Here is a 112,832-nt window from a genome sequence, read left to right on the forward strand (position 1 = left end):
CGCTGGTCGAACTGGACTTGCGGACATTCTATCTGCGTGACCTGACCTTTACCGGATCGACCGTGAACCGGCCCGAGAACTTCACCGACGTGGTGAGATATATCGAGCAGGGCAGGATCAGGCCCGTGCTGGCCGCCACCTATGCGTTGCGCGATCTGCGCGCGGCGCAACAGGCCTTTATCGACAAGACCCATACCGGCAACATCGTGGTGATCCCATGACATCGCTTGACGACGTGCTCGAAGCCGCCCGCCTGCTGCATCAGAACCATCCCTCCCTTGCCGCCTATGCGCCCTGGCCTGATGACCTGATCCCCAGCGGATTGCAGCCGCGCCATATTCCGGCGGTGCCTCTGGTGTCGGAATTTCCCCGGTCCGGCGCGCCACAGACGCAGGCGCTGGTCGATGCGGTGAAAGGTGCCGCGCATCTGGCGCATTGGAAGCGGGTCTATACCGAGGCGGAGGTCGGTGCCGACTTTCGCAACCGGTACGGTTTTTACGAACTTTTCGGTCCGACCGGGCATTTCCACAGCCAGAGCCTGTGCGGCTACATCGCGTTCTGGGGCGAGGGGCTGCACTATGACTGGCACAGCCACGAGGCAGAGGAACTGTACCTGGTTCTGGGCGGCGAGGCGCTGTTCAAGGTCGAAGGTGACGAGGCGGTGACCGGGCCGGGGCAGACACGGTTTCACCAAAGCTGGCAAAGCCATGCGATGATCACGACCGACCATCCGATCCTGACCTTTGTGCTATGGCGCGGCGAGGGCATGGCCGGGCCGCTGAGGATGGACGTGGCATGAAGATCACCCGCATCCGCGTCTATCAGACCGGCCTGCCCTATGTGGGCGGGGCCTATGTCTGGGGTGCGGGCAATGCGATCGAAACCGCCGTGGCCTCGGTCGTGGTGATCGACACCGATGCCGGCCTGCAGGGCTGCGGCGAATTCACCCCCTGCGGCGAGAATTACATGGTCGCCCATTCTCAGGGCGTTCCCGCGCTGGCCCGTCTGGTGGCGGCGAACCTGCTGGGGCAAAACCCGTGCAACGTGGCGGGGATCGAGCGGCGGATGGATCATCTGGTGCAGGGGCATGGCTATGCCAAGGCGCCCTTTGACGCGGCGTGCTGGGACATCCTGGCGCAATCGCTGAATGCGCCGCTGCATGCGGTCTGGGGGGGCAGGCTGACCGACGGTGCGCCGATGTACCGCGTCGCGCCGCAAAAGGGCACCCGGGACACCATTGCCGAGATGGAACGCTACCGCGCGCAGGGATACCGCCAGTTCCAGATCAAGGTGGGCGGCGACTGGGCCGCCGACATCGACCGCATCCGCGCGACCGTGCCGCTGCTGGAACCGGGTGAAAAGGCCATGGCCGATGCCAATCAGGGCTGGCGGGTGGATGACGCGCTGCGTGTGGCGCGGGCGACGCGCGATCTGGACTACATCTTCGAGCAGCCCTGCCGAACCTATGAGGAATGCCTGCAGGTCCGGGCCCGGATCGACCTGCCGATGAAGCTGGATGAATGCGTGACCGGCATGGCTGTCGCACAGCGCATCGTGGCCAACCGCGCCGCCGAGCTGGTCTGCCTGAAGATCTCGAACCTGGGTGGTCTCAGCAAGGCGCGCCGCGTGCGCGACTATCTGGTTGAAAACCGAATTCCCGTTGTGGCCGAGGATACCTGGGGTGGCGAGATCGCCAGCGCCGCGCTTGCGCATTTCGCCGCCACCACACCGCCCGAGTATCTGCACAACACCACCGACCTGATGAACTACAACACCCGCTCGACCGGCATCGGCGGCCCAGAGGCGCGCGACGGCAAACTCTACGCGACAGACGAGCCGGGGCTGGGAGTCGTACCCGATTTCGACGCACTTGGTGCGCCCATCGCCGATTTCCATGCGCCATGATGCTTCATCTTTTCAGAAATACTCCGGGGGTGAATGGCCCGGAACGGGCCCGAAGGGGCAGCGCCCCGATGTCCCACCAACCAGAGAGACCGGCATGAAGATTACCCGCATCACCGTCTATCACGTCAATCTGCCGCTCGAGCATCCCTATTGGCTCTCCGGCGGGCGGCTGAAATTCGAGGTGCTGGACGCCACCCTGGTCAAACTCGAAACCGACGAGGGCCTCACCGGCTGGGGCGAAGGAACGCCTTGGGGGCACACCTATGTGCCGGCGCACGGGCCTGGCATCCGGGCAGGGATCGAGACGATGGCGCCATTCCTTCTCGGGCTTGATCCGCGCCGTGTGCTCGAGGTCGAGCGGGCGATGGATCTGGCCCTGCCCGGGCATCTTTATGCAAAATCGCCGATCGACATGGCCTGCTGGGACATTGCCGGGCAGGCGGCGGGGCTGCCGATTGCCGATCTGATGGGCGGCGGGTCGCGGACGCCCGCACCGATTGCCTCGTCGGTGGGCGCCAAGACCGTCGAGGAAACCCGCGAGGTCATGGACCGTTACCGGCAGCGCGGCTACCACGTGCATTCGGTCAAGGTGGGCGGCGACGCCGAACGCGATATCGAACGCATCCGCGACGTCGAGGCGCACCGCCCGCGCGGCGAGCGCATCCTCTATGACGTCAACCGCGCCTGGACCCGGCAACAGGCGCTGCGCGTGATGAAGGCAACCGAGGATCTGGGCGTGATGTTCGAACAGCCCGGCGAGACGCTGGACGATATCGCCGCCATCCGCAGCAAACATGCCGCCCCGGTCAGCGTGGATGAATGCCTTGTCACCCTGCAGGACGCCGCCCGTGTCGCGCGTGATGGTCTGGCCGAGGTGTTCGGCATCAAGCTCAACCGTGTCGGCGGGTTGACCAAAGCCGCCCGCATCCGGGATATCGCGCTGGCCCATGGCATCGACATGTTCGTGATGGCGACGGGGGGCTCGGTTCTGGCCGATACCGAGGCGCTGCACCTGGCCGCCACCATCCCCGACCACAACCTGCTGGGCATCTGGGCCTGCCAGGACATGCTGACGCTGGACATTGCAGGCGGGCGCGGCCCGCGCAATATCGACGGACACCTGCACCTGCCCGAGATCCCGGGTCTGGGCGTTCACCCCGACGAAAAGACGCTTGGCCGTCCCCTCGCCGTTTTTGAGGAAAAACCATGATCCGCGGCTTCATCTGGCCCCAAATATCCTGGGGGGTGAATTGGCCGCAGGCCAAGAGGGGGGCAAAGCCCCCCTTTCCCCCGGCGGCGCGCATCGCGCGGCGCAAAACCTGCAAGGTTCTGTCATGAAGCTTACACGCATATCCCTGTGGCATGTGCCGCTCACCAGTCATCAGGCTTATTACATGGCCGATGGCAAGACCTGCGACACCGTCGAAACCGTGGTGCTGGCGCTGGATACCGATACCGGCCTGACCGGCTGGGGCGAGGTCTGCCCGATCCCGCATTATTTGCCGGCTTACGCGCGCGGCGTGGCGCCCGTGGTTCAGGAAATGGCGGAAGTGTTGCTGGGGGCCGACCCGGTGGGGCCCGAGGCGCTGATGGCGCGGCTCGACAAACACCTGCAGGGCCACGCCTATGCCAAATCGGCGCTGGACATTGCGCTGTGGGATCTGACCGGGCAGGCGGCGCGGCTGCCGCTTTTTGCTCTGCTGGGCGGGCGGCGGACGGATACCATGCCGCTTTATCACTCGATCACCTGCGTCGCGCCCGAGGAGATGGCGAGGATCGCGCAAGAGGCGCAATCGCAGGGGATGGCCCAGTTTCAGGTCAAGCTGGGCGCCGACAAGGACTGGCAGACCGATGTGGCGCGGCTGCGGCTTGTGCGCGAGGCGGTGGGCGGCGGCCCGCTGGTCTATGGTGACTGGAACTGCGGCGCGACCTCGCTGGACGCGTCGCGCGTGGGCCGGGCGGTGGCGGATCTGGACGTGATGCTGGAACAGCCCTGCGCCACGATCGAGGATTGCGCGCGGGTGCGCGCGGCGACCGGGCTGCCGATGAAGCTGGATGAAAGCGCCCATGACACCGCCAGCCTGCTGGCGGGACATGCGCAGGGCTGCATGGATGCGGTGGCAATCAAGCTGAGCAAATTCGGCGGACTGTCGGCATCGCGTCGCGCGCGCGATCTATGCCTGCATCTGGGCGCAAAGATGTGTATTGAGGACACTTGGGGCTCGGACATCGCCACGGCCGCCTTGTTGCATCTTGGGGCGGCAACCGATCCGGGCCGGTTGATGAATGTCTGCGACCTGTCGGGCTATGTCGCGCCGAGGCTTGCCCCCGAAGGGCCGGTGCGAATGGCCGGGCGCATTGCCCCGCCCGCGGGCATCGGCCTGGGGGTGACGCCGGACCGGGTGGCGCTAGGTGAACCGGATATGATTTTGGACTAAGGAGGCCACCATGCTTACGAAACTCAGCCAGGCCGACTGGATCGAACGCGCAAAGGCCGTATTGCCGGGCGGGGGGTTTGGCAATTTCGACCCTTCGAAATTCATTCGCGAGGGCAAGGGCAGTCGCGTCTGGGACGAGGATGGCACCGAATATGTCGATTTCCTGATCGGGTCCGGCCCGATGTTGTTGGGGCATGGGCACGAGGAGGTCATGGAGGCCGTTCTGGAACAATTGCCCAAGGGCATGACGTTTTTTGCCAACAACGCCAAGGGGTTGGAGCTGGCCGAGGAAATCTGTTCCGCCGTTGCCTGCGCCGATCAGGTGCGGTACGTGTCCTCGGGTGGTGAGGCGGACATGTATGCGATCCGGCTGGCGCGCGCCTTTACGGGTCGCGACCGGATCGTGAAGTTCGAAGGCGGCTATCACGGCATGAGCGCCGAGGCGCAGATGAGCCTGGCGCCGACGCGGCTGGTGAATTTTCCGCAGGCGGTGCCGGACAGCGCCGGTATCCCCGAAAGCGTGCGCGCCGAGATGCTGATCGCGCCGTTCAATGACCCGGACTATATCCGCTCGCTTTTGGCCGAGCATGGGGAACAAGTGGCGGCGATCATCGTCGAGCCGTTGCAGCGCATCATCCCGCCCGCGCCGGGGTTCCTGCAATTGCTGCGCACGGAGGCCGACAAATATGGCATCGTGCTGATCTTCGACGAGGTGGTGACCGGGTTCCGGTTCTCGTATGGCGGCGCGCAGGAGCTATACGGTGTGACCCCGGATATCGCCACGCTGGGCAAGATCATCGGCGGCGGCTTCCCGTTGGCCGCGATTGCAGGGCGGGCCGATATCATGGCGCATTTCGACAAGGCCACAGTAGGGGCCGAAAAATGGCTGATGCAGCTGGGCACGCTGTCGGGCAACCCGGTTGCGGCGGCGGCGGGTCTCAAGACGATGGAGGTGCTGCGCCGCGAGGGGCAGTATGACAGGTTGCGCGCGAACGGGCGGCGGCTGATGGAGATGGCGGCGGTCGCGCTGGAGGCCCACGGCATCGCGCACCGGATCGTGGGTGACCCGACCCTGTTCGAGATCGTGTTCACGGGCGGAGAGGTTCGCGACTATCGCGACGTTATGGTGGCGAATGCAGGCAGAGCGACGGTATTCAACGCGGTTCTGATGCAGAACGGCATGTTCAAGTCGGCCGGAAAGACCTATCCGTCGCTGGCCCTGACCGAAGCGGATTTCGAGCTGTGCGAAGTGGCCTATGCCAAGGCTGCCGAGGCGATTGCCAAAGCGTGAAGGCGATCAGATCACGTCGGCCAGAACGAGGCGGATGATATCCTCGCGCCGGATGCCGCGCGCTTCCAGCTCGGCATCGGACATGGCGTAATAGGCGTCGATCTGGCGGACCTTGGAATTCGCCTCGCCGATGCGCATCAGGGCATTCCAGATGCCGACAAAGATGTCGCCCAGAACCGAGGCCAGTGCGGGCAGGCTGGTGGCGTTGGCCGAGAAATGCGCCATGGCGGGTCGTCCTTTCGAAAGAATTCCGGTTTGGTGACCTAAGCCAGTTTGCCCGGATTCGATAGGGACGGAATGGAATGGCAGATGTGCGTTTGGTGCAAATCTGTGTTTTCGATGCCTGTTTTCGCTCCGCCCCGGCCGGCAGGGACTCGTTGACAAAAACGTGATCTGAAGATACATATTAAAATTGCAATGTATTGAAGTTGCGGGTTTTTGTCGCGTGAAACCGGCGTGGCGAAAGCAGGGGGGAAATAAAATGATCAAGCTGTCGCATGTTGTTGCGACGCTGGGGATGTGCGCGGGTATGGCCGTGGCAGAACCAAGCGTGGAACGTGGCGAATATCTGGTTCAGGGGCCGATGGGCTGTGGCAACTGTCACACGCCATTCGGAGAGCAGGGGCTGGATTTCAGCCGCGATCTGGCCGGGCGTGTTGTCGAAGAGACCGAGCATTTCACGGCGATCTCGGCCAATATCACACCGGCCGGGCGGGTTGCGGACTGGAGCGACGAGGAGTTGGGTCGCGCCATTCGCGAGTGTCTGCGCCCTGACGGGTCGCTGATCGGGCCGCCGATGCCCTGTGCCGTCTATCGCGGGATCGGCGATGACGATCTGGCGTCCATCGTGATGTACCTGCGCACGGTAAACCCGGTCGATCACGACGCGGGCAAGTCCACCTACAATATCCCGCTGCCACCTGCTTATGGACCGCCGGTCGAAAGCGTGACCGCGCCAAACCGTGCGGCGACGGCAGAGTATGGGGAATACCTGGCATGGGCGGTTGCCCATTGCGTCGAGTGCCACTCGCCGATCGGCCCGGAAGGCCCGGTCATGGATGCCGGAAATCTTGGGATCGGGACCTATGAGTTCATCGGACCATGGGGCAGCGTCACGGCACCCAACATCACCAGCCATGCCGACGGGCTGGCGGGCTATTCGGATGACGAGATCAAGACGATGGTCACACAGGGCGTCCGACCGGACGGCAGCGCCATGGTGCCGCCCATGCCCTATCCTTATTTTGCCCGGATGAACGATACGGATCTGGATGCGCTGGTGGCCTATTTGCGGGTCATACCGCCCTTGCCGGACCCATGAGAACCCGCGGATTCAGGCCTTGAAGGCGTCGTCGACCGGAACCTGCAGCCCGGTCACGATGCCGTTGGTCTGCATCGCCATGCCGATGACGGCAAGCAACTCGCCATACTGTGCGGGGGTCATGCCCTTGGCCTTTGCCGCCGCCGTGTGGGAATGGACGCAATATTCGCAGCCATTGGCGGTCGAGACCGCGACATAGATCATTTCCTTGACCAGCGGGTCCAGCGACCCCGGCCCCATGACCTGTTTCAACCGGTCCCAGGTGGCTTGCAGCAGTGCCGGGTCATGCGCCAGCGCGCGCCAGAAGTTGTTGACGTAATCGGTGTTGCGGGTCTTGCGGATATCATCGAAAACGGCCAGCGCCTCGGCGCTGGCCTCTTCGTCCGACAACAGGCGAACGGTTGCCATGGGTTACACGAGCGCCAGAATACGCGCCGGGCCGCCAGAGCCGCCGCGATGGGTGGGCGCGCCCACGATCAGGGTGGCGCCACTGGCGGGCACTTTCGCGAGGTTGGCCATGTTCTCGATGCCATAGCGGTTGGTCGGCAGCCATGCGTAATGGGTGGCGAAATCGGCCGATGGCCCATGATCGAGCGACAGCGTGTCGACGCCCATCGCCACTGCGCCGGTTTCCTCGATCAGCATTTGCGCGGCTTCGACGTGGAAACCGGGGAAGTGCATCTTGCCTTCGTCATCGGCGTTGCGGAATTCCGGGCCGCCGGTTTTGCCTTCCCAACCGGAATGCATCGCCACGCAGGCGCCATCCGGGATCGGACCGTTGGTGCTGATCCAGGCTTTGATGTCGTCCGGTGTCACCTGCGCATCGGCGTCCTGCGCGGCCTTTTCGTGGATGTGCACCACGCAAAGCGGGCAGACCAGGTTCGACACGGGGATTTCGTCGATCGACTGGCCGTCCGCCGAGAAATGCAGCGGCGCGTCGATATGGGTGCCGGTGTGTTCGTTGACCGCAAGATTGAACAGGTTGAACCCGTGTTCCTTGAAGTTGAAGGCCTGCGTCGCTTCGATGCCGGGCGTGCCGAAATAGGTCGGGAAGTCGGCGTCGTATACATGCGTCATGTCGACGACGTCACTGTGGCTCATCGCGCGGACCGGGCTTGCGGTGGCGGTTCCCAGCGCCGCGCCGGCTGTTGCCACGGCACCGGCCTTGAAGAAGGATCGCCGCGACAGCATCCGGTCCTTGACGGCGTTCATCACACAAATATCGCACATTTCATTGCTCCCTGTTGAGTTTGCTGCTGCGACAAGCCGGTGTCACCTGCCCCGGCGTGAGCTTAGCACATTTTCCACAAAGTCAATGTTTTACAGAGGGGGGGTCAGGTGTCGGCGGCGCGAGCCTGCTGAAAAAACCGCGCGATGCTTTCCGCATAGCCTTGTTGATGCACAGGTTGGCTGAGCGAGGTCAGGGCCTTGTCGCATAAGGTCTGACCGATCAGGGGACGCATTTCCTCGGCCAGGGCGATGACAAAACCCTTGTCCATTTCCGGGTGCTGCTGGGTGGTATAGATGTGCGTGCCGATGAAGAAGCCCGAGCTTTCGCAGGCATCCGATGCGGTCATGTTGCAGGCGCCGGGCGGCAGCTGCGTGACCTGTTCCTGATGACAGCCATATAGGTTGATGTCCTCGGGCAGCTCCTTTGCCCAGTCCGGGCGGGTGAGCAGGCGGTTCCGGGTCACGCCATAGACCCAGCCGGCGGGATTGAACCCTACCTTGCCGCCCAGAGCCACCGCGATGGCCTGATGCCCGAAACAGGCGCCAAAGAGGGGCTGGCGTCGGTCATGCATGTCACGGATCAGTGTGAGCAGCCTGCCGACCCAATCCTCGCTATCGCGCACCGAGGCGGGACTGCCGGTGATCAATGCCCCGTCGAACCGGGTGATGTCGTCGGGAAAGATGCCGTCCTTGACCGAAAAGACCTCGACCGTCCAGTCCGGGCGGGCGAGATGGACCAGACGTGCGAACGTCTCGCCGTCTTTCGGATGCGCCTGCGCGAAATCGCTTTCATCCGTGTTGGTCATCAAGATTGCCAGATGCATGCCTGTTGGTCCCGAACCTGTCTGTTGCCCCTTCTATGCAGGCTGCATCGCAAGGGGGCCAGCGAAAAATCCGGGTCTTGGCACCAGGTGCAGCCGGTTGCACCGTGGCCGGTTCGACGCTGCGTCGGTTTCCGGAATGCGGCTTGATCCGGGATCGCCAAAGACGCACTCTTTTTCGAAATGGAGATCCCCTGCCTATCCCGCACAACGGTTTTGCCGTCCTTGCGCCGGATCGTTGGCAGGCAACAGGAGGAGTGGCCGGATGTCCGAGGCCGTCGAATACGAACGTGTTGGGGAAATCGCGGTTCTGGGGGCCGACAACCCGCCGGTGAACGCGCTGGGCGTGGATGTGCGCCGGGGTCTTCTGGCCGGGATTGAACGTGCCGAGTCAGACGGGGCCAGGGCGGTTCTGATTTATGGCAAGGGGCGCACCTATTTTGCGGGGGCGGATATTCGCGAGTTCGGCAAGCCGCCGCAGGACCCGTGGTTGCCCGAGCTGTGCGCGCGGATCGAGTCATCGCCCTTGTTGGTGGTGTCCGCGATCCACGGTACGGCGCTGGGCGGCGGGCTGGAGGTGGCGCTGTCGACCCATTACCGGATTGCCGTTCCCTCGGCCAAGGTGGGCTTGCCCGAAGTGCATCTGGGCATATTGCCCGGCGCGGGCGGCACCCAGCGCCTGCCGCGTGTGGCGGGGGTCGAAGCGGCCCTGGACATGATCACGACGGGCCGGCATGTCCCCGCGACCGAGGCGCTGCAACTGGGGGTGATCGACAAGGTCGAGGACGGAGACCCGCGTGAGGTCGGGCTGGCCTATGCACAGGCATTGCTGGATGCCGGCGCGCCGCGCCGCGCGGTGTGTGACATGCCGGCACCATCGCCGGTCGATTTCGATGCGGTTTACCAGCAGGTCCTGAAGAAGGGGCGCGGGCAGCTGTCCCCGGCCACTGCGGTGCGGGCGGTTCAGGCGGCCTGTGAGGCGGACAGTTTCGAGGCGGGCATGAAGCGGGAACGTGAGTTGTTCAGCGAGCTGATGAACTCGGACCAGCGCGAGGGGCTGATCCACGCCTTTTTTGCCGAGCGCGCGGTGGGCAAGCTGCCGGAGCTCAAGGGGGTCGAGCCGCGCATGTTGCACGAGATCGGCGTGATCGGCGGCGGCACCATGGGGGCGGGGATCGCCACCGCGGCGCTGCTGTCGGGCCTGCCGGTGGTGATGCTGGAGATGTCGGCAGAGGCCGCCCATGCCGCCAAGGGCCGTATCGAGGCCAATCTTTCGGGCGCGCTGAAGCGGGGCAAGCTGAGCCAGGAGAAGTTCGATCACCTGTTGCAGGACGCTTTGACGCTGGCGACGGATTACGACGCTTTGAGCAATGTCGATCTGGTGATCGAGGCGGTTTTCGAGGAGATGGAGGTCAAGAAACAGGTCTTCACCCGGCTTGATGCGGTGTGCAGGCAGGGGGCGGTTCTGGCCTCGAACACCTCGTATCTGGATATCAACGAGATCGCAGCGATGACGAAGCGGCCCGGCGATGTGATCGGGTTGCATTTCTTTTCTCCCGCCCATGTCATGAAGCTGTTGGAGGTGGTGGTCGCCGACAAGACCGCTCGGGACGTGGCGGCAACAGGATTTGCGCTGGGCAAGCGGCTGGGCAAGGTGTCGGTGCGCGCGGGTGTTTGCGACGGGTTCATAGGCAACCGTATCCTGAGCACCTATCGCGCCTGCGCCGATCATATGATCCTGGACGGGGCCAGCCCCTATCAGATCGACAAGGCGCTGACCGATTTCGGCTTTGCCATGGGACCCTTCGCGGTGGCCGATCTGGCCGGGCTGGACATCGGCTGGGCCGTGCGCAAGCGCAAGCGGGCCGAGGGGATGGACCCGCGTGCGCGTGACAGTTCCTACGCCGACAAGCTGTGCGAGGCGGGGCATTTCGGGCAGAAGACCGGCAAGGGATATTATGTTTACGAGGCCGGCATACGGGGCGGCGTGCCCAACCCGGATGTGCCGCCGCTGATCGAGGCGGAACGTGCCGCGCAGGGGATCACCCCGCGTGAGTTCAGCGACGCTGAGATTGTCCGCCGTTACATGGCGGCGATGGTCAACGAGGCGGCCAAGGTCGTGGGCGAGGGCATTGCGCGCCGCCCGCTCGATGTGGATGTGACGCTGCTCTATGGTTATGGCTTCCCGCGTTATCGCGGCGGTCCGTTGAAATGGGCCGACCTGCAGGGGCTGCCCGGGCTTTTGGCCGATATCCGGCGCTATGCCCAAGAGGATGCCTTTTTCTGGCAACCCGCGCCGCTTTTGGAACAACTGGTGGCCGAGGGCCGCACATTCGATGATCTGAACAAGGAAGCTCAGTGATGAAACAAGCCGTAATCGTATCGACCGCCCGGACCGGGCTGGCCAAGTCCTTTCGAGGGTCGTTCAACATCACCCACGGCGCCACGATGGGTGGTCATGCAGTTGAGGCGGCTGTCGGGCGCGCCGGGCTGGAGGGTTCGGAAATCGAGGATTGCATCATCGGCTGCGGCTTTCCCGAAGGCGAGACCGGCAACAACATCGCGCGGCAGATCGCGATCCGGGCAGGACTGCCGGTGACGGCCTCGGGGATGACAGTGAACCGGTTCTGTTCGTCGGGGCTGCAGACCGTGGCGCTGGCGGCGCAGGCGATCACCGAAGGCGGCTCGGGGCCGATGGTGGCGGGCGGCGTCGAAAGCATCTCGATGGTGCAGCCCAAGATTCGCCCGGTGCCCGAGGCCTGGATTGCCGAGCACAAACCCGCGATCTATATGGCGATGATCGAGACCGCGGATATCGTGGCGGATCGCTATGGCGTCAGCCGCGAGTATCAGGACGAATACTCCCTGCAAAGCCAGCAGCGTATTGCCGCCGCGCAAGCCGCGGGCAAGTTCGCCGACGAGATCGTGCCGATGACCACGACGATGGCGGTCAAGGACAAGGACAGCGGCGAGGTGTCCATGCGCGAGGTCACGGTCGATCGTGACGAGTGCAACCGCCCCAACACGACGCTGGAGGGGTTGGCCAGCCTGGAACCGGTGCGGGGGCCGGGCAACTTTATCACCGCCGGCAACGCCTCGCAGCTCAGCGACGGGGCGGCGGCGGTTGTTCTGATGGAAGCCAGGGAAGCCGAGAGGCGCGGGCTGGAGCCCCTGGGCGCCTTCAAGGGGTTTGCCGTGGCGGGGTGTGAGCCCGACGAGATGGGCATTGGCCCGGTTTTTGCGGTGCCGCGCCTGCTGGAACGGCACGGGTTGAAGATCGACGATATCGACCTGTGGGAGCTGAACGAGGCCTTTGCCAGCCAGTGTCTTTACAGCCGCGACCGGCTGGGCATCGATCCCGAGAAATACAACGTCAATGGGGGCTCGATCGCCATTGGTCACCCCTTTGGCATGACCGGGGCGCGGATGACCGGGCATATCCTGCTGGAAGGCAAGCGGCGCGGCGCCAAGTTGGGTGTCGTGACCATGTGTATCGGCGGCGGCATGGGAGCGGCCGGGTTGTTCGAGATATTCTGAAGCGGAGCGGCAACGGCGCGGCCCGCCGAGGGCCGGGCGGCATCGCCGGAACGGGCGTCGCAGGAGGAGAGCGGGGATGGATCTGAACTATACCGATGAGGAACAGGCCTTTCGCGCCGAGGTGCGCGCCTTTCTGGCCGAAAAGTTGCCGCCAGAAATTTCGGCCAAGGTGCGTGCGGGAAAGAGCCTGGGCAAGGAAGGTCATGACTGGTGGCATGCGACGCTGAACGAGAAGGGGTGGCTGAACTTCAACTGGCCCGTGGAATTTGGCGGAGCGGAATGGAACGCGGTGCAACGCCATGTTTTCGAGGAAGAATGCGCAGCAGCCTATGCGCCGCGCATCGTGCCCTTTGGTCTGTCGATGCTGGGGCCGGTGCTGCAGAAATTCGGATCGAAGGCGCAGCAGGACTATTTCCTGCCGCGTATCCTGAATGGTGAGCATTGGTGGTGTCAGGGGTATTCCGAGCCGGGGGCGGGGTCGGATCTGGCCTCGCTCAAGACCCGCGCGGTGCGCGACGGCGATCATTACGTGGTCAACGGGCAGAAAACCTGGACGACGCTTGGGCAATATGCCAACTGGATCTTCTGCCTTGTGCGCACCGATCCCGAGGCCAAGCAACAGGAGGGGATCTCGTTCCTGCTGATCGACATGGCGACGCCGGGGATCGAGGTGCGGCCCATCGTGCTGCTGGATGGGTCTCCGGAAGTGAACGAAGTGTTTTTCGATGATGTCCGGGTGCCGGTGGGAAACCTTGTGGGGGAAGAGAACAAGGGCTGGACCTATGCCAAGTACCTGCTGACGCATGAGCGCACCAATATCGCGGGCGTGGGTTTCAGTCAGGCGGGGCTGGATGCGGTCAAGCGCATCGCGCGTCAGGAATGTGCGGGCGGGCGTCCGCTGATCGAAAATCCGCATTTTGCCGCCCGGCTGGCGCGGGTCGAGATCGACCTGATGGCGATGGCGACGACCAATATGCGGATCATCAGCCGGGCGGCTGCAGGGCAGGCACCGGGGGTCGAAAGCTCGATGCTTAAGGTGAAAGGGACGGTCATCCGTCAGGAGATCAATGACCTGACCCGCCGCGCGGTGGGGCCATATGCGATGCCCTTCCCGTCGGAGGCGGTGGCGGGTGCCAACGATCCCGTGGGGCCGGATTATGCCGGGCCGGTGGCGGCGCAGTATTTCAACAACCGCAAGCTGTCGATCTTTGGCGGCTCGAACGAGATACAGCGCGGGATCATCGCCAAGGTCAAGATGGGGGGCTGAGCGTCATGGATTTCGACCTGACACAAGAACGGCGGATGCTGCAGGAGACGATGCGGCGGTATCTGTCGGACAAGTACACCACTGCCACCCGCAACCGGATCATTGACAGCGACGCAGGTATGAGCGCGGAGGTCTGGGCCGGACTGGCGGAACTGGGCGTGATCGGCGCGCTGTTTTCCGAGGCAGAGGGCGGCTTTGGCGGTGCTGGATTTGATATCGCTACCGTGTTCGAAGAGCTGGGCCGCGCCGGGGTGGTCGAGCCGGTGCTGGATACCGCCCTGCTGGGTGGCGGGCTGATCGCGGCGCTGGGCAGCGACGAACAGAAGGCGCTGTTGAGGGATGTCATCGCGGGCGGGCTGCATCTGGCTTTGGCACATGGCGAACCGTCCAGCCGCTATGATCTGAGCCGGGTCGAGACCTTGGCCCGGGAGGATGGTGACGATGTGGTTCTCAGTGGCCGCAAGGCCGTCGCGATCAATGCCGAGGCTGCCGGGTATATGATCGTTTCCGCACGCGAAAGCGGTGGGTTCTTCGATCTGGACGGGATATCGTTGTTCCTGGTGCCCGCCGGGACCAAGGGTTTGAGCCTGACCGGCTACCCGATGTTCGCGGGTGGTCGCGCCGCCGATGTGACGCTGGACGATGTGCGTCTGCCGCGGACAGCGCGTCTGGGCGCCGCGGGGCAGGGGTGGGCGCCGCTGGTGCGGGCCGTGGCCTCGGCCAATGTGGCACTGGCTGCTGAAACGCTGGGCGCGATGGAAACGGCTGTAGATCTGACGCGGCAATATCTGTTGACGCGGCACCAGTTCGGCCGACCCATCGGGACGTTTCAGGCGTTGCAGCATCGCTTTGCCGACATGCTGATCGAGCTGGAGCAGGCGCGCTCGGCCGTCATCAATGCGGCGGGGCATCTGGAGGCCGAAGATCGCGACCGCCAGGTTGCCGCCGCGCGCAATCTGATTTCCCGTGTCGGGCGGCTGGTGGCCGAAGAGACCATCCAGATGCACGGGGGCATCGCGATGACGCAGGAATACGAGCTGGCCCATATCGCCAAGCGTATTGTCATGGCCGATCACCGGTTTGGCGACGAGGATTATCATCTGGAGCGATTCATTGCACTCAGCGCGGCATGACGGAGGGCGCCCGAACGTCAGGCGTTCGGGATGCCAGAACGCAATCGGGTTCGAGATTGATCTGAGCGATGCGGAAGGTCATGCGCGGTGCCATCTGGATATCCGGCCTGACCACCTGAACAGTCAGAACGTCCTGCATGGCGGGATCATCGCCATGCTGCTGGACGTGGCCTGCGGCAACACGGCCTCGGCCTGGTTCGACCGGGCGGAGCATCCGATGGTGCTGACCATTTCGTTGAACACCAGCTATGTCGCAGCCGTGAACCATGGGCGGGTGACGGCGGTTGGGCGGCCTGCGGGGGGTGGGCGCAAGCTGGCCTATGTCAATGGCGAGTTGCGTTGCGAGGATGGGCAACTGATCGCAACCGCGCAGGGGGTGTTCAAGCGTCACGCGCTGGCCAAGTGACGGTGAGCGCATTGCCGAAGGGGGCAGACAGCGATGGAAAAATGGCACGATTTTCCCGACGCGCAGGCGAAGCAGCGCCCGGACGCCCCCGCGTTCGAAGATAGTGGCGGCGCGTTCTGGACCTATCGGCAGCTGGATGACGCCATCGCCGATGCGGCGGAGTTGCTGAAGGATCGCAAGGTCAGGCCCAACGACCGGGTGATGATCCTGGCCGAAAACTGTTGCGCGGCGGTGGCGGCGTTGTTTGCCTGTTCACGGGTCGGGGCCTGTGCGGTCCCGATCAATGCGCGGCAGACCGATTCGGAAGTGCTGCGGGTGGTGGAGCATGCGCGCCCGGCCGTCACGCTCATGACTTCGGCGGCGTCCCCGGACGCGATGAGCCACGCCAACCGATTGGGGGCGCAGGCGGTGACAGGGGCGTTCGGGACCCTGCACGTGACAAACCAGTTCCCAGGCCAGCCCGATGCGGAGCTTGAGGGCGTGGCGACCATGCTGTTCACGACCGGTACCACCGGCGTGCCAAAAGGCGTGATGCTGACCCATGACAACCTGATGTTTGCCGGTCGGACGGCGGCCCGGTTTCGGGGCATGACCGAAAGGGACATTGTTTATGGTGTGCTGCCTTTGACGCATGTATTTGGTCTGGCCTCGGTGGTCACTGCGGCGACTCTGGCCGGGGCGTTGGTGCGGCTGGAGGCGCGGTTCACGGCGGCCCGGACCTATGAGGTGCTCAATTCGGGGATCACACAGTTTTCCGCCGTACCGCAGATGCATGCGTTGCTGATGCAATATGCAAAGGAACAGGGTTTCGACCATCTGCCCCGCAACACGCTGCAATATGTCTCGTCCGGTGCGGCTCCTCTGGACCCGGCGTGGAAGCGCAAGGCCGAGGCGTTTTACGGGGTTGCGATCCAGAACGGCTATGGGTTGACCGAAAGCACGGCGGCGGTGTGTGCCTCGCGTAACGAAATCGGCGACCCGGATATCTCGGTCGGCCCGCCGCTGGCCGGGATCGAGGTGCGGCTGGACGAAGCCGTTGCAGGCGCCAGAGACGGTGTGGGCGAAGTTCTGACGCGCGGACCAAATGTGATGAAGGGATATTTTCGCAATCCCGAGGCAACAGAGGCTGTGCTGGAGGATGGGTGGCTGCGGACGGGCGATCTGGGGGTTCTCGACGACCGGGGGCACCTGCACATAGTGGGACGGTGCAAGGAGCTGATCATTCATGGCGGGTTCAACGTCTATCCACCCGAGGTCGAGGCGGCGCTGAACGATCACCCCAGGGTTATCCAGTCCGCCGTGGTGGGCCGCGTCGTGGAGGGCGACGAAATGGTGGTGGCCTTTGTACAGGTCGCGCCAGGGGATGCCCCGACATCGGAAGAATTGCTGACTTTCGCGGCAGGCCGACTGGCGGGATACAAGTGTCCGTCTCAGATCGTCATCACGGAGGCCCTGCCGGCGGCCCCGACCGGAAAGATCCTCAAATACAAACTGCTGGACGTCTTCGCGGATCGACTGAGCTGAGGCCAAAGTGACGGATGCTGCCAAGCCGACTTGAGCTTGACCCTACGCCGCTCTGCAACTCATCTGAACGGATGCTACAATGGCAACAAGATCAGTTGGCAAACCATCCACAACGTGAACTTCGGCCGTGGGATGGAAACGCAACATGAAGCGAAAATTCATTGGATATATTGTCGGGATGATCGTTTCGACCACGCCTGTTTTTGCTCAAGAAACTGAAGTCGACGAGCTTTGCGTGGATCACTTTGGCGTCGGCGCCCTCGTTGAGGAAACGTGCCGTCCCTTGTCGGGGCCAAAACGAAAAATCGGACCATCTGAATTGAATTCGGCGCTGTCGGATGGTGTCGCCAACCTCAGGATTGTCTCAGACGACAACCCTGAAAAACCCTACGATCTTGCGCCGCTTTCGAGCGCAGGAAGCGTACATAGTCTTGAGCTTTTTCGCGTTGGTCCGGTCGATCTAACGCCGCTTCAGGACATGAAAGGTTTACTTCGCCTTGACCTGGCAGCCGATGCGGCGGTTGCTTTGGACCAATTGACAACCGAGCTGCCGGAACTGGCAGAACTCAGAATCTATGCCCCACGCCGCACAATCGACCTAGGCGCGTTGTCCAACATGCCCGCATTGCGGGTATTGTATGTCAAGGCAGATGCGATCACCGGACAACAAAATCTGAGCGATCTCACCCGGCTTGAGCGCGCGACTTTCGAACTCGCGGAAAACACGGAATTCTCTTCACTTGCTGAGCTTGACCAACTGAAGTGGCTCGAAATCTCCGGCACGCTCGGTCGCACAGTGCTGCATGATATCGAATTCGTTGCGCCACTTCGTTCACTGACGCATCTCGATCTGTCTACCAACGATATCGAAGATTTGCGCCCGCTTTCAGGGCTGGAAGACCTCAAACTTTTGATTTTAAGCTACAATAAAGAGCTGTCCGATATCAGCCCACTTTCAAGTCTGACGGGTTTGACCGTACTTCAACTTCGAGATACGCAAGTGTCTGATCTCGGTGCTTTGCGAAACATGAGCAAACTCGGTGTTCTTTGGCTGGACCGCACACCAGTGTCAGATATCAGCGCTCTTGCAGGTTTGAAGAGCTTGTCTGGCTTGGAGCTTAGCCGTACGCAAGTGACCGATATTGCCCCGCTGAGCCAATTGCCTCTTCGTCATCTTAGTTTGCGGGGCACAGATGTAACCGATTTCTCAGCAGTTCCGGCAGGAGTTAAGCTCAAAAAGTGAGAAACGAGACATCGCTGTCGAGATTGGTCGCGTGCAGGAACCAGTTCTTTTATGGCATTCATTGGGTTGAGTTCGTCGACGCAACCATTGGCGCGAATCCAGCGAACGACAGGCTTGTCCGCATCTTTCCAGTCCAGTTCCGGCGCAGTGAATGACGGTAACGGAAACGGCGGCGGCTCGTGTCCGCCAATGACCGGTTCGGGGACTCCTGTGGGCTGGCGAACTGTCGGCACTGAAGACGTGAAGACAGGTAGCGACTTTCTGCGTTCGAACACGCGGTACCTGCACGCCTCTCCTTCGTCCGCTTGGGCGAATTCCGGTCAGGACTGCTTGACGCTTGGGGTAGAATTGCCAGACGTCCCCGCCTCGGCTCGGCGCCCGGCCTCACGGGATGACATTTCTCGCAAGAGGGACTGCGACGTGCGGGAGCGCTCCGGGTTCCCGTGATCCTTCGAATTAGGCCCCGACGCCCTCGGCGGCCGCGCGGATGGCGCGGATGTTGGTGCCGTAGACCTCAGGGGCCGAAACCGAGCCGCCCTTGAACACCGCCGATCCGGCGACCAGAACGTCGGCCCCGGCCTGTGCCACCAGCGGTGCGGTCTTCGGGTCGACGCCGCCGTCTATCTCGATATGAACCGGGCGGTCGCCGATCATTTCTCGCAGGCGGCGGATCTTGGTCGTCATGTCGATGAATTTCTGCCCGCCGAAGCCGGGATTTACGGTCATTACGCAGATCAGATCGGTGAGATCCAGCAGGTGTTCGACCGCGTCTGCCGGGGTGCCCGGGTTCAGCGCCACGCCCGCTTTCATGCCTGCGCCACGGATGGCCTGGAGGGTGCGGTGGGTGTGCGGCCCGGCCTCGACATGGGCGGTCAGCACGTCTGCCCCGGCATCGGCATAGGCCTGGATGTAAGGATCGACCGGTGAGATCATCAGGTGCACATCCATCACCGTTTTCACATGCGGGCGGAACGCCTTGACCGCGGGTGGGCCGAAAGTCAGGTTCGGAACGAAATGGCCGTCCATCACGTCGACGTGGACCCAATCGGCCCCCTGCGCCTCGATAGCCTGAATTTCCTGTCCGAAATTGGCGAAATCGGCGGAGAGGATCGACGGGGCGATCTTGATCTTGCGGTCAAAGCTCATCGGAGACCTCGTGAGTGGTAAGAGTCGCAGCGCATATACAAGCGATCAGGCGCGAGGGATAGACCTTGTCCGAAATCACCGACCGCGACGCGATTGCGTGGGGCCTGCGGCAAGAGTAAGGATGGATCATCGCCGTGGTTTCGCGAGGCCGGCAGGAGGTGTGAGTCAGATGGATTACATTGAATGAGCAGCGGGCTGTCGCATGTGACATTCATCGTGTCCGACCTCGACCGGATGCAGGAAATTCTGGAAACGGTGTTCGAGGCGCGCTGCGTCTATGACAGCGGCGTGGCGCAGTTTTCACTGGCAGAAGAGCGGTTTTTTCTGATCGGGGACGTCTGGGTCGCGATCATGAAGGGCGATCCGTTGCCCGAGCGCAGCTATAACCACGTGGCCTTTGCCATTGCCGAGGACCAGTTCGAGGAACGCCGCAGGCGGATCGAGGCGCTGGGGCTGGACCTGCGCCCGCCGCGCCCCCGTGTCGAGGGCGAGGGGCGGTCGCTGTATTTCCACGGGCCGGACAATCATCTGTTCGAATTGCACACCGGCACGTTGCAGGAGCGGCTGCAACGGTATGCCAAGGGGAGGGAGGCCGGAGCATGACCGGATTTGTTTTTGCGGTGGTCCTGCTGGCGGCGCTGCTGCATGCGACATGGAACGCGCTGGTCAAGGGGGGAGCGGACAAGACCGCCAGCATGGCGGCGGTGGTCATGGGGCAGGGGGCGTTCGGCCTGTTGCTGCTGCCCTTTGCCGCGCCCATCGACTGGAGCTGCTGGCCTTATCTGCTGGCCGGGGTGGCATTGCATCTGGGGTATCAGTTGTTTCTGATCCAGGCCTACAAGATCGGTGATCTGACACAGGTCTATCCGATTGCCCGCGGGGCGTCGCCGCTGCTGGTGGCGCTGGGAACGGCGTTGTTTTTCGGAGCGGTTTTCAGCCAGGCCGAGCTTGCCGCGATGGCGATGATTTCGATCGGTATCGCCTCGATCGCGCTGGTGCGGCGGCAGGACGGAAATTTCAACATGCGGGCTGCAGGGCTGGCGCTGGTCACCGGGTTGTTCATCGCCTCGTATTCCATTGTCGACGGGCAGGGCGCGCGGATTGCGGGTACTGCGCTGGGCTTTTTCGGTACCCTGACAGTGGCGAATGCGGTCGGGTTTGCGGTGGTCGCCCGCGTGGCGCGGCCCGGTCTTCTGAGGCGTGCGCGCAAAATCTGGCGCCTGGCCGCCTTTGGCGGGGCGGCTTCGTTCACGGCCTACGTTCTGGTGGTCTGGGCCTTCACGCAGGCGCCGATTGCATTGGTAACGGCGCTGCGTGAGACATCGATCATCTTTGCGCTGGTTCTGGGGGTGACGTTCCTGAACGAAAAGCTGGACCTGAAGAAAGTGCTGTCGACGGCGCTGACATTGTCGGGCGCGATCCTGTTGCGCATCAGCCGGATATGATGGCGTCAGGCGGGAAACGTCTGCACTCAGCCTGAGAGGGGAAAGCGTTTGATCAGGCGAAACAACCCGTCCTCGGTCTCGCCGACCAGAGCGATGTCCCGGAGGCGGAATGGGCTGGGCAGCACAGACCCGATCCGGCTTTGCAATTCGGCCTGAACCGGAGAGAGCAGCGCCTTGGGCAGTTTCCCCGTGAGTGTGATATGAAACCGGAATGCGCCCATTACATACGGATAGCCCCAGGTTTCGAGGTTTGCTTGCAGCGCGGGTTTTAGGCCTTCGCCGCGCCTTTGGCGTTCGGCTCCGTCAAGGGGCGCGCGAAAGCGGTCGAGGTCGCGCACGCAGGCAGCGGCGAGAGCGTTCAGATCAGCGGTGTCCCCAACCGGGCACAGGGCCAGAAAGCGGCCCATCCGCACAAGTTCCAACCCTTGTGCACTGACCGTGGGTCGGGTTGCCGCGAAATGGGCGCAAGCCTCCTTCAACTCGGATGTGCTGTGGGGTGACGCCAGTCGAAACGGGGGTTTCAGCGTCGCGTGAAGCCCGTATTTACGCGGAGTTTCTGTGATGTCGGCGATATCGATGCCGTCCAGGTACGGATGTGCGACATGCGCTCCGCTCGTGATGTCCCGGCCGAGCCAGGCGGTGGCGGCGCTGGACCATTCCTCGCCCGAGGGTGGCAGGTAGTAGATTGCGTAGCGACTGAATGTCATGCCGCGTCCTTGTCAGGTGCGATAGAACATATACCTGCCCGGTGCGATGGTCGCGGGGCCTGTGATCTGGTCGAACCCGACCAGAGGTTGCCCCGAGATCAGCAGGCCGCCGGGGACCATCACTTGCGCGATCAGTGGGCTGAGGCGGGCGGCCTCGGCCACGTCGTCCTGTTTGATGCCCATGCCGAAATCGTAATGGGCCAACGCGATCCGCCGACCTTCGGTGACGAGGCGCTGCAGCATCGGTTCGGCCTCGCCCTGCAGGAAATCCTGTTCCGGCGGCACGCAGGAGGGGTGGCACTGCAGCACCCGGTCCATCACCCAGATCCGGCGGTCGGGCAGAATTTCGCGCAGGTGATCATAGGTGCGCCCGTTCCCCAGCCCCATGTCCAGAACGTCGCCCTCAAGATCGCGGATCTGCCCTGCGGCCCAGTTCAGCCCGTCGCGCTGGGCGGTCAGGCGGCGCAGCATGGAATCCAGTCGGCTCATCAAGGTCTCCTTGGCGTTTCAGTCGCGTGGCGCGGTCCAGATCCGGACCGGTCCCTGCATCAGGCGTTCGATCAGGCCCTGGGTAAAGGCCCAGATGTCTTGATCATGCACGAGGTGGTGGGTCAACAGGCCGAAGGGTTCGGTATTGTCCACAGCCCCCCTTCGCCGGGCCTGAAGCAGACTCACAAGATGGGCGATCAGCGTGTCGGGATCGGCCAGGCTGCGTGTCCCGTGCCAGTCGATCGGGTCGAGATGGGTGTTGACCTGCTCCAGTCCCGGCGCGGGATGTGTGGCCGTGCGCGGGGTGGACGTGGACAGAAAGCAGTATCCCAGTGCGGGAAGCTGTTTGACGACCTGGGGCGCGATGCGGTTCCAGGGCGGCACGAACATCGGCATCAGGGCCGGGCCGAAGAGCGTGCGCAATCGGGTCAGCCCGCGTTCTGCATCCGCAACGATGTCCGAGGTTGGGCGGTGCAGGCGGAACTCGGCCTTCTTTTCGGTCTGCGGGGCGTGGTTTTTGTGCGCCCAGCCGTGCACGACCGGGATCAGCGCCGGTTGCTCGGCAAGGGCGGATGCCAAAGTGTCTTGCGCCGTATGGGGGATGACGGCCAGATGTACCGGCAGGCCATATTGAGCCGACAGATCTGCAAGCCGGTCCAGTTGCGGGTTGGGCGCGGTGGCGTCGTCATCGCGCCACCACAGCGGCAGGGTCAGGCCGTCGCCGTGCCAGCGGGCAAATTCGCTATCCAGAGGTGTCCAATCCGGGGTCATCGTGTCACCTTTGCCAGATCTTCGGCGATGGCGACAGTGCGCGCAGCGCCATCGAAGGACAAGCCGAGATCGGGGCGGGGGCCGGAGGCGATCACCTTTTCGACCGAGCTGGCCAGCAGGTCGCCGGACAGGGCGGTGCTTTTGATCACCTCGACTGCGGGCAGATGTGACAGGCTTTGCGCGCGCAGCCCCTGTTCGACTTCCTTGCCGTCGTCGAAGGGGATGAAAACCGCGGGCACGCCGCATTGCAGGACATCGAGTGTGGTGTTGTAGCCGCACATGCTGACCGATGCCGCGGCGTGGCACAGCATCTGGCGGAAATCGGGTCGGGCAGGTTCGATCAGGATTGGTATTTCGCCTGCCAATGCTTCAAGATCGGCAATCCTCTGGCCTGTATCGCGCCCACCAACCAACAGGCGCCAGCGCCTGTTGGTCATCTTTCGGGCGGCCTCGATGGCGGCCTGAAAGATCGGCTGCCCGACCGGGCCGCCGCCCGCGCTGACAATGATTTCGCCTGCGCCCGCCGTTTGCGGGTGCTGCTTCGCCGGGGCCGGAGCGACGTAGCCTGTGTAGTGCAGGCGTTGGGACAAAGCTTTGGACACGGGCCAACTGGCCTCCAGCCGGGTGGATCGGAGATCGGAGTGGACCAGTACACCGTCGTAGTAACGTTGAATCACCGCATCGGCGCGTTCTGCCTTTGAGGGTTTGGACGGTGGCGCCAGGATGTCCCGGATCGAGGCGAGGATGGCGGGACGCGGCGAGAGTTCATTCGCGGTTTGCAATAACGCCTCGAACTCCGGCGCCAGCGACCTGCGGCCAAAGGGATAAAGTTCGGTGATCAGGATGTCGGGGGCAAAGCGGCTGACGGCGGCCATCAGCGCCTGAATGCGGGCCTTCAAATAGCTTTCGTCGGCGCGCGTTCCGACTTCGGTCAGAAGGCGGGTGAAGTCCGTCCCGTCCGACCGCAGTGGCGGCAGATTGAACAGGTCCAGCCCGGCACTGTCGAGTTGCGGCGCGGGCATCCCGCCGGAGACGACAAAGACCTTATGGTTTGCCTTGCGAAAAGCATGACCGAGGGTAAGCGCACGGCTCAGGTGCCCGGTACCCAGAAGATGGGTAACGGCGATCATCACTTTCATGCTGCGCCTCCGGCTTGCAGCAGGCGGACCGGTTCCGGCTCGGGCCGCATATCGCCCAGATGAACGATAAAAAGACGGTTGCGCTTGATCTTGAAGGGGGCGGGACCGCGAAAGTTCCAGCCCCACGCACGCGCCAGAATCACACGCATGATGCCAATATGACAGACCGCAACGGTGTCGCCGGTGAGGCGCGCCAGCCAGGGTTGCAGACGATCGCCGACCTCGGCGGGGCTTTCGCCGGAGGGCGGGCGGAAATCCCAGCTCCACTCCTCGATATGGCGATAGCCGCTTTGTGGGTCGGCTATCAGGTCGGCGCCGCGTTTGCCTTCGAACGCGCCCCAGTTCATTTCGATCAGTTCGGGGGCGAGGCGCGGTTCCTTTCCTGAAACGATGCTTGCGGTTTCGCGGGCGCGCGACAGAGGGCTGGACCACAGATCCGCCTCTGCCCACTCTTCGGGCAGGCGGTACCCGGCCAGTTCCTGCCGCGCCTGAGCGTCGAGCGGGATGTCGCTGCGGCCTTGAATGCGACCCGCGCGGTTCCATTCGGTATGGCCGTGGCGGAGGAGGGCTAGGCGCGTCATCCCTGCGCCCCCAACAAGGGCCGGACGGCGGACCAGAAGGTTTCCGTGGCGGCGGGCATCAGGTGGTGGGCTTGGACATGGGCGCGGGACTTGGCGCCTGTCTCGCGCCGCAGGTCGGCATTGCGAAGAAGGGTTTCAAGCGCGCGCACCAGTGCTTTCGGGCCGCCTTCGATCGTCGGGTATTCACCGGGCAGCAGCACGTCCCGTACACCGGGGCGATCCTGCGCCACCACGGGCAGAGCCGCAGCCTGCGCTTCGAGGTAGACCATGCCATAGGCTTCGTTCACGCCGGGCCAGAAAAATAGTGAAGCATTTGAGTAGGCGGCTTGCATGGCGGCCCTGTCCAGCTGGCCCAGAAACCGCACCCGCCCCTCGAATGGCGCCATCAGCGCTTCGACCTCGGGCCGGGTCGGACCGTCGCCTGCGATGTGCAGCTGCCAGTCGCCTTGCAGCAGGGAAAGTGTTTGCGCAATGAGTTCGTAGGAGTGCAGCTTGTCACCATGGCGCATCATTCCGGTGGCCAACATCGGCCCCACACAATCCGATCTCGGGGGGGCGGCGGCGTAGGGCAGAAAAGGCGGCAGCGACACCAGATCTTGCCCGGCGATCCGGTCCCGGTTCAGTGCAAAATGGTCGTTTTCGGTGTGATAGAATATGATCCGCGCCGCGTCGCAGGCGTCATGCGCGGCCTTGGCGAATTCCGACCATGGTCCGGTCAGTCGTTTATTGGCCCGTGTGCTTTCCAGCTGCACATAGGGGATGTTGCGCGCGCGACATACTTCGGGTCCGATGAGATCGGGGGACTTGTAGTAGTTGTGATAGGTCACCCAGAGGGAGACCTCGGGGGGCAGGGTTTGCGCGAGGCGAAGGGATTCGAGTTTGGCGGCCTGACGCAGCTCGTGCTGGACCATTGCGTTGCCGTGCTTGTCATGAATTTTCAGCTCGGACACCAGCTCGACCCGGGCACCGTTTGCGCCGATGGCCGCCATCAGATTGCGGGCCATTGCCCGGTCTCCGGAGGGCACCGGGCTGTTGGGAGATTTCAAGGGGGCATAGAACGCGACATGGGTCATGCCGGTACGGTCCCGCAGAGGGTGTGCAGACGCCGGGACAGGCGCGCGATACCGGGGGCCATCCCGAACTCGGCCACCAGCCGGGCGCGGGCGGCCTGTGCCATATGGGCCGCCTTTTGCGGCTCTGAGGCAAGTGACACCATCGCCGCGGCCAGCGCTTCGGGGGCGTCGTCGGACAGGGTGCCGTGTGTGCCGGAAACGATGAATTCCGGAATGGCGGACACGGGTGTGGCCAGAATGGGCAGCAGTTGCGATGCCGCCTCCATCAGCACGTTGGGCAGGCCGTCGCGGTCGCCATCCGCAGCGATCCGGCTGGGCAGCACGAACAGATCGGCCTGCCGCATCGCTTCGATGACTTCGGGCTGGTTGCAGGCCCCGCGCCAGTCGATGCGGCCGGTCAAGTCCAGTTCTCTGGCGCGGCGCTTGAATTTCTCACTTGATCCGCCGCCGCCGATATGGACCCAGCGCCAGTCGAGCGTATCGGGCAACAGGGAAAGGGCGGTAATCAGGCGGTCAAACCCCTTTTTCTCGACCAGGCGGCCGACCGACAGCATCGTGAACGGGGCATCGGGTGCGCGCTCTTGGCGCGTCGGGGGGGCGGGGAACCGCGACAGGTCAAGCCCGTGATAGATCAGATCGACCCGCCCCGGATCGTCGGCCAGACCGCGCAGGTGTCGGGCGCCGATTCCCGTGCAGGTGGCGCCGAAGGTGGCCCCAAAGCTGTCGGCATGGAGTTTTTCGCGCTTTTCCCAATCCGGCGAGGTCCAGATATCCTTGGCATGCGCGGAAAAGCTCCACGGGATATCGCGCATGATCGCGGCATATCGTGCAACCGAAGAGGGCGTGTGCAGAAAATGCGCATAAAGCGCCCCGGTTCCCGGGGATAGTTCGGCGGCCAGAACACAGGCCTGCCCGAAGCGGCGTATGCGGTTATGAGTCGGATCACGAACCAGATCCTTGCGCCAGATTTCATATGCCGTCGCATAGCCGGGCAATCGTTGGGCGATCGCGCGGGCTTTCCACACGCGCTCAGGCTCTTCGTAGAGGTATTCGGGCAGGTAGTGGACCGGGGCCTTGAGGGCTTCGTGCAGTGGGTGACGTTTGATGTCAGTGGGGTGGCGAAGCGACCAGATGGCAAACTGGTGTCCGGCCTGTTCCAGCGCGACCAGTTCCTGAGCGATGAACGTTTCCGAAAGGCGGGGCCAGCCTTTGACCAGCACCGCCAATTTGGGCTGTGGGCCGGTCATCCCGTGGCTCGTTCCCTGACTCGGCCCAGCATCACATTCACGCGGTGCGTGACATAGTCGAGCCCGTCAAGCAGCCCGTCACCGATGGCCTCGGAGGGTAACGGCAGGGATGGCAGATTCCGGATGGCGTTGACCATCGACGCGGCGGACAGGCCGTCGCGGCTTTCGTCCAGCATCTGAACGAGCCCCAGTTCTTCGGCCCGCGAGGCGCGAATCCATTGTTCAAGACGGGGCACGGTGCGCGGCACGATAACGGCGCGCTTGTCAAAGGACAGAACCTCGCAAAAGGTGTTGTAGCCCCCCATGCAGACAACGCCGGCTGCACCGGCAAACAGCGTTTCGATCTGGGATTCGAAGCCGACGGCGGTCACGCGCCCGTTCAGCCGGGCAACCCGCGCTTCGAACTCGGCCCGCAATTCGCCCGACAGGAACGGGCCATAGACGAGTATCGCGCGGGGTTCGAGCGTGGTGTCCTTTTCATAGGCGGACAGGACGAGATCGACCATCGCCCGGCCATCGCCGCCGCCGCCGGGCGTGATCAGGATGTAGGGTTGCGGCGGGGGCGGGCCGATCGGACCGAGATCGCGGCGCAGATAGCCTGTCCAGTGCATGCGCGATTGCGCGCGCGCGCTCAGCGGCAGGCCTGCAGTAGGGTCATAAATCGACCGGAGCCCGTAGACCCAGATCTCGTCATAGTATGTCTCGGTGGCCTCGACGGCTTCCTTGCGCGCCCATTCGGCGGCCAGAACGGCGGGTTCGTCCAGGACATCGCGCAGGCCGAGAACCATTTTTGCGGTTCCCTGCTGTTGTAGCATGCCGAGTGTGGGCAGCAGTTCACCGCGAAACCCGGTGGGTTCCTTGTCGACGACCAGAACGTCGGGCTGATACTGTTTGACGGCGGTCCGGATCAGGCTGGAGCGCAGCTCGGTCACGTCGTCGATGCCCATGCCGATGGTTTGCGACGCATAGGACCCGTCGGCAAGCTTGGTAACGCCGGGCAGGCGCACGTGGTCGACGCGGCGAGGGAAGGTAAATCGCCCGGCCACCGGTGAGCCGGTCAGGATCAAGGCCGAAGCCTGACTGTCGGATGCGGTGATGGCGGATGCAAGCGCGCGTGAGCGCCGCAGATGCCCAAGCCCGAACGTATCGTGGCTGTAGAACATGATGCGTGGGGCGCGGCAGGCTGGGTATGCGTTACTTTTCTTGTTCATACCATGTAACAGGTTTCGAGTTCCGATCCGGGGGCCGCGCGCCTGTCCCTCATAGCGCAGGTTTTTCCGGAATTCCCGTGGCAGGCTTGCCGGGAAATGTCCGTTTTGACCGACCATTGCGAAAAGGCAACAGAGTTGCGCCTTTGAAGGGTCGAAACGCCGAAAAAACGCAAGCGAACCGAGTGTCTTTGACCGGCCATCCTGAGATTTGCGATGTCGCGCATTCTGATCAAGCGTCCATACCCCGTTGCCGCAATCCTTTGATACATGCAGATTTGTTTTGCCGCCAGTGTCGGAACAGTGTTTCTGCTATGGTCATATTCAAATCATGCGACGTTGAAAACACGATTGTCAAAAGCATGATTTCAAAGGCACATGACGACACGATTGCGCGAAAACATCACCTAGCCATTTGAACGCCGAAGCCGTGTCCTGTAGCGTACCGCGAACACTAGGAACTGGATGCAAATCCCAATGAGACCACTGTTTCTTCTCAACCTGATCCTGACAATCTGGGTCACGGTCGCGGCATTTATCGGCGCTGCTGCGGCGCAAACGTCGCTATTGCCGGGTTATGGCGGTTCAGAAGACACAACCAGCCAGTCGGATACGGAAGGCGACATCGCCGCCGCCATCCGGGCAGCAACAGAGGCTGGGGCCAGCGTCATCGTCATTGACAGTGCCGGCAAAGTGGTTTCATCGGCCGCAGAAACACCGACCGACGCAGCCGCGAGCAACCCGATGGGCGACGGATCGCAGTTGATGAAGGCGCAGGCGCGGTTTTCAGAGTTCCGTGCCTCCTTGGAATCCCGGCTGGAAGCGTTGCCCTATTCCGTGTTCGAGGTGCAGTACATCCTGCGCGAGACCAGCCCCGACGGGCGCATTCTGACCTATGTCGAGGTTCTGGCCTGGAACCTGTTGTTCCTGCTGATCGGCCGGTGGTTGTCGATCGAGATTTACGGCAAACGCATCGCGCGCCGAATTGTCGTCGCGCGGATCAAGGACAATCCGGTCGGGTACAAGGAAAAAATGCCGTTCCTGGTCTTCCGTTTTGTCATGGGAGTGGGGGCCACCGTCTTTGCCATGGTGATGGCACTGATCGTGGGATATCTGGTGTTTGGCCGGGCCGAGGACATTTCGGTCCAGTTTACCGTGACGGCGATCTTCACCGCGTTCTTCCTGGCGCGCACGGTATCCGATCTGTGGCGCATGGTGCTGTCGCCGTTCCTCAGCCAGTATCGTTTGCCGCCGTTTTCCGACCGGGATGCCAAGCGACTCTATATCTGGGCGTCGACGCTTGCGACCTATGACATCGCGGTGGTTCTGTTTTCGACCTGGGTCGCGGATTTCGGGCTCAACTACAACGTCTATGCGATGGTCTATGGCAGCCTGACGGCGGTTGGCGCGCTGGGCAATATCCTTATGGTGCTGTTCAATGCGCGCGCCATCTCGAACGCGATCCGGGGCGGGCGCGGCCCCGATCAGGTGTCGTGGCTGTTGCGGTTCGTCTCCTTTGGCTGGGCGCCGGTCGTGGTGCTTTACATCCTCTTCAGCTGGTTCGAACTGGCGGTTGACCTTGTGCTTGAACATCCCGTGTCGATCCCGCTGGTGGCCGGTACCTATGCGGTCTTCATGTCGGTGGTGATCGTTTACGGAGCGATGAACTATTTTCTGGAACGGTATTTCGACCGGTCGCGCCAGATCGACGTGATGAAGGCCACTCCGGATGATGAGGAGGACGCCGCGGCGGAGGTATACGAAAGGGTAGAGCCCGAACGACACGTCATCGCGACATATGAAGATCTGGCGCGCCGCGTGGCAGGTATTCTTGCCTTTGTCGTGGGTATCTATGCACTGGCTTCGATCTGGTATCCCGAGGGGCATTGGGCGGATGACTTGCCGGTGGGACGCGCGCTGGACGTGATGGTGATCCTGTTCATCGGTTATGTTCTGTTCCATTTCTTCCGTATCTGGATCGACAGCAAGATCGCCGAAGAAGTTGAAGACGGTGCGCAGGAGGTGGCGCCCGGAGACGAGGGCGGTGAGGCGGGGCAAAGCCGGCTGGCGACGTTGCTGCCCCTGTTCCGTGGTGCGATCCTGGCGGTTGTGGTCGTGACCATCGCGCTTATTGCGTTGATGGAGCTTGGCATCAATGTCAGCCCGCTGTTCGCGGGCGCCGGTGTGGTCGGTCTGGCTGTTGGTTTCGGCGCACAGACGCTGGTACGCGACATCTTTTCCGGCGCGTTCTTCCTGATCGACGATGCGTTCCGCAAGGGTGAATACATCGATATCGGAGACGTGAAGGGGACAGTCGAGAAGATCTCGGTGCGCTCGTTCCAGCTGCGCCACCATCTGGGCGCGCTCAACACCATTCCCTTTGGCGAGATCAAGGTGCTGACCAACTATTCGCGCGACTGGGTGATCATGAAACTGCCGTTGCGCGTGACCTATGACACCGATGTCGAGAAGGTGCGCAAGCTGATCAAGAAACTGGGGGTTCAGTTGCTGGACGATCCGGTGATCGGCGAGAACTTCATCCAGCCGCTGAAATCCCAGGGCGTGATCGAGATGCAGGATTCGGCGATGATCATCCGGGTCAAGTTCATGACCAAACCGGGCGACCAGTGGCTGGTGCGTAAGAGGGTTTATCAAGAGATTCGCGAGTTGTTCGCGCGTGAGGGGATCAGATTTGCCCATCGTGAGGTGACTGTGCGGCTAGCCGATGACAAGAGCCCCGAGGACCTGACCCCGAAACAGCGCGAGGCGGTGACCGGCGCGGTGCAGGCGGCGATCGACGAGGATTATCTGGACGATATCGGCCCCGGCGGCAGCGGCGACGACCGCTAGTGGCGGGCGCTCCCGCGCCCCGATCCGGTCAGTCCCAGTCGGGGGTGGCGGTGCCGAGCTTGGGCGCGGGCAGGGCCCAGCACATTTTCGCCGGGCCGATGGCAAGAGCGGGAGACAGGCGAAAGCCGTTGCCCCAGCCGGTCTGTTCCGGCGCAGGCGCGAAATCCGTTTTGAGCGGATTGGCGATACCCAAGCCAGACGCGGTTTTCCTTAGGCTGACCAAAAGCTCTGCCGTGCGGGCGAGCGACAGGCGGGCATCGGATATTGGCCTGCCTTCGACCGCCTCGGCCAGCGCCGACAGAACGGCAGCGGCCATCAAATAGCCTGTTGCGTGATCAAGTGCCTGAACCGGCAAGGGTGTCGGCTTGTCCGCCTTTGCCCATACCTGACCGGCATGAGCAATGCCCGCGCTCATCTGCACGAGGCTGTCAAAGCCGCGCCGCTTGGCCCAGGGGCCGTGCCAGCCATAGGCGTCAAGCGCCACCTCGACCCGGTTCGGCGCGATCCGGTTGCGGGTCGCGACGTTGAGCCCCAGCCCGTCCAATGCGCCCGGCCTGTAGCCGTGGACAAACACGTCGGCCTGTTCCAGCAGGTCCTTCAGCCGGGCAAGCCCGTTGGACGATTTCAGGTCCAGATAGGCGCAGCGCTTGCCGAGTGAGATGTCGGGGATCACCCCCGGTTCGTCCCATTCGGGGGGATCGATCCGCAATACCTCGGCCCCGAAACCGGCCAGCGTGCGGGTTGAAACCGGCCCCGCCAGGACGCGGGTGAGGTCGAGAACCCGCAGGCCCGCCAGGGGGCTTTCGGGTGTTGCCTGTGGCCTTTGGCGCAGGTTTGCACGCCTCGGTCCGGTCCAGGCCACCAGAGGTTCGGAGGCGACCGCGCGGCCCTGTGGGTGGGCCAGCCAGTCTTGCCGGCTGCGCATGGCGGCGGCAACGCCGCCCTGGGCGACGATGGCTGCTTCGAGTTCGTCCGCGTTCCAGCCAGACACGGCTTGGCTCACGGCCTCGCGGTCGGGTGGTGTTGCCATCACTTTCAGAGCCGCCGCGCGATGGGTGGCGAGATTGGTGTGCAGCCGGATCCAGCCATCGGCGGTCCGGTAGTCGCCGGCGACCGGGTCCCAGGCGCTTGGCATGGTCCAGCCATCCGGGCGCAGGGACCAGCCGTACCAGAGAGAGGCCAGACGGTGATCGACGGTGACCGGTGGTTGTCCGGCTGTCAGGTTCTGCGCGCGCATCAGCCGCGCCAGTTCCTGCCCGACCGCCGCAAAGGATGCGGTGGCCAGTTCCGACACCGCAAAGACGCTGGGCAGCGCGCCGCTGCCAGTTACCTTGTAGGTATCAGGCGCGGGCAGGGCGGAAAGCAGGGTCATTGCTGGTAGGGGTCGAGACTGTCGCGCAGTCCGTCACCCAGGAAGTTGAAGGCGAGTACCACAACGATGATCGGCAGCATCGGAATGGCCGTCCAAGGATAAATCTCGATCGAGGCGAGGTTTTGCGCGTCGTTCAGCATCACGCCCCAACTGACCGCAGGTGCCCGCAAGCCAAGGCCGAGGAAACTGAGCGCGGTTTCGCCGAGGATCATTGCCGGGATCGACAAGGTTGCGGAGGCGATGAGGTGTGATGCGAAATTCGGCAACAGGTGCTTGCGGATCACGCGGCCCGACGAGGCGCCCATCATTTCGGCGGCGCGCACGTATTCCTCTTCGCGTAGTGACAGGAATTTGGCGCGTACCGAGCGAGCCAGGCCGGGCCAGTCGAGGATACCAAGGATCACCGAGATGATGAAGAACACGGCAACCGGGCTCCAGTTCGAGGGCACGGCAGCGGACAGGGCAAGCCAAAGCGGCAGTTCGGGCAGTGAGCGCAGGATCTCGATCACACGGTTGATCAGCCAATCGGTCTTGCCGCCAAAATATCCCGCCATTGAACCGAACAGGATGCCAAGAAAGAACGACACCGAAATGCCGATGAGGCCGACGGTCAGCGACAGCTGTGCGCCATAGAGAATACGGCTGAACACATCGCGACCCAGCCTGTCCGACCCCCACAGAAACACCGTTGCGCCATCGGATGGGCAGAACAGGTGGGTATCCGAAGGGATCAGCCCTGCAAGACGATATTCGTCGCCCTTGCAGAAGAAGCGGATCGGGGCGGGGTTGTCGGTGTCGGGGACGAATTTCCACTGGAATGTTTCCAGATCCGCCTCGGCCACGATGGGATAGACGTATGGCCCGACGAACTCGCCCTCGTGGAACCAGCTGATCGATTGCGGCGGGGCATAGAGGTGCTCGCCATTGCGTTCATTCGGTGTGTAGGGTGCGATGAAGCCGGCAAACGGCAGCATCAGGTAGCTGAGCAACAGGAAGATGCCGGATACAAGGCCCAGCTTGTGGGTTTTGAACTTGCGCCAGACCAGCACCCAATTCGGGGCATCCAGGTCGCGGCGTTCCAGTTGCTGGATCGAGACCTGCGGATCATAGGGGGCGTCGTCGACATAACGACCGTCGGGAAGCTGGGTCATGTATCTCGCCCCTCATATCGGATGCGCGGATCAAGCATGACCAGGAGCACGTCCGAGATCATTGTACCCACCAGCGTCAGCAAAGCCACGAACATCAGAATGAAGCCGGACAGAAACTGATCCTGCGTCTTGAGCGCAGTCAGGAGCGTGGGGCCGATGGTTTGCAGGCCCAGCACGACCGAGACCAGAACCGAGCCGGAGACCATCGAGGGCAGCAGGTTGCCGATATCGGCGACAAAGGGGTTGAAGGCCACGCGCAGGGGATATTTCGTCAGCATCCGCGAGGGCGACATGCCCTTGGCAATCGCCGTCTCGACATAGGGTTTGCCCAACTCGTCCAGCATATTGGCGCGCAGACGCTGCATCATTGCCGAGGCGCCAGAGGTGCCGATGACAAAGGTTGGCACGATGAGATGAAGAAGAATCGATTTCACCTTGTCCCAGCTCATCGGCAAACCCTCATAGGCGGGGTCCATCAGGCCGCCGATGGGCAGGTTGAAATAGCGGTGGCCATAGTAGAACAGGATCAGCGCCAGCAGGAAGTTCGGTGTGGCAAGTCCCAGATAGCCGACAAAGGCCGAGGTATAGTCGACCCATGTCCGCGACCGGGCCGCAGCGAGAACACCCAGCGGCAGAGCCACTGCATATACGAACAGGACGGCGGCCAGGTTGACGACGACCGTCAGCCAGAGGCTGTCGCCCACGATCTCGGACACGGGTCGGTCGAACTCGAACGACCAGCCGTAGTTGCCCTGAATCAGGCCAGAGAACCCGTGCGGACCGGGCATGAAGCCCATCCAGATCATGTATTGTTCCCACAAGGGACGGTCGAGCGCGTATTCCTTGCGAAGGAATTCTGCCTTGTCGACACCCGCAGATTGTCCTGACGCCTGCAGCTCGGCAATCTGGTTGCTCAGATAGTCGCCGGGCGGCAGGTTGATGATGATGAAGATCATCGCCGACACCACCAGCAGCGTCAGCAGCATGGTGAAAAAGCGATAGACTGCGTAGCGCAGCAAAAGCATTCAGCTGCCCCCGTTACTGGTCCAGAAAGAACTCGTCCATGCGATGCACGCCGAAATGCGCGCCCGGGTCCCAGGCCCACATCCCTTTTTCGGGCACGTTGTGCAGGCGGTTCGAAACGACGATCGGTTGCGGTGTGCCGGCCAGAATGCCGATGCCGTAGACCTGATCGGCATGGATTTCCAGCATCTCCTTCCAGGCGGCGGAGCGCTGTTCATCCGTGGTCGCGGTATCCCAGACCTTGGACAGTTCCATCAACCGCTGTGCTTCGGGCATGTCGGGCGCTTCGCCCGCATCGCCGCCGGTCTGATAGAACTGGCCCCATTTGGGCCAGGCCAGGAATACCTGATCGGTAGGAGCGAGATAGGCGGGGGAGGTATAGACCTGCGGGATGCCGTTGTCCCAGCCGTACCAGACCGATGCCATTGTGTTTCCTGCAAAGACGCGGTTGCGCAGGATGTCGCGATCCAGCGGGCGCATGATCAGCTTGACGCCGATGTCGCGCCAGTTGTCGGTGACGATCTGCATGGCATTTTCGACCTCTTGCCGCTCGCCCGCGGTTTCGATGATCAACTCCATCGGGCGGCCATCGGGCAACAGACGGATACCACTGCCGTCGCGCTTGTCGAGCCCGGCCTCGTCAAGCAGTTTGTTGGCCTGTTCGGGGTCGTAGGCGGCCCAGGCTTGCAGGTTCTTTTCGTCGAAGAAAGGGGAGTAAGGCAGAACGGTCATGGCGCCCGGTTTGCCGAGCTTGAAATAGAGCGCCTGGTTGATCGTATTCCGGTCGATCCCCAGCGACAGCGCGCGGCGCACGCGTACGTCCCGCATCAGGTTGCGCCATGTATCATCGGCATAATTGAGGTTGGGATAGATCGCGATCTGCGAGGCCACGCCGGTATCCCACAGATAAGTTTTGTAATTACCCCCGGCTTCGCCCTTCTTGAGGATCGAGGCATCGCGGAAATCAAGCCCGCGTCCCTGAAGGTCGGTTTCGCCCGCGTTGGTCTTGGCAGCGACCAGACCGGGCGCCACGATTTCCATCTCGATAACGTCGATATAGGGCAGTTGCACACCCTTGGCATCGATGCGGTGATAATAGGGATTGCGCACGAAGTTGTGGCGGATCTTCTTGCCCGAGCTTGCATTCAGCCACGGTTGCAGGGTGGGCAGTTCGTGGTTGTCGTATTTGTACATGTTGTCGAGCTTGTTGTGCAGCGCGGCCCAGCTTTTGACGCGGGCGTCGTCAACCTCGGCGGCGAGTTCGTCGGGGTCGGCATAGGCTTCGTGGTATTTCTTGAGGAAATGCGAGGGCCGGTAGATGAAGGGCGGGCGTGCCTGTGCGAGGCTTTGCAGGAAGTTGGGATTGGGTTCTTCCCATTCGAACACCACAGTGATTTCGTCAGGGAAGGTGACGACCGGTGGTTTGCCGTTGACCCGCAGGAAATCCGGGGGGCCGGAGGGGCTGAGCAATTCGTTGTTGGCGACGTCTTTCCACCAGTATTCGAAATCGGCAGAGGTGAAGGGGGTGCCATCCGACCACTTGTGCCCTTTGCGAAGTTTCAGGGTGAACTTGCGGTTCCCATCGTTCTCGAAACTCGCCAGAAGGTCCGGAACCAGCTCGTATTTCTCGTTGTAGCCGACAAGGCGGGCGTAGCCATAGACCACCATCTGCCGGATATCCTTGGACCGCGTGACCATTGTGCGCAACGTGCCGCCTTGATGGCCGTATTCCCGCCCCTTGGCCTCCGGATCGACCACGACCGGCTCTTCGGGAATGCGCTCGGCCACCGGGGGCAGATTGCCCATTTCGACTTCCTGTTTCCAGAATTCGCTTTCCTGCAGGGGTGGAAGCGTATCCGAGCCGGCCTGTACCGCGCCGGCAAGCGCCAAGGCGGCGGCAAAGAAAATCGACCTGCGAGTGGTTTCAAACATGACAACGTACCTTATGGCCGGGTTCCAGCTCTTTCAACGAGGGTACCACGGAGTTCGAGAAACGAAAGGCTTCGTCCCAGCTGTCCGGCGATCCTGCGCCCAATGCTACCAGTTTCAGGTCGATTGGGCGATTGATATCGGGTTCGGGCTGGGCCGCGATCAGCGCTTTCGTGTAAGGGTGACGGGGGTTGTAGAAAAGCGTTTCCGGCGGGGCCTGTTCGATCACCAGACCTTGCCGCATGACCGCGACTTCGTCGGCGATCCGTGCCACCACGGCGAGATCGTGGGAGATGAACAGATAGGACAGGCCCAAACCTTCCTGAAGGTCTTCGAGCAGGGTGAGGATCTGTTCCTGCACAGATACATCAAGGGCCGAGGTCGGTTCGTCGCAGACAATGAATGACGGGTCCAGCATCAGCGCGCGCGCAACCGACAGCCGCTGACGCTGCCCGCCGGAAAACGCGTGCGGATAGCGTTTCAGCATGTCCTCGTTCAAACCCACGCGCTTCAGCATCGCGGCGGCCTTGTCGCGCTGTTCGGCCGTGGTTCCGATGCGGTGAATCTCAAGCGGCTCGGTCATCGCGTCCTGTACCCGCATGCGTGGGCTGAGCGAGCTGTAGGGATCCTGAAAGATCATCTGTGCCTGACGCTGAAATGCGGTGCGCTCGGTTCGGCTCATCTTGTGCACGGTGATCGGCTCGGCCCCTGGTTGCGCGCGAAACAGAACCTCGCCACCCGGATCGGGCGGTTCAGCCCCCAAAGCGATTCGCGCCGCTGTGGTTTTGCCCGACCCGCTTTCACCGACAATCGCCAGGGTTTTGCCACGCGCCAGTTTCAGGTCGACGCCGCGGCAGGCGTGAATCAGCGCCCCGGCCTTCCATCCCTTGCCGGACCGCATGGAATAGGTCTTGGATATCTCCTTCATCTCGAGGATCAGATCCTCGTCGGGCATCGGGATACCGACGGCTTCCTGATCGGGGATTTCCGGGGCGGCGTCGAAGAGTTGTTTGGTATAGGGATGAGCCGGTTCGCGAAGGATCAGTTCTGCAGACCCCGATTCCATGACGCGCCCCTTATGCATGACCACCACCTGTTCGGCCATGTTCGCCACCACGCCCAGATCATGGGTGACGAGAATCAGGGCCATACCGGTTTCCTGCTGCAACTCCTTGATCAGGCCCAGCACCTGCGCCTGTGTCGTCACGTCGAGCGCGGTGGTCGGTTCGTCGGCGATCAGAAGGTCGGGTTTGGCAACCATCGCCATGGCGATCATCGCGCGCTGGCGCATTCCGCCGGAGAGTTCGAACGGATAGGAATTGTAAGCACGCTCCGGATCGGGAAAGCCGACGCGGTCGAACTGTTCCAGCACCTTTCGCTTGGCTTCGCGTTCCGAGGCGCTGCGATGCAGCCACAACACTTCGCTGACCTGATTTCCGATCGTGTGGAGAGGCGACAGGGACCGCATCGGTTCCTGAAAGATCATCGAGACCTGATTGCCCCGGATGCCACGCATCTGTCTCTCGGTGAGGTCGGACAAAATTTGAGCGCCATCGGGGCCTTGTAAGGTGATCTTGCCGCTTCTGAGTTGTGCGGCCTTGGGCAGAATGCGCAACACGGCGCGGCAGGTGATCGTTTTGCCGGACCCGGATTCGCCAACCAGCGCCACGGTCTGGCCCGGCTGGACGTCGAAGTTTACGCCCTGAACCACAGGATCGGCAGTACCAAAACCGATGCTCAGATCTCTGACGGACAACAGCGGAGTCATCGGGGTTTTCCACCCGCCTGGCCGTGGATCGACATCAACTTCAAGAACTCCCTGATTTTTTCGTGCAGTTTCACCCGCCGGACCCTGACTAGTCAAATACGTTCTTGACGATAATCGGAGTGACGGTGGGAATAAATCTTTCCGATGGACATCACGAATTCTTGAGATTGCTGGATTTTTGGTGTTCGCGAAGAATTCATCGCCTGAGCGAAGCCCGTCGGACTGATTTAGCCAATGCTATCCGTCGCGCCCCGGCTCGTCGGGATCGTCGGAGAAGAGAGCAATTTTGTTTCCTTGTGGGTCGCGAAGGTAGCCAACGTAGAAGTGTGGCCCATATGCGGCACGAAAGCCCGGCTGTCCCTCATCGGACCCGCCTGCGGCAAGCGCAGCGGCGTGCAGGTCTCGAACCTGCTTTTGATTGCGCGCTTCGAACGCGACCATGGATCCGTTGCCGGCCGAGGCCGGACACCCATCGAAGGTTGGTTTGACGTAGAAATCAGGCGGAACGGGAGATTGCCCGGATTGTACGGGCAATACGTAGCTTAGGCCCTCGGGGCCCTCTTCCAGTTCGTATCCAAGGGCCGTCAGGAATGCTGAGTAGAACTGTTTGGCGCGAGCGATGTCATCGGCACCGACGGTGACGTAAGCAATCATTCAATGTGTTCCCTTCGGTGTTTTGAATACTGTAGCAATTCTCCTGAATTGCGGTAGGCCTCGGGACATCATACGCATTGAGACAAAGTTCTGTTCTGGACCACACTATGTGCAGACGTTCCGGTTAAGGGAACGGCCTGCGGCATTTCACCGGTTGTCGTTTCACTTTGACGGCTCCTACAGTCCGAAAGGACAGCCGGAGAGATGGAATGAGTGCGATCCTGACACTGAACGCGGGCAGTTCGTCGATCAAGTTCGGGGTATATCTGGCCGCAAAGGAGCCTACGCTGCTACACCGGGGGCAGGTCGAGAACCTGGGGCCGGTCGCGCAACTCGTGCTAAAGCGCGACAAGCGGCAAGCCACCCAGATCGGACCGGCCGATCATGCGGCGGCGGTGCGCGCAATTCTAGAGCACGTCGACCAACTGCTGGGGGACATGGAGATTACCGGCATCGGTCACCGGGTCGTGCATGGTGGGCGCACTTTTGACGGCCCTGCCTTGTTGACTGATACGGTTATCGAGCAACTTCAGGCGCTTGAACCGCTTGCGCCCCTGCATCAGCCGCATAATCTTGCGGCGATACTTGCTTCAAGAACGGCCTATCCGGGCGCGGTTCAGGTCGGGTGTTTCGACACTTCGTTTCATTTCGGCCATCCATTTGTGAACGACGCCTTTGCGATCCCGCGCCGGTTTTATGAAAAGGGCGTGCGACGCTATGGGTTTCACGGGCTGTCCTATGATTATATCACCGGCAAGCTGAAACGGGACTATCCGCATCTGTCGGTTGGACGGGTTGCCATTTGCCATTTGGGTAATGGCGCGTCGATGTGCGCGGTCGTAAATGGAAAGAGCATCGGTTCGACCATGGGGTTTTCCGCGCTGGACGGGTTGCCGATGGGCACCCGGTGCGGCCAGCTTGATCCCGGCGTGCTGCTGTATCTTATGGCGCAGGGCCACGGGGTCGAGGCGATCACCCATATTCTTTACAAGAAAAGCGGCCTGCTGGGCCTCAGTGAAATCAGCCACGACATGCGCACTTTGCTGATGCATGACGATCCCCGGGCACAGGAGGCGATCGACTATTACGTGTTCCGCATCAAGCGTGAGTTGGGGGCAATGTCAGCAGTGATGGGCGGTCTTGACGCCGTCGTGTTCTGCGGTGGCATCGGTGAGAACGCCGCACTGATCCGGGAGCGGGTTCTGGAAGGCATGGAGTATCTCGGCCTCAAGGTGAATGCCGAGGCGAATGACAGCAATTCGACGGTGATATCATGCGGTGAAACGCCCGTTCTGGTGATCCCGACGGACGAAGAACGCGTCATCGCCCGTGCGGTTTTCAAGGCGATGGGTTGAACACCGGCCGACGGAATTGCACCCTGCCGGCGGTCGGCCGGTTTTTGCGGCTGGCAAACATTCAGACACGAAAGCCAGGTTCATGTTGTTCTACGATTGCTCGACCGCCCCCAATCCTCGCCGCGCGCGGATGTTCATCGCTGAAAAGGGATTGGATATTGAAACCCGCGATATCTCCATCGCCAAGGGCGAGCAGTTGAGTGACGCGTTCAAAGCGGTCAATCCAAGGGCGACAGTACCGGTTCTGGTGACGGACGATGGCACGGTTCTGACCGAGAACCTGGGAATTGCGGCCTATCTGGAAGCCCGGTTTCCGGAACGGCCATTGATGGGGCGCACCCCCGAGGAAAAGGGTCTGGTGCTGATGTGGAATGCACTGGTTGAACAGCAGGGCGGTTTGCCAATCGGCGAGGCATTGCGCAACTCGCATCCGGCGTTTGCTGATCGTGCGGTGCCCGGCCCTTGGAACTATGTGCAAATACCGGAGTTGGCGGAAAGAGGGTTGGACAGGGCCAGGCGCTTTTTCGACATCCTTGAAGAACGCCTGCAAGACAGCCCTTTCATTGCCTGCAGCCATTTTACTCTGGCCGATATCACGACCTTCGTTTTTGTGGACTTCGCACGAGTCATCAAACTGCGAATCCCCGAAGAAAACTTCGCCACATTGACGTGGTTCGAAAATATCAGGGGCCGCTCAAGCGCAAGTATCTAGTGTAATTAATTGAGTTGTAGTCATAAAATATCCGCCGTCAGAACTGTACATATTTGTCTAGACAGAAGTGAACAGTGCCATTAGCGTCCTCTGCGAGTTGTTCGAGGGGAAAAGGCGATGAAATCCCAGTATCGTGTCGTGGTCATCGGTGGCGGCGTCGTGGGCGCTTCGGTTCTGTATCATCTGGCCAAATTTGGCTGGTCGGATGTGGTTATGCTGGAAAGGCGGCGGCTGGCATCGGGATCGTCCTGGCATGCGGCGGGCGGCATCCATGCCCTGAACGCGGATCCAAACATGGCCTCGTTGCAGGCCTACACGATCGACCTGCTGAGTGAGATCGAAAAAGAATCGGGCCAGAATATCGGTTTGCATATGACCGGTGGCCTGACTTTAGCCGGTACGCCTGAACGCTGGGAATGGTTGCAGGCCAACTACCGCATCTTCCAGTCCATCGGCATTGACGACTGCGAGCTTTTGACCCCGCAAGAGGCGCAGCGGCGTTGCCCGATCATGTCAACCGACGGTGTATTGGGCGCGATGTGGGCGGATCGTGAAGGTTACATTGATACAACTGGCACTGTTCAGGCTTATGCGACAGCCGCCAGGAAACGTGGTGCCGAATATTACGAGGAAACCAAGGTCGAAGAGCTGATCCAGACTGATGACGGCTGGCAGGTTGTGACCGATAAGGGCACGATCACCTGTGAACATGTGGTCAACGCGGCCGGGCTCTGGGCCAAGCAGGTTGGTCGCATGGCCGGGGTAGAGCTGCCAGTCTCACCGTTGAAGCACCACTATCTGATCACGGACACGGTGCCCGAAGTGGCGCAGGCGGATTTCGAGATGCCGATGACTGTGGATCTCGAAGGATTCACTTATATGCGGCAGGACCAGAAGGGTGTTCTGGTGGGGATCTACGAGGTCGATCACGAACACTGGGCGATGGACGGCGCGCCGTGGAACTATGGCGAGGAACTGTTTCAGGAACAGCTTGACCGGATCGAGAACGAACTGACATTGGGCTTTGAGCGGTATCCGTCGATCCAGAACGTGGGCATCAAGACATGGGTCAATGGTGCGTTCACGTTCTCGCCAGATGGTAACCCGCTGGTTGGTCCGGTTCCGGGCAAGCGCGGCTATTGGACCGCCTGCGCGGTGATGGCCGGGTTCCTGCAAGGTGGTGGCGTTGGGAAAACACTGGCCGAATGGATGATCCACGGCGAGCCCGAAGCGGACGCCTGGCCGATGGATGTGGCGCGCTATGGTGATTTCGCACAGAACAAGCGGTATATCCGTGAAACCACTGGCCAGTTCTATTCGCGCCGCTTCGTGATGACCTACCCGAACGAGCAATTGCCTGCGGGTCGCCCGCTGAAGATGGCTCCGGCGCATGACGCGATGACCGAGGCCGGATGTAAATGGGGTGTCAGCTGGGATCTGGAGGTGCCGCTGTATTTCGCGCCCAAAGGGTTCGAGGAAACGCCAACTCTCAAACGTTCGAACGCGCATGACATCGTGGCCGCTGAATGCAGGACCATCCGGGAGGGCGTGGGCCTGCTGGATATCTCGGGCTTTTCCCGCTTTGAGGTTTCCGGCCCAAATGCCGAAGCGTGGCTGGATAACATGATGGCCTCGAAACTGCCCGCCCCGGGACGTGCCAAACTGGCGCCGATGCTGGGTGAGAACGGGCGGCTCAAAGGCGACCTGACCGTGCTGAACTGGGGCGATGGCACCTGGTGGATCATGGGCAGCTATTACCTGCGCGCCTGGCATATGCGCTGGTTCAACGAGCATATGATGGACGGCGTGTCGATCCGTGATCTGGGGGAAGAGATTTGCGGGTTCGGCCTTGTGGGACCGAAATCGCAAGAGGTGATCGAGAAACTGGCGGAACAGGATATCTCGGGCCTGAAATTCATGGGCTGCGGTGATTTCGACATCGGCCTTGTCCGGGCGCGTGTTGCACGTATGTCGGTGACCGGCGAGAAAGGATATGAGATCAACTGCCGCTATGGCGATCATATCAAACTGCGGCGGATGTTGCTGGACGCCGGTGCCGATGAGGGTATCCGCGAGTGCGGTTTCAACGCGATGCTCTCGACGCGATTGGAAAAGAGTTTTGGCATCTGGTCGGCGGAGTTTACCCAAGCCTATACGCCGGGCATGACCGGAATGGATCGCTGGATCGACTGGAACAAGGAATTCGTCGGCAAGGCCGCGGCCCAGGCCGAACGCGACGGCAATGGCCCGGCGCAGGTGCAGGTGACGCTGGAGATCGACGCGCTGGACGCCGATGCCAGCGGGTATGAGCCGGTTTGGTCGGCTGACGAGCGGGTCGGGTTCGTGACCTCGGGCGGCTATGGTCATTATCTTGGCAGGTCTCTGGCGATGGCCCTTGTCGATCCTGCCAAGGCTGAGCCGGGAACCGAGCTTTCGGTGCATGTTGTGGGTGTCGAACGTCCGGCGCGCGTGATTGCCCCGTCACCATATGATCCGCAAGGCAGGGCGATGCGGTCATGACCCGGCGCGGCAGGCGTGGGCGCGAAGCGGCGGCAGGTACGACGCGGCGGCAAGTGGACTATCGCAACCTGCGCAACCCGTTTCCGCCAATGGCCGCCTTTACCGAGGACCGGATCGAGGCGTTGCATCAGGCTTCGCTGACCGTGCTGGAGGATATCGGGATCAAGGTTCTGCTGCCCGAGGCCCGTACATTGTTCCGACAAGGCGGCGCGCGGGTCCGGGACGAAATGGTCTTTATAGGGCGCGACATGGTCGAGTCAGCGTTGGCCACCGCACCCAGATCTTTTGTCGTCAAGGGCGGGGTGGCCGAGCGGGATCTGACAATGGAGCTGGGGCGGCTGATCTTTCAGCCGGGCGCGGGTGCGCCGCATGCCACCGATCTGGTGCGCGGGCGAAGGCCCGGCACCTTGCGCGATTTCCGCGAGATGGTGCAGATCACCCAGAGCTTCGACGTGCTGCATATGGTCCCGCCACTGGTCGAGGCGCAGGATGTTCCGATGCACCTGCGCCACTATGCGATGACCCAGGCGGAACTGACGCTGAGTGACAAGGTGCCGTTCATCTATTCACGTGGCACTCCGCAGGTGAAGGACGGGTTCGAGATGGTCCGTTCTTTCCGGGGGCTGTCCGAGGAGGCATTCGCGGCCCAGCCCTGGTGTTATACGATCATCAACACAAACTCGCCGCGCGTAATAGATATGCCGATGGCGCAGGGGCTGATCGATTTTGCGCGCGCGGGCCAGATGTCGATCGTCACTCCGTTTACGCTGATGGGCGCAATGGCTCCGGTAACCGTAGCGGGGGCGATGACGCTGAGCCATGCCGAGGCGCTGGCAGCGATCACGCTGACACAGCTTGCCAGACCCGGTGCGCCGGTCTGTTACGGTACTTTCACCAGTAATGTGGATATGAAGTCGGGCGCGCCTGCGTTTGGAACGCCCGAGCATTTCACGGCATCACTGGTGGCCGGGCAACTGGCGCGCAAGATCGGCCTGCCGTGGCGTTGCGCCGGTGGAAGTGCGGCCAATACCAACGATGCACAGGCGGCAAATGAGACGCAGTTCGGGCTTTGGGGTTGCCTGATGGCAGGGGCGACGGTGGTGATCCACTCGGCAGGGTGGCTCGAAGGGGGGCTGACCGTGTCGTTCGAAAAGATCATCACCGATCTTGAAGTTCTGCAGATGGTGGCCGAGTTGTGCGCCGGAACGACTGCGACGGATGCCGATATTGCACTGGACGCGCTGCGCGAGGTGGGGCCATCGGGGCATTTCTTTGGTGCCGCGCACACGATGGAGCGGTACCAGACCCAGTTCTATGAACCGCTGGTGGGCGACTGGTCGAATTTCGGAACATGGACCGAGCGGGGTGCAATTGACGCCAATCATCGCGCGACAGGCATCTGGCAGAACATCGTCGACACATTTCGGGCACCGGCACATGATCAGGACCGGATTGCCGAGCTTGAGGAATTCATCGCGCGCCGAACCGCTGAAGGCGGCGCGCCACCGGAGAGTTGAATGAGCACCAAACCGATCCTGCACCGCGACGACCCGGATGCCGAACCGCTGGTCGGAAACATCAAGGTAACCCGCGACGACTGGCTGAACGTCGCGATGGATGTTCTAGTGTCTGACGGTGTCGAACAGGTCAAGGTGTTGAACCTGGCCGAAAGAATGGCGGTGTCGCGGTCCTCGTTCTACTGGTATTTCAAGTCCCGGCAGGAATTGCTGGATGCGCTGCTGGCGCGCTGGCAGGCGACCAATACCGCGGCCATGATCGCGCAGGCCGATACCCCGGCGGACACCATCACTGCGGCCGTCTGCAATGTGCATCGCTGTGTGGTCAATCCGAACCTGTTCGACACGGCGCTGGATTTTGCCGTGCGGGACTGGGCGCGGCGGTCGGGAAAGGTACGCCGTATACTGGATCAGTCCGACGCGCGGCGGCTGGCGGCGCTGCAGGCGATGTTCGCGCGGTTCGGCTATGAGGACATGGAGGCCAAGACACGCGCCCGGGTTCTGTACTACATGCAATTGGGATACGATCTGGCGCAGTTGAACGAACCGCACGAGGCCCGGCTGGCGCTAGTGCCGCACTATCTTTTTGCCTTCACCGGGGTTGAGGCAAGGCCGGACGAGATCAAGGAATTCAGCGCTTATGCCCGCAGAATTTGGGAGGGACAGGACAATGAACAATCCTGACGCAATCATCATCGGGACTGGTGTCATCGGCGCGGCGGTCGCGTTCGAGCTGGCCAAACGAGGCTGGAAAACGCTGTCGCTGGACCGCAATACTCAGGTCGGCCACGGGTCGACTGCAGGGTCCTGTGCCATCATCCGGATGCACTATTCCACCTTCGACGGCACGGCATTCGCCTGGGAGGGGTATCACTATTGGCGCGACTGGGCCGACTATCTGGGTCTTCCGGAAGGAGCCGATCTGGCGCAGTTTCGTCAGACCGGGTGTCTGGTGATGAAGACCGAGGCCAACGGGCATCTGGCCAGGCATATGCAGTTCAGTGCCGAACTAGGCTGTCCGTTCGAAGAACTTGATGCCGCCGGCATACAGGACAAGCTGCCCATCTATGATCTGAACAGCTATGCGCCTGCGCGCCGCCTGGACGACCCGCAGTTCGGGCAGCCCAATGGCGAGCGTCTTGGGGGGGCGGTTCTTTGGCCGCAGGCGGGGTATGTCACCGACCCTGCGCTGAGCGCGCAAAACCTGATGGAGGCTGCGAAACTGCACGGGGCGCAGGTGCAGACGGGAGTCGAAGTGACCGAGGTTTTGCAGGTAGCAGGCCGCGTTGCAGGTATCAGGCTGGCAACCGGGGCCGAGATACATGCACCGGTAGTAATCAACGTGGCCGGACCCGGGTCGTCGATTGTCAACCAGATGGCGGGCGTGACCGACGACATGACAATTGAAACCCGCCCCCTGCGGCAGGAAGTGGTGCATGTTCCCGCGCCCGAAGGGTTCGATTTCCAAGAGCAGGGCATGATCGTATCCGACAGCGACATCGCCTGTTATGCCCGGCCCGAGCATGGAAACCACATCCTCGTCGGCTCGGAAGATCCGGAATGCGACCCGCACCAATGGTGCGATGATGACAAACACTATGACCGCGATTTTACCGAACAGTGGCGGACGCAGGCGATGCGGTATGCGCAAAGGGTGCCGTCTTTGGGCATTCCGTCGCGAATGCGGGGGGTAGTCGACCTTTATGATGCATCCACTGACTGGATACCGATTTATGACAGGTCGAGCCTGCCTGGGTTCTATATGGCCTGCGGAACCAGTGGAAACCAGTACAAGAACGCGCCCATCGCGGGCAAGATGATGGCGGCGCTGGTCGAGTATTGCGAAGGAGGAGGCGATCACGACGCCCAGCCGTTGCAATTTGTACTGCCGTATATTGGCCGGACCATTGACGTTGGGTTCTATTCCCGCAAGCGCCCGATCAACGAGGACAGCAGTTTCTCTGTCCTGGGCTGACAGTTTGTCCCGAGCAGGGGGTTAGAATCCGGCCAGCGCCGCGTCGGCTGCCACGTGCGCCTTTCGGATGGCAACTTCGCGTACCGGGCCATATCCACGGATCTCATCGGCGCAAGTCAGAACTGCGGTCCAATCCTCGGCCCGCTCCGGCGAATAACCGGCCTGCGCCCGGTCGAGCAGGTCAAGATACCATGCCAGCGTTTCACGGTGCATCCGGGCCTCGGAATGATAGCGGAACGGGTTGAGAGGCGTCGGCCGCAGCGGTTTCATGCGGCCCAGTACACCCAGAGCAGCCTTCAGCCACGGCCCATAGCAGCGTTTTGCGGGCCGCCCGCGATTGTCGGTGCGCCGGTTCAGGAAAAGCGGGGCCATGTGGTATCGGAGTTTGAAGTCACCCTCGAACTGTTCGCCGAGTTCGCGAGCGAAAGCCTGACCCGACATCAGACGGGCCACTTCAAATTCGTCCTTATAGGCCATGAAGCGAAAAAGGTTGTGCACAGCGGCGCGGATCAGGGGATCAGGCGCGTCAGAGAGGGCGGCGCGTAAATCCGTGATACGGGCAGTGTATTTTCTTGCGTAGGCGGCGTCTTGATAATCGGTGAGAAATTCGGCGCGGCGGGCGATCATCTGATCCAGTGTATCCGGTTCGGGCTGAGGATCGGAATAGCCGTTCAGCCGCGTGGGATCGGCGGCCATGCAACGACCGATTGCAAAGGCAAGCCGGTTCTTTTCGACCGCGACCCCGTTCAACAGGATGGCCTGCGACAGCGCCACTTCGGTCACCGGCACCAGCCCTTTCTGCCAGGCAAAGCCCAACATCATTACGTTGGCAAAGACCGCATCTCCCAGCAGCGTTTCGGCTGCGGCGTTGGCGTCAAATCCAGTGACGTGATCTGCGCCAACCGCTGCGCGGATGGCGGCCTCGCGATGGCCGACGTTGAGCTGCGCATCGCGGCGCAAGACCAGATCGCCTGTCGGCATCTCGGCGCGGTTCAGCACCACCTGCGTACCCGGACGGTAATGCGCCGAGGCCTTTGGGGCGGAACTGACCACGATATCGCAACCGATAACCGCGTCGGCCGCACCCTGATCAATGCGAACCTGATTGAGCGCATCGGGTGTCGTGCCCAAGCGGATATAGCTGAGCACGGTTCCGAATTTCTGCGCAAACCCGGTGAAGTCGAGAACGGATGAACCTTTGGCTTCGAGATGCGCGGCCATGGTGACCAAGGCGCCGACAGTGACCACTCCTGTTCCGCCGACACCGGTGACAAGCAGGTCAAAGGGTTGGGCGAGGGAAGGCAGGTCGGGGGTTGGCAAGCCGGTTTCCAGCGCCGCGAGATCTAGCGAAACCGTACGTTTCCGACGCGTGGCGCCTTCGACGGTTACAAAGCTGGGGCAGAACCCGTTCAGGCACGAGAAATCCTTGTTGCAGGTGCTGAGGTTGATCTTGCGCTTGCGACCAAAGGGGGTTTCGCGCGGCTCGACGCTCAGGCAGTTCGACTCGACTGAACAATCGCCGCAGCCCTCGCAGACCAAATCGTTGATATACGCGAACCTCCTGGGATCTTCCATCGTGCCGCGCTTGCGGCGGCGACGTTTTTCGGTGGCGCAGGTCTGTTCATAGATCAGGACAGTAACGCCGGGGATGTCGCGCAACTCGCGTTGCAACCAGTCCAGATCGGAGCGGTCGTGAAACGAGGTTTGCGACGGGAAATCGGCGTGGTGGAACTTGGAAATGTCATCCGAAACGATGGCGATCCGTTCCACACCTTCGGCGCGGCAGGTCTGAGCGATGCCATGCACACTGACTGGCCCGTCGACCGGCTGACCTCCGGTCATGGCGACGGCGTCATTGAACAGGATCTTGTAGGTGATGTTGGTGCCTGCGGCGACCGCTTGCCGGATGGCGAGGCTGCCGGAGTGATACCATGTACCCTCGCCGAGATTCTGGAAGATGTGCTTGCCGCCGTTGAATTTCGACGCCACCACATGCGGCACCCCTTCGCCGCCCATTTGCGCATAGCCCACGGTCTGGCGGTCCATCCAAGACGCCATGACATGGCAACCGATGCCGCTGGCAGCCGTCGATCCTTCGGGCACCTTGGTCGAGCTGTTATGAGGGCAGCCCGAACAGAAATAGGGCGTTCGGGTTGCGCCAGGGATGTTAACTAGTTGTGGGGGCTGAGCTGTCAGCGCATTGGCTTTGGCCGGCAGGCCTTCCTCGGGGAAGAAGGTGTGCAGGCGCGCGGCGACGATGGGGGCCAGCATCAGAGGGCTGAGTTCACCGGTCCAGGGGATCAGTGGTTCGCCATGGCTGTCGTACTTGCCGACCATCTTGTGCGGCTTGTCACCCGGCCAGTCATAGAAATACTCCTTGAACTGGCTTTCGATGATGCCGCGCTTTTCCTCGACCACCAGAACTTCGGCCTTGCCCCTGACAAAGCGCAGCGCATTGCGACGGGCGAGCGGCCAGACCATGCCGACCTTATAGATGTCTATTCCCAGTTCCCGGCATTTTGCTTCATCAAGGCCCAGTAGTCGCAATGCCTCCATCAGGTCGAGATGGCCTTTGCCGGTGGTGACAAAGCCGAACTTGGCGTTCTTGATGCCATAGATGCTTCGGTCGATCGGATTGGCCTCGGCAAAGGCGCGCACGGCGCGCAGTTTTGCTTGAATACGGGTCTCGATCTCGGGGCTGGGCAGGTCGGCAGAACGCACGTGCAGGCCTTTTGCGGGCAACTCGATCTCAGGCAGGGCGAACTGCCGGTCCGGGCGAAGCTCAACCGAACGGGCACTTTCGACCGTTTCTGAAACGGCCTTGAAACCGACCCATGTGCCGGAAAAACGTGACAGGGCCAGCCCGTATTCGCCGAATTCCAGGTATTCCTCGACCGAGGCCGGGTTCAGCGTCGGCATGAACCAGGCCATGAACGCCACGTCGGATTGATGGGGCATAGAGGAACTGACGCAGCCATGGTCGTCACCTGCAACTACAAGCACACCGCCTTTGGGGGCCGAGCCATAGGCGTTGCCATGTTTCAGCGCGTCGCCGGAACGGTCCACGCCGGGGCCTTTGCCATACCACATGGAAAACACGCCCTCGACCTCGCACTGCGGATCCAGGCTGGCCTGCTGCGCGCCCAATACCGCGGTGGCGCCCAGATCTTCGTTAACGGCTGGCATGAAGGTGATGCGGTCGTGTTTCAGCCGTTCCTTGGCGCGCCACATTTCCAGATCCAATGCGCCAAGCGGTGAGCCCCGATATCCGGACACGAAACCGGCAGTTTCCAGCCCTGCCTCCCGATCCCGGCGGGCCTGATCCATCATGATCCGGACAAGCGCCTGGGTGCCGGTCAGAAAGACGCGGCCTTTTGTGAGGTCATAGCGGTCCTGGAGTCGATATGTTTGGAACTCGGGAATGTGGCGAGTCATCCATGAAGTCCTGTCAATTTTCGCGCGTTCTGGAAATTTTATCCCGATTGCAATGGAAATTTGATCCAGAAACAGTCAATTATGGACAGGTATTCGGAGGAAATAATCGAAAAATGATGAAAGTTCGAACAAAATGACCGTTTCATTTCAGCTCGATGAAAGAGACAGCCGCATTTTGACATTGTTGCAGAAGGACAGTCGAATCTCGAACGCGGATCTGGCCGAAGCGGTCGGTATGTCTGCATCTGCGCTTTGGCGGCGGGTGCGAATGCTGGAGGAAGCCGGGATTATCGAACGCTACGGTGCCGTCGTTAATCCGTCGGCAATGGGTTTGTCATTCGAAGCGATTGTGCATGTGCACCTGACGCGGCATGACCCGGAAAGAATCGTCGAATTCATTCGGGCGATCGAAAACAGCCCCGAAGTTCAGGAATGTTATGCAACCACGGGGCAGGCGGATTATCATCTGAGGGTGCTGTTTGCCGATCTGGCTGCCTACAACAAGTTTCTGGAGGGGTTTCTGTTCCGGCTTCCCGCCGTCGCCAGTGCCCAGACCAATGTCGTATTGCGCACAATCAAGCGCAACAAACCGGTTCAGAAATAGCGGAGGGGCCTTAGCACGCGCAGACGATCCAGGCCCAGGCCATGGCGATATAGGTCAGGTTGTGCATGCACTGATCCAGACCCGCAGCGCGCCAGAACGCGGCCTGATTGGGTTGCAGTTCTTTCTTGTCCGAGTAATAGGCCTTGGCAAAATCGATGTTGAAATGGATGAACCATTCGAGAGCGGATATCGCTATCGCAAAGATAATAGGTGCGCCGAGAAGAAGAAAAATCGCAGCAGACAAGATGGCATGTACACCCGCATGTTGCGCACGACCCGAATGCAAATACTCTGCCCGGCCCTCCAGCATCTTGGGGGTTTGTAGATAATAATCAGCAAACATATGCTTGATCTGCAATAGGCAGAGTAACAAAAGTACCGTGCCAGTCATTTCAGGCAAGGCGGTCCTCCTAATATCAATCTGCACCCAAGCTTAAGACGTTAATACGTATCGCGCAAACACTCTCGTGCAAATGGTGCGTGTATTGGAATGGGGGGATTCCATTTGCGTTGCGGCGTTCGGTTGCGATAGCGTGAATATGTGAACGGTTGGCGACCGTCTCACTGGGTGGTTTCAATAGGTTTGTCATCGGGGGCAGGACCCATAGAACGTACGCTATTTCGGTTCATCTGGAAGTATTCGAAGCGGGATCAGCTGATTTTGCTGGCCGTGACGTCCACGTTGTTCCCGCTGCTTTATCTGACACTCGAATTGCCCAAACGGATAATCAACGACGCGATCGGGGCGGCCAGTTCCACCGTCGAGTATTTTGGGATCACCTTCGATCAGACAACGTTTCTGATGATCCTGTGTTTTGCCTTTCTGCTGTCGGTGTTGGCGCATGGTCTGATGAAAATGCGGATCAACACGATGAAGGGCGTGTTGAGCGAGCGCATGCTGAGGCGGTTCCGCTATCAGCTCATCAGCCGGATTTTGAGGTTTCCGCAACCCTATTTCGAACGCGTGAGCCAAGGTGAACTTGTGTCCATGGTCACCGCCGAAAGCGAGCCGATGGGCGGTCTGATGGGTGATGCGATCAGCCAGCCAGTGCTGCAGGCCGGGCAGATGCTGACCATCCTGTCCTTTCTGTTTCTGCAAAGCTTCTGGTTCGGGCTTGCGGCCATTGCGCTGATCCCGTTGCAGGCCTGGCTGATCCCCAAGCTGCAACGCCAGATCAACCTGCTCAACAAGAAGCGCATACAGGAGGTGCGGGTTCTGGCAGCCCAGATCGGAGAGAACGCGGCCGGTGCATCGACCCTGCGCGGCAATGCGGGCTGGCGGTATCGACGGGCCATGATTTCGGACCAGCTTGGGCGGCTGTTCAGCATACGGTTCGACATCTATCAGAAAAAATTCTTCATGAAGTTTCTCAATAACTTCATTTCGCAATTGACCCCGTTCCTGTTCTACTCGGTAGGCGGTTTTCTGGTATTGCAGGGCCAGGTGTCGCTGGGGGCGCTGGTCGCGGCACTGGCGGCTTACAAGGATCTGTCCAGCCCGTGGAAGGAGTTGCTGACCTATTACAACCAGACGCAGGACATGGCGATACGCTGGGAAGTTGTGATCGAACGTTTCGCCCCCGCAGGCATGATTGACGAGGAATTGTTCGAGAACGAACCCAAGGAGAGCGTGCGCCTGAATGGCGATATCGTGCTCGACCATGTCTCGGTGCGGGATGCGGACGGCAATCACGTTTTGGATGATATGAATGCGGTACTGCCGGGGGCTGGCGTGATTGGCATATCGGCCCCCAGCGAGGAGGACCGTCTGGCCCTCAGCGAATTGTTGACGCGTGAGGTTCTGCCGGGATCAGGCAAGGTCATGATCGGCGGGCACGAACTGTCCAAGGTGCATCAGGTGGATGTGGCGGCGCGCATCGGCTATGCCAGTTCGCGCCCGGTCATGTTTCAGGGCACGTTCGGCGATAATGTGATGATGCCGATGCGGTTTCAGCCGACCGAACCCGCGCCAGAGAATCCGGACTTTGCCGAAACACTGCGGGCGGGCAACAGCGCCGATCCGTTTCACGCCGAATGGCTGGACCCGGCGCGCGCCGGTTTCCAGGACGAAGCGAGCCTTCGCGCGTGGTGGTTGCGACTGGTCGAAGGGATGGGGTCGGGGGCGGCCTTGTTCAGACGGGGCGCAGACCAGGTCTTTGACCACGGCGCGCATCCGGAACTGGCGGCAAAGCTGGTCGAGTTGCGCCCGATCGTAAGACGGGAAATCGGCAAAGCCGGGCTGGATCAACAGGCGTTTATCTTTGACCGCGACGCCTATAATCCCGCATTGCCGGTTGCCGAGAACTTGCTGTTTGCAACGCCGCGCGTGCCTGTCACACAGGAACTTCTGGCGCGCCAGGCGGTGTTTCTGGCACAGTTGCGGGATCTGGGGCTGGACGAAATACTTGTCGATCTGACCCGCGATGTGATCGACATGTTGCGTCAGATCTTTGGATTGGACGGCACCGACCATCCCCTGTTCCGAAAGCTGGGGTTGGAGGTGAACACTTATGAGGCGGCGTTGGATCTGGTCGAAAAGACGCGCAGCGCCGGGGCGCGGGCCCTGGACGATACCGAGTTGGCCAGCCTGCTGGCCGTTCCGTTCCGAATTTCGGCGGAACAGATAGGGCCGGCCTTTTCGGACGGTTTGAAATCCCGGATTCTGGAATTGCGGCACAGCCATTCCGACAAGCTTCTGGAAAGCTTGCGCGATGTCTTTGTGCCGTTACGGGTGGATGAGTTTGCGCCCGGATTGACCGTGCTGGAAAACGCCATGTTCGGCAAGGTCAGTCAGGTGGGTGGCGCGCGCACCGACGAATTGCGCAAACTGATCACCGACGTGCTTTCGGGTAACGGTGCGCGCCCGCTGGTGGTTGAGCTGATCTATGACATGCCGGTGAGCCTTGGGGGGCAGAACCTGCCCGCCGCCTTTGCCGAACCTTTGGCCTTTACACGGGCGGCAATCAAGAAGCCCGACATTCTGGTTCTGAACAGCGCGTTGGCGAGTTTCGACATGGATACTCAGGTATCGGTATACAAAAACCTGCGCGAGTTGCTGCCTGATACCACTGTGATCTACATCAACGACCATTTCAAATCGCCCGAGGCGTTTGATTTGCACATTGAGATTCGGCAAGGCCGGATCATCAGCGAGGAGGCTCCGATGGATGTTGAAGAGGATGGTGCCGCCTCGGCCGACCTGACGCGCAAGCTAAGGGCATTGGAGCAGACCCCGCTGTTTTCCGAGCTTGACCGGCGACAGCTGCGCCTGCTGGCCTTTGGTGCGCGCTGGTTCGAGGCCAAGGCGGGCGAGGTCGTTTTCCTGAAGGACGACGACCCGACCGACGGTGCCTATATGATCATCGAAGGCGAGGCAGGTCTGTACCTGCCCCAGAAATCCGGCGACGATCAGCTGATCACGCGCGTCGGGCCTGGAACGCTGGTCGGAGAGCTGGGACTGATCCGCAAAGAGCCGCGCGCGCTCAGCATGGTGGCCGAAACCAATCTGACCTGTCTGCGGATCGGTGAGGAGGAGTTTCTGGCCGTGGTCGAAAACGACGCGGCAACCGCGTTCAAGCTTTTGCAGGTTGTGGCGGGTTACGTTTCGAACTGACGAACAGAGCGAAAAATCACGTTTTGCAGAACAGTTTGTATAGCAGTTCGATCACCTGCGCGGTGTTTCCATCGCTGAGTGAATAGTGGATGGTTTTGCCATCCCGTCGTGTCGATACCAGCCCCTCTTCCCGCAGTCGGGCCAGCATCTGGCTGACGGCAGCCTGACGGATACCCAACAGGGTTTCCAGTTGCCCAACCGACTTTTCGCCGTCGCCGAGATGGCACAGGATCATCAGCCGACCCTCGTGGGCAAGCGTCTTGAGAAAGTTTGCGGCATCCGAAGCGCTTTGCTTCATGTCGACGGCGGTTTCGGGCTGAAATGCCTGATCTGATGTATTCTGAACTGTCACGGGTTGCTCGTAATCCTTTTGTCCAAACTACAACACAGCGTTGTGGCATGCAATCTCATGCATCCTGTGCTGGTGCACCACCCTGAAACGCGTTGCCGTTGACATAGTCACATGGTTCTTCCTGCATCTGCAAATGAAGCCCATCGCCGGTATAAGGATGGGCTCGCGCCAGATCTTCGTCAACTTCAATGCCCAAACCGGGCGCCTCGGGTGGCGTGACAAAGCCTAATTCGACTTTGATCGATCCTTTGATCAACTTGTCGTGAAAAGGTGTCTCTATGCTTTCAAGCAACAGGATATTGGGGATTGAGGCGGCGAGATGAATGTTGGCGGCCCACTCGATCGGTCCTGCGTACAGGTGGGGGGCCATCTGGGCGTTGAATATTTCTGCCATCGCGGCCACTTTCTTCATCTCCCAGATGCCGCCGGCACGTCCCAATGCGGGTTGCAGGATTTCCGCCGCGCCTGCCCGCAGGACTGCGCCGAACTCTGCCTTGGTGGTCATCCGCTCGCCGGTTGCGACCGGAATGCGGACGTTGCGGGCGACGCGCGCCATATCTTCGATATTGTCAGGAGGCGTCGGTTCCTCGAACCAGAGCGGCGAATAGGGCTCCAATGCCTGACCCAGACGGATCGCCCCTGCGGTGTTGAACTGACCGTGGGTTCCGAAAAGCAGGTCGGCCTTGTCGCCGACCGCTTCGCGGATCGCTTTGCAGAAAGCGACCGACATCGAGATATCGCTCATCGCAGGCATGTGGCCGCCCCGGATCGTGTAGGGGCCTGCGGGATCGAACTTGACCGCAGTATAGCCCCGCCCGACCATCGCAGCGGCGCATTCGGCCGCCTGTTCCGGTGAGGTCCAGAAATCGGTCAGGTCATGCTGCGGCAGCGGGTAGAGATAGGTGTAGGCGCGAATGCGGTCATTCATCCGCCCGCCGATCAGGGCGTGAACCGGTCGGTCGCGATCCTTGCCCAGAATGTCCCAGCAAGCGATTTCCAGCCCGGAAAACGCGCCCATGACGCTCAGATCGGGGCGCTGTGTGAAGCCGCTGGAATACACCCGGCGAAACATCAGCTCTATGTTTTCGGGGTTTTCATCCGCCATATGCCGCTTGAACACGTCGTGGATGATGTGTTTCATCGCCTCGGGACCGACCGACGAGGCATAGCATTCGCCCCAACCGGTGATGCCCGTGTCGGTGGTGAGCTTGACCAGTATCCAGTATCGCCCGCCCCAACCCGGTGCAGGCGGCGCGGTCACGATGATATCGAGATCCTGAAGCTTCATCGCATGTCCTCCTGTTCGGGTTATTCCACCGATTTGCGGTCAAACACGATCACGTTGCGCTTGGCGCCACCGGTCTTGGTGTCGGCGATTGCCTCGTTGATCTGGTCAAGCGACCAGCGCCCCGAAATCAGCTCGTCGAGCTTGAGACGCCCTTGCTGATAAAGATCGATCATCCAAGGGATGTCACGCTGAATGACTACGTCGCCCATCTTGGAGCCGATCAGACCCTGCCCGACAGCGGCAAGGATGACCGGTTCGTAACTGGCCATCGCCCCCGAATGAGGCATCCCGATCATGATGGCCTTGCCGCCGCGCCCCAGATAACGAGGAGCCTGTTCATAGGCCGGTATCGCGCCGACGGTGATCAGAACCGCGTCGGCTCCGCGCCCGCCAAGAGCCTTGTATGCGGCTTTCCAGGGTGCATCCAACGTGGCAAGGACCCCATGCGTTGCGCCGAATTCCCTGGCGATCTCCAGCTTTTCCTCGGTCATGTCGACCGCCACGATTCTGCGGGCCCCCGCAATGCGCGCGCCCTGGATTGCGTTCAGGCCCACACCGCCCGCGCCGATCACGACGACATCCTGACCGGGGCGCAGCCCGGCGGCATTGACGGCCGCGCCGACGCCAGTGATCACGCCACAGCTGAGCAGGCTGGCGACATCCTTGGCCATGGTGTCGGGGATCTTGACGATCTGGCGGTGGCTGACGACCACCTTTTCGGCAAAGGCACCGCAGGCCATCGCCTGTTCCAGGGGGCCGCCATCGGCGGTTTTCAGCGGACCCTTGACCGTGTCATAAGGTGTCTCGCAGATCGTCGGCTTGCCGCTGGCGCAGGACGGGCACGATCCGCAGGCGCGGATCAGCGTGGCCACAACGGATTCACCCACCTTGAAATCGCCAGCAGCGTCGCCGACTGCGGTTATGACACCGGCGGCTTCGTGGCCGTAAACAGCGGGCAGAAACCCACCCCAGGCTCCGCTGGCATAGGTGATGTCGGAATGACAGATCGCCACCGCATCCAGCGTGACTTCGACCTCGCCCATCCCCGGGGGAGCGATCTGGATGTCTTCGATAACAAGTGGCTTGTCGAACTCGCGGCATACGGCCGCCTTGATGGTTTGCATGGTCTCCTCCCCTTGATTGCCGGGCACGGTGGCCCGGCAGATCGCCGTCTGCAAGGTGGAAACCGGCAAAACAATGTCGTTCTTACGTCACGACACGATTTAAGCACAGGTGAAAACCGATCCGTTCGCGAAATGGGGAGGCGCGATGGCGCGTCAGTCGCTCAGGAATTCGGTCGTACTGCGCGCAAAGGCTTCGGCTTCGGACGGGGCAAGTCCAAGCTGATGCATAGGGTCAAACAGTTTGTGCGTGTCCAGTTGCGGCCAGGTCCGGGCAACGATTTCCTTCAGAGGGGTGCCTGTTGCGGCGGATTCCCGGCACAGTTCCTTGGTTGCGGCCTGTGCCTTGGGGCGCGGTAAGTGTTCGGCCAGCGCGAAACTCAGCGCTTCGGCATGGATCATGCCGAGATGTGATTCCAGCGCTGTGCGCATCGCGTCAAGTTCGGGCGAAATCTTCTGAGCCATGGACGAGGCGACCCGGGAAGAAGAACCCGCCCCCAAAACGATTTGTGGCAGGCACATCCATTCGGTGAACCACGCGGCGCCGTCGCGCTGATGGCGATGCATCGCCGCCCCCTGCAAAACACTCATCAACCCGGTCTGCTGGCGGGCCAGCGCCACCAGAACCGACGGAGCCACAGGGTTCTGCTTTTGCGGCATGGTCGAAGATGACCCGGCCCCGCCCAAGCCAATCTCGGCTATCCCGGTCTGGGTTAGCTCCACGCCGTCCTCTCCGATCTTGCCCAAGGCCAGCACAAGGCGGGTGAACCAATCGCAAAGGCGTAGAACGGAGGTTCGGTCGGTATGCCAGCTTCGCCCGGGGTCGTGCAGGTTCAAGAGTTTTGCAAGCTCTGCGCGGGTTGTGGCTGATTGCGCCCCCAGGGCTGCGCTGGTGCCAGCCGCGCCGGACAGGGACACAAGCAGGCAGTCTTGCCGCAGCGCAGGCAATTCCTGCATAAGCCCTAACAGGGGCCAGCCCCATGACGCGACCACGGCGCCAAAGCTGGTTGGGGTCGCGTGCTGCCCATAGGTGCGGGCTGGCATTGGCAGGCGGGCATGATCAAGGGCCAGCCGCGCAAGGTGGCCAAGAGTATCTTTAACATCGGTTTCGATCAGACCGATCGCCTGCCGCAGCCGCAGCATCAGCCCGGTGTCGATAATGTCCTGTGAAGTCGCGCCCCAATGAACATAGGCGGCATGTTCGGGGGCCTGCATCTCGGCCCGGAAGGCCGAGACCAGCGCCGGGACGCTGACGCCGTTTTCGCCGGTCGCGGCGGACAAGGCACCGGGATCAAGCTGAATCTCCATCGCGGCGCGCGAAATGGCCTGTGCGCTTTCCAATGGTATGATGCCCTGATCGCCCTGAACTTTGGCCAGCATCCCCTCGACCAGCAGCATTGCCCTCAACTCGGCACTGTCAGTGAAGAGGCGACCAACATCGCCAGACGGGAACAGCCTGGAAAACAGCACGCTGTCGAAAACGGATCCAGCCATCAGAATTTTCTTTCGATCTGCGACAGCATCAGCGCCAGTTCCTTGGGATGGGAAAAGAACGGAGAATGGGAGCTGTCGATTGTGAATTTCATATCTGGCGGAAAACCACTGCACATCTCGGCCTGATATTCGGTGGGTACAGTTCGGTCGTCGAGCGTTCGGATATAGGCCTTGGGCAAATTGGCAAAACCTTCACCAAGTACCAAGGGCGTTTCCTGCGGCCTGATTGCTTGCGGGCAAAGGCGTTGGGCGGCGAATTCGGCGGTCTCTTCGGCGCAGTCGTGATAGAACAGCGCCCTGACCTGATCCGGAACTACGGTATAGGAGAGGCCATCGGGCGATTTCTGGACGGACGAAATCAGGGGCTGGCGGGCCGCGCGCTTGCGCATCTGTGCCATGCTCTTGCCCGAAATGGGGACATAGGCGCAGAGATAGATCAGGGCGCGCATCTTGCCCGGAGCTGTCCCGGCCGCTGCCGAGATTGGATAGCCGCCCCAGGAATGACCTACAACTACAGTATCGGGGGTCGATGCCGACAAGACGGCATCGCGGCACCTAACCAGAGTGACATCGGCGACAGGAGTTTGGTCATCCCCGTGGCTGGGCATATCTATGGCGCGGGCAGAATGCCCCAGAGCGGTCAGTTCAGGGATCAGATCACGCCAACACCACGCCCCATGGCATGAGCCGTGAACCAGAAGGAAATCAGCCATTCCCGCCCTCCTTACCATGCCCTATACCGCGTAGGAATTCTGAAAGGATGGCAGCGTATTCTTCGGGTTTTTCAACGCATGGCAGATGGCCTGCCCTGCGGATGAGTTCAAATTTTGAGCCGGGGATCAGGTCGACCGTTTCACGCACCAGATCGGGTGGCGTCGCCCCGTCCTCGCTGCCCGCGATGCCCAGCGTTGGAAGTCGCAGGCCACTTGTCGGAGTATAGAAGTCGGTGCCGGAAATGGCCGCGCAACATCCCGCATAACCTTCGACCGGTTGCCGGACCAGCATGTTACGCCACAGGGTGAGGTTGGGCGAGGCGCGGAAATCCTTGGAAAACCAGCGTTCCATGATGTTGTCGGCCAGCGCTTCTATTCCACCGGCATTGACGGCGGCAATGCGCTTGTCCCACATGTCAGCGGTGCCGATCTTGGCACCAGTGTTTGACAGAACCAACGCGCGGATCTGATCCATCCGTTTGACCGCCAGTCCCTGCGCGATCATCCCGCCAATGGAGAGGCCGACAAAAGCGCAATCGCGGACCTCCAGCATATCCAGCAGAGCCTCGGCATCCTGCACCAGCGCACCCATCGAATAGGGGGCGGGCGGCAGAGACGACAGGCCGTGGCCGCGTATGTCGTAGCGGATGAACTTCAGCCCCTTGGGAAGCAAAGGCAAAACCGCATCCCAAAGCCGATAGTCGGTGCCCAGCGAATTGGCAAATACCACGGGCGCCCCGTCGGGGTCGCCGTCGATGCGATAGTAGAGCTGGACATGACCCAGATCGGCAATGTTCATGGGATACCCCTGTGTCAGCTTGGCTATGTTTCGCGAAGGTATAGGGCAGGATTGCCGCGTGATCCATGCTTCGGATCGGCAGCAGGTACCCCGGCATCAGGTGTGATCTGCCAGTGCCCGGGCAAAGAGAGCCGGTTCGACGTTGCCGCCCGAGGCGACGACGATCACGGTGTCGCCCTCGATCTCGTCCTGCCGGTACAGGGCCGAGGCCAGCGCCACGGCTCCGCCGGGTTCCAGAACGATCTTGAGGCGCAGAAAAGCCAAAGCCATGGCGCGCATGGCTTCGGTCTCGGTAACGCTCAGACCCGGGCCGCACAGGCGTTTCAGAATCGGGAAGGTGATCTGACCCGGTTCGGGCGTCAGGATTGCGTCGCAGATATTCCCCGAAGTCCGGTTGTTCCGTTCGATCCCGCCCGAGACCAACGAACGTTTCACGTCGTCAAAGCCTTCGGGCTCGCAGGTTCTGGCGCGCAGGCCGGGCGCGTGGCCCTCCAGCGCCAAGGCGATCCCGGAGGTCAGTCCGCCACCTCCACAACAAACCAGAACGTCGGCCATATGAACGCCGAAATCAGCGACTTGTTCGGCAACCTCCAACCCGACGGTGCCCTGACCTGCGATTACCTGTGGGTCGTCATAGGGGCGGATCAGGGTCAGGCCGCGCTCATTCGACAATGCCGCGCCGATATCCTCGCGGCTTTCGGTTTCCCTGTCATACAAAACGACTTCGGCCCCCAGTGCGCGCGTGTTTTCGATCTTCAGTTGCGGCGCATCCGACGGCATGACGATGACCGATGCGATTCCGTGTTTTGTCGCCGCCATCGCTACGCCCTGCGCGTGATTACCCGAAGAATAGGCGATGACTCCGCGTTGCCGCATGTTCGGGTCCAGCGCCGAAATCGCAGACCATGCCCCGCGGAACTTGAAGCTGCCGGTGTGTTGCAGGCATTCCGGTTTGACCAGCACCCTGCGCCCGGCAATGTCATCAAGGAAAGGAGAGCTTAGAAATGGGGTTCGCCTTGCATGGCCTTGCAGCCGTTTGGCGGCGGCTTTTATCAGGGGCAGGGTACTCATGCGGCCTCCAGGATATTGCGAATGACTGCGAGGGACTGCGGTTCGTCCAGGAACGGGGCATGGCCCCGATCAGGGACTTCTTCCGCGACGAGGGCAGGATGACGCTTGCGCATTTCCGCCAGCGTGCCCGGGCTGAGTATGTCGGAGTTCATGCCCCGGATAACACCAGTAGGGATGGTGCGCAACGCGTCGAACAGGGGCCATAGGTCGGGTGGTGGTCCGGCCGCGGCCTGTTCCAACAGGGCCTGCCGCAAGTTTACATCATAGCTCAGGGCCAGTCCTGTGGGCGTTTCAAGATATTGGTTTTCTGCCTGCTTTCGCCAAATCGAAAGGGGGACACCGGGGAATTGCGGTTCCATCGAGTCTTTCAGAACCTGCGCGGCATCTTCAAAAGTCTGGAATGTGGGTGGCTTGCCGACATACTCGAAAATCCGGGCAATCCCTGTCGGCTCCACAATCGGGCCCACATCGTTCAAGATTACGCCTGCCAGCCGGTCCTGGTGACAGTCAGCCAGCACCATCGCGATCAGACCGCCTCGAGACGTGCCCAGCACGGTGACTTTGCCAAGTCCCAGATGATCAAGAAGCTCGATGACATCCTGACCCTCTCGATTGACGTTGTAATTCATATAGTTCGGGTCATGGTCCGATTGCCCCCGGCCACGATAGTCGATCGCAATCAGACGCAGGTCGGGTACGTGCGGGGCGAGGAATGTGAAATCCCGGCTGGATCTGGTCAGACCGGCAAGGCAAACCAGTGGTTTACCTTTGCCGTTGTCCTCAAAGTAGATTTTTTTTCCGTCGCTTGAGGTGAAGTGCGCCATCAGGCTCCTGCCAGTTGGGGAATCGTGGTCAGGTCGGACAGTACATGCGCGGGCCGCCACGGCAAGCGGTCCATGGGTTCGGCAGCGCGGTTGACCCATGCGGTGACAAATCCGAATCCGCTGGCCGCAGCCGCATCCCAGCCGTTCGAGCTGACAAAAAGAACTTCGTCGCGGGCGCAAGCAAAGCGCTTGGTCACCAGTTCATAGACGCGGGCATCGGGCTTGAAGATGCCCACGCTTTCCACCGACAGCACATCATCCAGCACGTCGCCGATGCCTGCCGATTGCACCGCACCATCCAGCATCGCAGGCGAGCCGTTGGACAGGATTGCCGTTTGCATCCCAGCGTCCTTCAATGCCCCCAACATTGCGGGAACTTCGGGAAAGGCCTGCAGTTCCCAATAGAGATCGAGCAACCGCTGGCGAAGCCCGCCTTCTCCGTCCAGCCCGACCGCTTCGAGCGCCCAGTCAAGACCGTCCTGTGTCACCTCCCAGAAATCGGTATGGGCGCCGGTCACCGCCCTCAGCCAGGAGTACTGCAACTGCTTCAATCGCCAGAAATTGGCCAACTCCGGCCATTTGCCACTGAGCTGGGTATGCTCGGGCTCGGCTGCGGCCAGACGCGCGGCGGCTGCGACGTCGAACAGTGTTCCGTAGGCGTCAAAGACGCAGGTGGTGATTGGCATGTGCTCCTCCCTCTTCGCGGGCAGGTTCGCACAGGAATTCAGCGCGCGAAAGAGGGGCGGGTTTACAATGGTGTGACAGACATTAGGGTGGGCCGTTCAACCAAAACCCAACCGATCGGAGACCTCATGACCGAAATCAAGCAAGGCGACACGGTGCGCATTCACTATACCGGTACCCTGCTGGACGGGAGCACATTCGACAGTTCCGAAGGCCGCGACCCGCTGCAATTCGAAGTGGGGTCGGGACAGATCATCGTTGGGCTGGACAATGCCTTGCCGGGCATGATTGTCGGTGAAAGGAAAAAGGTCGAGGTGACCTGTGTCGAAGCCTATGGTCCGATCAATCCGGCGATGCGGCAGTCCATCCCGCGCGAAGGCATTCCCGACGATATACCGCTCGACATCGGCACACAGTTGCAGATGCAGACGCCCGATGGTCAGGCCCTTCCGGTAACGGTGGTCGAAGTTGACGATGCCACCGTGACACTGGATGCGAACCACCCCTTGGCGGGGCAGGACCTGATCTTTGACATCGAGGTCGTGTCGATCAATTGAACCGAAATGACGGCTGGGCCCGCGAATGCGCCTGACCTGGCCTGTTTGGCAGGCGTACTACCTGGTGGCGATCGTGAGGCCCATCATCGCCTGTGTCTGGGGCTGCGACAAGATCACCAGCGCCGCAAGCGAGAAACACAGGCTCACCAACAACAAGCGTATCAGGTTGCCCGATTGCCTTACTGGCGGTTCCGGCTTTTTCAGCGCCTTTTCGCGTTGCGCGGCGGCGGAGAGGATCATGTCAATTTTGCTCATGCCCGAATTCCTGCGCGCCAAGTGTGGTCAAAACTTGGCAAGCGCAGGGAAAGTTCGGGTCACATGAAGTCGGGTTGAGGCATTCCCAGGACGTGGAAACCGCCATCGACACGGATAATCTCACCCGAGGTGCAGGCGCCGGCATCGGACGTCAGATAAACAGCAGTACCGCCAACGGCTTCGAGCGTTGCATTCGAACGCATCGGCGCATTCTGGTCGCAGAATTTGTAGGTTTTGCGCGCGCCACCGATGGCCGCGCCGGCCAGAGTCTTCATCGGACCAGGCGAGATAGCATTGACGCGGATACCGTCAGGTCCGAGATCGTTGGCGAGATAGCGGGTCGCCGATTCCAGCGCGGCCTTGGCCACACCCATGACGTTATAGTTCGGAACCACCCGGTTCGAACCTTGATAGGTCAGCGTCAGCAGCGAGCCGCCATTTTCTTTCATCAGCGGATAGGCGCGGCGCGCCACCTCGATGAAGGAATAGGCCGATACATCCATCGAATGCTTGAAATTGGCCCGTGTAGTGTTCAGAAACCGCCCCGTCAATTCCGACTTGTCGGAATAGGCTATGGCGTGAACAACAAAGTCGACGGTGGGCCAACGGTTGGCCAGTTCGTCAAAGGCGCGGTCTAGCGACTCGTCATCGGTGACATCGGCGTCGACCATGAAATCACTGCCGACGCTTTGCGCAAGCGGTTCCAACCGCTTGCCGAAAGCTTCGCCCTGATAGGTGAATGCCAGTTCGGCACCGGCCTCGTGCATGGCCTTGGCGATGCCCCACGCGATGGAGCGGTCGTTGGCCACGCCCATGATCAGGCCGCGTTTGCCTTTGAGAAGATCCGACATTTCACTCATCCATTATACTTGGACAGAATCATGGACCCGTTTGTGCCGCCAAAGCCGAAGCTGTTGGTCATGACACTGTCCAGTCCTGCGTTTTCAACGACTTGCGTCGCAATTTCGCCGGGCAGAATGCCCTCGGCCAGGTTATCGACGTTGATCGAAGGGGTAATGAAGTCGTTGTCCAGCATCAGCAGGCAGAAGATCGCCTCGAGCGCGCCCGCCGCGCCTTGTGCATGGCCGGTCATCGACTTGGTCGATGAAATCGGCGGCACGTTGCCCTCGCCGAAAATTCGGCGTACTGCTTCGACCTCGCCCACGTCGCCAACCGGGGTCGAGGTGCCGTGTGCGTTGATATAGCTGACCTTGCGCCCCTCGGGCACGGTCTGCAGTGCCAGGCGCATCGCGCGTTCGCCGCCTTCGCCCGATGGGGCCACCATGTCATGACCATCCGAAGTGGCGGCAAATCCGGTCACTTCGGCATAGATCCTGGCGCCGCGTGCCTTGGCGTGTTCCAGTTCTTCCAGAACCACGATCCCGCCACCACCCGAGATCACGAACCCGTCGCGGTCCTGATCGAAAGCGCGTGAGGCGCGTGCGGGGGTGTCGTTGTATTTTGACGACATCGCGCCCATCGCGTCAAACAGGCAGCTGAGCGTCCAGTCCAGTTCCTCGCCGCCACCCGCGAACATCACGTCCTGCTTGCCCATCATAATCTGTTCAGCAGCGTTTCCGATGCAGTGCAGCGAAGTGGAGCAGGCCGAAGTGATCGAATAGTTGATGCCCTTGATCCTGTAGGCTGTCGCCAGGTTAGCCGAGATGGTCGAGCACATGCACTTTGGCACCGCAAACGGGCCGATACGCTTTGTCGCACCCGATTTCAGCACGGTCTGATGTGCGGTCAGCATTGCACTGGTCGAAGGACCGCCCGACCCGGCCACCAGCCCGGTGCGGGGGTTTACTACCTGATCATCGGTCAGACCGGAATCGGCAATGGCCTGACCCATCGCGATGTGGGCGTAGGCCGCGCCCGGGCCCATGAACCTGAGTGCGCGCTTGTCCACGTGTTCAGCCACATCGATTTTGAGCGTTCCAGCTACCTGACTGCGAAAGCCGTGCTCGACCATCTGTTCGTTGGCCTCGATGCCGGACCTGCCCGCTTTCAGCGATGAAAGCACTTCCTCGGCATTGTTCCCGATCGAGGAAACGATCCCCAATCCGGTGACGACGACGCGACGCATAAGCGTACTCCTGTGTTCCGTTCTCTGTTGCCTGGTCTTCAGCTGGGGTCAGCTTTCGGACAATGCAACCTTCATGTCCTTGACTTGATAAATCAATTCCCCATCTGCTTCGACCCGGCCATCCGCCACACCCATGGTCAGGCGGCGGGTCTGAACGGCCTTGGTGAAATCGACGTAGTAGGTCAGCTTCTTGCGGTCGGGGCGCACCATACCGGTCAACTTGATTTCGCCTGTGCCGATAGCATAGCCGCGCCCCTGCCAACCACGCCAGCCGAGGTTGAATCCGGTCAGTTGCCACAGCCCATCCAGACCAAGGCAGCCAGGCATGATTGGGTTGCCCGGAAAATGGCAGTCAAAGAACCAAAGATCCGGCGTGATATCGAATTCGGCCACCACATGCCCCTTGCCATGTGCGCCACCATCCGCCGAAATGTCGGTGATCCGGTCCATCATGAGCATTGGAGGTTCGGGCAACTGTGCGTTGCCTGGGCCGAAAAGTTCGCCGCGCGCGCACTTCAGCAGATCGTCTTTGTCAAAGCTGCTCGGGAATTGGGCCATTCTGCCGCCTCTCCTGCCAGAGTCTGTTGGTCACATCTGGCCTCCTCTAACACCCGTGTGCAAGGTCCTGCAAGAGCGGGTGCGCCGCAAGTTTCAAGCGAATGGCCCTGTTTGCGAATGAATTTCATTTGAAATTTCATCTGGGCACGACTTATATATATTGTCAAACCCATGCAGGTATCGACATCATGACGCCAGACAGTCTGGAAAACGCCACGCAGTGGTTGGCCAAGGCCGGTCTCAGACCGACGCGGCAGCGCGTTGCGCTGGCCGAGCTTCTGGTGGGTGACGGTAAACACCGGCACGTCACGGCGGAAAGTCTGTTCGAGGCGGCAAAGTCCAACAGTGCTGCCGTTTCTCTGGCCACCGTGTATAACACACTGCGCGCCTTTTGCGATGCAGGTGTGCTACAGGAAATCACGGTGGACGGATCGAAAAGCTATTTCGACACCAATACCCATGACCATCCCCATTTTTTTTGGGAGGATGAGGGGCGTCTGTCCGACGCTCCGTCGGATCAGCTGGTGATCCAGCGCTTGCCAAATGCACCCGAAGGGGTTGAAATTGCTTCCGTGGATGTGGTCATCCGCCTGCGCCGCAAGGCCTGATCAATTCTTTTCGAACAGAACGGCCAACACCCGTTGGGCCGCGTCAAACAGCGGGTCGGCCGGGCCGATGCCATGCCGAGCGATTACGACGGATTCGCGGGCTTCGGGATCGCGGACAGGCCGGCTTGCAATGGGAAGCCCGTCATAGCTCAGGGCGCCAACGGGGTTGGCGTAACTGATGCCGACACCCTCGCCATGCGCGGCGAGGCTGCGAAGGATTTCCAGTGAAGTTGCCCGATGCGCCACATGCGGCGACAGGCCCTTGCGTCTGAACAGTTCCAGAACATATTGCGCGGAAAGTCCCTCTTCGGACAGGATCAGCGGAAATTCGGCCAGCCGGTCCAAGGTCACGACCTCATGTGTCGCAAGCGGATGATCGGGTGGTATCAGCGCGTTGGGGCGGCAGACATACAGCAACCGCCGCGAGAATCCGGCATCCATTCCCAGATCATAGGTCAACGCGATATCTATCTGCCCCTTGAGCAATGCCGCGAGCAGGGCTTCGAAGCCATCGGCCCGATAGGTCACTTCGACATCCGGCAACTCAGAGCGCAGACGGCGGATGGCAGGGGCCAGAAGGAACGGAGCAAGGTCGACGAAACACCCTAGCCGAAGCCGTTTTGCGGGTATTGGAGGATGGGACGGGTCTTGCAACCGGGCGGCGTGGTCAAGCAGGCTTTTTGCGCCTTCGATAAAGGTCCGCCCTTGCGGGGTTACGGCCATGGCCGAACCGCGTTTTCGGATGAACAAGGGATAACCCAGATGTTGTTCGATTCTGGCCAGGGCGGCGGACAAGGCAGGTTGCGACACATTGAGATGCTCGGCCGCTGCGGTAAGGCTGCCGTGGTGGCCGATGGCGCAGACATATTCGTACTGGCGGAGTGAAATAAATAACATGAGATTATTTATTAGTTTCGAAGATATGATTTGAACAGAGGTTCGGGACCTGCACATATCTTGGCAAACACGGATTTACGGAGGATCCCTTGCCTCACCCATTGGTTACACAGGACATGATCGACACCTTTCAGCGGGACGGTGTCGTCTTTGTGCCCGGATTGTTTGCCGATCAGGTCGATACCTTGCGCGCAGGGGTCGAGGCGAACATGTCGAACCCAGGACCGTATGCATCGGAAAACAAGAAAGAAGGCCAAACCGGCAGGTTCTTTGACGACTACTGCAACTGGGACCGAATCCCACAGTTTCGCGAGGTGATCGAAACCTCACCCGTGGCCGAAGTCGCAGCGGATTTGATGGCATCCGAATCGGTGCAGATGTTCCACGACCATGTGCTGGTGAAAGAGCCCGGCACCTCGATGGCGACGCCATGGCATCAGGACGGGCCGTATTATTTCGTTGACGGACGGCAAACCATCAGTTTCTGGTCACCGCTCGATCCGGTGAAAGAGGCGACGCTGCGCTGTGTCGCAGGGTCCCACCTGTGGGAAAAGGAAGTGCTGCCGACGCGCTGGGTTTCGGAAGAGGGTTTTTTCCCTGACGAAGGTCAGTACATGCCGATCCCCGATCCCGAGGCTGAAGGTATGAAGATTGTCGAGTTTGAAATGCAACCCGGGGATGCGGTGGCGTTCAACTATCGCGTGCTGCATGGCGCGCGCGGCAATACTTCGGCGTCACGCCGCCGGGCATTTTCCCTGCGCCTGGTCGGAGACGATGCGCGTTACGTCGAGCGCCCGGGCCGAACATCGCCACCCTATCCGGGCCATGACATGCAACCAGGCCAGCGTTTGCGCGAGGACTGGTTTCCGGTTCTGTTCAGGCGCTGAGTTTGGAGTGTTCTCGGCGCGAAGGCTGGACCTCGTTTCAGAACCACTGCCCCGGTTCAATCAGGCCAAGATCGAGCAACTGGCCCGAGGACCATTCGAACGGTACGGAATTGCGCCATTTGAAGGTGTTGATCCGCGCCGCTGACACCGGATTTCGTTTCAGCGCCTTTGCAGCGCGAAAGGAACAGATAGCTGCAGTCAGATTGTGATGCCACGGGCAGGAATAGGTATTGTATTCAGCATCATTGAACGTGTGGTTCGAAAACAGCTCTAGCCCGGGTTTGGCTCTAAAAAGTGCGATGCGATCCATTCTCCGGCTTTCCTTTGGTATGAACTCGTCAAACCGCCAGCGCAGCCCGCCGGAAAAATCGAGTTGCCGTTCAAGCGGGTCCTCGGTTGTTGGGTCTATGCGCACTTCGGCAAAGTACCCCGATTTGTCGAGCATCGCAGTCGCGGGCGAAACCGCCGAGGGGCAAGTGTTCAGGTCTTCGGCGTACAGGTCGATCACGTAGGTCAGCATCGCGCTGCGGCGTTCCTCGGCGTGAAAAGACAGCATCTCGCCCACGCTGCGCGTTTCGCAGAACGGAAAGAACAGGTATTCGGCGTTGTAGCCGTAGTACATCCAGACATTGGGCAACGCGGCGACGATCCGGTTGACCGCCGCAAAGACCAAATGTCTGGGCCTACAAGTATAGGTGATCCGGTGCACCTGGTCGCCGAGATCCGTCGGCAGTTCGAAGTCATCCGGCATCAATGCGATCACCGTTTTGAACCCGAGATTCAAATGATGCAGCAATGTTCCTGCTATCTCGACGGCGTCTTCGGCAAAGATCATCGCCACCGGTCCTTTGACTGGCGATTTCGCGACCGAGTTCAGAAAACTGTCGAGTGATGGATACTGCATGCGATGTACTTGTCCTGCTCTGCTGGCATTTGCCGTCAAACTCGGGTAAATGCGCGCGCATTGCAAGCCGCGTCCGTTCCGTATAGACGGCGCCGATCCAGCGAAATCAAAGGCACGTTTCATGTCCGAACCGAAAAAGCTCTTCATCAAGACCTACGGGTGTCAGATGAACGTTTATGACAGCGAGCGCATGGCCGAGGCGCTGGGCGGGCAAGGTTATGTCGAGACGCAAAGCCCGGATGATGCGGACATGATCCTGCTCAACACCTGCCATATCCGGGAAAAGGCTGCGGAGAAGGTCTATTCCGAGCTTGGCCGATTCAAGGGACTCAAAGCGGAAAAACCCGATCTCAAGATCGGAGTCGCAGGCTGCGTCGCGCAGGCCGAAGGCGAAGAGATTATGCGCCGCCAGCCTCTTGTCGATCTGGTGGTCGGCCCGCAAAGCTATCACCGTCTGCCCGAGATGGAGGCGAAAACGCGCGAAGGCCAAAAGGCGCTGGACACGGATTTCCCGGAAGAGGACAAATTCGAAAAGCTGAAGAACCGTCCCAAGGCCAAGCGCGGCCCGACGGCGTTTCTGACCGTTCAGGAAGGCTGCGACAAGTTCTGCGCCTTTTGTGTGGTACCCTATACTCGCGGGGCCGAGGTCAGCCGGCCTGCGGATCGTATTCTGCTTGAGGCTCGCGAACTGGTGGAGCGGGGCGTGCGCGAAATCACGTTGCTGGGTCAGAACGTGAACGCCTATCACGGGGCCGGTCAGAACGGCGATATGACGCTTGCCGGGTTGATCTGGGAGTTGAACAAGGTCGACGGACTGGAACGCATCCGGTTTACCACATCGCACCCCAACGACATGAGCGACGATCTGATCGAAGCGCACGCTACCTGCGACAAGCTGATGCCCTATCTGCACCTGCCGGTGCAGTCCGGCTCGGACAAGATTCTGAAGCGGATGAACCGCAGCCATACGGCGGAAAGCTATTTGCGACTGATTGAGCGTATTCGTGCCGCACGCCCCGATATTCTGATGTCGGGTGATTTCATTGTCGGTTTTCCGGAAGAGACCGAAGAGGATTTCCAGGCCACGCTCGATCTGGTCGAAGAGGTAAAGTACGGTTATGCCTATTCGTTCAAGTATTCCACACGACCGGGTACACCGGCGGCGGAACGGCCACAGGTTCCGGGAAAGGAAGCCGATGACCGGCTGCAACGGCTTCAAGCACTGATTACCAAGCATCAGCGCAGCGTGCAGGACAGCATGGTCGGGCGTGACGTGCATGTGTTGTTTGAAAAGCCCGGGCGGCTCGACGGGCAGATGGTCGGAAAATCAGAGTATCTGCATGCGGTCCACGTAAATCGGGCTGATGTAGTTCCTGGTGATCTGCGTCGTGTGCGCATCACGTCCTCCGGTTCCAACTCTCTCGCCGGAGGGTTGACATAATCTTGAGGGGAAAAGCCGAAAAATAGCCAGATTTGGGGTGCTATTGGCATTTCGATAACAAAGATTCACTTTGCCGAAACCTGTTTCTGGTTTAGGTCATCGAAATCGCACCATCTGGGCAACGGTGCGAATGGTCTTTGGGGCCGGATAGTTTGTGAGGCTCCGTAAGGAGTTGGTACGAGGAGGGAGCAGAATTTGAAACGCTTGAACGGACTGTTGTCCCTAAAAGGGTGGGCACTTTCGCTGGTGTTCGGCATTGGGGCATTGAACGGAGTCCCGGTAGTCGCTGGGAATACTGAGGCTCCTTTTGTAGAACCAGAGGTCATCGAGCCAGCCAAGCGTCATGCCGATTGGCGCGGTTTTTATGCCGGGGGAACGCTGGGGTACGCATTCGGAGGCTCGGATGACGTGGGGCAGCGCGCTCCGAACGGCGATCTGGTGGCGAGCGTGGGCGAACTGAAGCCGGGTGGGTTTAATTATGGCCTCAGGCTCGGGTGGCGAAACAACATCGCATTTCGCAGCCGGTATTATGTTTACGGGGTCGAGTTGGGCTATGAGGCGGGCAGCATCGACGATGATCTGACCACAAACACGCATCAGGCATCAGTCGATGTCAAAAACATACTGTCCCTGCGGCTCAAGGGCGGCATCACCAGCGCGTCTGGAAAGATGCAGTATTACGGTATCGTAGGATATGCGAGAGGCGATATCGACTATGCACTGGCGGGGACGGCTGGCGGTGATACGATTGCCGTGTCGGACAACTCCGATTATGACGGCTACACTCTGGGTCTTGGGATGGAACGCATCGTGGCGGAAAAGGTTCGCCTGACGCTGGAGTATGAATTCACGCAATTCGATTCGATGCGACTGATTGATTCTTCAGGATCCTCGACAGTGGCCACGCCGAGTTATGGCAATATCAGAGTCGGTCTGAATTACGCATTCTGAGGCCGATTGCTCGAGACCCGCGATTTGAATAAATCGCGGGCTTGTTCAGCCGGGGGGCGGCAAATTTGCGTTCTCGTGCAATTTTTTTTCGTCGGTGCTTGCGCAGTTGCGAGCAATCTGACTACGCTCAAATCAAATGCCAAAACAGGAGAACCTATTGGCCATTGGTGCCCTTACCCCACCGCAAGATGACATGCCCCCGCACGAGGTGCTTGTTGAATTTCCAGACAACAGATTGTTGATTGACCTGTGCGGTGAATATGACCGCAACCTGGCCGAGATCGAGCGAAAACTGTCGATCCAAATCCTTCGCCGCGGGAACCAGCTTGCCATCATGGGCGAGGAAGAAGCTCAGAAGCGGGCGGTGGAAGTGCTGGAGGCGCTTTATGACCGGCTGCAGGCCGGTCGTTCTGTCGAAGCGGCGGATATAGACCGTGAACTGCGCATGGGCGGGTCCGAGACCGGGACTGGCGTTCGCGATGGCGATCAGCTTGAAATGTTCAAGGGCGGCACGGTCGAAATCAAGACTCGAAAGAAGCTGGTTGAGCCACGCACAGATGCGCAAAAGGCTTATGTGCAATCGCTGTTCAACAACGAACTGGCCTTTGGTATTGGCCCGGCGGGGACGGGTAAGACCTATCTGGCCGTGGCTGTCGGCGTGTCGATGTTCATCGGCGGCCATGTTGACCGTATCATCCTCAGCCGTCCCGCCGTCGAGGCGGGGGAGAAGCTGGGATATCTGCCCGGCGACATGAAGGACAAGGTCGACCCCTACATGCAGCCGCTCTATGACGCGCTGAACGACTTTTTGCCTGGCAAGCAGCTCGCCAAGTTGATCGAAGAAAAACGTATAGAAATTGCACCGCTGGCTTTCATGCGCGGTCGTACGCTTTCGAATGCCTTTGTGGTTTTGGACGAGGCGCAGAATGCCACGACCATGCAGATGAAGATGTTCCTGACCCGCTTGGGCGAAGGAAGCCGCATGGTCATTACCGGCGACCGGTCTCAGGTCGACCTGCCGCGTGGGGTACCATCGGGGTTGGCAGATGCGGAACGATTGCTGAAAATCATTCCCAAAATCGGATTCAACTATTTTACCTCCAAGGATGTTGTGCGTCATCCGCTTGTCGCTGCCATTATTGAGGCTTATGAGGCCGACACCGGGCGAACGACCTCATCCTGATCGGGCAAGGTTTGGCTGGGCCGAAAATGAGGGCATGTGCTGCCAAGGGGGCAGATTTGACGATCGAAGTCACATTGGAAGACCCGCGTTGGGACAATCTCGTGGCCGTCGGCAGCCGCGCCGTCTCGGCTGTTTTGGCGCATCGGGGGCTTGATCCGGAGATTTGCGAAGTCAGCCTGCTGGGATGTGACGACGTCCGGATCCAGGAACTCAACGCCGAATTCCGCGACAAGCCAAGTGCGACCAATGTTCTGAGCTGGCCGGCCGCGGAACTGGCTGCCGAGACGCCCGGGGCGGAACCCGCTGAACCCAGCCCCGACTTTGGTGGCGACATCGCGCTGGGCGATATCGCTATTTCGTACGATACCTGCGCACGCGAGGCGCAGGATGCTGGAAAATCGTTTGAGGATCACGTAACCCATCTGGTGGTACATGGCGTGCTCCATCTTCTGGGATACGACCATGTCCGTGACCCTGATGCCACCTTGATGGAAGGTCTTGAAATCGAAATACTTGGCAAAATGGGCTTGGATAACCCATATACTGGGTAATTAAGGGCTTTGCGGTCCGGTTAATTGGAACGAGAAAATGGGCGATACAGACGGCGGTTCTATGGCGGCGCAAGGCGCGCAATCCGGGAACGGCGACGACATGAGCGAAGAGAAACAGGGGTTTTTGTCCCGCATTATTGATGTGTTCTCTTCCGGCGAAAATATCAGTGACCCCCAAATGAACGGGCAGGCCGCATCAAACTCGCAACCTCGCGGAATGATCAATCTTCGCCGTATGCGGGTCGAGGATGTTGCGATTCCGACTGCGGAAATCGTTTCGGTGCCCAGCACCATCCCGAAAGACGAACTGGTGCAGGTTTTCCGCGACAGCGGTATGACTCGGATACCGGTCTATGAGGGCACGTTGGATACTCCACTTGGGTTCATTCACCTCAAAGATTTTGCCCTGACCCACGGATTCAACGGCGATACGGTCGATTTCGATCTGGCTACGATGCTTCGCCAGTTGCTATTTGTGCCGCCTTCGATGCCAATCGGAGTTCTGTTGACCAAAATGCAGACGGAACGGCGGCACATGGCACTGGTGATCGACGAATACGGCGGCGTCGACGGGCTAGTCACCATCGAGGATCTGATCGAGCAAGTGGTGGGCGAAATTGCTGACGAACACGATGCCGACGAAGATCAACTTTGGTTGCAGGAAAAACCGGGCTGCTATGTCGTTCAGGCCAAGGTTCCGCTTGAGGATTTCGAGGCTGAAATCGGGCGTTCCCTGACCAGTCACGAAGATGTGGACGAAGAAGAAATAGACACACTTGGCGGGCTCGTATTCATGTTGTCCGGCCGGGTCCCGGCGCGGGGCGAGGTGGTCATTCACCCGGAAGGTCCGGAATTCGAGGTGCTTGAGGCCGATCCGCGCAGGATAAAACGACTGCGTGTGATGCTGCCGGACCGCGCCGCATGATCCAAATCGTTCGCTGGCCAATCTGGCTGCGCTATCTGCTGGCCGCCCTCCTCGGGGCGGTCGCTGCGTATGGGCTGGCGCCTTTCGGGTTTTGGGCCGCGACGCTGATGTCGCTTGTAGCCACCTCGGCGCTCTTTTTGTCCGCACGGTCCAAGTGGCAGGCCGCGTTGCTAGGGTGGTTTTATGCCAGCGGTTATTTTGCCCATGCTCTCTTGTGGATCGTCGAGCCGTTCCTGGTGGATGCTGAACGCTATGCCTGGATGGCTCCGTTTGCCTTAATCTTCATGGCGGGCGGCATGGCTTTGTTCTGGGCACCTGCTTTCTGGTTTGCAATGCGTCCGGGCTGGTCCGTGCCTGGTCGGATCTGGTTGCTGGTGATCTACTTGTCGGTCGGAGAGTTCGTGCGCGGCTATTTGTTTACCGGGTTTCCCTGGGCAGGGTTGGCACAGGTCTGGGTGGATACGCCGGTTGCTCAACTTTTGTCCATTGTCGGCCCTTATGGGCTGGGCGCGCTTACATTTGCGGTCACGCTGCCATTGGCACTCCTATTCAAACCGGGCTTTTCCTTTCGCTGCTTGTTTTTTCGCGTGATACCGCTTTTCGCCTTTGTAGTAGTTGCTTTCGTTCACGCGGGAACCCGACCCGAGGTCGTCGCGACGGGTCAGACGGTGCGCATCAATCAACCCAACGCGCCGCAGCATCAGAAATGGGATCCCAACTACGCCCCCATATTCTTCAATCGTCAGATCGAGTTTACGGCCGCTGATCCAAAGCCGGATTTGGTCGTTTGGCCCGAAACCTCGGTCCCGGTCTGGCTGGAAAACGCCGAACCCACCTTGCAGCTTATCGCGGATACAGCAAGAGGTGTTCCGGTTGTTCTGGGCATACAGCGAAGCAAAGACCTGCGTATCTATAACTCAATGGTCGTTGTTGACGAAACCGGCGTTTTGACCGGTGTTTATGACAAGCATCATCTGGTTCCATTTGGCGAATACGTGCCTTTTGGCGATCTTCTGGCGCAAGTCGGGATCTATGGATTCGCCGCCACGACGGGCCAGGGGTTCAGCTCTGGGCCGGGGGCTGCACTGTTGTCGCTGGGCAAACTCGGATCCGCCTTGCCGCTGATCTGTTACGAGGCGGTGTTCCCGCAGGACGTTCTTGCCGCGCCGGAGCGTCCCGCGCTCCTTTTGCAGATAACCAATGACGCGTGGTTCGGAACTCGGTCGGGTCCGCATCAGCATCTGGCGCAAGCAAGGATGCGTGCGATCGAGCAGGGTTTGCCAATGGTCAGATCGGCAAACACGGGCATCTCCGCAATGATTGACCCATTGGGGAAGGTAACTGGTTCTTTGCCCCTGGGCGTTGAAGGATATTTCGACGAAGGACTGGCGGTTGCCTTGGGCCCGACATTCTACTCCCGTTTCGGGAACAGTGTATTCTTTATTCTTTGTCTTGCGCTATTCGCGCTGATTTATCGACGCGAAAGGTCGCGCATGTGCAAAACCGATTGACCACGCAGTCATCGGCGCTTATCTGATGCAGGTCTGTTACAACGGCTTCCTGGCGTGACAGAGTTATTGTCTTAATGGAGCACCTTTATGTCCCGACAGAACTACACATTTACTTCGGAATCGGTTTCCGAAGGGCATCCCGACAAGGTCTGTGACCGCATTTCGGATGCCGTACTTGATGCATTCTTGAACGAAGAACCCGAAGCGCGCGTGGCGTGCGAAACCTTTGCCACCACGAACCGGGTGGTTATCGGTGGCGAGGTCGGTCTGTCGGATCAGGAAAAGTTACATGACTATATGGGCCGCATCGACGAAATCGCGCGCGCCTGTATCAAGGATATCGGCTATGAGCAGGATAAGTTCCATTGGAACACCTGCGAAATTACCAACCTGCTGCATGAACAGTCGGCGCATATTGCGCAGGGTGTGAATGCCTCGGACAACAAAGACGAGGGCGCGGGCGATCAAGGAATCATGTTTGGCTTTGCGACCAACGAAACTTCGGCGCTGATGCCGGCACCCATCCAGTATTCGCACGCGATCCTGCGACGGCTGGCCGAAGTGCGCAAGAACGGTACCGAGCCGGCCCTGGGGCCTGATGCCAAATCTCAGCTTTCGGTTGTCTATCGCGACGGCAAACCGGTCGGGATCAGTTCGCTTGTGCTTTCCACCCAGCACCTTGACGAGTCGCTGACGTCGGATGACATTCGCGACATCGTCGAACCCTATATCACCGAAATCCTTCCCGAAGGTTGGCTGAACGGCAAGACCGCATGGCATGTCAATCCGACAGGAAAGTTCGTCATTGGCGGGCCGGATGGCGACGCGGGCCTGACCGGGCGCAAGATCATAGTTGACACCTATGGCGGCGCGGCTCCGCATGGGGGCGGCGCATTCTCCGGTAAGGATCCGACCAAGGTCGACCGGTCGGCAGCCTATGCAGCACGCTATCTGGCCAAGAACGTGGTTGCCGCCGGCATGGCCGAACGCTGCACAATCCAGCTCAGCTATGCCATCGGCGTCAGCAAGCCGCTGTCGATATACGCCGAAACCTACGGCACTGGCGAAGTCGCGCCCGAAGCCATCGAAAAGGCGATCGATCAGGTCATGGACCTGACCCCGCGCGGGATCCGCCAGCACCTGGGCCTGAACCGGCCCATCTATCAGCGCACCGCGGCCTACGGTCACTTTGGCCGCGAACCAGAGGCTGATGGCGGGTTCAGTTGGGAGCGCACCGATCTGGTGGACGCGCTGACAAAGGCCGTCTGAGCCACCGCACGACAATCAGCGCCCCAACAATGGGGCGCTCTTCAGTTCGATACAAATAATGCGGGGGGCGGGTCTGTCTGGCACTGTATCCCGTCCTTGCATCACGATCAGCGCCACAGTATGGCCAGCGACATGAGCACTGACCATCCCCAACGCCCCCGACGCAATTTCTATGGGCGCTTCAAGGGCAAGACCCTGAAGCCCAGCCAGAAGACCTATCTGAACGAGGATCTGTCCCCGCTCTCGCCCGGCGCGGTGGATTGGGACAGCAATCCCGAACGCTTGCCGCTGGATCTGGATGCCCTGTTTGGCGGCAAACCGGTATGGCTTGAGGTGGGATTTGGCGGTGGCGAGCATCTGGTGCATCAGGCAGAACAGAACCCGGATATCGGTATCATTGGCGCAGAGCCTTTCATCAATGGCGTCGCCATGCTGTTGGGCAAGATCCGTCGTGCGGATGTGTCAAACCTGGCAGTGCATCCCGGCGATGCACGAGACCTGTTCGACGTTTTGCCGAATCAAAGCCTTTCCCGCGCCTTCCTGCTTTATCCCGACCCTTGGCCCAAGAAGCGTCATCACCGCCGCCGGTTCGTTACGCTCGAGCACCTCGAGCCGCTGGCACGTGTGATGAAACCCGGCGCGATCTTCCGGGTCGCGACCGACATTCCAGACTATGTGCGTCAGACATTGGAAGAAGTGCCTAAGGCCGGATTTGAATGGCTGGCGGAACGACCCGAGGATTGGCGCAAGCCATGGGGCGACTGGATTTCCACCCGGTACGAGCAAAAGGCGCTGCGCGAGGGGCGAGTGCCGCACTACCTGACCTTCCGACGCAAAGGGTGATTGTCGCTGGACCCGGTGACATCAATTCGCTAATCCGCAGGGAATGATAGCGCAAAAGGAGCACCCATGTCCGGACACGGCACGCCCATCCCGATGACCTCGCGTCCCTGCGGTCCGTTGACCGGTACCGCCGAGGTGCCTGGCGACAAGTCGATTTCGCACCGGTCGCTGATCCTGGGCGCGATGGCGGTGGGTGAGACAAAGATTTCGGGTCTGCTGGAAGGCGAGGATGTGCTGGACACCGCCAAGGCCATGCGCGCATTCGGGGCCGAGGTGGTCAATCACGGCGGTGGTAACTGGTCGGTGCATGGTGTCGGCGTCGGTGGTTTTGCCGAACCGGATCAGGTGATCGATTGCGGAAATTCCGGCACCGGCGTGCGCCTGATCATGGGCGCGATGGCGACGTGCCCGATCACTGCGACGTTTACCGGCGATGCCAGCCTGAATGGGCGACCGATGGCGCGGGTCACCGACCCGCTGGCGCTGTTCGGAACGCGTGCCGTTGGCCGCGAGGGAGGGCGCTTGCCGATGACCCTCGTCGGGGCCGCTTATCCCGTACCCGTCCGCTATGTGGTTCCGGTGCCGTCGGCTCAGGTCAAATCCGCCGTTTTGCTGGCCGGGCTGAATGCGCCGGGCAAGACGGTCGTGATCGAAAAGGAAGCAACCCGGGACCATTCCGAACGAATGCTGGCTGGCTTCGGGGCCGAGATTACCGTCGAGGACACTGACGAAGGCCGGGTCATCACGCTGACTGGGCGGCCTGAACTGAAACCACAGGTCATCGCGGTACCGCGCGATCCGTCAAGCGCTGCCTTCCCTGTATGCTCCGCACTGATCACACCGGGGTCGGATGTGCTGGTGCCGAATATCGGCCTCAACCCAACCCGCGCCGGTCTTTATTACACATTGCAGGAGATGGGCGCGAACCTGACCTTTGAGAATGAAAGGGAAGAGGGCGGCGAGCCAGTGGCTGATCTGCGCGCGCGCTACTCGCCCGATATGAAAGGCGTCACGGTGCCGCCTGAACGTGCGGCCTCGATGATCGACGAATATCCGGTTTTGTCGGTTGTTGCGGCCAATGCGACCGGGACCACGATGATGGGCGGCGTCAAGGAGCTGCGCGTCAAGGAAAGCGACCGCATCGACGCCATGGCGCGTGGATTGCGAGCCAATGGTGTAACGGTCGAAGAAGGCGACGATTGGTGGACCGTCGAAGGATTGGGCATCGGCGGTGTTCCCGGCGGCAGCACTTGTGAGAGCTTCCTGGATCACCGCATCGCCATGTCCTTCATGGTTCTGGGCATGGGGGCGCAGAACCCCGTCTCGATCGATGACGGCGGGCCGATTGCAACTTCCTTCCCGATTTTCGAACCTTTGATGGCCGATCTGGGCGCCAGGTTGGAACGGGTATGAATTTCAACTGATCTTTCGTTTTGGCCGTTCCATAGCTTCTTCCGGAAATTTTTGGTTATCGCCCCAGAATGTGGCGACTGTGCACCCGGTTTGATTGCGTCGTCGAAATACAAACTCGCGACCTTCATGAAGCAGGACACGCAACCCCATTTTCGAATACCAGCGCATCGCGTGACGCAATTCTGGATCAACCTCTCTAAATTGTCTCATCAGATGCGTCGGGCGAAGAGAGATCAGAATCTCGATGGTCTTGACCCAAAGGAAAACGCGCCAAGGCGGAACGAACGGAGTGTCCAACACCTGATGCTTGTAGTCCCAATTGCGTAGATCGGTTTCTACAACTTTTTTGTCCCTGACGTCTTCGAAAAAAGGTGTCCACCGGTGAGGGGTTGCATAGATGGACATGATTTGATCAGGGTCATACCTCAGTAATTGCCTGAACAATCGCAGGTAGTCTCTATCTCGCTCATCTGCAAAGCCCACGGCAAAGGTGCATAAGCCAATCATGCCGTGAGAACGCAACAGGCGGATCGCCTGCATGTCCTTTTGCGTATTTGCCCCCTTGTTGATCGACAACAAGGTCGCTTCGTCGGTGCTTTCCAGACCCAATAGGAACCGCAAGACACCAGCTTTTTTGTATAACGGCAACAAGTCCCTGTCCCGTACAATATCATCCGCACGAGTGGACCCGATCAACGTAACTTGTACATTCTCGGCGATCAGAGCCTCAAGAAACCTTTTCCATTGCCGGCGGGAAGAGGTCGGATTCTCGTCGGCAAGATTGACCAGTTCGACACCATGTTCACGAGCAAGCCAACCAATTTCCTTGGCTAATTTTTCTGGATCCCGATGGCGCCACTGGGTCCAGAAACCCCTCTGTCCGCAATAGCTACAAAGATGTGGGCAACCACGCGAGAATTGAAGGATGACCGACCTGCGCCCTCCCCAATATGAGTAATCATCGAAATTGATCAGTTCCCATCCAATTCGGTTCGAGTCCAAATCATTGATCATCGGAGCAGGGCGTGTAGACACGGGCTGATTGGAGTTATCACGAAAGGCGATTCCGGCCACCTGTTCCAGATCAGTTCTCAGTTGGATTGCAGCGATCAAGTTAGAAGTGGTCTCTTCGCCTTCACCACGAACAACAAAGTCGATTTGCGGGCACTCGGATAAGACCGAACGCCAATGATACGTGGGATATACACCGCCATAAACGATGACTAGCCCCGGTTTTTGGCGCTTCAACAGCATCGAAAGGGTTTTTACAGTCGGATGTGCGGAACTTGACCCGGAATGGCCGATCAGAACGATGTCTGGCTTGGTCTCGAGCGTACGTTCTACGCATTCATCAAAGCCTAATGGGGCAAGATCGCCGTTAATCAACGTGACGTCGTGCCCGCGGTCAATAAGTGGACCGCCAATACACAATAATCCGAACGGGGGCAGGTTTTCCTTGGGAATTCGGCTTCCAATTGCGGTATGGGGCGGGTGAAGAAGTGTAATGCGCAATTTATCAATGCTCTGCTTTTGGTTGAAACTGTTTCACCTCGTTCCAGGACTTTCAATCGGTTTTTTGCTGTCGGAAAGTTCGAACATGAACTATGCCCATGGCAGGTAGAACGGGATAGAAGATGAGCTTTACAATTGCCATCGACGGCCCCGCTGCGGCGGGAAAGGGTACGATCTCCAAGGGTGTTGCGGCACATTACGGGTTCGCGCATCTCGACACCGGGTTGCTGTATCGGGCTGTTGGACGGCGTGTGCTGACCGGTGAAGACGCTGTTGAAGCAGCACAAACGCTGCGGCCCGAAGACTTGCGGCGCGATGATCTGCGTAGCGCGTATGTGGCCCAGGCGGCATCAAAGGTGGCAGTCATGCCCGAAGTGCGCGCAGCTTTGGTCGAATTTCAACGACACTTTTCCCACCAAGAGGGTGGCGCCGTTCTGGATGGGCGCGACATTGGGACGGTGATCTGCCCGGGAGCTGACGTAAAGCTCTTCGTCACCGCCAGCCCCGAGGTGCGCGCCGAGCGCCGGTATCTTGAACTAACCGCGAAAGGCGAAAATATCACTCGCGAACAGGTGCTTGCGGATGTCAGGGAACGTGATGCGCGGGACATGGGGCGCAGCGAAGCGCCGATGAAACCTGCCGATGATGCCGTGCTGCTGGACACATCCGAGTTGAGCATCGAAGAGGCTCTGGAGCGCGCCATTGCGGTGATCGACAAAAAGATGCCCGCGAAAACCTAGGCTTTCGCGGGCAATTGCCGGAGTGAGTGGAACTGGCACCGGCAGCGCGGGATTACAGTTCGCCCACGGCGACGTGCTTGATCTGCGCCCATTGATTGTCGGCTGTCGTTGCCGTGGCTGCCACGTCTTCGAGGAACTTCTCACGGGTTGCGGTGTTCAGGAACAGAAAGAGCTTGCCGTCAGCCAGAACATATTGATCCGGATCGCCGTCGAACTTCTTGCCAACCGAGACACCGTAAGAGCAGAACCCGCCATGCTGCGGCAAGTAGGCTGCCGGGTTTGCCTGGAACGCGTCGAGGTTTTCTTCGGAGGTGAAATAATAGGACGCGCCGTCATATGTGGCGGAATGGGTGGCGAAGCCTTCGACCGGGTTGCCACTGGTGACCAGCGCAACCAGGTCCACACCATGCGCCGCAAGCGGGGCGCCACCTGCCGAGATGCCGTTTGAGACGTTGATCTCGTCTGCGGCAAATGCGGGTGCGGCGGCCAAGGGCAGGGCGGCGATGAGGGCGATGAGTACGAGCGATTTCATTGTTGATTTTCCTTGTTGATGAATGTGTTTCCGGGCCGGTTCTGGCCGGTATGACGAAGGTAGGGACAAAAAATCGGACGTGTTATCGCAGATAGACCGCAAGACATTGCCGATCGTTCGGGAAATGGGACGATCCTGTCGTGAATTTGATCACCAAGCTTTGAATCGTTTGATCGGGCATGCCGGCCTAGACTGTACGGAAATGAACCGGAGTTCCCGAATGATCCGCCTTGCCGCCATCCTGATATGCCTTGCCAGATTCTGTGTCGCACAGGAGGAAACCGCCCCAAACACGGAACCACCCATGACTTATGAAGAACTGGGACGTATCATCTTTACGCTGGACCCGGAGGCAAAACCGCAAGGCCCCGGGTTTCAGATGATGGTCGCCGATGTTCCGGTTTTGGTGATTACCGACATAAATGCGGACCGGATGCGCGCAATGGTTCCGATCCGCAACGCGGCGGACGTATCGCCCGACGATATGCGCCGCATGATGCAGGCCAATTTCGACAGCGCCCTTGATGCCCGCTATGCCATCGCAAACGGAACCTTGTGGGCGGTGTTCATTCACCCGCTTTCCCCGCTTGAAAAGAATCAGTTTATCTCGGGCCTTGGGCAAACGGTGAATATCGCCAAGACCTATGGCACACTCTACACCGGGGGTGCTGTGCAGTTTGGCGGCGGCGACAGCAACGATCTTCAGCGCACTCTGATCGACGAACTCCTGAAAAAGGGAGAAGAACTCTGATCTACAACGCAGATCCCTCACGCAGTTTGTCCTGCTCGTCGGGCGTGGGGGTGTGGTTGAAGACAAAGGCGGTGCGACAGGCCTCTTCGCCGCCCAGTGCCTCGATCTTGCGACGTTGATCGGCAAAAGCGCGGGCGTTGACGTCGTCCGGATCGCAGATAATGCGCAAACGGCGCTCGCCTTCGGCCAGCGCGGCGCGGATGTTTGGGTCATTTTCCCCGTCCATGGCGCGGTTCACCAATTCATGCGGGTCATTTTTCAGATCAAAAAGTTGGGGCGGATGGCCGACATAGTGGACGTATTTCCACCGGTCCCAGCGCACCATGAAGGTGCCGGTCTTTGACCCGCCATCATGGTATTCGCTGAACCCGGTTCGATCCGGATCGTAAGGCGTATTGGCAATGTGGCGCAGGGATTTGCCGGGTTGGGTCACGTTGTTCTCGTCGTCAGCGATGCCACAGACCTCGCGAGCGGTTGCGGCGATATCGGTCAGGTTGGTGCAGGTAGAGACCCTGTGGCCAGCTGGCACTCCCGGCCCCGCCGCGATCATCGGGACCCCCGCGCTGGCTTCGTACATCACCTGTTTGGTCCAGAACCCCTGATCTCCCATCATGTCACCGTGATCCGAGACATAAACCACAACGGTCTTGTCAGTCTGCCCGCTGTCTTCCAGCGCCTTCAGCACACGGCCTGCGCAATCATCCATGAACGACGTCAGCCCGTAATAGGCCGCCTTGGCCTCACGTACTTTCTGTTCATCGAAATAGTCTCCGTAATTGAAGAACCCGGCAATATTTTGCAGCTCTTCGTGGTCCACCGGGCGGGCTTCATATCCTACAGGCATGTCCATTCGCGCTGGATCATAAAGCGCATACCATTCCTCGGGGCAGGTCAGGGGATAGTGTGGGCTGACCAGTGACACGAAAGCGGCCCAGGGCTGTTGATGACGATTGGGATCCTTCAGCCAGCGTTCTGCTGCGGCTGTGATATCGCGGTCATAGTCGGTATAGGTGCTTGTGCCGACACCCACATCTGCCGCCAATTCGGCGGCAGAGTCGTAGGGAGGAGGGTTTTCGCGCAACAGCCCGACAGCCCAACCTACGCCACCCACCACATGCATCGGCAGGATCTCCTGTGAAAACCCGTTGTCATCCTCGCCTGAGCGGAAGTGAAGCTTGCCAATGGATATAACTTCTCTTCCGCAATCGCGCAGCTGTCGCATCCAACTGCGTGGCTCCCCGGCATAGGGCGTGGCGCTGTCCCAGTGGCCCGTCCTGTGCACCCAGTCGCCAGTGGCCAATGCCGCGCGGGTCGGCACACACATCGGAGAAGGGGTATAGGCCGCCTCGAACATCGTGCCCCGCGACGCAAGTGCATCAAGATTTGGGGTTTGTACGAACGGATGACCGGCGCATCCCATTGCGTCCTTGCGATGCTCATCCGAAATGATGACGAGAAAGTTCAGGTTATCGGGCATTCCATTTCCTTGTTATTCGTGAAAGCATTCCGGCCAAGACACAGTGTTGCGCGACCAACCGCGTCACGAAAGCCGTTTTTGGCTTTTTCCTTGCGGGGTGCGGACAGACCCGTTATAGAGCGCGCGTCGACAAGGCGATTTGAGCCATAGAAAAAAGAGACGAGCAGGGTCGGGACAACCGGCCCTCTTTGTTTTATGGCACGAAACCGGGTCGCCTGACCAACTCCAAGACCGGCGGAGACAACCGCTCGGCCAGAAAAATCGATGTGAAAAGGAAAACAACGCCACATGGCTAACGCAACCATGGAGGAATTCGAAGCCCTCCTGAACGAAAGCTTCGAAATGGACACCCCCGAAGAGGGTTCGGTTGTCAAAGGCAAGGTTCTGGCGATCGAAGCCGGCCAGGCCATCATCGACGTAGGCTACAAGATGGAAGGCCGCGTCGATCTGAAAGAATTCGCAAATCCCGGCGAAGCCCCTGAAATCACGGTTGGCGACGAGGTCGAAGTCTTCCTGCGCGCCGCCGAAAACGCCCGCGGCGAGGCCGTCATCTCGCGCGAGATGGCCCGCCGTGAAGAGGCATGGGACCGCCTGGAAAAAGCATATGCCGACGATGCACGCGTCGAAGGCGCGATCTTTGGCCGCGTCAAAGGTGGCTTTACCGTCGACCTGGGTGGCGCAGTTGCGTTCCTGCCCGGCTCGCAGGTTGATGTCCGCCCCGTGCGTGATGCCGGCCCGCTGATGGGTCTCAAGCAGCCGTTCCAGATTCTGAAGATGGACCGCCGCCGTGGCAACATCGTCGTGTCGCGCCGCGCCATCCTGGAAGAATCGCGTGCCGAACAGCGCGCTGAAGTCATCGGCAATCTGTCCGAAGGCCAGAACGTGGACGGCGTCGTCAAGAACATCACCGAATACGGTGCGTTTGTTGACCTGGGCGGTGTTGACGGGCTGCTGCACGTCACCGACATGGCGTGGCGCCGTGTTAACCACCCGTCCGAGATCCTGACGATCGGCGAAACCATCAAGGTTCAGGTCATCAAGATCAACAAGGAAACCCACCGCATCAGCCTGGGCATGAAGCAGCTGCAGGAAGATCCGTGGGATCTGGTTGGCGCCAAATACCCGCTGGGCTCGGTTCACAAAGGCCGTGTCACCAATATCACCGATTACGGCGCGTTCGTCGAACTCGAAGCTGGTGTCGAAGGTCTGGTGCACGTCTCGGAAATGTCCTGGACCAAGAAAAACGTCCATCCTGGCAAGATCGTTTCGACCAGCCAGGAAGTCGACGTCATGGTTCTGGAAATCGACGGCGCCAAGCGCCGCGTGTCCCTGGGCCTCAAGCAGACGATGCGCAACCCGTGGGAAGTGTTCGCGGAAACTCACCCCGAGGGAACTCAGGTCGAGGGCGAAGTCAAGAACATCACCGAATTCGGTCTGTTCATCGGCCTCGAAGGCGACATCGACGGCATGGTCCATTTGTCGGATCTCAGCTGGGACGAGCGTGGCGAGGATGCCATCCAGAACTATCGCAAGGGCGATGTCGTTCAGGCGGTCGTCTCGGAAGTGGATGTTGAGAAAGAGCGTATCTCGCTGTCGATCAAAGCCCTGGGTGGTGACAAGTTCGCCGAAGCCGTTGGCGGCGTGAAGCGTGGCTCGGTTATCACCGTGAACGTTACCGCGATCGAAGATGGCGGCATCGAGGTGGAATACGAAGGCATGAAGTCCTTCATCCGCCGTTCCGACCTGAGCCGTGACCGCGCCGAACAGCGCCCCGAGCGCTTCTCGGTAGGTGACAAGGTTGATGTTCGCGTCACCAACGTCGACAGCAAGACCCGTCGTCTGGGTCTGTCGATCAAGGCACGCGAGATCGCCGAAGAGAAAGAAGCCGTGGAGCAGTACGGTTCGTCGGACTCGGGCGCGTCGCTGGGCGATATCCTGGGTGCAGCGCTAAAGTCGGGCGACTAAGCCCGCAACGCCTGACGGTTATCAAATTGCGGCCCCGTGCATCTGTGCGGGGCCGTTTTTGTTGCGAATCAACGCGTTCCGTTTCTGCATGTGCAAAGGCCCCACTATCGGGAAACAGGTGTTAATTCGCTGATGGATGGCGAAAATTTGTGTTTTCGGGCCTCAAATTGAAGCGTCCGCGCAAAGACTCTGCGTTCCCCCGCCACAGGTTTTTCCCTATACTCCCAACCAAATAGAACAAAACAACCCGTGACCTGGGAGGGTATTCCGAATGATCCGTTCCGAACTGATTCAAAAAATCGCCGATGCAAACCCGCATCTTTATCAGCGTGATGTCGAGCGGATCGTGAATACTATCTTTGAAGAAGTGACTGACGCCATGGCCCGCGGCGACCGGGTTGAACTGCGCGGGTTCGGCGCGTTTTCGGTGAAAAAACGGGACGCGCGGATTGGTCGCAATCCCAGAACCGGCGAAACCGTGCAAGTGGAAGAAAAGCACGTGCCCTTCTTCAAGACCGGCAAGCTGCTTCGCGATCGATTGAACGGAAAAGCCTGAACATATGATGCGTTACATTCGCTATGCCTTTTTGGCCGCACTTGGGATCGTTTTGATTTCTGTGTCGCTGGCCAACCGGGCACCTGTCACCCTGAAACTCATCCCCGATGATCTGGCTGATCTGTTGGGTTTCAACTTTACGCTGTCGTTGCCGCTGTTTCTTGTGGTTCTGGGCGGCGTTGTTGCCGGGCTGGTGATCGGATTCATCTGGGAATGGCTGCGCGAGCACAAACACCGCCGTCAAGCCGATGTGAAGCACCGCGAAGTGCGCAAGCTTGAGCGTGAGGTCTCCAAGCTCAAGAAGCAGAAGAACGAAGGCAAGGACGAAGTTCTGGCCCTGTTAGAAGAGACCAGTTAAGGGTCATTCATGCCCGACCAAGTCAGCGTGAAAATCTGCGGTCTGACCGCGCCCGAACATGTGCGCGCCGCCGTTACGGCTGGTGCGCGCTATGTCGGCTTCGTGTTCTTCGAAAAATCGCCACGTCACCTGATGTCAGAAAAAGCGGCGAAGCTTGCCGCCGAAGTACCTGCTGGTGTGGCCAAGGTGGCATTGGTGGTAAATGCCTCGGATGAGGAACTGGACCGGATCACCGGCGCTGTGCCGCTCGACATGTTGCAGCTGCATGGCAAGGAAAGCCCCGACCGGGTGACCGAGATCAAAGGCAGGTATGGCCTGCCGGTCATGAAGGCGATCGGCATCGGGGACGAGACGGATTTGTCGCAAATTGATCTGTACTCGGATGTAGTCGACCAACTGCTTATAGACGCCAGGCCGCCGAAGAATGCGGTGTTGCCCGGCGGCAATGGACTGGCATTTGATTGGCGGCTGTTGGCGGGGCGTAAATATTGGCGGCGCCCCTGGATGCTGGCGGGTGGTCTGTCGCCCGAAAATGTGGGCGAGGCGGTGCGGATGACAGGTGCGCGTCAGGTCGATGTGTCCTCCGGGGTGGAATCTGCCCCAGGCGTCAAGGATGCGGGCCTGATTCAATCCTTTATCAAGGCAGCCCACCGTTAATACCTGCGCAAATGTCGTGACATCGGGTGTCGCTGTTTGACAACCTGATTGGCTTCATCGCCTGACAAACCCGGTTTTGGATAGCAATTCGAATTGCCTTGGCTTGCTCTCATCGCGCTGGCGCTCTAGGACAGGTAAAACCCAACAGAGGGCGCGACACATGGCAAACGATCTTTTCAATTCCTTCATGTCCGGTCCGGATGAAAACGGCCGCTTTGGTATCTTTGGCGGTCGCTTTGTCAGCGAAACCCTGATGCCGCTGATCCTGTCGCTGGAAGAGGAATATGAAAAGGCCAAGGTCGACCCCGGTTTCTGGGCCGAGATGGATGATCTCTGGGCCAACTACGTGGGCCGTCCGTCACCGCTCTATTTCGCCGAGCGACTGACCGAAGAACTTGGCGGCGCAAAGATCTATATGAAACGCGACGAATTGAACCACACCGGTGCGCACAAGATCAACAACGTGCTGGGTCAGATCATTCTGGCGCGCCGCATGGGCAAGACCCGGATCATCGCGGAAACCGGCGCGGGGCAGCACGGCGTGGCCACTGCCACGGTCTGCGCCAAGTTTGGACTGAAATGCATCGTCTATATGGGTGCGCATGATGTGCGCCGTCAGGCACCAAACGTGTTCCGCATGCGCCTGCTTGGGGCCGAAGTGATTCCGGTGACATCAGGCCGCGGCACTCTGAAAGACGCGATGAACGACGCCCTGCGCGATTGGGTGACAAACGTGCGCGATACGTTTTATTGCATCGGCACCGTGGCCGGACCACACCCCTATCCGGCGATGGTCCGCGACTTCCAGTCGATCATCGGAAAGGAAGCCAAGGAGCAGATGATGAAGGCCGAGGGCCGTCTGCCCGACACAATCATTGCCGCCATCGGTGGTGGTTCGAACGCGATGGGCCTGTTCTATCCGTTCCTCGACGACAAATCGGTCAGCATCATCGGGGTCGAGGCGGGCGGCAAAGGTGTCGACGAAAAGATGGAGCATTGCGCCTCGCTAACCGGCGGCCGTCCGGGCGTATTACACGGCAACAGAACCTATCTGCTGCAGGATGACGACGGCCAGATCCTCGAAGGTTATTCGATTTCTGCCGGTCTCGACTATCCCGGCATCGGGCCGGAGCATTCCTGGCTGCATGAGGTCGGCCGCGCCCAATATGTCTCGATCACCGACAAGGAGGCGCTTGACGCGTTCCAGCTGTGCTGTGCCACCGAAGGCATCATTCCCGCGCTGGAACCCAGCCACGCCTTGGGCCACGTGATCAAGATCGCGCCTGATCTGCCCAAGGATCACATCATCTGCATGAACATGTGTGGCCGGGGCGACAAGGATATCTTTACTGTCGCCAAATACCTGGGCTTCGATATGTCCGACACCGAAGGCCGCGACGCGGATTGATCGGTCAAACCACGCGTAATACGCGACAAATGGAACTTCGGAACCGAGGTTCCGTTTGTTTTGTCCGGGCCGTTGCTGCCTTGCGAACCCGTGATGACTACACCGGTGCCCGTTGCGCGATCAGTATCGACAGGGGCACAATGTCCAGTGCCCGTTTGTGCGTGGCTTCCAGATTGACTCTGGGGGCACAGCCCTCGTCATAGGCTTGCAGGAACCGCGCGGCGCACAAACACCAGCTGTCGCCCGCTTTCAGCCCCGGAAAGTGGAACTCTGGCCGGGGCGTGCTCAGATCGTTGCCTACGTATTTGGAATAGGCCAGAAACTCGACCGTCATCACTGCACACACGGTATGGCTGCCATGGTCTTCGGTGCAGGTATTGCAGACACCATCCCTGAAAAAACCCGTCAGGGGATCATCCGAACACGGGGCCAGTTCGCCATCGAGAACGTTGATGCTTTCGCTTTTGATCATACGCCCAGTCTACAGGCTTTCAGCGATCTTGCGGAACATTTCGATATTTTCTTCGTTCACACCTTTGTCACGAAACTTGCGATCAGCTCCGGTAGTGACGATCACGACATCCCGCGCCTGATCGATATACAGGTATTGCCCGTAAACCCCACGTCCCAGAAACTCGCCTTCGTGTGCGCCGACGGGAATCCACCATTGATACCCATAGCCGATTTTTCCCGGTTCAGTGGGTGCGGTCGGAACTGTGGAGGCCTTGATCCATTCGGCGGGAACGATCTGCTGTCCGTTGTATTGCCCGTCTTGAAGGATCATCTGCCCGAATCGGGCAAAATCGCGAGTGGTAAAATTCAATCCGCCCAACACAAAGGCGGTGCCGGAACCATCGGTGATGTAATAGCCGTCATGTTCCAGCCCAAGCGGCGCGATGATCCTTTCAGCCATCAATTCGCCAATGCTGCGACCCGTTGCGCCCCGGATTACCATGCCGATGACATGGGTATCGATGGACACGTATTGCCAGGTCTCGCCCGGCTCTGCGAAGCGTTCCGTGAAGCTTGCCGTGAAATCGTCCAAAGTGCCGCCCAACGCCACCACGCGCCCCATCCGGTTGATGTCCGAGCTTTTGTCCAGATAGTCCTCATCAAACGTGACGCCGCTTGCCATATTCAGAACGTTGCGGATCGTGGTGCCGTCATAGGCGGTGTCGACCAGATCGGGCACGTATTTGGTAACCGGATCGTCGATCGAGGCAATGGCGCCTTCCTCCAGCAGAATGCCGAACAAGGCAGAGAGATAGCTTTTTGCAATTGACCAGGAAATTCGCCGGTCCTCGGCGCTGGTACCCAGATAATACTCTTCGAACCGCACCTTGCCGCCCTGCAGCACCAGCAGCGACGTCACCGCCCGTTCATCAATCCAATTCTCCGCGCCTTGCGGCAGTTCATATTCATCGCCATGAGGCAGCTCGACAGTCGGTCCGTCGCCGCGCGGCAAAGGCGCCGTCAGAAACGCCGCATCCATATGAGAGAAATTGTCAACGATTTTTTCCTCGGAGAACAGTGAATTCACCGCCATCAGCCGCAGAATTTCTTCCCGCTTCCAAAATCCCACGACTGTAGCCGCCAGAACGAGCGCCAGCAAAACGCGGCCTAGCCATTTTCCGATATTGCGCATCTCGAATTCTCCCTCAAGTGACCATTGCATCGCCATCTTGCGCGTGAGGCAATCGCAACGTTGCGGAAGGCAGGGAACTTACCTGAACTTGTTCAGCAGCCTTTGCATCGGTGACAAAGCTTCGTCCTGCTTTTCGTCCTGCGATTCGACTTGCTGCCGTGGATCGGTCTTTGGTTTGGGTGTCGTCGACGAGCGTGGCGGTGCAGAGCGCAGAGACACCGCATTCATGAACTTGCCGCCATCTTCTTCGGCCAGATGGTGCGCCCCGTCCGATACCCCACGCAGGACGTTCTCCAACCAGTCCTGATCGGCCTTGGCAAAATCGTGCAGGACATAGCCCGACACCAGTTCCTTGCGCCCCGGATGACCGATGCCCAGACGGACGCGGTCATAGGCCGCTCCGATATGGTCATGGATCGAGCGTAGGCCTTTGTGCCCTGCATGCCCGCCGCCTGCCTTGACCCGCACCTTGCCGGGAGCCAGATCCAGCTCGTCATGCAGCACGGTCACATCTGTCGAGTCCAGCTTGTAGAAACGCATGGCCTCGCCCACCGACTGGCCCGAACGGTTCATGTAAGTTTCCGGCTTGAGCAGAATGACCTTTTCGTTGCCCAGCCGCCCCTCGGCAATCTGGCCCTGAAACTTTGACTTCCACGGCCCGAAAGCATGATCCTCGGCAATGCGATCCACCGCCATGAAACCGATATTGTGCCGGTTCCGGGCGTATTTCTGTCCCGGATTTCCCAATCCGACAAAAAGTTTCATTCCGGCACCCCACATGATTGTCGTGTTTGCCGGTCTAGATGCCCCGAAATACGTCGAGAATCCAGATCGGAAGCAGGCCAAAAGAAAACGGGGCTCCAAAGGAGCCCCGTTTCACATTCCGGATCAGTGAGTTCCGGGTTTATTCTTCGTCTTCGCCGATGACTTCAACTTTATCAGCTGCGACCTCTTCACCGTCTTCTTCGTCATCGCTCGTCGACAGACCTGTCGGGGCCGAGATGTTGGCAATCACGAAGTCACGGCTGATGGTCGGCTTGGTGCCTTCGGGCAGATCAACCGACGAAATGGTGACCACGTCGTTGATGTTCAGTCCGGACAGATCGACGGTGATCTTTTCCGGAATGTCACCGGCGGTGCACACCAGCTCCACCTCGGGGCGAACAACGGTTAGCACGCCCCCCTTCTTGATGCCGGGTGCAGCACCTTCGTTGATGAATTCGACCGGGATGAACAGGTTGATCTTGGTGGTCCGGCGCAGACGCATCAGGTCGAGGTGCGTGGGCAGGTCCTTGACAACATCGCGCTGAACGTCGCGGCAGATCACGCGTACGTCGTCGTGGCCGTCGACCTTCAGGTTGAACAGGGTCGATTTGAAGCGGCCTGCTTTCAGCATCTTCAGCAGCTTGTTGAACGGGATGTTGATCGGCAGAGGCTCTTTGTCGCCACCGAATACAATGCCCGGAACCATGCCGTCGCGGCGTGCCTGACGAGCGGCGCCCTTGCCTGTCCCCGTCCGTTCCAGAGCTTCGAGATCAGGAATCTCACCAGCCATGTTAAATCTCCAATGTTAGGGCAGGGTGCCTCCAAGGCTGTCACCCCGCATGAAGCGCTGCCCATACAGCGGATTTGCGGATTTGAAAAGGGCGATTCGGGCCGAAAGCGCCAATTGGCGGCCATTTCTCCGCCGCGATCACTCCAGGGGGCGTAAATATCCCCCGGCTTCGCGCAGTCGATCATAAAGCGCGAAATCTCGGGCGTGTACCTTGCGCAAGCTTTGTTCGGCCTCGTCCGACAATGGCGTTGGAACAAAGGGCGAGACGTTGCGGACGGGAAATTCGATGTCTTCGTGAAACCGGTCAGAGAAAAATGTCTGAATCCGTTCGTGTTCGTCATAGTCGAACAGGTGGTGGACCGGGACGCTCTCATCTTTGAGCATCAGATAGTGGGATTGGTTGCGGATCGCGGCAAAAACGGGTTGCGGGTCTTGCGTCGTTCCAATGGCAAAGGATTCGAAGCTGATGTTCTTAAGAGTCCTTGGGTTTTCAGGGTCCGTCAACCGTGACCTATAGCGATACCAGCTTCGGATGTACTCGATTGGATCGCGCATCAAGGCCACGATTTCGGGTCGGGCACCGCTGAACTGGCGCAAAAACGGCGCGACGCTGTTTTGATATTGCGCGGCTGTCGTGTGTTTTCGCATGTTTGCAAAGACAATATCGGCATGAGGTCTCAGCGCCGCCTCAATGGCGGTCGTACCGGTTTTCGGCACTGCGAGAAACACGAGGTTCTGTTTCAGATAGACTTGCAGGACGGGTTGCCTTGTATTTTTTGCCGAATATCCTGTGGTTTATCCGGATTGTCAAAACAGGGGCAGGATCGCCAATCCGTCACGCCTGCCAGCGCCCACCGAAGTCCTCGGGTATCAGCAGGTTGTGGCGCCCAAGCGCCGCTACTGATTTTTCACCGCACAGCGCCATGGTCGTGTCCAGCTCCTTCCGGATCACTTCCAGCGCGGTGCTCACCCCTTTTTGGCCCATGGCGCCCAGACCATAGACGAAAGCCCGCCCGATATAGGTACCCCTAGCCCCCAAAGCCAAAGCCTTGAGCACGTCCTGGCCCGAGCGGATACCACTGTCCAGATGCACTTCGATATCGCTTCCGACTGCATCCATGATTTCCGGTAGAACGCGAATCGAACTCAATGCGCCATCCAACTGGCGTCCGCCATGGTTTGATACGACTATGGCATCGGCCCCGATCTTTGCGGCCATTTTGGCATCCTCGGCATCCAAGATACCCTTAAGGATCACCTTGCCGCCCCATTGCTCCATCAGCTTCTCGACCTTGCCCCAGTCGAGGCTTGGGTCGAATTGTTCCGCAGTCCACGCACCCAGTGACGAGGTGTCGGATATGCCGTGCACATGGCCCACGATGTTGCCAAACTCGCGCCGCTTGGCGCCCAGCATCTCGATACCCCATGCCCATTTCGTCATCAGGTTCGCGATGGTTTTCGCGGTCAGTTTCGGCGGAGCTGACAGGCCGTTCTTCAGATCCTTGTGCCGCTGACCGAGAATTTGCAGATCCAGCGTGATAACCAGCGCCGAGCATTTGGCATCCTTGGCCCGCTGGATCAGACGGCGGACATAGTCCTCGTCCTTCATCGTATAAAGCTGAAACCAGAAGGGCGTGGAGGTGTATTCGGCCACGTCCTCGATCGAGTTGATCGACATGGTGGACAGGGTGAATGGTACACCGAATTCTTCCGCTGCCTTTGCCGCCTTCATCTCGCCGTCTGCATGCTGCATCCCGGTTAACCCGACCGGAGCCAGTGCAACCGGCATCGTAACGTCCTGCCCGATCATCTGTGACGCGATGGATCGGCCCGACATGTCAACCGCCACGCGCTGGCGCAGCCGGATCTGCTCGAAATCCGAGGAGTTCTCTCGGAACGTCTGCTCTGTCCAGCTGCCACTTTCGGCATAGTCATAAAACATCCGTGGCACACGGCGCTCATAGATACGTCTAAGGTCGTCGATATTGGTGATGACGGGCATCCGTCCAAACTCCCGGTGAGGTGGTAAAAAGTTTTTACCAATTTATCTCTCCGCGCGCAATACACCCATGTGCGCAGGAATGACGCAGCATAAACGGCACGAATAAACAGACACCCGGCAAGGTGTCCGTACATGATTTATCAGTCAGAAAAATGCCGTGTCAGACCGAGTGCGCCCCGTCTGCCAGCGATTTGACGAACGCCAGTACGTCAGCAACTGGCTTTCCCGCCCCGATCTGGCCGACGATGGCAGAGCCCACAACTGCGCCATCCGCAATAGATGCGATTGCACGCGATTTTTCCGGCGTATTGATGCCAAAGCCGACGATAACCGGCAGGTCGGTCGCCGACTTGATCCGTGCCACTTCGGGGCCAACATCGCCAGCCTCGGCCTCGGCGGCACCGGTGATGCCTGTAATCGAAACGTAATAGACGAAACCGGAGGTGTTCTGCAGCACACGCGGCAGGCGCTTGTCGTCCGTGGTGGGGGTCGCAAGCCGAATGAAATTCAAACCGGCTTTTTGCGCGGGAATGCACAGCTCGTCATCTTCCTCGGGCGGAAGGTCCACGACGATCAGGCCGTCGATCCCGGCAGCCCTGGCTTTTTCCAGAAAGGCATCGACGCCGCAACTGTAGATCGGATTGTAATAACCCATGAGCACGATCGGCGTCGTATCGTCGGTTTCGCGAAAACTGCGCGCCAGCTCCAGCGTCTTGTCCAGCGTCATGCCGCCGTCCAGCGCCCGCTGACCAGCTGCCTGAATGGTCGGTCCGTCCGCCATTGGATCGGTAAAGGGAAGTCCCAGTTCGATCACATCGACGCCCGCACCCGGCAGCCCCTTGACCACCTGCAGCGAGGTTTCATAGTCGGGATCACCCGCCATGATATAGGCGACAAAGGCTTTCTTGCCCTCGGCTTTCAGGGCAGCGAATTTGGCGTCGATACGGGTCATCGGAAGTCCTTGCACTCGGGTTTCGACCTGATGTGCAGAAACTTGGCGGGAAAATCAATCCCGCCTTGGCCCGGAACGCCTAGAAAGATTTGTGAAACCGGATCAGGGCCGAGTTCACACCGGGATTGAAGTCGTTGGTACTGGCATTCGATTTGTGTGTGATGGCCAACGACAACCGATTGCCACTGTCAAAGCGGTAACCGACCGCAAACAGACTACGGATCTGGAATTCACCGCCCAGATCATTCAACTCGTCGGATTCCGAGAAGAATCCGGGCATCACGCTGCCTTCCAGAAACCAGTTGCTGTCGAAATCATAGATACCGTAAAGACCCACGCCGACATGAACATCGCCGTTTTCGTGAACCGACAACGCACCGCCCCAGCCCGCACCGAAATGCGTGGCTTGGTGAAAGGGTTTATGCTGATATTCTAAAGAGATTACACCCTGATCCAGGGATCGGCTGTCGGAAAAATCTGCATAACCGGCGCCAAATATCACAGATTGGGCCTGTGCCGCGCCAGCGCCGACGACCAGGAAGATTGAGACAACAAGAGATTTCATCCGCGTGTTCCGCTACTTATTACCTGTTTCAAGGTTAACTGATCATTACACCCTGTCAATTTCAATGTTCAAGGATGCACAATGCTTTCGCAACGTGTTGACCTGTCAAAACCCACACGCAATTTCTATCTGTGAATGTCAGCTTGCGCATTGTCCGGGACCCGCCTAAAAGCGCCCGTCGAATGGCATCAGGAGGCCGGTATGGGCTTTAAAATGGGAATCGTGGGGCTGCCTAACGTGGGCAAGTCGACCCTGTTCAACGCGCTGACGAAAACGGCTGCGGCGCAGGCGGCGAATTTCCCGTTCTGCACCATCGAACCCAATGTGGGCGATGTGGCGGTGCCGGATGACCGCCTGGACAATCTGGCGGCCATTGCCAAGTCGCGTCAGATCATCCCGACCCGGATGACCTTTGTCGACATTGCCGGTCTGGTGAAAGGCGCGTCGAAGGGCGAAGGGTTGGGCAACCAGTTTCTGGCCAACATTCGTGAAACCGACGCCATTGCCCATGTGCTGCGCTGCTTCGAAGATGGCGACGTGACCCATGTGGATGGCCGGGTCGACCCTGTGGCCGATGCCGAGACCATCGAAACCGAACTGATGCTGGCCGATCTCGAAAGCATCGAAAAACGACGTGCCAACCTGGTGCGCAAGCTCAAGGGCAACGACAAGGAAGCCCAGCAGCAGGATCGCCTGTTGGCAGCCGCGCAAGCGATGCTTGAAGACGGCAAGCCCGCCCGCATGGTCGAGGTCAGCGACGAAGACGCCAAGGCGTGGAAAACGCTGCAATTGCTGACCACCAAGCCGGTGCTTTATGTCTGCAACGTGTCCGAGGAAGAGGCCGCCGAAGGCAACGACTATTCACGAGCTGTGGCTGAAATGGCCGCGGCGCAAGGCAATGCGCATGTGATCATCTCGGCCAAGATCGAAGAAGAGATCAGCCTGCTGGAACCGGACGAGGCGGAAATGTTCCTGTCTGAGATGGGCCTGTCCGAGCCGGGTCTCGACCGCCTGATCCGCGCCGGATATGACCTGCTCAAGCTGGAAACCTATTTCACCGTCGGCCCGAAAGAGGCCCGCGCATGGACCATCCGAAAAGGTACCGCAGCGCCGCAGGCTGCCGGGGTCATTCATGGCGATTTCGAAAAAGGGTTCATCCGCGCCGAGACCATCGCTTTTGACGACTATATCGCCTGCAACGGCGAAACTGGCGCCAAGGATGCGGGCAAAATGCGGGCCGAGGGCAAGGGGTACATCGTCAAGGATGGCGATGTAATGCATTTCCTGTTCAATACCTAGACAAGAAACTGACGGACACTACCGCCACAATTCGCCTCGGCGCGGCGGGTTGCGGGTAGTTCTTGGCACTGACGCAAACTGTTTGACGACAGCGATTGGAACCAAACCAATGCGCTCCGGGCAGATTTGTGCTAGATAGCCAAATGTGACTTTGGATCAGATTATGAGGTCGGCAGTGACCATCAGGCGAGTAAAGCCGCGCTATTTTTTCATAGCGTTGGTGCCGGTGTGCATCTTTTTGATCAACAAGCTGATCACTGGTCAGTTGATGGCCACCGATTTGAACGTGCCGTCAAATATCCTGCAGGATGACCGCCCCTGGCTGGAGGGAGTAGGGCGATTCAGATTCCTCGCCACTTCTTGGTTCTTCGCATCCCTCGCAGTGCTTGCCGTGTCAATACTGGTCCGCACTCTGGCGCGCCCGACAGCGAGAGAGACAAGGATTTTGGCCGCAGGAACGGTTTTCGTCATATTCTTGTTGGCCATCATTCCACCCATTCAGCAAAACATGTCGCCTGACACGCCACGGGCCTACTACCGCCTTGGCGCCGCGTTTTTCGAAACGGCCCTGTCGCGAGGCACGCTGCCAGCGTGTCTGGAACCGGATGACAAATGGTTGCTCGGGCGGTGTGGCGAAGTACCGGTCATTTCCTTGTTCAATCGCGTGTTGGACATAATAACCGCACTTGCCGGTCTTGCGGTGGGTGCTCTGATCGTTGGAATGATCCTGTGCCTCGACACCTGCGAGGCCGACGACCTGGAACAGGAGGCTGCGCGGCTGGCCAAAAACATGCTTCAGATGCGGCATCAGCTGTACCTGTCCAGTTTGGTACTGACGTTCGGAATGCTTTTTGCAACCAGTTGGATGCATTGGCCGCTTCCGATGGTCGCAGATTCACACAGGGCGGCCTACGGGTCGGTGGTGTTGGCCTCGTCGCTGTTCACCGGAACCTATTTTTCCTTGCTTCTTCTCAGTTTCTACTTGCCCGTGGCCCTGATCTTGGATGGCTGGGTCAAGACCCTGACCGATAAGGCGGACCATTGTTCCAAGAGCGGAGAACAGCTCGATTTCGACGCCTGGAAAACGTCGCATGGACTGAAAGTGGGACTCAGCGAGCACTTGCGTTCGGGCTTTGCTTTGACCGCGCCAATTGTTGCAGCCTTTGCGGGTGGGATTTTTCCGGTGTCTCTGTGAAGTCTGACTAACGGCAAGCTTGGGGGTGTTTCTTTTGCCGCTCGATGGCGCATCCAAGTTCGAGCTTTGGACAATTGTGCCGGACGTTTCGAGGTGCGCCAAATCAACACTATGCTTGACGCACGCCCCAAAACTATTGGTATGCTAACAAACACCGGCCTATCGCAAGGGAGGAAGCGATGTCTGCCAAACTCGTCATCAGGAACATTGGCCTTATCCTGTCCGGCAAGATGGAGCACCCGATCTATGACGGCGACTGCCTGATCGCGGTCGACGGCAAAATCGCCGATTGGGGGTATGAGGCCGATCTCGATACCGAAGGCGCGGATACCGAAATCGATGCACATGGCGTGACGCTTGCACCGGGTCTGATCGACAGTCATGTGCACCCGGTCGTGGGTGACTATACCCCGCGCCAGCAACAGCTTCACTGGATCGACTCGACGTTGCATGGCGGGGTGACAACGCTGATCTCGGCGGGCGAGGTGCATATGCCGGGTCGGCCCAAGGATATCGTTGGCCTCAAGGCGATGGCGATTGCCTCGCAGCGCTGGTACGAGAATTTTCGTCCCTCGGGTGTCAAGGTGCACGCGGGCGCGCCGGTGATTGAACACGGCATGGTCGAACAGGATTTCAAGGAGATGGCGGACGCCGGCGTCAAACTGTTGGGTGAGGTGGGTCTGGGCACCGTCAAGGACGGTAAGACCGCCAGACAGATGGTCGACTGGGCGCGGAAATACGGCATCCAGTCCACGATCCATACCGGGGGGCCGTCGATCCCCGGCTCAGGCCTGATCGACGCGGATATGGTGTTGGAGACCGGAACGGACGTGATCGGACACATCAATGGCGGGCATTCCGCGCTGCCGGATGATCAGATCATGTGTTTGTGTGAAAACTGTACTGCAGGTCTTGAGATTGTACACAACGGCAACGAACGTGCTGCTTTGCTCACGCTCAACACGGCGCGTGAACTCAGGCAGATGGACCGGATCATTCTGGGCACCGACGGTCCTGCCGGATCGGGCGTCCAGCCGTTGGGAATTCTGCGCATGGTGGCGATGCTGTCGTCATTGGGCGACGTTCCGGCCGAAATCGCTTTCTGCTTTGCCAATGGCAATACGGCCCGCCAGCGTGAGCTGGACACTGGGTTGATTGAACGCGGCTATTGTGCGGATTTCGTGCTGATGGATCAGGCGCAGCACGCGCCGGGCAAGACCATCCTTGAATCGGTTCAACTGGGCAATTTGCCCGGCGTGGGCATGACCATCATTGATGGTGTCGTCCGTTCAGAGCGCAGCCGCAATACGCCGCCGGCAACACGACTGCCGCAAATTTTAGCCTGATTTCAGGCGATCTTGCGCAGCAGCCTGTTGAGGCTTCGCTGCTCGGAGGCAGTGAGCGGGGCCAATGTTTCGGCGGTGATCCGGCGGCCCACTTTTTGCATCCGTTCAACCAGAGCCGCGCCAACTGGAGATAGCGAAATAAGTGTACGCCGTTTGTCGGCAGGGTCGGGTTCGGTAAGCGTCAGGCCCTTGTCGCGTAACCGGTCCACGACACCCTTGATCGTCGCAACATCCATGGCCGCCAGACGTCCAAGGTGGTTCTGCGAGCACTTGCCCTTTTCCGAGATCCGCACCAGCGCCGCGAACTGCGTGGCGGTCAGCCCCTCGATCGTGTGGGCCTGAAAGATCGCCGCGTGACGCTGACTGGCCAGGCGCAGCAAATAGCCGACCTGATCGTCCAGAACATATGCCGTGTCGTCTGTTGCCATTTCACTTCTGCACTGGGTGCCGCCGGGTTCAATTCGTGCCGGTTCCAATATTCTTTCTAACGGTTTAACGCAACCCGTCCTTGCCTTCGGCCTCGCCTGCCGTCAACCCGCCAACGCGGGGCAGGGGGCGGCCGCTGTCGGTGACGGCGACGGCCACCATGATTTCGTTGGCACGAGGGGCGTCGTTCAGCCGGACCTCGATACCGTCGAAATGACTGCGGACATAGGCGGCGTCCTTGTGGCCCAGCGGCACGTCCAGCACTTGGCCCGGGCTGCCCATCTTTTTGGAGGATGGCACCAGCGCCGCACCCTTTTCGACCTCCTTGCGCAGGGGCGCGCCAAGCTTGGGATGCAGGATCGCGGCGGCATGTTCCAGCTCGCCATTCTCGCCAACCATCGCAGATTTTCCATAACTTTCAGCCTGTTGCGGGGCAATCCCCAGCGCCTCGACACAGCGGCGGCCCAGCAGTTCACCCAGTTCCGCGCCGGTTTCGATCAACTCGCTCAGGTCTTCCACGTAACGCCCGGCAAAGGGGTTTTCGATCACCGCGACGGCGACAGCCTTGCGTGTTGGTGGATTGATACCGCGCCCGGATTCAATGTGGGTTTCTTCGACATTTACGGCAATTTTGCGGATTTTTGTCATCTCAATCCATCCTCTCCCTTGATCTGCCAGGCTTCCAGCCCGCCTGAGCGGGAATGAATGCGCGGGCCGGTTGTCATTACCAGCGCAAAAGCCATCTCGTCGGCGCGTGGGGCGTCGTTGCAGCCGACCTCCATACTGTCGAAATGGCTGCGCACATAGGCGGCGTTGATATGGGTGATCGGGACATCGAGTCTTGCGCCTAACCCACTGACTTTCTTGGAAGAAGGGACGATTGCGTTGGCTTTCCCAAGCAGCTGGCGCATTGCATAGCCGCCGGGGGCGTGCCAGAGCGCGCCGTGTTCCAACTCGCCACCTTCGCCGATCAGCGAACCCTTGCCGTATCCTTCGACATTCCCGGGCCCGCCCAGCATGTCGATCAGCTTTTGCGCCATTTGCAGTCCGAGGGGTTTGAGATCTTCCATAAATCCTTGAATATCAGCTACATAACGCCCCGCAAACGGGTTCCTGATGATCGCCAGAACCGAGGCGCGGCGCAGCGGTGTGTCCGAGGCCGGGCCACCTTCGTGATAGATTTCCTCCAATGAGGATACGGTTTTCCGCAATTCAACTTTATGCAATTTCCAGAACCTCCTGCCGGGTTGCCGAGACCATTCCACAACTGCCCACCAGACGGGACTGATCGCGCAGGGTCAGGTGTGCGGCGCGCAATTTGTCCGTTTTGTACATGGTTTCAGCCACCTGTTGTCCGTTTTGTACAGCCTGGCAGACCTCGTTTTCGCTCAAATCGCCGCAGCCTGCCACTACCAAACGGTCCCCCAGATCGCTGTCGTCCTGCACCTGACTGGCGGGAACCCGACGGATGGCCGGGTGACCGGGCAGGTCAACCGCGTTGGCGATGAGGGTCGCTGCGACATCCGCCGAGGCCGCGTTGCGGGCGAGGACGGTGACGCTGTCGGCGATGCCGAAGGAAAGGCTGCGCCCACCGAGGCCCGAGGTGGCGAGACCGCCAATGCCATCAGACGCGTGAACGGTGATGCGGCCAAGGTTGCGCCCGTGCAGATCCTGCATCGCCATCGAAAAGCGCTCGTCTCCGGCCAGATGTATGGCGATGTCGCCGCCATTGTTGACATAGGCGCGGCGCAGGTCGGCGGCGGACAGCATCGCGCCCAGTACTTCGTCGGCGACGGCCCCGGCGACCGCGGCCATGCGGGTGACAAAACGGGCGCAGTGGGGAAGGGTCGCGGAATGCATCCTGCGGGCGGTTGGCCCCGAGGGTCCGGGCCTGTCCGGTGTCATGGGCGCACGCAGTGTTTCCAGTTCGTCCACCAGTTCCTGAAGAATGGTGTCGAACCGGGCGCGGGCGGCATCAAAGGCGCGGTCGCGTTCGCCGTCCGCGCCGATGATCAGGTCGATGGGGCCGTGCTGCAGGTGCAGCCGGGTTCCGCAAGGGAGTATGGCGGCAACCGGCCCCATGTCAGCGCGCCCACCGGAAATGCTTGCGGTCGGTCGGGTCGGTGTGATGTTCGTCGGGCGGCAGGACGCGGGCGTTTTCGGAGACGACCTGAGCGACCGGTTTCACCTCGCCCATATGCCCGCCAAGTGCGGCATAGTCGCTGATCCGCATGGTGAATTCGATGGGCGCGACCAAAGCGGGTGTCGGCACATAGCCGAAGGATTGCGTCGGCATGTCCAGCACGTCGACCATCACGGTGATGCCGCCACCGGGCCAGACATAGCTTTCGGCGCCGCCGCAGGTGACAAAGGCCAGCGCGTCCTTGACCGACTTGGTCAGGCGCACCGGGTTTTCGGTGACGCCGGCGCGCAGCGACCCGCCCGCGCCCCCCATGAACAGAACCGAACAGACAGAGGGTTCGCAGTTTTCGGCAATCAGGTCGGCCGAAGCTTTCAGCCGGTCGGGGATTTGCACCGGTTGCGGGGTGAGCGTGTCGTCAAGCTCGAAATAGGCATATTGCTCGCCCGTGGTGGACACCATCAGCAGGCGCAGGCCGGGCCAGGCGACCTCGGGCTTGAACTCGCCCAGGATCACCAGCGGGTCGGTGATGTCGGTGCCGCCCCAGCCGGTGCCGGGCTCGGCCACCTGGAAATAGCGGCCCGGTGTCGAGCGACGACCCTTGATGCGGATGCCCGTGTGCGGCACGTCAAGCATCCGGCCTGCCTGATGTTCGCTGAGCACGCCGGTGATGTGATCGTCGACCACGACCACTTCGTCCACATGGCCCGTCCATTGCTTGGCGAACATGCCGATGGCGGCAGAACCGCAGCCGACGCGCATCAGCTTTTCCTCGACCCCGTTGATGATGGGGGCTTTGCCGGCCTGAATCACAACGGTGGTTTCATGACCCGGCTCGCCGATGACCATTTCCACCGCTTCGCGGTTGCAGAGCTTCAGGAGGGCATCGCAGGTCACGCGGCCCTCTTTCTTGGAGCCGCCGGTCAGGTGTTCGACTCCGCCCAGCGACAGCATCTTGGAGCCGTATTCGCTGGTCATCACATGGCCGATGGGTTCGCCGTCGACCCGCACCTCATCGCGTTCGTGGCCGATATGGCGGTCGGTGTCGATCTTCACCTTGACCCCGCAATAGGAGAAGATGCCTTCGGTCACCACGGTGACCATGTCGACGCCTTCGACCTGCTGGCTGACGATGAAAGGGGCGGGTTTGTAGTCGGGATAGGTGGTGCCCGCGCCCACGGCGGTGACAAAGGGGCGGTGACCCTGCAGGATGTCGCCATCCCAGTCGCCGGGGGTGCCGCCCTCCATGAAGGGCACCAGTTTCTGGTTGGTGTGTTCGATCACGGTCAGCGCGTCGAGGCGCACCAGCTCGCCGCCGTGGTTGGCATAGCGGTCGCAGGCGCCCGAACGCCCGTCGGCGATGTAGCAGAGTACCGGGCAGGCGTCGCAGCGGATTTTCTCGGGTTTGACGCGTTCAGTGGCCATTGGCGTGGTCTTTCAATGCTTCGCGCAGGCGCGATGGCGTGGCGGGCCCCTGATAGAGGCGCACCCCGCAGGCATCCTTGATCGCGTTCAGGATTGCGGGCGCGGTGGGGATCAGGGCGTGTTCGCCCAGCCCCTTGGCGCCATAGGGGCCGTGCGCGTCAGGTTCTTCGATGATCAGGGTTTCGACCGGGGGCATGTCGCCGATCGTGGGGATCAGGTAGTCGTGCAGGTTCTCGGTGCGGCCGGGAATGTATTCTTCCATCAGGGCCATGCCCAGACCCTGTGCGATGCCGCCTTCGACCTGGCCCTCGACCATCATCGGGTTGATGGCGCGGCCCACGTCATGCGCGGCGGTGAAGCGCAGAGGTTTGACGGTGCCCATTCGGGTGTCGACCTCGACCACCACCAGATGCGCGGCATAGCCGAACTGGGCATAGGGGATGCCCTGGCCGTTTTCGTCAAGCGGTTTGGTGGGCGGATCATAGGTCTCTTCGGCGCGCAGGACGTAACCTTGGGCATCGGCGGGCAGGGGGGCGAGATCGATCTCGTGGGTGCGGTCGCCGTCGGTGATCTGCAGGGTCGGGCCGGTGAGGGTCAGTTCTGCCTCGGGGCTGGCGTTGACGCGCGACAGGATCTCCGCGCGCAGGGCTTCGCCCGCCAGCTGCGCGGCCTTGCCGGTGACGTAGGTCTGGCGCGAGGCCGAGGTTTTGCCGGCGTCGGGCGTGACGTCGGTGTCGGGGCCGATCAGGGTCAGCTGCGTGGTGGGCAGGCCAAGTGCGGTGGCGAAGATCTGGGCGATGACGGTGTTTGCGCCCTGCCCGATATCGGCCGCGCCCTGGTGCAGAACCAGCGTGCCGTCGGCGCGGATGCCGCCCTTGATGGTCGAGGGGTTGGGCAGCGAGGTGTTGCCGCAGCCGTACCACCCGGCGGCGATGCCGACACCGCGTTTGAGGGTCCGGTTTTCCGCGTTGAAGGCGGTGGCCTGTTCGCGTTCGGTTTTCCACGCGGGCCGCAGCGCTTTTAGGCAGGGACGGATGCCGACGCCCTGATCGAAGACCTGACCGCAGATTGTCGGTACGCCGTTTTCCAGCGCGTTCGAGATGCGGAATTCCAGCCGGTCGATGCCCAGCCTGTCGGCCAGTTCGTCGAACAGGCTTTCCTGTGCCAGCGCCGATTGAGGAACCCCGAAGCCGCGGAAGGCGCCGGAGGGGGCGCAGTGGGTGTGGATGCCCTTGGCCTCGGCCCGGTAGTCGGTGAACCGGTAGGGGCCGGAGGCGTGGACAGGCACGCGGTTGGCGACGGTCGGCCCCCAGCTGGAATAGGCGCCGGTGTTGAAAAGACCGTCAAAGGTCATGCCGCACAGCTTGCCATCCTTGGTGGCGCCGATGCGCAGGCGCATGTCCGAGGGGTGGCGCTTGGTGGTCGATTGCATCGACTCGGTGCGGGAATAGGTCAGGCGCACCGGCTGGCCGGTCTTGAGGGCGGCGATGGCGAGATAGGGCTGCACCGAGATATCCAGCTTGGCCCCGAACCCGCCGCCGGTGGCGGTGGGAACGATGCGGATCTGGTCGCGCTCCATGGCGAGGATGTCGGCAAGGCTTTCGAGATCCATCACCGGGGCCTGGGTGCAGGCGTGGACATGCACGCGCCCGTCCACGACCTGGGCAAACCCGGCCTCGGGTTCGATATAGGCGTGTTCGACAAAACCCGAGCGGAAGCGGCCCTGGACCACGATATCGGCGCGGGCCAGCGCCGCCTCGGCATCGCCATGTTTGACGAAGCCCGAGGTCATGACATTGCCCGCGCGGTCAGGGTGCAGCAGGGGGGCGCCCCTGGCCATCGCCTCGGCCATGTCCGTGGTCGCGGGCAGTTCCGTCCACGTTACCGGGAAGCTGCGCGGATCGAAGGTGGCGATGGTGTCGGGTGTTCCGACGATGGCGGCCACGGCCTCGCCCCGGAACCGGGTCTCGCCGGTGGCGAATACGGGCTGGTCGACAAAGCCCGGAATGGTGCCGAAGAGGTTGCGCCCCGGCACATCCGCCGCCGTCAGCACCGCGGCGATGCCCGGAGTGGCGGCAAAGGCGTCGAGGTCGCCAAATTCGAAGGCGTCACGGTGATGGGGAGAGCGGATCACGTACAGTTCGAGCGTGCCCGCCGGGGCCACATCGTCGCCGAAGGCTTCGGTGCCCGCGACCTTGGGCAGCCCGTCGAGGCGGGGGATGGCCGCGCCGATATGGTCGTCGTGGTATTCGCGCCTGATCGGCTCACGATAGGTCTGCACCACCGCATCGATGATCTTGCGATAGCCGGTGCAGCGGCACAGGACGCCGCCGAGCGCATCCTTGACCTCGTTCTCTTCCGGTCGCAGGTCGCGGCGCAGAAGGGCGGTGGCCGAGACCAGCATGCCGGGTGTGCAGATACCGCACTGCGCCGCGCCGTGGGCGTGGAAGCTGTCGGCAAGGCGCTGGGTTACCGGCTCGTTCCGGGTCAGGCCGGTGAGGGTTTCGACCGTTTGTCCCGCCGCCTGATGCGTGGGCGTGAGGCAGGCACAGACGGCCTCGCCATCGACAAGCACGGTGCAGGCCCCGCAATCGCCGGCGTTGCAGCCGATCTTGACGTCGCGTGCCGACAGGCGTTCGCGCAGTGTCTCGGACAGGCGTTCCCCCAGTCGGGGGCGCACGGCAACGGATTCGCCGTTCAGCCTGAACTGGATCAGTGCGTCATCAACCCGACCGTCCATCGGAACCTCCGGCCTTGTGAATTGCGCGCAGGATCTGTTCGGCCACCGCATCCGCGCGATAGGCTGCGCTGCCGCGGATGTCGTCGATCGGGGTGAGCGGGGCGAGGTGGGTGTCGCGCACATCCACCTCGGCAATCGTCTTGCCGGTCAATTCCTGTTCCAGCGCGGTCAGGCGCTGCGCCACGGGCGAGCAGGCGCCGACCGCGATGCGGGCCTCGGCAATCCTGTTGTCGTCATCCAGCGCGATCAGGGCCGCGGTCATGGTGATCGAGATCACCAGATAGCGCCGCGCGCCCAGCTTTTCGAAACTGCCGGTGGCGTTGTCGGGCGGGGCGGGGATCAGCACCGCCGTCACCATCTCGCCCGGTTCGAGCGCGGTTGCGCGGACACCGGTGATGAAGTCGGACAGGGGCAGGCTGCGGGTCGCCCGGATCGAGGTGATCTCGACCTGCGCGTCGAGCGTCAGCAGGGGTGGCACGCCGTCGGCGGCAGGTGAAGCGTTGCAGAGGTTGCCCGCGACGGTTCCGGCGTTCTGAATCTGGATGCTGCCCACCTCGCGCGCGGCCGCCTGCAGGCCGGCAAAGGCGGGGGGCAGTTGCAAGCGGGTGATATCGCTCCACCGTGTGGCCGCGCCGATGCGCCAGTGGCCATCTTCGCGCCGGATGCCGCGCAGGCCCCCGATGCGGGTGATGTCGAGAAGGTCGGTCTGCAACGCGCCCTGCGGCTTGGACGGATAGAAATCGGTGCCGCCCGCAACGATTCTGGCCCCGCCAGCGGCCAGGGCATCAAGTGCTTCGCTAAGTTCAGTCGGTGCGAGATACCTCAAACAGCCGCCCCTCCCCGGATGCCCATTCTTGTTTGTGTACGAATGATATTGAAGGATTGCGATTCGAGTCAATGATGTGCGGGCTGCCGCCCGTCACGTTTGTGCGGGCGGGCGGCTCATCCGTGCGCGCCATATCTTCATCAGGTCGTCGAACCGGGGGTCCTGGCGCAGGGGGGCCAGATCGGGGTCTTCGGTGGCCCATTTCATCATCCGGATCGGCCGGCCCTCCATGATCGATTTCCTGAGATACGCGAGGGCGTTGTCGCGATCCCCGAGCATCGAATAAGCGCAGGCGATGTTGTAGGTCGAGCGCGGATCGGCGGGGGCGACATCAACGGCCTTTTGCAGCCAGTCCAGCGCCCTGTCGCGATCACCGAGATGGATCAGGGCGAACGCGCCGATATAGGCGGCGTGCACATTGCGGTCGTCATATTCGAACAGCCTGCTGGCGATCGAGAAAGTCTCGTGCGCGAGGGTCAGCATTCTGTCCCTGTGGCCAAGTTCCTTCCACAGGGTCATCAGCATCATCTTGGATTGCAGATCGTCGCCCCGCACCCTGGCGGCCTTGTGGAACAGGTCTGCCGCGGCCTCGAAATCATTGTGGACCACATGGAACATGCCGAAGTTCCAGAATGCCTCGTACAGCATGGGGTCGATTTCAAGCGCGGTGTTGAATTCGCGGATTGCGCCAGCGGCGTCGTCCTTGAGCATCAACACGAAGGCGAGTGAAGCGTGGGCCTCGGCCATGCCCGGCGCGACCTCGAGCGCGCGGCGGCTGTTGGCTTCGGCGGTATCGAGCATCTCGGGTTCGGACGAGTAGAAATGGTAATAGGTCGCGTCGCAGTCGGACAGGCCGGTCAGCGCGATTGCATAGCCGGGGTCCAGCTCTACCGCCCTGAGGAACAGCTTGCGGGCATTTTCGAGGTTGTCACGGCTCATGCTGTGCATCAGTTGCCGACCCTGAAGATAGCAGTCATAGGCCTGAAGGTTGCGCGTGGGCACGCGTTCGATGGCCTTTTTCTCTTTCGGGGCGATGACGATTTTCAGGGCGTCGACGATGTTGCGGGTGATTTCGTCCTGCACCTCGAACACGTCGGTGAGGTCGCGGTCATAGCGTTCGGCCCACAAATGGCCGCCGGTCTGGCCGTCGATCAACTGGGCCGTCACCCGCACCCGGTTGCCCGACTTGCGAACGCTGCCTTCGAGGATGAACATCGCGTCCAGATCGGAGCTGATCTGGCGGACGTTCACCGACTGGCCCTTGTAGGCAAAGGTCGAGTTGCGGGCGACGACGAACAATCGCGAGATCCTGGACAGGTCGGTGATGATGTCCTCGGCGATGCCGTCCGAAAAATATTCCTGTTCGGTATCGCCGCTCATGTTCGAAAACGGCAGCACTGCGATGGAGTAGCGTTCGGGGGTGGCGGGCGCAGTGGAGTGCGGCGCGGGTGATCCGGAGGCGATCTGGAACACATGAACCGGCTTGGCGATGTTTTTCAGCTGTTTCAGCCCCAGGTCGCGGAAGGCGCAGTCGACCTTGCCGACAACCATATCGTGGGCGGGACCCGAAAGGTAGATGCTGCCCGGTTCCGACAGGCTTTCCAGCCGGGCCGCAACATTGACCCCGTCGCCATAGATGTCGTCGCCATCGACGATCACATCGCCGAGGTTGATGCCGATGCGCAGGGCGAACGCGTCGTCGATGAGCGACAGGGTCTGCTGGATCGCCAGCGCGCATTCCACCGCGTCCACGACCGAGGTGAACTCGGCGAGAAATCCGTCGCCCACGAGTTTGACGATGCGACCGTTGCGGCGGGTGATCTGGGGGTCGAAATGGTCGGCATGATGCTGCTTGAGCGCGGCAAGCGTTCCGGCCTCGTCCGAGGCCATCAGGGCGGAAAACCCCACCACATCCGCAATCATGATCGCTGCAAGCCGGCGCGTCACCTTGTTTCCCCCTTCTTCGTACGATCATACGACGTCCGCGGAAGGGGCGGAACTGCTTATCTGAGCGCCGGTTCGTCGTTTAGCGAGGAAAGCCGTGCTGGCGGATCTCGGCGGATCATCGGTTTAAAACCGGCGCTCGGTATCGCGCGTCAGGGTATAGGTCTGGCGCCAGATCTTTTCGAACAGCGGCAGGGATCGGGTGCGATAGACCTCGTTTGCCTGCAGGTCTTGCCCGGATTTGAGCAGGTCGGCGACCAGCAGGCACAACGCTATAGCCTCTTCCAGATCCAGGATGATGGGCTGGAGTTGGGAGGCGAATTCCGGTGAAAACTCACCGCGCCGGATGCGGGCCTTCAACTGGTTCAGATCGGCCTGAACGATTTGTCTGGGAACGCCGGACAGCGAATCCAGTTCCGATCCTTCCTTGGTCACGGGTGTGACCCAGCCGCCATGCACCGCAATGAGCGCCTGGGATTGCAGGTGGTACAGGTGGCGCGAGTCGTGTTCGAGTTTGACGATGGTCCTGTATTGCAACAGAAGATCGGCATCCGGATCGGTCTTGTTGGCGGTGTTGTTGGCCCAGGCAGAAGACAGGAACAGGGTCAGGACCGTTATTGCCGAAAGAAAACACCTGCGCGTCATCGATTACCCCCTCGATTGCGGCCATCCTATCATTTTCGGGCATTTTTTGCCATTTCTCAGCGATTTGGGTCGGCGCGGCCGAATATGCCGGGACTTGGAGGTTTTTCAGAAACATTGGTTGGTAGGGCTTGGTGTTCTCATGGGCCGCTCAGCCAGACTGCGCATGATAGCAACGCCGGGTTTCCGTGTTAGAGTCGGCGGAACTTCGCAGATGCCCGTGCCCTGAATTGTCCGGATTTCACGTATATGATAGCGAAACGATATCGGGACGGCGCAATGTCGGCAATCAGTCTGCCTTGTGCCCGCCCCCAAAGAATAAAAGCACAAACCGAAGGTTCGGGTGTTTCGACCACAGTTCTGACAGGCGGTATCAAAACTGTCTGGCAATGGTTCCTGAGTAAGATTTTACCGACGCGGTCGACGTTCCTGCCTTTGTCCCTGATCGCAGCAGTGTCTTATGGCAAGGGATCGCAAAAGATGTTGATGGCACGTCAGCTGGCGGATGTCGAAGACCTGTATCGGCGGGAACGGGAGTTGCGCCTGATCTTTGTCTCGCAACAACGCGACCCCCTTTTGCTGGGCCTTATGATTGCAATGTGGGGCATGCTCGGGCTCATTGTCCTGCGTATTGCCGACTATCATTTTTCGGTGCTGGCCAAAGCCGCGTTTCTTTGGGAATTCATCCTGTCGATTTGTTAGGCCTCGGACAGGTATCGTGTTCTGCCGGAGCCACTGCGAGGGCTTACACTTGGTGCGTCGGGCGGTATGTTGATGTACCCGCACTTTGGACCAAGGACCGCTCATGATCGAATTGCGAGACCTGCAACTGCTGAGTGCCCTTGCGCGGCATCGCCATTTTGCCAAGGCGGCCGAGGAATGCGGGATCTCTCAGCCCGCGTTCTCGATGCGCATCCGCAATCTGGAGGAGCGGCTGGGCATCACCATCGTGCGCCGGGCCAACCGGTTTCAGGGTCTGACCGACGAGGGTGAGATGATCGTGCGCCGGGCGCGGCGCATTCTGGGCGACACCAAGGCGCTGGAACAGGAGGTCGCGTCGATCCGGGGCGAGATTTCCGGTTCGTTGATTTTGGGCGTGATCCCGACGGCGCTGGCTTTTACCGGGCGGCTGGTGCGGCGGCTGCATCAGGCGCATCCAAAGATCGTGGCGCGGATCGACTCGATGTCCTCGACCGCGATCCAGCAGGGGCTGGACGAGGGGACAATCGATGCGGGCATCACCTATGGCGACAGCATCGGCACCGATCTGCGCCATGTGCAGCCGCTTTACGAGGAAAGCTATGTGCTGTTGGTGCCAGCGCATATGACCGACGAAACCGGGCCGATCCCGTGGGCGCGGGTGGCCGAGTTTCCGCTGTGCCTGCTGGAACCGCAGATGCAGAACCGTCGCATCCTCGACCGGATTTTTGCCGAGCTGGGCCTGCATCCGCGCGTGGTGGCCGAGACCAGCGGCTTTACCGCCGCCATGGTCATGGCGCGCGAGGGGCTGGCGGCGGCGGTGGTACCGCGCGTGCTGATCCGGGCGCTGGGCGACCCGGAGGGCACAAAGGTGCTGCCGCTGGTCGAACCCGAGGTGTCGAAACCGATCTGTCTGGCAACGCTGGAACGCGATCCGGAACTGCCGACGGTGGCGGCGCTGCGGCGGGTGGTGACCTCTTTACGGTGATAATTTGTCGTTATCGTGCGATTGAGATTTGCGATTTGACGATATGATGAGCTGATGAGAGACCGGGGCGTCAGTCGGAGGGCATCATGGCACCATTGGATACCAAGCCAGCAGGCGCGCCAAGGGGCGTCTGGAAGTCAGGTAAAGGCAAGGGGCGGCGCACGCCCAAGGGCCGTCAGTTCACGGATGAGGCACAGGCCGAGATTGCGCGCCTGCTGGGCGACCGCCCGCGCCGCCGCGATCTGCTTATTGAATTCCTTCACTTAATTCAGGATGCCCACGGCCATATCAGTTCCGATCATATTGCCGCGCTGGCGGTGGAAATGCGGATCGGTCAGGCCGAGATCTATGAGACCGCGACCTTCTATGCCCATTTCGACGTGGTCAAGGAAGGCGAGACGCCGCCGCCCGCGCTGACCATCCGGATGTGCGATTCCCTGTCCTGCGAGATGGCTGGCGCCCAGCAGTTGCAGAAGGCGCTGGAGGACGGGCTGGACCGGTCACAAGTGCGTGTGCTGCGCGCGCCCTGCATGGGCAGGTGCGACACCGCGCCGGTGCTGGAGATCGGCCACAACCATATCGATCACGCGACCCCCGAAAAGGTGCAGGCCGCGATTGCCGCGGGTGACACCCATGCACATCTGCCCGAATACGAGAATTTTGCCACCTATGAGGCAAACGGCGGTTACGCCAAGCTGAAAGAGCTGCGCGACGGCGGCAACTGGGAAGAGGTACAGGAAACGGTTCTGGCCTCGGGCCTGCGTGGTCTGGGCGGCGCTGGTTTTCCGTCTGGCAAGAAATGGGGCTTTGTTCGCATGAACGAAGGGCCGCGCTATCTGGCCGTGAACGGGGACGAGGGCGAGCCGGGTACGTTCAAGGACCGCTACTATCTTGAGCGCACG

The 112,832-nt window shown here is 60.4% G+C and carries 106 protein-coding genes and 1 riboswitch (2 of these 107 running past the window's edge); of the genes, 50 read left to right on the forward strand and 56 right to left on the reverse strand.

Annotated features, from left to right (window positions below; all coding sequences use genetic code 11):
- The 6 genes from AC2FMY_RS03535 to AC2FMY_RS03560 form a co-directional block, all read left to right on the forward strand.
- Nucleotides 1–221 carry the 3' portion of an alcohol dehydrogenase family protein gene (locus AC2FMY_RS03535; RefSeq protein ID WP_496748013.1) on the forward strand. The gene continues 862 nt to the left of window position 1, outside the view, so only the last 221 of its 1,083 coding nucleotides appear in the window; its start codon lies beyond the left edge, outside the window; it ends in the stop codon at nt 219–221.
- Nucleotides 218–799 carry a dimethylsulfonioproprionate lyase family protein gene (locus AC2FMY_RS03540; protein WP_496748015.1) on the forward strand — a complete coding sequence of 194 codons (582 nt, stop codon included), beginning with the start codon at nt 218–220 and terminating at the stop codon, nt 797–799. Before AC2FMY_RS03535 ends, AC2FMY_RS03540 begins: the two co-directional genes overlap by 4 nt.
- Nucleotides 796–1,905, forward strand: a complete 1,110-nt coding sequence (locus AC2FMY_RS03545) for a mandelate racemase/muconate lactonizing enzyme family protein (protein WP_496806993.1) — start codon at nt 796–798, stop codon at nt 1,903–1,905. The genes AC2FMY_RS03540 and AC2FMY_RS03545 overlap by 4 nt, the downstream gene beginning before the upstream one ends.
- A 94-nt stretch (nt 1,906–1,999) precedes the next feature.
- Nucleotides 2,000–3,115, forward strand: a complete 1,116-nt coding sequence (locus tag AC2FMY_RS03550) for a mandelate racemase/muconate lactonizing enzyme family protein (protein WP_496748018.1) — start codon at nt 2,000–2,002, stop codon at nt 3,113–3,115.
- A 124-nt stretch (nt 3,116–3,239) separates the two neighbouring features.
- Nucleotides 3,240–4,343 (forward strand): mandelate racemase/muconate lactonizing enzyme family protein, encoded by a 1,104-nt coding sequence (locus AC2FMY_RS03555; protein ID WP_496748020.1) that lies wholly within the window; start codon nt 3,240–3,242, stop codon nt 4,341–4,343.
- A 10-nt stretch (nt 4,344–4,353) separates the two neighbouring features.
- Nucleotides 4,354–5,634, forward strand: coding sequence for an aspartate aminotransferase family protein (locus AC2FMY_RS03560; protein ID WP_496748022.1), 1,281 nt, complete (start codon nt 4,354–4,356; stop codon nt 5,632–5,634).
- A 6-nt stretch (nt 5,635–5,640) separates the two neighbouring features.
- On the opposite strand, the gene AC2FMY_RS03565 is transcribed toward AC2FMY_RS03560, so the two are convergent.
- Complete coding sequence (locus tag AC2FMY_RS03565) at nt 5,641–5,859, reverse strand: DUF1127 domain-containing protein (protein ID WP_496748024.1); 219 nt, start codon at nt 5,857–5,859, stop codon at nt 5,641–5,643.
- A 256-nt stretch (nt 5,860–6,115) separates the two neighbouring features.
- On the opposite strand from AC2FMY_RS03565, the gene AC2FMY_RS03570 reads away from it, so the two are divergent.
- The gene (locus AC2FMY_RS03570; RefSeq protein WP_496748026.1) at nt 6,116–6,955 is read left to right on the forward strand and encodes a c-type cytochrome; all 840 of its coding nucleotides are present in this window, start codon (nt 6,116–6,118) and stop codon (nt 6,953–6,955) included.
- A 12-nt stretch (nt 6,956–6,967) separates the two neighbouring features.
- On the opposite strand, the gene AC2FMY_RS03575 is transcribed toward AC2FMY_RS03570, so the two are convergent.
- The 3 genes from AC2FMY_RS03575 to AC2FMY_RS03585 form a co-directional block, all read right to left on the reverse strand.
- A complete protein-coding gene (locus AC2FMY_RS03575; RefSeq protein WP_496748027.1) occupies nt 6,968–7,363 on the reverse strand; it encodes a carboxymuconolactone decarboxylase family protein in 396 nt (131 codons plus the stop codon).
- Nucleotides 7,364–7,366: 3 nt separating this feature from the next.
- On the reverse strand, nt 7,367–8,185 hold the full coding sequence (locus AC2FMY_RS03580) for a cyclase family protein (protein ID WP_496806994.1): 819 nt from the start codon (nt 8,183–8,185) through the stop codon (nt 7,367–7,369).
- A 104-nt stretch (nt 8,186–8,289) separates the two neighbouring features.
- Nucleotides 8,290–8,991: a type 1 glutamine amidotransferase gene (locus AC2FMY_RS03585; protein ID WP_496806995.1), complete on the reverse strand. Its 702-nt coding sequence runs from the start codon at nt 8,989–8,991 to the stop codon at nt 8,290–8,292.
- Nucleotides 8,992–9,271: 280 nt separating this feature from the next.
- Between AC2FMY_RS03585 and AC2FMY_RS03590 the strand changes: the two genes are divergently transcribed.
- From AC2FMY_RS03590 to AC2FMY_RS03620, 7 genes are all read left to right on the forward strand, one after another.
- Nucleotides 9,272–11,368 (forward strand): 3-hydroxyacyl-CoA dehydrogenase NAD-binding domain-containing protein, encoded by a 2,097-nt coding sequence (locus AC2FMY_RS03590; RefSeq protein WP_496746386.1) that lies wholly within the window; start codon nt 9,272–9,274, stop codon nt 11,366–11,368.
- Complete coding sequence (locus AC2FMY_RS03595) at nt 11,368–12,543, forward strand: acetyl-CoA C-acyltransferase (protein WP_496746384.1); 1,176 nt, start codon at nt 11,368–11,370, stop codon at nt 12,541–12,543. Before AC2FMY_RS03590 ends, AC2FMY_RS03595 begins: the two co-directional genes overlap by 1 nt.
- 76 nt (nt 12,544–12,619) lie before the next feature.
- Nucleotides 12,620–13,810 carry an acyl-CoA dehydrogenase family protein gene (locus AC2FMY_RS03600; RefSeq protein ID WP_480747951.1) on the forward strand — a complete coding sequence of 397 codons (1,191 nt, stop codon included), beginning with the start codon at nt 12,620–12,622 and terminating at the stop codon, nt 13,808–13,810.
- Between the two features lie 5 nt (nt 13,811–13,815).
- On the forward strand, nt 13,816–14,943 hold the full coding sequence (locus tag AC2FMY_RS03605; protein WP_496746382.1) for an acyl-CoA dehydrogenase family protein: 1,128 nt from the start codon (nt 13,816–13,818) through the stop codon (nt 14,941–14,943).
- On the forward strand, nt 14,924–15,349 hold the full coding sequence (locus AC2FMY_RS03610; RefSeq protein WP_480747949.1) for a PaaI family thioesterase: 426 nt from the start codon (nt 14,924–14,926) through the stop codon (nt 15,347–15,349). The genes AC2FMY_RS03605 and AC2FMY_RS03610 overlap by 20 nt, the downstream gene beginning before the upstream one ends.
- Before the next feature lie 33 nt (nt 15,350–15,382).
- Complete coding sequence (locus tag AC2FMY_RS03615) at nt 15,383–16,873, forward strand: class I adenylate-forming enzyme family protein (RefSeq protein WP_496806996.1); 1,491 nt, start codon at nt 15,383–15,385, stop codon at nt 16,871–16,873.
- A gap of 145 nt (nt 16,874–17,018) precedes the next feature.
- Complete coding sequence (locus AC2FMY_RS03620) at nt 17,019–18,116, forward strand: leucine-rich repeat domain-containing protein (protein WP_496746378.1); 1,098 nt, start codon at nt 17,019–17,021, stop codon at nt 18,114–18,116.
- Between the two features lie 456 nt (nt 18,117–18,572).
- Here the strand turns inward: AC2FMY_RS03620 and rpe are convergent, their stop codons facing one another.
- On the reverse strand, nt 18,573–19,262 hold the full coding sequence (gene rpe / locus AC2FMY_RS03625; RefSeq protein WP_496746376.1) for a ribulose-phosphate 3-epimerase: 690 nt from the start codon (nt 19,260–19,262) through the stop codon (nt 18,573–18,575).
- Nucleotides 19,263–19,445: 183 nt separating this feature from the next.
- On the opposite strand from rpe, the gene fosX reads away from it, so the two are divergent.
- On the forward strand, nt 19,446–19,865 hold the full coding sequence (gene fosX / locus AC2FMY_RS03630; protein WP_480747945.1) for a FosX/FosE/FosI family fosfomycin resistance hydrolase: 420 nt from the start codon (nt 19,446–19,448) through the stop codon (nt 19,863–19,865).
- Entirely contained in the window at nt 19,862–20,707 is an 846-nt protein-coding gene (locus AC2FMY_RS03635) for an EamA family transporter (RefSeq protein WP_496746374.1), read from the forward strand. The genes fosX and AC2FMY_RS03635 overlap by 4 nt, the downstream gene beginning before the upstream one ends.
- Before the next feature lie 26 nt (nt 20,708–20,733).
- On the opposite strand, the gene AC2FMY_RS03640 is transcribed toward AC2FMY_RS03635, so the two are convergent.
- Genes AC2FMY_RS03640 through AC2FMY_RS03675 form a run of 8 tightly spaced genes read right to left on the reverse strand, consistent with a single transcriptional unit; the run spans nt 20,734 to nt 27,925 of the window.
- Nucleotides 20,734–21,414 carry a DUF1045 domain-containing protein gene (locus AC2FMY_RS03640; RefSeq protein ID WP_496746373.1) on the reverse strand — a complete coding sequence of 227 codons (681 nt, stop codon included), beginning with the start codon at nt 21,412–21,414 and terminating at the stop codon, nt 20,734–20,736.
- Between the two features lie 12 nt (nt 21,415–21,426).
- Nucleotides 21,427–21,903, reverse strand: a complete 477-nt coding sequence (locus AC2FMY_RS03645) for a class I SAM-dependent methyltransferase (protein ID WP_496746372.1) — start codon at nt 21,901–21,903, stop codon at nt 21,427–21,429.
- Between the two features lie 18 nt (nt 21,904–21,921).
- Nucleotides 21,922–22,674: a polysaccharide deacetylase family protein gene (locus AC2FMY_RS03650; protein ID WP_496746370.1), complete on the reverse strand. Its 753-nt coding sequence runs from the start codon at nt 22,672–22,674 to the stop codon at nt 21,922–21,924.
- Complete coding sequence (locus AC2FMY_RS03655; protein WP_496746369.1) at nt 22,671–23,813, reverse strand: glycosyltransferase family protein; 1,143 nt, start codon at nt 23,811–23,813, stop codon at nt 22,671–22,673. The genes AC2FMY_RS03650 and AC2FMY_RS03655 overlap by 4 nt, the downstream gene beginning before the upstream one ends.
- On the reverse strand, nt 23,810–24,394 hold the full coding sequence (locus AC2FMY_RS03660; protein WP_480747939.1) for a histidine phosphatase family protein: 585 nt from the start codon (nt 24,392–24,394) through the stop codon (nt 23,810–23,812). The genes AC2FMY_RS03655 and AC2FMY_RS03660 overlap by 4 nt, the downstream gene beginning before the upstream one ends.
- On the reverse strand, nt 24,391–25,467 hold the full coding sequence (locus AC2FMY_RS03665; RefSeq protein ID WP_496746367.1) for a glycosyltransferase family 4 protein: 1,077 nt from the start codon (nt 25,465–25,467) through the stop codon (nt 24,391–24,393). Before AC2FMY_RS03665 ends, AC2FMY_RS03660 begins: the two co-directional genes overlap by 4 nt.
- Nucleotides 25,464–26,714, reverse strand: a complete 1,251-nt coding sequence (locus tag AC2FMY_RS03670) for a glycosyltransferase family 4 protein (protein ID WP_496746365.1) — start codon at nt 26,712–26,714, stop codon at nt 25,464–25,466. Before AC2FMY_RS03670 ends, AC2FMY_RS03665 begins: the two co-directional genes overlap by 4 nt.
- Nucleotides 26,711–27,925, reverse strand: coding sequence for a glycosyltransferase family protein (locus tag AC2FMY_RS03675; protein WP_480747936.1), 1,215 nt, complete (start codon nt 27,923–27,925; stop codon nt 26,711–26,713). The genes AC2FMY_RS03670 and AC2FMY_RS03675 overlap by 4 nt, the downstream gene beginning before the upstream one ends.
- A 474-nt stretch (nt 27,926–28,399) precedes the next feature.
- Between AC2FMY_RS03675 and AC2FMY_RS03680 the strand changes: the two genes are divergently transcribed.
- A complete protein-coding gene (locus AC2FMY_RS03680; RefSeq protein ID WP_480747935.1) occupies nt 28,400–30,772 on the forward strand; it encodes a mechanosensitive ion channel family protein in 2,373 nt (790 codons plus the stop codon).
- Nucleotides 30,773–30,800: 28 nt separating this feature from the next.
- Here AC2FMY_RS03680 and AC2FMY_RS03685 read toward each other — a convergent pair whose 3' ends face one another.
- The 6 genes from AC2FMY_RS03685 to AC2FMY_RS03710 all read right to left on the reverse strand — a co-directional run bounded on the left by AC2FMY_RS03685 (nt 30,801) and on the right by AC2FMY_RS03710 (nt 38,669).
- Nucleotides 30,801–32,144 (reverse strand): CoA transferase, encoded by a 1,344-nt coding sequence (locus AC2FMY_RS03685; RefSeq protein ID WP_496746363.1) that lies wholly within the window; start codon nt 32,142–32,144, stop codon nt 30,801–30,803.
- Entirely contained in the window at nt 32,141–33,295 is a 1,155-nt protein-coding gene (locus AC2FMY_RS03690) for an ABC transporter permease (protein WP_496746361.1), read from the reverse strand. The genes AC2FMY_RS03685 and AC2FMY_RS03690 overlap by 4 nt, the downstream gene beginning before the upstream one ends.
- Nucleotides 33,292–34,320, reverse strand: a complete 1,029-nt coding sequence (locus AC2FMY_RS03695; protein ID WP_496746359.1) for an ABC transporter permease — start codon at nt 34,318–34,320, stop codon at nt 33,292–33,294. The genes AC2FMY_RS03690 and AC2FMY_RS03695 overlap by 4 nt, the downstream gene beginning before the upstream one ends.
- Nucleotides 34,321–34,333: 13 nt before the next feature.
- Nucleotides 34,334–36,250, reverse strand: a complete 1,917-nt coding sequence (locus tag AC2FMY_RS03700) for an ABC transporter substrate-binding protein (protein WP_480747931.1) — start codon at nt 36,248–36,250, stop codon at nt 34,334–34,336.
- Nucleotides 36,243–38,015: an ABC transporter ATP-binding protein gene (locus AC2FMY_RS03705; RefSeq protein WP_496746355.1), complete on the reverse strand. Its 1,773-nt coding sequence runs from the start codon at nt 38,013–38,015 to the stop codon at nt 36,243–36,245. Before AC2FMY_RS03705 ends, AC2FMY_RS03700 begins: the two co-directional genes overlap by 8 nt.
- A 237-nt stretch (nt 38,016–38,252) precedes the next feature.
- Nucleotides 38,253–38,669, reverse strand: a complete 417-nt coding sequence (locus tag AC2FMY_RS03710) for a VOC family protein (protein WP_496746353.1) — start codon at nt 38,667–38,669, stop codon at nt 38,253–38,255.
- 209 nt (nt 38,670–38,878) lie between these two features.
- Between AC2FMY_RS03710 and AC2FMY_RS03715 the strand changes: the two genes are divergently transcribed.
- From AC2FMY_RS03715 to AC2FMY_RS03740, 6 genes are all read left to right on the forward strand, one after another.
- Nucleotides 38,879–40,024, forward strand: a complete 1,146-nt coding sequence (locus AC2FMY_RS03715; protein ID WP_480747928.1) for an acetate/propionate family kinase — start codon at nt 38,879–38,881, stop codon at nt 40,022–40,024.
- A gap of 82 nt (nt 40,025–40,106) precedes the next feature.
- Nucleotides 40,107–40,736: a glutathione S-transferase family protein gene (locus tag AC2FMY_RS03720; RefSeq protein WP_496806997.1), complete on the forward strand. Its 630-nt coding sequence runs from the start codon at nt 40,107–40,109 to the stop codon at nt 40,734–40,736.
- A gap of 117 nt (nt 40,737–40,853) precedes the next feature.
- Entirely contained in the window at nt 40,854–43,256 is a 2,403-nt protein-coding gene (locus tag AC2FMY_RS03725; protein WP_496746347.1) for a GcvT family protein, read from the forward strand.
- Nucleotides 43,253–44,773, forward strand: coding sequence for a trimethylamine methyltransferase family protein (locus AC2FMY_RS03730; RefSeq protein WP_496746345.1), 1,521 nt, complete (start codon nt 43,253–43,255; stop codon nt 44,771–44,773). Before AC2FMY_RS03725 ends, AC2FMY_RS03730 begins: the two co-directional genes overlap by 4 nt.
- Entirely contained in the window at nt 44,774–45,457 is a 684-nt protein-coding gene (locus tag AC2FMY_RS03735) for a TetR/AcrR family transcriptional regulator (protein WP_480747924.1), read from the forward strand. It abuts the gene before it with no gap.
- Nucleotides 45,444–46,748 carry an NAD(P)/FAD-dependent oxidoreductase gene (locus AC2FMY_RS03740; RefSeq protein ID WP_496806998.1) on the forward strand — a complete coding sequence of 435 codons (1,305 nt, stop codon included), beginning with the start codon at nt 45,444–45,446 and terminating at the stop codon, nt 46,746–46,748. Before AC2FMY_RS03735 ends, AC2FMY_RS03740 begins: the two co-directional genes overlap by 14 nt.
- A gap of 21 nt (nt 46,749–46,769) precedes the next feature.
- Here AC2FMY_RS03740 and AC2FMY_RS03745 read toward each other — a convergent pair whose 3' ends face one another.
- Nucleotides 46,770–50,183, reverse strand: a complete 3,414-nt coding sequence (locus AC2FMY_RS03745; RefSeq protein WP_496806999.1) for an indolepyruvate ferredoxin oxidoreductase family protein — start codon at nt 50,181–50,183, stop codon at nt 46,770–46,772.
- Between the two features lie 133 nt (nt 50,184–50,316).
- Here AC2FMY_RS03745 and AC2FMY_RS03750 point away from each other — a divergent pair, with 133 nt between their 5' ends.
- A complete protein-coding gene (locus tag AC2FMY_RS03750) occupies nt 50,317–50,787 on the forward strand; it encodes an Lrp/AsnC family transcriptional regulator (protein WP_496745596.1) in 471 nt (156 codons plus the stop codon).
- A gap of 10 nt (nt 50,788–50,797) precedes the next feature.
- Here the strand turns inward: AC2FMY_RS03750 and AC2FMY_RS03755 are convergent, their stop codons facing one another.
- Nucleotides 50,798–51,178 (reverse strand): DUF3307 domain-containing protein, encoded by a 381-nt coding sequence (locus AC2FMY_RS03755; RefSeq protein WP_480748089.1) that lies wholly within the window; start codon nt 51,176–51,178, stop codon nt 50,798–50,800.
- 177 nt (nt 51,179–51,355) lie between these two features.
- Between AC2FMY_RS03755 and AC2FMY_RS03760 the strand changes: the two genes are divergently transcribed.
- Nucleotides 51,356–54,400, forward strand: coding sequence for a cyclic nucleotide-binding domain-containing protein (locus AC2FMY_RS03760; protein ID WP_496745652.1), 3,045 nt, complete (start codon nt 51,356–51,358; stop codon nt 54,398–54,400).
- A 16-nt stretch (nt 54,401–54,416) separates the two neighbouring features.
- Here the strand turns inward: AC2FMY_RS03760 and AC2FMY_RS03765 are convergent, their stop codons facing one another.
- The 9 genes from AC2FMY_RS03765 to AC2FMY_RS03805 form a co-directional block, all read right to left on the reverse strand.
- The gene (locus tag AC2FMY_RS03765) at nt 54,417–54,698 is read right to left on the reverse strand and encodes an ArsR/SmtB family transcription factor (RefSeq protein WP_480748087.1); all 282 of its coding nucleotides are present in this window, start codon (nt 54,696–54,698) and stop codon (nt 54,417–54,419) included.
- A 109-nt stretch (nt 54,699–54,807) separates the two neighbouring features.
- A complete protein-coding gene (locus AC2FMY_RS03770) occupies nt 54,808–56,040 on the reverse strand; it encodes a mandelate racemase/muconate lactonizing enzyme family protein (protein ID WP_496745598.1) in 1,233 nt (410 codons plus the stop codon).
- Between the two features lie 20 nt (nt 56,041–56,060).
- On the reverse strand, nt 56,061–57,164 hold the full coding sequence (locus AC2FMY_RS03775) for a Zn-dependent alcohol dehydrogenase (RefSeq protein WP_496745599.1): 1,104 nt from the start codon (nt 57,162–57,164) through the stop codon (nt 56,061–56,063).
- A gap of 153 nt (nt 57,165–57,317) precedes the next feature.
- On the reverse strand, nt 57,318–58,655 hold the full coding sequence (locus AC2FMY_RS03780) for a class-II fumarase/aspartase family protein (protein WP_496807000.1): 1,338 nt from the start codon (nt 58,653–58,655) through the stop codon (nt 57,318–57,320).
- Nucleotides 58,655–59,368: an alpha/beta fold hydrolase gene (locus AC2FMY_RS03785; RefSeq protein WP_496745603.1), complete on the reverse strand. Its 714-nt coding sequence runs from the start codon at nt 59,366–59,368 to the stop codon at nt 58,655–58,657. The genes AC2FMY_RS03780 and AC2FMY_RS03785 overlap by 1 nt, the downstream gene beginning before the upstream one ends.
- Nucleotides 59,361–60,167 (reverse strand): 3-oxoadipate enol-lactonase, encoded by an 807-nt coding sequence (pcaD, locus tag AC2FMY_RS03790; RefSeq protein WP_496745605.1) that lies wholly within the window; start codon nt 60,165–60,167, stop codon nt 59,361–59,363. The genes AC2FMY_RS03785 and pcaD overlap by 8 nt, the downstream gene beginning before the upstream one ends.
- 96 nt (nt 60,168–60,263) lie before the next feature.
- Nucleotides 60,264–61,238, reverse strand: coding sequence for a threonine ammonia-lyase (locus AC2FMY_RS03795; protein WP_496745607.1), 975 nt, complete (start codon nt 61,236–61,238; stop codon nt 60,264–60,266).
- Complete coding sequence (locus AC2FMY_RS03800; protein ID WP_496745608.1) at nt 61,235–62,062, reverse strand: alpha/beta fold hydrolase; 828 nt, start codon at nt 62,060–62,062, stop codon at nt 61,235–61,237. Before AC2FMY_RS03800 ends, AC2FMY_RS03795 begins: the two co-directional genes overlap by 4 nt.
- Nucleotides 62,062–62,748 carry a haloacid dehalogenase type II gene (locus AC2FMY_RS03805; RefSeq protein WP_480747913.1) on the reverse strand — a complete coding sequence of 229 codons (687 nt, stop codon included), beginning with the start codon at nt 62,746–62,748 and terminating at the stop codon, nt 62,062–62,064. Before AC2FMY_RS03805 ends, AC2FMY_RS03800 begins: the two co-directional genes overlap by 1 nt.
- A 126-nt stretch (nt 62,749–62,874) precedes the next feature.
- Here AC2FMY_RS03805 and AC2FMY_RS03810 point away from each other — a divergent pair, with 126 nt between their 5' ends.
- Complete coding sequence (locus AC2FMY_RS03810) at nt 62,875–63,303, forward strand: FKBP-type peptidyl-prolyl cis-trans isomerase (RefSeq protein ID WP_496745609.1); 429 nt, start codon at nt 62,875–62,877, stop codon at nt 63,301–63,303.
- Nucleotides 63,304–63,360: 57 nt separating this feature from the next.
- On the opposite strand, the gene AC2FMY_RS03815 is transcribed toward AC2FMY_RS03810, so the two are convergent.
- Genes AC2FMY_RS03815 through fabA form a run of 4 tightly spaced genes read right to left on the reverse strand, consistent with a single transcriptional unit; the run spans nt 63,361 to nt 66,202 of the window.
- The gene (locus AC2FMY_RS03815; protein WP_480747911.1) at nt 63,361–63,558 is read right to left on the reverse strand and encodes a hypothetical protein; all 198 of its coding nucleotides are present in this window, start codon (nt 63,556–63,558) and stop codon (nt 63,361–63,363) included.
- A gap of 59 nt (nt 63,559–63,617) precedes the next feature.
- On the reverse strand, nt 63,618–64,409 hold the full coding sequence (locus AC2FMY_RS03820) for an enoyl-ACP reductase FabI (protein ID WP_480747910.1): 792 nt from the start codon (nt 64,407–64,409) through the stop codon (nt 63,618–63,620).
- A 5-nt stretch (nt 64,410–64,414) separates the two neighbouring features.
- Entirely contained in the window at nt 64,415–65,644 is a 1,230-nt protein-coding gene (gene fabB, locus AC2FMY_RS03825; protein WP_496745612.1) for a beta-ketoacyl-ACP synthase I, read from the reverse strand.
- A 48-nt stretch (nt 65,645–65,692) separates the two neighbouring features.
- On the reverse strand, nt 65,693–66,202 hold the full coding sequence (fabA, locus tag AC2FMY_RS03830; protein WP_480747908.1) for a bifunctional 3-hydroxydecanoyl-ACP dehydratase/trans-2-decenoyl-ACP isomerase: 510 nt from the start codon (nt 66,200–66,202) through the stop codon (nt 65,693–65,695).
- 188 nt (nt 66,203–66,390) lie between these two features.
- On the opposite strand from fabA, the gene irrA reads away from it, so the two are divergent.
- A complete protein-coding gene (irrA, locus tag AC2FMY_RS03835; protein WP_480747907.1) occupies nt 66,391–66,810 on the forward strand; it encodes an iron response transcriptional regulator IrrA in 420 nt (139 codons plus the stop codon).
- Here irrA and AC2FMY_RS03840 read toward each other — a convergent pair whose 3' ends face one another.
- Nucleotides 66,811–67,707 (reverse strand): LysR family transcriptional regulator, encoded by an 897-nt coding sequence (locus AC2FMY_RS03840; protein ID WP_496745614.1) that lies wholly within the window; start codon nt 67,705–67,707, stop codon nt 66,811–66,813.
- 89 nt (nt 67,708–67,796) lie between these two features.
- Between AC2FMY_RS03840 and AC2FMY_RS03845 the strand changes: the two genes are divergently transcribed.
- Nucleotides 67,797–68,594, forward strand: a complete 798-nt coding sequence (locus tag AC2FMY_RS03845; protein WP_480747905.1) for a phytanoyl-CoA dioxygenase family protein — start codon at nt 67,797–67,799, stop codon at nt 68,592–68,594.
- Between the two features lie 37 nt (nt 68,595–68,631).
- On the opposite strand, the gene AC2FMY_RS03850 is transcribed toward AC2FMY_RS03845, so the two are convergent.
- Entirely contained in the window at nt 68,632–69,498 is an 867-nt protein-coding gene (locus AC2FMY_RS03850) for a hypothetical protein (RefSeq protein WP_480747904.1), read from the reverse strand.
- 121 nt (nt 69,499–69,619) lie between these two features.
- On the opposite strand from AC2FMY_RS03850, the gene miaB reads away from it, so the two are divergent.
- The 9 genes from miaB to aroA all read left to right on the forward strand — a co-directional run bounded on the left by miaB (nt 69,620) and on the right by aroA (nt 79,585).
- A complete protein-coding gene (gene miaB / locus AC2FMY_RS03855; RefSeq protein ID WP_496745617.1) occupies nt 69,620–70,939 on the forward strand; it encodes a tRNA (N6-isopentenyl adenosine(37)-C2)-methylthiotransferase MiaB in 1,320 nt (439 codons plus the stop codon).
- Between the two features lie 195 nt (nt 70,940–71,134).
- Nucleotides 71,135–71,890, forward strand: coding sequence for an outer membrane protein (locus AC2FMY_RS03860; protein ID WP_496807001.1), 756 nt, complete (start codon nt 71,135–71,137; stop codon nt 71,888–71,890).
- A gap of 157 nt (nt 71,891–72,047) precedes the next feature.
- On the forward strand, nt 72,048–73,073 hold the full coding sequence (locus tag AC2FMY_RS03865; RefSeq protein WP_496807035.1) for a PhoH family protein: 1,026 nt from the start codon (nt 72,048–72,050) through the stop codon (nt 73,071–73,073).
- A 56-nt stretch (nt 73,074–73,129) separates the two neighbouring features.
- Entirely contained in the window at nt 73,130–73,624 is a 495-nt protein-coding gene (ybeY, locus tag AC2FMY_RS03870; protein WP_480747900.1) for an rRNA maturation RNase YbeY, read from the forward strand.
- Nucleotides 73,625–73,661: 37 nt separating this feature from the next.
- The gene (locus tag AC2FMY_RS03875) at nt 73,662–74,549 is read left to right on the forward strand and encodes a hemolysin family protein (protein WP_480747899.1); all 888 of its coding nucleotides are present in this window, start codon (nt 73,662–73,664) and stop codon (nt 74,547–74,549) included.
- Nucleotides 74,546–76,060: an apolipoprotein N-acyltransferase gene (gene lnt, locus AC2FMY_RS03880; RefSeq protein WP_496745621.1), complete on the forward strand. Its 1,515-nt coding sequence runs from the start codon at nt 74,546–74,548 to the stop codon at nt 76,058–76,060. Before AC2FMY_RS03875 ends, lnt begins: the two co-directional genes overlap by 4 nt.
- Before the next feature lie 30 nt (nt 76,061–76,090).
- A riboswitch (SAM-SAH riboswitch) is annotated at nt 76,091–76,142 on the forward strand.
- 5 nt (nt 76,143–76,147) lie between these two features.
- Nucleotides 76,148–77,329: a methionine adenosyltransferase gene (metK, locus tag AC2FMY_RS03885; RefSeq protein ID WP_496745623.1), complete on the forward strand. Its 1,182-nt coding sequence runs from the start codon at nt 76,148–76,150 to the stop codon at nt 77,327–77,329.
- 132 nt (nt 77,330–77,461) lie between these two features.
- Entirely contained in the window at nt 77,462–78,172 is a 711-nt protein-coding gene (gene trmB / locus AC2FMY_RS03890) for a tRNA (guanosine(46)-N7)-methyltransferase TrmB (protein ID WP_496745624.1), read from the forward strand.
- A 66-nt stretch (nt 78,173–78,238) separates the two neighbouring features.
- The gene (aroA, locus tag AC2FMY_RS03895) at nt 78,239–79,585 is read left to right on the forward strand and encodes a 3-phosphoshikimate 1-carboxyvinyltransferase (protein WP_496745626.1); all 1,347 of its coding nucleotides are present in this window, start codon (nt 78,239–78,241) and stop codon (nt 79,583–79,585) included.
- 3 nt (nt 79,586–79,588) lie between these two features.
- Here the strand turns inward: aroA and bchE are convergent, their stop codons facing one another.
- Nucleotides 79,589–81,097, reverse strand: coding sequence for a magnesium-protoporphyrin IX monomethyl ester anaerobic oxidative cyclase (gene bchE, locus AC2FMY_RS03900; protein ID WP_496745628.1), 1,509 nt, complete (start codon nt 81,095–81,097; stop codon nt 79,589–79,591).
- 122 nt (nt 81,098–81,219) lie between these two features.
- Here bchE and AC2FMY_RS03905 point away from each other — a divergent pair, with 122 nt between their 5' ends.
- Nucleotides 81,220–81,837: a (d)CMP kinase gene (locus AC2FMY_RS03905; RefSeq protein WP_496745630.1), complete on the forward strand. Its 618-nt coding sequence runs from the start codon at nt 81,220–81,222 to the stop codon at nt 81,835–81,837.
- A gap of 52 nt (nt 81,838–81,889) precedes the next feature.
- On the opposite strand, the gene AC2FMY_RS03910 is transcribed toward AC2FMY_RS03905, so the two are convergent.
- Entirely contained in the window at nt 81,890–82,369 is a 480-nt protein-coding gene (locus tag AC2FMY_RS03910) for a YHS domain-containing (seleno)protein (RefSeq protein ID WP_496745632.1), read from the reverse strand.
- A gap of 220 nt (nt 82,370–82,589) precedes the next feature.
- On the opposite strand from AC2FMY_RS03910, the gene AC2FMY_RS03915 reads away from it, so the two are divergent.
- A complete protein-coding gene (locus tag AC2FMY_RS03915) occupies nt 82,590–83,120 on the forward strand; it encodes a polysaccharide deacetylase family protein (RefSeq protein WP_480747890.1) in 531 nt (176 codons plus the stop codon).
- A gap of 1 nt (nt 83,121) precedes the next feature.
- On the opposite strand, the gene AC2FMY_RS03920 is transcribed toward AC2FMY_RS03915, so the two are convergent.
- On the reverse strand, nt 83,122–84,597 hold the full coding sequence (locus AC2FMY_RS03920) for a sulfatase family protein (protein ID WP_496807002.1): 1,476 nt from the start codon (nt 84,595–84,597) through the stop codon (nt 83,122–83,124).
- 288 nt (nt 84,598–84,885) lie between these two features.
- On the opposite strand from AC2FMY_RS03920, the gene rpsA reads away from it, so the two are divergent.
- The 5 genes from rpsA (at nt 84,886) to trpB (ending at nt 89,541) form a co-directional block, all read left to right on the forward strand.
- Nucleotides 84,886–86,562: a 30S ribosomal protein S1 gene (gene rpsA / locus AC2FMY_RS03925; protein WP_480747888.1), complete on the forward strand. Its 1,677-nt coding sequence runs from the start codon at nt 84,886–84,888 to the stop codon at nt 86,560–86,562.
- A 271-nt stretch (nt 86,563–86,833) separates the two neighbouring features.
- Nucleotides 86,834–87,118: an integration host factor subunit beta gene (gene ihfB, locus AC2FMY_RS03930; protein WP_480747887.1), complete on the forward strand. Its 285-nt coding sequence runs from the start codon at nt 86,834–86,836 to the stop codon at nt 87,116–87,118.
- Nucleotides 87,119–87,125: 7 nt separating this feature from the next.
- Nucleotides 87,126–87,476, forward strand: a complete 351-nt coding sequence (locus AC2FMY_RS03935; protein WP_480748086.1) for a lipopolysaccharide assembly protein LapA domain-containing protein — start codon at nt 87,126–87,128, stop codon at nt 87,474–87,476.
- A gap of 9 nt (nt 87,477–87,485) precedes the next feature.
- Complete coding sequence (locus AC2FMY_RS03940) at nt 87,486–88,133, forward strand: phosphoribosylanthranilate isomerase (protein WP_496745635.1); 648 nt, start codon at nt 87,486–87,488, stop codon at nt 88,131–88,133.
- A gap of 160 nt (nt 88,134–88,293) precedes the next feature.
- Nucleotides 88,294–89,541, forward strand: coding sequence for a tryptophan synthase subunit beta (gene trpB / locus AC2FMY_RS03945; protein ID WP_496745637.1), 1,248 nt, complete (start codon nt 88,294–88,296; stop codon nt 89,539–89,541).
- Between the two features lie 97 nt (nt 89,542–89,638).
- On the opposite strand, the gene AC2FMY_RS03950 is transcribed toward trpB, so the two are convergent.
- The 8 genes from AC2FMY_RS03950 to AC2FMY_RS03985 form a co-directional block, all read right to left on the reverse strand.
- Nucleotides 89,639–90,013: a DUF2237 family protein gene (locus AC2FMY_RS03950; protein ID WP_496745639.1), complete on the reverse strand. Its 375-nt coding sequence runs from the start codon at nt 90,011–90,013 to the stop codon at nt 89,639–89,641.
- Nucleotides 90,014–90,022: 9 nt separating this feature from the next.
- Entirely contained in the window at nt 90,023–91,186 is a 1,164-nt protein-coding gene (locus tag AC2FMY_RS03955) for a serine hydrolase domain-containing protein (RefSeq protein ID WP_496745640.1), read from the reverse strand.
- A gap of 78 nt (nt 91,187–91,264) precedes the next feature.
- Entirely contained in the window at nt 91,265–91,951 is a 687-nt protein-coding gene (gene pth, locus AC2FMY_RS03960) for an aminoacyl-tRNA hydrolase (protein ID WP_496807003.1), read from the reverse strand.
- A gap of 139 nt (nt 91,952–92,090) precedes the next feature.
- Complete coding sequence (locus AC2FMY_RS03965) at nt 92,091–92,741, reverse strand: 50S ribosomal protein L25/general stress protein Ctc (protein ID WP_496745642.1); 651 nt, start codon at nt 92,739–92,741, stop codon at nt 92,091–92,093.
- Nucleotides 92,742–92,879: 138 nt separating this feature from the next.
- Complete coding sequence (locus AC2FMY_RS03970; protein ID WP_496807004.1) at nt 92,880–93,470, reverse strand: hypothetical protein; 591 nt, start codon at nt 93,468–93,470, stop codon at nt 92,880–92,882.
- A 106-nt stretch (nt 93,471–93,576) separates the two neighbouring features.
- The gene (locus AC2FMY_RS03975) at nt 93,577–94,743 is read right to left on the reverse strand and encodes an alpha-hydroxy acid oxidase (protein ID WP_480747879.1); all 1,167 of its coding nucleotides are present in this window, start codon (nt 94,741–94,743) and stop codon (nt 93,577–93,579) included.
- A gap of 160 nt (nt 94,744–94,903) precedes the next feature.
- On the reverse strand, nt 94,904–95,695 hold the full coding sequence (trpA, locus tag AC2FMY_RS03980) for a tryptophan synthase subunit alpha (protein ID WP_496745646.1): 792 nt from the start codon (nt 95,693–95,695) through the stop codon (nt 94,904–94,906).
- Between the two features lie 79 nt (nt 95,696–95,774).
- Complete coding sequence (locus AC2FMY_RS03985) at nt 95,775–96,260, reverse strand: acyloxyacyl hydrolase (RefSeq protein WP_480747877.1); 486 nt, start codon at nt 96,258–96,260, stop codon at nt 95,775–95,777.
- Nucleotides 96,261–96,461: 201 nt separating this feature from the next.
- Here AC2FMY_RS03985 and ychF point away from each other — a divergent pair, with 201 nt between their 5' ends.
- From ychF to AC2FMY_RS04000, 3 genes are all read left to right on the forward strand, one after another.
- Entirely contained in the window at nt 96,462–97,559 is a 1,098-nt protein-coding gene (ychF, locus tag AC2FMY_RS03990; RefSeq protein ID WP_496745648.1) for a redox-regulated ATPase YchF, read from the forward strand.
- A 175-nt stretch (nt 97,560–97,734) separates the two neighbouring features.
- Entirely contained in the window at nt 97,735–98,754 is a 1,020-nt protein-coding gene (locus tag AC2FMY_RS03995) for a hypothetical protein (RefSeq protein WP_480747875.1), read from the forward strand.
- Between the two features lie 179 nt (nt 98,755–98,933).
- Complete coding sequence (locus tag AC2FMY_RS04000) at nt 98,934–100,100, forward strand: amidohydrolase family protein (RefSeq protein ID WP_496807005.1); 1,167 nt, start codon at nt 98,934–98,936, stop codon at nt 100,098–100,100.
- 2 nt (nt 100,101–100,102) lie between these two features.
- On the opposite strand, the gene AC2FMY_RS04005 is transcribed toward AC2FMY_RS04000, so the two are convergent.
- The 9 genes from AC2FMY_RS04005 to AC2FMY_RS04045 form a co-directional block, all read right to left on the reverse strand.
- Nucleotides 100,103–100,528 (reverse strand): MarR family winged helix-turn-helix transcriptional regulator, encoded by a 426-nt coding sequence (locus tag AC2FMY_RS04005; protein WP_480747873.1) that lies wholly within the window; start codon nt 100,526–100,528, stop codon nt 100,103–100,105.
- A 64-nt stretch (nt 100,529–100,592) separates the two neighbouring features.
- Nucleotides 100,593–101,174 carry an amino acid synthesis family protein gene (locus AC2FMY_RS04010; protein ID WP_480747872.1) on the reverse strand — a complete coding sequence of 194 codons (582 nt, stop codon included), beginning with the start codon at nt 101,172–101,174 and terminating at the stop codon, nt 100,593–100,595.
- Nucleotides 101,171–101,752 (reverse strand): amino acid synthesis family protein, encoded by a 582-nt coding sequence (locus AC2FMY_RS04015; RefSeq protein ID WP_496807006.1) that lies wholly within the window; start codon nt 101,750–101,752, stop codon nt 101,171–101,173. The genes AC2FMY_RS04010 and AC2FMY_RS04015 overlap by 4 nt, the downstream gene beginning before the upstream one ends.
- Nucleotides 101,745–102,608: a UPF0280 family protein gene (locus AC2FMY_RS04020; protein ID WP_496807007.1), complete on the reverse strand. Its 864-nt coding sequence runs from the start codon at nt 102,606–102,608 to the stop codon at nt 101,745–101,747. The genes AC2FMY_RS04015 and AC2FMY_RS04020 overlap by 8 nt, the downstream gene beginning before the upstream one ends.
- A gap of 1 nt (nt 102,609) precedes the next feature.
- Nucleotides 102,610–104,091: a 6-hydroxynicotinate reductase gene (locus tag AC2FMY_RS04025; RefSeq protein WP_496807008.1), complete on the reverse strand. Its 1,482-nt coding sequence runs from the start codon at nt 104,089–104,091 to the stop codon at nt 102,610–102,612.
- On the reverse strand, nt 104,081–106,831 hold the full coding sequence (locus tag AC2FMY_RS04030) for a molybdopterin-dependent oxidoreductase (protein WP_496807036.1): 2,751 nt from the start codon (nt 106,829–106,831) through the stop codon (nt 104,081–104,083). The genes AC2FMY_RS04025 and AC2FMY_RS04030 overlap by 11 nt, the downstream gene beginning before the upstream one ends.
- Nucleotides 106,815–107,657 (reverse strand): FAD binding domain-containing protein, encoded by an 843-nt coding sequence (locus AC2FMY_RS04035; protein ID WP_496807009.1) that lies wholly within the window; start codon nt 107,655–107,657, stop codon nt 106,815–106,817. The genes AC2FMY_RS04030 and AC2FMY_RS04035 overlap by 17 nt, the downstream gene beginning before the upstream one ends.
- A gap of 93 nt (nt 107,658–107,750) precedes the next feature.
- Entirely contained in the window at nt 107,751–109,604 is a 1,854-nt protein-coding gene (locus AC2FMY_RS04040; RefSeq protein ID WP_496807010.1) for a TPR end-of-group domain-containing protein, read from the reverse strand.
- Between the two features lie 123 nt (nt 109,605–109,727).
- Entirely contained in the window at nt 109,728–110,246 is a 519-nt protein-coding gene (locus tag AC2FMY_RS04045; protein ID WP_480747866.1) for a hypothetical protein, read from the reverse strand.
- A gap of 276 nt (nt 110,247–110,522) precedes the next feature.
- Here AC2FMY_RS04045 and AC2FMY_RS04050 point away from each other — a divergent pair, with 276 nt between their 5' ends.
- The 3 genes from AC2FMY_RS04050 to AC2FMY_RS04060 all read left to right on the forward strand — a co-directional run.
- On the forward strand, nt 110,523–110,945 hold the full coding sequence (locus tag AC2FMY_RS04050) for a hypothetical protein (protein WP_480747865.1): 423 nt from the start codon (nt 110,523–110,525) through the stop codon (nt 110,943–110,945).
- Between the two features lie 103 nt (nt 110,946–111,048).
- Nucleotides 111,049–111,930 carry a LysR family transcriptional regulator gene (locus tag AC2FMY_RS04055; RefSeq protein WP_480747864.1) on the forward strand — a complete coding sequence of 294 codons (882 nt, stop codon included), beginning with the start codon at nt 111,049–111,051 and terminating at the stop codon, nt 111,928–111,930.
- 86 nt (nt 111,931–112,016) lie between these two features.
- Nucleotides 112,017–112,832: the 5' end (the start) of an NAD(P)H-dependent oxidoreductase subunit E gene (locus tag AC2FMY_RS04060; RefSeq protein WP_496807011.1), read on the forward strand. 888 nt of this gene lie beyond the right edge of the window; the window shows 816 of its 1,704 coding nt (coding positions 1–816); it begins with the start codon at nt 112,017–112,019; its stop codon lies off the right edge, out of view.

The organism is Ruegeria sp. YKSE079 (assembly GCF_059612845.1).

What these genes read in the sequence shown, in the direction of transcription:
- AC2FMY_RS03710 (WP_496746353.1), bottom strand. Translation starts at nt 38,669, where the DNA reads ATGATTGCTTACGTCACCGTCGGTGCCGATGACATCGCTCGCGCCAAA.
- AC2FMY_RS03850 (WP_480747904.1), bottom strand. Translation starts at nt 69,498, where the DNA reads ATGCAGTATCCATCACTCGACAGTTTTCTGAACTCGGTCGCGAAATCG.
- AC2FMY_RS03720 (WP_496806997.1), top strand. Translation starts at nt 40,107, where the DNA reads ATGTTGTTCTACGATTGCTCGACCGCCCCCAATCCTCGCCGCGCGCGG.
- AC2FMY_RS03635 (WP_496746374.1), top strand. Translation starts at nt 19,862, where the DNA reads ATGACCGGATTTGTTTTTGCGGTGGTCCTGCTGGCGGCGCTGCTGCAT.
- AC2FMY_RS03915 (WP_480747890.1), top strand. Translation starts at nt 82,590, where the DNA reads ATGATCCGCCTTGCCGCCATCCTGATATGCCTTGCCAGATTCTGTGTC.
- AC2FMY_RS03730 (WP_496746345.1), top strand. Translation starts at nt 43,253, where the DNA reads ATGACCCGGCGCGGCAGGCGTGGGCGCGAAGCGGCGGCAGGTACGACG.
- AC2FMY_RS03685 (WP_496746363.1), bottom strand. Translation starts at nt 32,144, where the DNA reads ATGACCCTGCTTTCCGCCCTGCCCGCGCCTGATACCTACAAGGTAACT.
- AC2FMY_RS03935 (WP_480748086.1), top strand. Translation starts at nt 87,126, where the DNA reads ATGCGTTACATTCGCTATGCCTTTTTGGCCGCACTTGGGATCGTTTTG.
- miaB (WP_496745617.1), top strand. Translation starts at nt 69,620, where the DNA reads ATGTCCGAACCGAAAAAGCTCTTCATCAAGACCTACGGGTGTCAGATG.
- AC2FMY_RS04020 (WP_496807007.1), bottom strand. Translation starts at nt 102,608, where the DNA reads ATGGGGCCGGTTGCCGCCATACTCCCTTGCGGAACCCGGCTGCACCTG.
- AC2FMY_RS03680 (WP_480747935.1), top strand. Translation starts at nt 28,400, where the DNA reads ATGAGACCACTGTTTCTTCTCAACCTGATCCTGACAATCTGGGTCACG.
- AC2FMY_RS03590 (WP_496746386.1), top strand. Translation starts at nt 9,272, where the DNA reads ATGTCCGAGGCCGTCGAATACGAACGTGTTGGGGAAATCGCGGTTCTG.
- AC2FMY_RS03795 (WP_496745607.1), bottom strand. Translation starts at nt 61,238, where the DNA reads ATGAGTACCCTGCCCCTGATAAAAGCCGCCGCCAAACGGCTGCAAGGC.
- rpe (WP_496746376.1), bottom strand. Translation starts at nt 19,262, where the DNA reads ATGAGCTTTGACCGCAAGATCAAGATCGCCCCGTCGATCCTCTCCGCC.
- AC2FMY_RS03910 (WP_496745632.1), bottom strand. Translation starts at nt 82,369, where the DNA reads ATGAAATCGCTCGTACTCATCGCCCTCATCGCCGCCCTGCCCTTGGCC.
- AC2FMY_RS03840 (WP_496745614.1), bottom strand. Translation starts at nt 67,707, where the DNA reads ATGTTATTTATTTCACTCCGCCAGTACGAATATGTCTGCGCCATCGGC.
- AC2FMY_RS03690 (WP_496746361.1), bottom strand. Translation starts at nt 33,295, where the DNA reads ATGACCCAGCTTCCCGACGGTCGTTATGTCGACGACGCCCCCTATGAT.
- AC2FMY_RS03555 (WP_496748020.1), top strand. Translation starts at nt 3,240, where the DNA reads ATGAAGCTTACACGCATATCCCTGTGGCATGTGCCGCTCACCAGTCAT.
- AC2FMY_RS03745 (WP_496806999.1), bottom strand. Translation starts at nt 50,183, where the DNA reads ATGACTCGCCACATTCCCGAGTTCCAAACATATCGACTCCAGGACCGC.
- AC2FMY_RS03615 (WP_496806996.1), top strand. Translation starts at nt 15,383, where the DNA reads ATGGAAAAATGGCACGATTTTCCCGACGCGCAGGCGAAGCAGCGCCCG.
- ychF (WP_496745648.1), top strand. Translation starts at nt 96,462, where the DNA reads ATGGGCTTTAAAATGGGAATCGTGGGGCTGCCTAACGTGGGCAAGTCG.
- AC2FMY_RS03655 (WP_496746369.1), bottom strand. Translation starts at nt 23,813, where the DNA reads ATGAAAGTGATGATCGCCGTTACCCATCTTCTGGGTACCGGGCACCTG.
- AC2FMY_RS03765 (WP_480748087.1), bottom strand. Translation starts at nt 54,698, where the DNA reads ATGAAGCAAAGCGCTTCGGATGCCGCAAACTTTCTCAAGACGCTTGCC.
- AC2FMY_RS04000 (WP_496807005.1), top strand. Translation starts at nt 98,934, where the DNA reads ATGTCTGCCAAACTCGTCATCAGGAACATTGGCCTTATCCTGTCCGGC.
- AC2FMY_RS03550 (WP_496748018.1), top strand. Translation starts at nt 2,000, where the DNA reads ATGAAGATTACCCGCATCACCGTCTATCACGTCAATCTGCCGCTCGAG.
- AC2FMY_RS03975 (WP_480747879.1), bottom strand. Translation starts at nt 94,743, where the DNA reads ATGCCCGTCATCACCAATATCGACGACCTTAGACGTATCTATGAGCGC.
- ihfB (WP_480747887.1), top strand. Translation starts at nt 86,834, where the DNA reads ATGATCCGTTCCGAACTGATTCAAAAAATCGCCGATGCAAACCCGCAT.
- AC2FMY_RS03905 (WP_496745630.1), top strand. Translation starts at nt 81,220, where the DNA reads ATGAGCTTTACAATTGCCATCGACGGCCCCGCTGCGGCGGGAAAGGGT.
- rpsA (WP_480747888.1), top strand. Translation starts at nt 84,886, where the DNA reads ATGGCTAACGCAACCATGGAGGAATTCGAAGCCCTCCTGAACGAAAGC.
- AC2FMY_RS04055 (WP_480747864.1), top strand. Translation starts at nt 111,049, where the DNA reads ATGATCGAATTGCGAGACCTGCAACTGCTGAGTGCCCTTGCGCGGCAT.
- metK (WP_496745623.1), top strand. Translation starts at nt 76,148, where the DNA reads ATGTCCCGACAGAACTACACATTTACTTCGGAATCGGTTTCCGAAGGG.
- aroA (WP_496745626.1), top strand. Translation starts at nt 78,239, where the DNA reads ATGTCCGGACACGGCACGCCCATCCCGATGACCTCGCGTCCCTGCGGT.
- AC2FMY_RS03815 (WP_480747911.1), bottom strand. Translation starts at nt 63,558, where the DNA reads ATGAGCAAAATTGACATGATCCTCTCCGCCGCCGCGCAACGCGAAAAG.
- AC2FMY_RS03800 (WP_496745608.1), bottom strand. Translation starts at nt 62,062, where the DNA reads ATGGCGCACTTCACCTCAAGCGACGGAAAAAAAATCTACTTTGAGGAC.
- pcaD (WP_496745605.1), bottom strand. Translation starts at nt 60,167, where the DNA reads ATGAACATTGCCGATCTGGGTCATGTCCAGCTCTACTATCGCATCGAC.
- AC2FMY_RS03540 (WP_496748015.1), top strand. Translation starts at nt 218, where the DNA reads ATGACATCGCTTGACGACGTGCTCGAAGCCGCCCGCCTGCTGCATCAG.
- AC2FMY_RS03920 (WP_496807002.1), bottom strand. Translation starts at nt 84,597, where the DNA reads ATGCCCGATAACCTGAACTTTCTCGTCATCATTTCGGATGAGCATCGC.
- AC2FMY_RS03620 (WP_496746378.1), top strand. Translation starts at nt 17,019, where the DNA reads ATGAAGCGAAAATTCATTGGATATATTGTCGGGATGATCGTTTCGACC.
- AC2FMY_RS04005 (WP_480747873.1), bottom strand. Translation starts at nt 100,528, where the DNA reads ATGGCAACAGACGACACGGCATATGTTCTGGACGATCAGGTCGGCTAT.
- AC2FMY_RS03675 (WP_480747936.1), bottom strand. Translation starts at nt 27,925, where the DNA reads ATGAACAAGAAAAGTAACGCATACCCAGCCTGCCGCGCCCCACGCATC.
- AC2FMY_RS03665 (WP_496746367.1), bottom strand. Translation starts at nt 25,467, where the DNA reads ATGACCCATGTCGCGTTCTATGCCCCCTTGAAATCTCCCAACAGCCCG.
- AC2FMY_RS04050 (WP_480747865.1), top strand. Translation starts at nt 110,523, where the DNA reads ATGTCGGCAATCAGTCTGCCTTGTGCCCGCCCCCAAAGAATAAAAGCA.
- trpB (WP_496745637.1), top strand. Translation starts at nt 88,294, where the DNA reads ATGGCAAACGATCTTTTCAATTCCTTCATGTCCGGTCCGGATGAAAAC.
- AC2FMY_RS03545 (WP_496806993.1), top strand. Translation starts at nt 796, where the DNA reads ATGAAGATCACCCGCATCCGCGTCTATCAGACCGGCCTGCCCTATGTG.
- AC2FMY_RS03600 (WP_480747951.1), top strand. Translation starts at nt 12,620, where the DNA reads ATGGATCTGAACTATACCGATGAGGAACAGGCCTTTCGCGCCGAGGTG.
- AC2FMY_RS03660 (WP_480747939.1), bottom strand. Translation starts at nt 24,394, where the DNA reads ATGACGCGCCTAGCCCTCCTCCGCCACGGCCATACCGAATGGAACCGC.
- AC2FMY_RS03810 (WP_496745609.1), top strand. Translation starts at nt 62,875, where the DNA reads ATGACCGAAATCAAGCAAGGCGACACGGTGCGCATTCACTATACCGGT.
- AC2FMY_RS03775 (WP_496745599.1), bottom strand. Translation starts at nt 57,164, where the DNA reads ATGCAAACCATCAAGGCGGCCGTATGCCGCGAGTTCGACAAGCCACTT.
- AC2FMY_RS03595 (WP_496746384.1), top strand. Translation starts at nt 11,368, where the DNA reads ATGAAACAAGCCGTAATCGTATCGACCGCCCGGACCGGGCTGGCCAAG.
- AC2FMY_RS03565 (WP_496748024.1), bottom strand. Translation starts at nt 5,859, where the DNA reads ATGGCGCATTTCTCGGCCAACGCCACCAGCCTGCCCGCACTGGCCTCG.
- AC2FMY_RS04030 (WP_496807036.1), bottom strand. Translation starts at nt 106,831, where the DNA reads ATGGACGGTCGGGTTGATGACGCACTGATCCAGTTCAGGCTGAACGGC.
- AC2FMY_RS03650 (WP_496746370.1), bottom strand. Translation starts at nt 22,674, where the DNA reads ATGACCCCGGATTGGACACCTCTGGATAGCGAATTTGCCCGCTGGCAC.
- AC2FMY_RS03705 (WP_496746355.1), bottom strand. Translation starts at nt 38,015, where the DNA reads ATGACTCCGCTGTTGTCCGTCAGAGATCTGAGCATCGGTTTTGGTACT.
- AC2FMY_RS03750 (WP_496745596.1), top strand. Translation starts at nt 50,317, where the DNA reads ATGACCGTTTCATTTCAGCTCGATGAAAGAGACAGCCGCATTTTGACA.
- AC2FMY_RS03740 (WP_496806998.1), top strand. Translation starts at nt 45,444, where the DNA reads ATGAACAATCCTGACGCAATCATCATCGGGACTGGTGTCATCGGCGCG.
- AC2FMY_RS03695 (WP_496746359.1), bottom strand. Translation starts at nt 34,320, where the DNA reads ATGCTTTTGCTGCGCTACGCAGTCTATCGCTTTTTCACCATGCTGCTG.
- trpA (WP_496745646.1), bottom strand. Translation starts at nt 95,695, where the DNA reads ATGACCCGTATCGACGCCAAATTCGCTGCCCTGAAAGCCGAGGGCAAG.
- irrA (WP_480747907.1), top strand. Translation starts at nt 66,391, where the DNA reads ATGACGCCAGACAGTCTGGAAAACGCCACGCAGTGGTTGGCCAAGGCC.
- AC2FMY_RS03735 (WP_480747924.1), top strand. Translation starts at nt 44,774, where the DNA reads ATGAGCACCAAACCGATCCTGCACCGCGACGACCCGGATGCCGAACCG.
- AC2FMY_RS03560 (WP_496748022.1), top strand. Translation starts at nt 4,354, where the DNA reads ATGCTTACGAAACTCAGCCAGGCCGACTGGATCGAACGCGCAAAGGCC.
- AC2FMY_RS03580 (WP_496806994.1), bottom strand. Translation starts at nt 8,185, where the DNA reads ATGTGCGATATTTGTGTGATGAACGCCGTCAAGGACCGGATGCTGTCG.
- AC2FMY_RS03820 (WP_480747910.1), bottom strand. Translation starts at nt 64,409, where the DNA reads ATGTCGGATCTTCTCAAAGGCAAACGCGGCCTGATCATGGGCGTGGCC.
- fabA (WP_480747908.1), bottom strand. Translation starts at nt 66,202, where the DNA reads ATGGCCCAATTCCCGAGCAGCTTTGACAAAGACGATCTGCTGAAGTGC.
- AC2FMY_RS03965 (WP_496745642.1), bottom strand. Translation starts at nt 92,741, where the DNA reads ATGGCTGGTGAGATTCCTGATCTCGAAGCTCTGGAACGGACGGGGACA.
- AC2FMY_RS03700 (WP_480747931.1), bottom strand. Translation starts at nt 36,250, where the DNA reads ATGTTTGAAACCACTCGCAGGTCGATTTTCTTTGCCGCCGCCTTGGCG.
- AC2FMY_RS03645 (WP_496746372.1), bottom strand. Translation starts at nt 21,903, where the DNA reads ATGAGCCGACTGGATTCCATGCTGCGCCGCCTGACCGCCCAGCGCGAC.
- AC2FMY_RS03875 (WP_480747899.1), top strand. Translation starts at nt 73,662, where the DNA reads ATGGGCGATACAGACGGCGGTTCTATGGCGGCGCAAGGCGCGCAATCC.
- trmB (WP_496745624.1), top strand. Translation starts at nt 77,462, where the DNA reads ATGAGCACTGACCATCCCCAACGCCCCCGACGCAATTTCTATGGGCGC.
- AC2FMY_RS03570 (WP_496748026.1), top strand. Translation starts at nt 6,116, where the DNA reads ATGATCAAGCTGTCGCATGTTGTTGCGACGCTGGGGATGTGCGCGGGT.
- AC2FMY_RS04010 (WP_480747872.1), bottom strand. Translation starts at nt 101,174, where the DNA reads ATGACAAAAATCCGCAAAATTGCCGTAAATGTCGAAGAAACCCACATT.
- AC2FMY_RS03785 (WP_496745603.1), bottom strand. Translation starts at nt 59,368, where the DNA reads ATGGCTGATTTCCTTCTGGTTCACGGCTCATGCCATGGGGCGTGGTGT.
- AC2FMY_RS03640 (WP_496746373.1), bottom strand. Translation starts at nt 21,414, where the DNA reads ATGACATTCAGTCGCTACGCAATCTACTACCTGCCACCCTCGGGCGAG.
- fabB (WP_496745612.1), bottom strand. Translation starts at nt 65,644, where the DNA reads ATGCGTCGCGTCGTCGTCACCGGATTGGGGATCGTTTCCTCGATCGGG.
- AC2FMY_RS03955 (WP_496745640.1), bottom strand. Translation starts at nt 91,186, where the DNA reads ATGCGCAATATCGGAAAATGGCTAGGCCGCGTTTTGCTGGCGCTCGTT.
- pth (WP_496807003.1), bottom strand. Translation starts at nt 91,951, where the DNA reads ATGAAACTTTTTGTCGGATTGGGAAATCCGGGACAGAAATACGCCCGG.
- AC2FMY_RS04045 (WP_480747866.1), bottom strand. Translation starts at nt 110,246, where the DNA reads ATGACGCGCAGGTGTTTTCTTTCGGCAATAACGGTCCTGACCCTGTTC.
- AC2FMY_RS03670 (WP_496746365.1), bottom strand. Translation starts at nt 26,714, where the DNA reads ATGACCGGCCCACAGCCCAAATTGGCGGTGCTGGTCAAAGGCTGGCCC.
- AC2FMY_RS03985 (WP_480747877.1), bottom strand. Translation starts at nt 96,260, where the DNA reads ATGAAATCTCTTGTTGTCTCAATCTTCCTGGTCGTCGGCGCTGGCGCG.
- AC2FMY_RS03805 (WP_480747913.1), bottom strand. Translation starts at nt 62,748, where the DNA reads ATGCCAATCACCACCTGCGTCTTTGACGCCTACGGAACACTGTTCGAC.
- AC2FMY_RS04025 (WP_496807008.1), bottom strand. Translation starts at nt 104,091, where the DNA reads ATGGCCACTGAACGCGTCAAACCCGAGAAAATCCGCTGCGACGCCTGC.
- lnt (WP_496745621.1), top strand. Translation starts at nt 74,546, where the DNA reads ATGATCCAAATCGTTCGCTGGCCAATCTGGCTGCGCTATCTGCTGGCC.
- AC2FMY_RS03585 (WP_496806995.1), bottom strand. Translation starts at nt 8,991, where the DNA reads ATGACCAACACGGATGAAAGCGATTTCGCGCAGGCGCATCCGAAAGAC.
- AC2FMY_RS03755 (WP_480748089.1), bottom strand. Translation starts at nt 51,178, where the DNA reads ATGACTGGCACGGTACTTTTGTTACTCTGCCTATTGCAGATCAAGCAT.
- AC2FMY_RS03605 (WP_496746382.1), top strand. Translation starts at nt 13,816, where the DNA reads ATGGATTTCGACCTGACACAAGAACGGCGGATGCTGCAGGAGACGATG.
- AC2FMY_RS03770 (WP_496745598.1), bottom strand. Translation starts at nt 56,040, where the DNA reads ATGAAGCTTCAGGATCTCGATATCATCGTGACCGCGCCGCCTGCACCG.
- AC2FMY_RS03725 (WP_496746347.1), top strand. Translation starts at nt 40,854, where the DNA reads ATGAAATCCCAGTATCGTGTCGTGGTCATCGGTGGCGGCGTCGTGGGC.
- AC2FMY_RS03715 (WP_480747928.1), top strand. Translation starts at nt 38,879, where the DNA reads ATGAGTGCGATCCTGACACTGAACGCGGGCAGTTCGTCGATCAAGTTC.
- AC2FMY_RS03780 (WP_496807000.1), bottom strand. Translation starts at nt 58,655, where the DNA reads ATGGCTGGATCCGTTTTCGACAGCGTGCTGTTTTCCAGGCTGTTCCCG.
- AC2FMY_RS03575 (WP_496748027.1), bottom strand. Translation starts at nt 7,363, where the DNA reads ATGGCAACCGTTCGCCTGTTGTCGGACGAAGAGGCCAGCGCCGAGGCG.
- AC2FMY_RS03950 (WP_496745639.1), bottom strand. Translation starts at nt 90,013, where the DNA reads ATGATCAAAAGCGAAAGCATCAACGTTCTCGATGGCGAACTGGCCCCG.
- AC2FMY_RS03940 (WP_496745635.1), top strand. Translation starts at nt 87,486, where the DNA reads ATGCCCGACCAAGTCAGCGTGAAAATCTGCGGTCTGACCGCGCCCGAA.
- fosX (WP_480747945.1), top strand. Translation starts at nt 19,446, where the DNA reads ATGAGCAGCGGGCTGTCGCATGTGACATTCATCGTGTCCGACCTCGAC.